This is a genomic window from Bradyrhizobium sp. MOS003 (assembly GCF_003020125.1).
GTDB lineage: Bacteria > Pseudomonadota > Alphaproteobacteria > Rhizobiales > Xanthobacteraceae > Bradyrhizobium.
The window spans coordinates 632,231-747,573 of record NZ_PYFW01000003.1 but is presented as its reverse complement, the minus strand read 5'-3'; the positions used below and the strand labels follow the sequence as shown (position 1 = coordinate 747,573).

91 protein-coding genes and 3 riboswitches (2 of these 94 running past the window's edge) are annotated in these 115,343 nt (G+C 65.2%); of the genes, 30 read left to right on the top strand and 61 right to left on the bottom strand.

Annotated features, from left to right (window positions below):
• The 4 genes from soxZ to C7G42_RS18220 form a co-directional block, all read right to left on the bottom strand.
• Positions 1–24, bottom strand: partial view of a thiosulfate oxidation carrier complex protein SoxZ gene (gene soxZ, locus C7G42_RS18235; protein ID WP_094974899.1) — the 5' portion only. Its footprint begins 303 nt before the window's first position; only the first 24 of its 327 coding nucleotides appear in the window; the start codon lies at positions 22–24; the stop codon falls past the left edge of the window.
• An 18-nt stretch (positions 25–42) separates the two neighbouring features.
• Entirely contained in the window at positions 43–495 is a 453-nt protein-coding gene (gene soxY / locus C7G42_RS18230) for a thiosulfate oxidation carrier protein SoxY (RefSeq protein WP_106950315.1), read from the bottom strand.
• Between the two features lie 19 nt (positions 496–514).
• Positions 515–970 (bottom strand): sulfur oxidation c-type cytochrome SoxX, encoded by a 456-nt coding sequence (gene soxX, locus C7G42_RS18225; RefSeq protein WP_502694213.1) that lies wholly within the window; start codon positions 968–970, stop codon positions 515–517.
• Between the two features lie 127 nt (positions 971–1,097).
• Positions 1,098–1,721, bottom strand: coding sequence for a SoxW family protein (locus C7G42_RS18220; protein WP_199580973.1), 624 nt, complete (start codon positions 1,719–1,721; stop codon positions 1,098–1,100).
• Positions 1,722–1,855: 134 nt separating this feature from the next.
• On the opposite strand from C7G42_RS18220, the gene C7G42_RS18215 reads away from it, so the two are divergent.
• The gene (locus C7G42_RS18215) at positions 1,856–2,479 is read left to right on the top strand and encodes a hypothetical protein (RefSeq protein WP_245427779.1); all 624 of its coding nucleotides are present in this window, start codon (positions 1,856–1,858) and stop codon (positions 2,477–2,479) included.
• 2 nt (positions 2,480–2,481) lie between these two features.
• Here C7G42_RS18215 and C7G42_RS18210 read toward each other — a convergent pair whose 3' ends face one another.
• Positions 2,482–3,213 carry a cytochrome c biogenesis CcdA family protein gene (locus tag C7G42_RS18210; protein WP_106950312.1) on the bottom strand — a complete coding sequence of 244 codons (732 nt, stop codon included), beginning with the start codon at positions 3,211–3,213 and terminating at the stop codon, positions 2,482–2,484.
• 105 nt (positions 3,214–3,318) lie between these two features.
• Here C7G42_RS18210 and C7G42_RS18205 point away from each other — a divergent pair, with 105 nt between their 5' ends.
• The 4 genes from C7G42_RS18205 to C7G42_RS18190 all read left to right on the top strand — a co-directional run bounded on the left by C7G42_RS18205 (position 3,319) and on the right by C7G42_RS18190 (position 5,805).
• On the top strand, positions 3,319–3,690 hold the full coding sequence (locus C7G42_RS18205) for a thioredoxin domain-containing protein (protein ID WP_106950311.1): 372 nt from the start codon (positions 3,319–3,321) through the stop codon (positions 3,688–3,690).
• Positions 3,691–3,727: 37 nt separating this feature from the next.
• Positions 3,728–4,078, top strand: a complete 351-nt coding sequence (locus tag C7G42_RS18200; protein WP_028137430.1) for an ArsR/SmtB family transcription factor — start codon at positions 3,728–3,730, stop codon at positions 4,076–4,078.
• A gap of 73 nt (positions 4,079–4,151) precedes the next feature.
• On the top strand, positions 4,152–5,231 hold the full coding sequence (locus tag C7G42_RS18195; RefSeq protein WP_106950310.1) for a YeeE/YedE family protein: 1,080 nt from the start codon (positions 4,152–4,154) through the stop codon (positions 5,229–5,231).
• Between the two features lie 298 nt (positions 5,232–5,529).
• The gene (locus C7G42_RS18190) at positions 5,530–5,805 is read left to right on the top strand and encodes a hypothetical protein (RefSeq protein WP_162848636.1); all 276 of its coding nucleotides are present in this window, start codon (positions 5,530–5,532) and stop codon (positions 5,803–5,805) included.
• A 280-nt stretch (positions 5,806–6,085) separates the two neighbouring features.
• On the opposite strand, the gene C7G42_RS18185 is transcribed toward C7G42_RS18190, so the two are convergent.
• The 14 genes from C7G42_RS18185 to C7G42_RS18120 all read right to left on the bottom strand — a co-directional run bounded on the left by C7G42_RS18185 (position 6,086) and on the right by C7G42_RS18120 (position 23,821).
• Complete coding sequence (locus C7G42_RS18185) at positions 6,086–8,398, bottom strand: TonB-dependent receptor (RefSeq protein ID WP_106950309.1); 2,313 nt, start codon at positions 8,396–8,398, stop codon at positions 6,086–6,088.
• Entirely contained in the window at positions 8,379–9,458 is a 1,080-nt protein-coding gene (locus tag C7G42_RS18180) for a HoxN/HupN/NixA family nickel/cobalt transporter (protein WP_106950308.1), read from the bottom strand. Before C7G42_RS18180 ends, C7G42_RS18185 begins: the two co-directional genes overlap by 20 nt.
• Positions 9,459–9,727: 269 nt before the next feature.
• Positions 9,728–12,004, bottom strand: coding sequence for a TonB-dependent receptor (locus C7G42_RS18175; RefSeq protein ID WP_245427778.1), 2,277 nt, complete (start codon positions 12,002–12,004; stop codon positions 9,728–9,730).
• 437 nt (positions 12,005–12,441) lie between these two features.
• The gene (locus C7G42_RS18170; RefSeq protein ID WP_106950471.1) at positions 12,442–13,437 is read right to left on the bottom strand and encodes a Bug family tripartite tricarboxylate transporter substrate binding protein; all 996 of its coding nucleotides are present in this window, start codon (positions 13,435–13,437) and stop codon (positions 12,442–12,444) included.
• Between the two features lie 271 nt (positions 13,438–13,708).
• Positions 13,709–14,470: an SDR family NAD(P)-dependent oxidoreductase gene (locus C7G42_RS18165; RefSeq protein ID WP_106950306.1), complete on the bottom strand. Its 762-nt coding sequence runs from the start codon at positions 14,468–14,470 to the stop codon at positions 13,709–13,711.
• A 21-nt stretch (positions 14,471–14,491) separates the two neighbouring features.
• A complete protein-coding gene (locus C7G42_RS18160) occupies positions 14,492–16,231 on the bottom strand; it encodes a nitrilase-related carbon-nitrogen hydrolase (RefSeq protein WP_106950305.1) in 1,740 nt (579 codons plus the stop codon).
• Between the two features lie 13 nt (positions 16,232–16,244).
• The gene (locus C7G42_RS18155; protein WP_106950304.1) at positions 16,245–17,234 is read right to left on the bottom strand and encodes an acetamidase/formamidase family protein; all 990 of its coding nucleotides are present in this window, start codon (positions 17,232–17,234) and stop codon (positions 16,245–16,247) included.
• A 28-nt stretch (positions 17,235–17,262) separates the two neighbouring features.
• Positions 17,263–17,982: an ABC transporter ATP-binding protein gene (locus C7G42_RS18150; RefSeq protein WP_106950303.1), complete on the bottom strand. Its 720-nt coding sequence runs from the start codon at positions 17,980–17,982 to the stop codon at positions 17,263–17,265.
• Position 17,983: 1 nt separating this feature from the next.
• Positions 17,984–18,700 carry an ABC transporter ATP-binding protein gene (locus C7G42_RS18145; RefSeq protein WP_106950302.1) on the bottom strand — a complete coding sequence of 239 codons (717 nt, stop codon included), beginning with the start codon at positions 18,698–18,700 and terminating at the stop codon, positions 17,984–17,986.
• Positions 18,700–19,764: a branched-chain amino acid ABC transporter permease gene (locus tag C7G42_RS18140; RefSeq protein ID WP_106950301.1), complete on the bottom strand. Its 1,065-nt coding sequence runs from the start codon at positions 19,762–19,764 to the stop codon at positions 18,700–18,702. The genes C7G42_RS18145 and C7G42_RS18140 overlap by 1 nt, the downstream gene beginning before the upstream one ends.
• 15 nt (positions 19,765–19,779) lie before the next feature.
• Entirely contained in the window at positions 19,780–20,652 is an 873-nt protein-coding gene (locus C7G42_RS18135; RefSeq protein WP_106950300.1) for an ABC transporter permease subunit, read from the bottom strand.
• A gap of 94 nt (positions 20,653–20,746) precedes the next feature.
• A complete protein-coding gene (locus C7G42_RS18130; protein ID WP_106950299.1) occupies positions 20,747–21,988 on the bottom strand; it encodes an urea ABC transporter substrate-binding protein in 1,242 nt (413 codons plus the stop codon).
• 10 nt (positions 21,989–21,998) lie between these two features.
• Positions 21,999–22,664: an ANTAR domain-containing response regulator gene (locus C7G42_RS18125; protein WP_106950298.1), complete on the bottom strand. Its 666-nt coding sequence runs from the start codon at positions 22,662–22,664 to the stop codon at positions 21,999–22,001.
• Positions 22,661–23,821 carry a transporter substrate-binding domain-containing protein gene (locus C7G42_RS18120; RefSeq protein ID WP_106950297.1) on the bottom strand — a complete coding sequence of 387 codons (1,161 nt, stop codon included), beginning with the start codon at positions 23,819–23,821 and terminating at the stop codon, positions 22,661–22,663. The genes C7G42_RS18125 and C7G42_RS18120 overlap by 4 nt, the downstream gene beginning before the upstream one ends.
• 650 nt (positions 23,822–24,471) lie before the next feature.
• Between C7G42_RS18120 and C7G42_RS18115 the strand changes: the two genes are divergently transcribed.
• The gene (locus C7G42_RS18115) at positions 24,472–25,608 is read left to right on the top strand and encodes a GNAT family N-acetyltransferase (RefSeq protein WP_106950296.1); all 1,137 of its coding nucleotides are present in this window, start codon (positions 24,472–24,474) and stop codon (positions 25,606–25,608) included.
• A 27-nt stretch (positions 25,609–25,635) separates the two neighbouring features.
• Here C7G42_RS18115 and C7G42_RS18110 read toward each other — a convergent pair whose 3' ends face one another.
• Positions 25,636–26,859 (bottom strand): FAD-dependent oxidoreductase, encoded by a 1,224-nt coding sequence (locus tag C7G42_RS18110; RefSeq protein WP_199580972.1) that lies wholly within the window; start codon positions 26,857–26,859, stop codon positions 25,636–25,638.
• A 466-nt stretch (positions 26,860–27,325) separates the two neighbouring features.
• On the opposite strand from C7G42_RS18110, the gene C7G42_RS18105 reads away from it, so the two are divergent.
• The 3 genes from C7G42_RS18105 (at position 27,326) to C7G42_RS18095 (ending at position 31,649) form a co-directional block, all read left to right on the top strand.
• Positions 27,326–28,672, top strand: coding sequence for a lipopolysaccharide biosynthesis protein (locus tag C7G42_RS18105; protein WP_106950295.1), 1,347 nt, complete (start codon positions 27,326–27,328; stop codon positions 28,670–28,672).
• A gap of 237 nt (positions 28,673–28,909) precedes the next feature.
• On the top strand, positions 28,910–30,085 hold the full coding sequence (locus tag C7G42_RS18100; protein ID WP_106950294.1) for a glycosyltransferase family 4 protein: 1,176 nt from the start codon (positions 28,910–28,912) through the stop codon (positions 30,083–30,085).
• Positions 30,086–30,113: 28 nt separating this feature from the next.
• Positions 30,114–31,649 (top strand): glucosamine inositolphosphorylceramide transferase family protein, encoded by a 1,536-nt coding sequence (locus C7G42_RS18095; protein ID WP_106950293.1) that lies wholly within the window; start codon positions 30,114–30,116, stop codon positions 31,647–31,649.
• 40 nt (positions 31,650–31,689) lie between these two features.
• Here C7G42_RS18095 and C7G42_RS18090 read toward each other — a convergent pair whose 3' ends face one another.
• Positions 31,690–32,613 (bottom strand): LysR family transcriptional regulator, encoded by a 924-nt coding sequence (locus C7G42_RS18090; RefSeq protein WP_106950292.1) that lies wholly within the window; start codon positions 32,611–32,613, stop codon positions 31,690–31,692.
• Positions 32,614–32,721: 108 nt separating this feature from the next.
• On the opposite strand from C7G42_RS18090, the gene C7G42_RS18085 reads away from it, so the two are divergent.
• The 11 genes from C7G42_RS18085 (at position 32,722) to C7G42_RS18035 (ending at position 43,585) form a co-directional block, all read left to right on the top strand.
• Positions 32,722–33,045 carry a Dabb family protein gene (locus tag C7G42_RS18085; RefSeq protein ID WP_106950291.1) on the top strand — a complete coding sequence of 108 codons (324 nt, stop codon included), beginning with the start codon at positions 32,722–32,724 and terminating at the stop codon, positions 33,043–33,045.
• Complete coding sequence (locus C7G42_RS18080) at positions 33,042–34,121, top strand: maleylacetate reductase (protein ID WP_106950290.1); 1,080 nt, start codon at positions 33,042–33,044, stop codon at positions 34,119–34,121. Before C7G42_RS18085 ends, C7G42_RS18080 begins: the two co-directional genes overlap by 4 nt.
• Before the next feature lie 4 nt (positions 34,122–34,125).
• A complete protein-coding gene (locus C7G42_RS18075) occupies positions 34,126–35,490 on the top strand; it encodes an amidohydrolase family protein (protein WP_106950289.1) in 1,365 nt (454 codons plus the stop codon).
• Positions 35,491–35,512: 22 nt separating this feature from the next.
• Entirely contained in the window at positions 35,513–36,415 is a 903-nt protein-coding gene (locus tag C7G42_RS18070) for an NAD(P)-dependent oxidoreductase (protein WP_106950288.1), read from the top strand.
• 16 nt (positions 36,416–36,431) lie between these two features.
• Positions 36,432–37,316: an intradiol ring-cleavage dioxygenase gene (locus C7G42_RS18065; protein ID WP_106950287.1), complete on the top strand. Its 885-nt coding sequence runs from the start codon at positions 36,432–36,434 to the stop codon at positions 37,314–37,316.
• Positions 37,317–37,374: 58 nt separating this feature from the next.
• Positions 37,375–38,769 carry an FAD-linked oxidase C-terminal domain-containing protein gene (locus tag C7G42_RS18060; protein ID WP_106950286.1) on the top strand — a complete coding sequence of 465 codons (1,395 nt, stop codon included), beginning with the start codon at positions 37,375–37,377 and terminating at the stop codon, positions 38,767–38,769.
• On the top strand, positions 38,766–40,289 hold the full coding sequence (locus C7G42_RS18055; protein WP_106950285.1) for a sugar ABC transporter ATP-binding protein: 1,524 nt from the start codon (positions 38,766–38,768) through the stop codon (positions 40,287–40,289). Before C7G42_RS18060 ends, C7G42_RS18055 begins: the two co-directional genes overlap by 4 nt.
• On the top strand, positions 40,282–41,232 hold the full coding sequence (locus C7G42_RS18050; RefSeq protein WP_106950284.1) for an ABC transporter permease: 951 nt from the start codon (positions 40,282–40,284) through the stop codon (positions 41,230–41,232). Before C7G42_RS18055 ends, C7G42_RS18050 begins: the two co-directional genes overlap by 8 nt.
• Complete coding sequence (locus C7G42_RS18045) at positions 41,229–42,206, top strand: ABC transporter permease (RefSeq protein WP_106950283.1); 978 nt, start codon at positions 41,229–41,231, stop codon at positions 42,204–42,206. Before C7G42_RS18050 ends, C7G42_RS18045 begins: the two co-directional genes overlap by 4 nt.
• Before the next feature lie 42 nt (positions 42,207–42,248).
• Positions 42,249–43,223: a sugar ABC transporter substrate-binding protein gene (locus tag C7G42_RS18040; protein WP_106950282.1), complete on the top strand. Its 975-nt coding sequence runs from the start codon at positions 42,249–42,251 to the stop codon at positions 43,221–43,223.
• A gap of 74 nt (positions 43,224–43,297) precedes the next feature.
• Positions 43,298–43,585 (top strand): YciI family protein, encoded by a 288-nt coding sequence (locus tag C7G42_RS18035; protein WP_106950281.1) that lies wholly within the window; start codon positions 43,298–43,300, stop codon positions 43,583–43,585.
• Between the two features lie 90 nt (positions 43,586–43,675).
• On the opposite strand, the gene C7G42_RS18030 is transcribed toward C7G42_RS18035, so the two are convergent.
• The 13 genes from C7G42_RS18030 to hydA all read right to left on the bottom strand — a co-directional run bounded on the left by C7G42_RS18030 (position 43,676) and on the right by hydA (position 59,255).
• Positions 43,676–44,668 (bottom strand): ABC transporter ATP-binding protein, encoded by a 993-nt coding sequence (locus C7G42_RS18030; RefSeq protein ID WP_106950280.1) that lies wholly within the window; start codon positions 44,666–44,668, stop codon positions 43,676–43,678.
• Positions 44,665–45,654, bottom strand: coding sequence for an ABC transporter ATP-binding protein (locus C7G42_RS18025; RefSeq protein WP_199580971.1), 990 nt, complete (start codon positions 45,652–45,654; stop codon positions 44,665–44,667). The genes C7G42_RS18030 and C7G42_RS18025 overlap by 4 nt, the downstream gene beginning before the upstream one ends.
• A gap of 19 nt (positions 45,655–45,673) precedes the next feature.
• Positions 45,674–46,597, bottom strand: a complete 924-nt coding sequence (locus C7G42_RS18020; RefSeq protein ID WP_106950278.1) for an ABC transporter permease — start codon at positions 46,595–46,597, stop codon at positions 45,674–45,676.
• Positions 46,594–47,535: an ABC transporter permease gene (locus tag C7G42_RS18015; protein WP_106950277.1), complete on the bottom strand. Its 942-nt coding sequence runs from the start codon at positions 47,533–47,535 to the stop codon at positions 46,594–46,596. The genes C7G42_RS18020 and C7G42_RS18015 overlap by 4 nt, the downstream gene beginning before the upstream one ends.
• Before the next feature lie 17 nt (positions 47,536–47,552).
• Complete coding sequence (locus tag C7G42_RS18010) at positions 47,553–49,154, bottom strand: ABC transporter substrate-binding protein (RefSeq protein WP_106950276.1); 1,602 nt, start codon at positions 49,152–49,154, stop codon at positions 47,553–47,555.
• A gap of 142 nt (positions 49,155–49,296) precedes the next feature.
• Complete coding sequence (gene nikE / locus C7G42_RS18005; protein ID WP_106950275.1) at positions 49,297–50,967, bottom strand: nickel ABC transporter ATP-binding protein NikE; 1,671 nt, start codon at positions 50,965–50,967, stop codon at positions 49,297–49,299.
• Positions 50,964–51,812 carry an ABC transporter permease gene (locus C7G42_RS18000; RefSeq protein WP_106950274.1) on the bottom strand — a complete coding sequence of 283 codons (849 nt, stop codon included), beginning with the start codon at positions 51,810–51,812 and terminating at the stop codon, positions 50,964–50,966. Before C7G42_RS18000 ends, nikE begins: the two co-directional genes overlap by 4 nt.
• Positions 51,809–52,840 carry an ABC transporter permease gene (locus tag C7G42_RS17995; RefSeq protein WP_199580970.1) on the bottom strand — a complete coding sequence of 344 codons (1,032 nt, stop codon included), beginning with the start codon at positions 52,838–52,840 and terminating at the stop codon, positions 51,809–51,811. The genes C7G42_RS18000 and C7G42_RS17995 overlap by 4 nt, the downstream gene beginning before the upstream one ends.
• A gap of 32 nt (positions 52,841–52,872) precedes the next feature.
• Positions 52,873–54,492, bottom strand: coding sequence for an ABC transporter substrate-binding protein (locus C7G42_RS17990; protein WP_106950272.1), 1,620 nt, complete (start codon positions 54,490–54,492; stop codon positions 52,873–52,875).
• 118 nt (positions 54,493–54,610) lie between these two features.
• Positions 54,611–56,047: an NAD(P)-binding domain-containing protein gene (locus tag C7G42_RS17985; protein ID WP_106950271.1), complete on the bottom strand. Its 1,437-nt coding sequence runs from the start codon at positions 56,045–56,047 to the stop codon at positions 54,611–54,613.
• On the bottom strand, positions 56,044–56,793 hold the full coding sequence (locus C7G42_RS17980; RefSeq protein WP_106950270.1) for an SDR family oxidoreductase: 750 nt from the start codon (positions 56,791–56,793) through the stop codon (positions 56,044–56,046). Before C7G42_RS17980 ends, C7G42_RS17985 begins: the two co-directional genes overlap by 4 nt.
• A 1-nt stretch (position 56,794) precedes the next feature.
• Positions 56,795–57,769 carry an NAD-dependent epimerase/dehydratase family protein gene (locus C7G42_RS17975; RefSeq protein ID WP_106950269.1) on the bottom strand — a complete coding sequence of 325 codons (975 nt, stop codon included), beginning with the start codon at positions 57,767–57,769 and terminating at the stop codon, positions 56,795–56,797.
• A 16-nt stretch (positions 57,770–57,785) separates the two neighbouring features.
• Complete coding sequence (gene hydA / locus C7G42_RS17970; RefSeq protein WP_106950469.1) at positions 57,786–59,255, bottom strand: dihydropyrimidinase; 1,470 nt, start codon at positions 59,253–59,255, stop codon at positions 57,786–57,788.
• A gap of 55 nt (positions 59,256–59,310) precedes the next feature.
• Between hydA and C7G42_RS17965 the strand changes: the two genes are divergently transcribed.
• Positions 59,311–59,973, top strand: coding sequence for an aspartate/glutamate racemase family protein (locus C7G42_RS17965; protein ID WP_199580969.1), 663 nt, complete (start codon positions 59,311–59,313; stop codon positions 59,971–59,973).
• Here the strand turns inward: C7G42_RS17965 and C7G42_RS17960 are convergent.
• The 7 genes from C7G42_RS17960 to C7G42_RS35330 form a co-directional block, all read right to left on the bottom strand.
• A complete protein-coding gene (locus C7G42_RS17960; protein ID WP_106950268.1) occupies positions 59,970–60,638 on the bottom strand; it encodes a flavin reductase family protein in 669 nt (222 codons plus the stop codon). The genes C7G42_RS17965 and C7G42_RS17960 overlap by 4 nt on opposite strands.
• Positions 60,635–61,567 (bottom strand): N-carbamoyl-D-amino-acid hydrolase, encoded by a 933-nt coding sequence (locus C7G42_RS17955; RefSeq protein WP_106950267.1) that lies wholly within the window; start codon positions 61,565–61,567, stop codon positions 60,635–60,637. The genes C7G42_RS17960 and C7G42_RS17955 overlap by 4 nt, the downstream gene beginning before the upstream one ends.
• A gap of 130 nt (positions 61,568–61,697) precedes the next feature.
• Positions 61,698–62,993: a class-III pyridoxal-phosphate-dependent aminotransferase gene (locus tag C7G42_RS17950; protein WP_106950266.1), complete on the bottom strand. Its 1,296-nt coding sequence runs from the start codon at positions 62,991–62,993 to the stop codon at positions 61,698–61,700.
• 10 nt (positions 62,994–63,003) lie between these two features.
• Positions 63,004–64,584 (bottom strand): hydantoinase B/oxoprolinase family protein, encoded by a 1,581-nt coding sequence (locus tag C7G42_RS17945; RefSeq protein WP_199580968.1) that lies wholly within the window; start codon positions 64,582–64,584, stop codon positions 63,004–63,006.
• A complete protein-coding gene (locus C7G42_RS17940) occupies positions 64,581–66,590 on the bottom strand; it encodes a hydantoinase/oxoprolinase family protein (protein WP_106950264.1) in 2,010 nt (669 codons plus the stop codon). Before C7G42_RS17940 ends, C7G42_RS17945 begins: the two co-directional genes overlap by 4 nt.
• Before the next feature lie 539 nt (positions 66,591–67,129).
• A complete protein-coding gene (locus tag C7G42_RS17935) occupies positions 67,130–68,551 on the bottom strand; it encodes a PepSY domain-containing protein (RefSeq protein WP_106950263.1) in 1,422 nt (473 codons plus the stop codon).
• A 12-nt stretch (positions 68,552–68,563) separates the two neighbouring features.
• On the bottom strand, positions 68,564–70,921 hold the full coding sequence (locus tag C7G42_RS35330) for a TonB-dependent receptor (protein WP_199580967.1): 2,358 nt from the start codon (positions 70,919–70,921) through the stop codon (positions 68,564–68,566).
• A gap of 116 nt (positions 70,922–71,037) precedes the next feature.
• Positions 71,038–71,240: riboswitch (cobalamin riboswitch) on the bottom strand.
• 72 nt (positions 71,241–71,312) lie between these two features.
• On the opposite strand from C7G42_RS35330, the gene C7G42_RS17920 reads away from it, so the two are divergent.
• A complete protein-coding gene (locus C7G42_RS17920) occupies positions 71,313–71,885 on the top strand; it encodes a histidine phosphatase family protein (protein WP_199580966.1) in 573 nt (190 codons plus the stop codon).
• On the opposite strand, the gene cobT is transcribed toward C7G42_RS17920, so the two are convergent.
• The 8 genes from cobT to cbiE all read right to left on the bottom strand — a co-directional run bounded on the left by cobT (position 71,878) and on the right by cbiE (position 79,067).
• A complete protein-coding gene (gene cobT / locus C7G42_RS17915; RefSeq protein ID WP_106950260.1) occupies positions 71,878–72,930 on the bottom strand; it encodes a nicotinate-nucleotide--dimethylbenzimidazole phosphoribosyltransferase in 1,053 nt (350 codons plus the stop codon). The genes C7G42_RS17920 and cobT overlap by 8 nt on opposite strands.
• Positions 72,931–72,940: 10 nt before the next feature.
• Entirely contained in the window at positions 72,941–73,690 is a 750-nt protein-coding gene (gene cobF / locus C7G42_RS17910; protein WP_106950259.1) for a precorrin-6A synthase (deacetylating), read from the bottom strand.
• Positions 73,691–73,736: 46 nt separating this feature from the next.
• On the bottom strand, positions 73,737–74,414 hold the full coding sequence (locus C7G42_RS17905) for an energy-coupling factor ABC transporter permease (RefSeq protein ID WP_106950258.1): 678 nt from the start codon (positions 74,412–74,414) through the stop codon (positions 73,737–73,739).
• Positions 74,415–74,451: 37 nt separating this feature from the next.
• Positions 74,452–74,670: riboswitch (cobalamin riboswitch) on the bottom strand.
• Between the two features lie 33 nt (positions 74,671–74,703).
• The gene (gene cobA / locus C7G42_RS17900; RefSeq protein WP_106950257.1) at positions 74,704–75,435 is read right to left on the bottom strand and encodes a uroporphyrinogen-III C-methyltransferase; all 732 of its coding nucleotides are present in this window, start codon (positions 75,433–75,435) and stop codon (positions 74,704–74,706) included.
• A complete protein-coding gene (locus tag C7G42_RS17895; RefSeq protein WP_106950256.1) occupies positions 75,432–76,742 on the bottom strand; it encodes a cobyrinic acid a,c-diamide synthase CobB in 1,311 nt (436 codons plus the stop codon). The genes cobA and C7G42_RS17895 overlap by 4 nt, the downstream gene beginning before the upstream one ends.
• Positions 76,742–77,524: a precorrin-4 C(11)-methyltransferase gene (gene cobM, locus C7G42_RS17890; protein ID WP_106950255.1), complete on the bottom strand. Its 783-nt coding sequence runs from the start codon at positions 77,522–77,524 to the stop codon at positions 76,742–76,744. The genes C7G42_RS17895 and cobM overlap by 1 nt, the downstream gene beginning before the upstream one ends.
• Positions 77,521–77,889, bottom strand: a complete 369-nt coding sequence (locus C7G42_RS17885) for a cobalamin biosynthesis protein (protein ID WP_106950467.1) — start codon at positions 77,887–77,889, stop codon at positions 77,521–77,523. Before C7G42_RS17885 ends, cobM begins: the two co-directional genes overlap by 4 nt.
• On the bottom strand, positions 77,886–79,067 hold the full coding sequence (cbiE, locus tag C7G42_RS17880) for a precorrin-6y C5,15-methyltransferase (decarboxylating) subunit CbiE (protein ID WP_106950254.1): 1,182 nt from the start codon (positions 79,065–79,067) through the stop codon (positions 77,886–77,888). Before cbiE ends, C7G42_RS17885 begins: the two co-directional genes overlap by 4 nt.
• Between cbiE and C7G42_RS17875 the strand changes: the two genes are divergently transcribed.
• Positions 79,066–79,812, top strand: a complete 747-nt coding sequence (locus tag C7G42_RS17875; RefSeq protein WP_106950253.1) for a cobalt-precorrin-6A reductase — start codon at positions 79,066–79,068, stop codon at positions 79,810–79,812. The two genes, cbiE and C7G42_RS17875, sit on opposite strands and share 2 nt — an antisense overlap.
• Here C7G42_RS17875 and cobJ read toward each other — a convergent pair.
• From cobJ to C7G42_RS17840, 7 genes are read right to left on the bottom strand one after another with little or no spacing between them, the layout of a single operon-like run.
• Positions 79,788–80,522 carry a precorrin-3B C(17)-methyltransferase gene (cobJ, locus tag C7G42_RS17870; protein WP_106950252.1) on the bottom strand — a complete coding sequence of 245 codons (735 nt, stop codon included), beginning with the start codon at positions 80,520–80,522 and terminating at the stop codon, positions 79,788–79,790. The genes C7G42_RS17875 and cobJ overlap by 25 nt on opposite strands.
• On the bottom strand, positions 80,519–81,250 hold the full coding sequence (locus C7G42_RS17865) for a precorrin-2 C(20)-methyltransferase (RefSeq protein ID WP_106950251.1): 732 nt from the start codon (positions 81,248–81,250) through the stop codon (positions 80,519–80,521). The genes cobJ and C7G42_RS17865 overlap by 4 nt, the downstream gene beginning before the upstream one ends.
• A 2-nt stretch (positions 81,251–81,252) precedes the next feature.
• Positions 81,253–81,882, bottom strand: coding sequence for a precorrin-8X methylmutase (locus C7G42_RS17860; RefSeq protein WP_106950250.1), 630 nt, complete (start codon positions 81,880–81,882; stop codon positions 81,253–81,255).
• Positions 81,882–83,045, bottom strand: a complete 1,164-nt coding sequence (cobG, locus tag C7G42_RS17855; protein WP_106950249.1) for a precorrin-3B synthase — start codon at positions 83,043–83,045, stop codon at positions 81,882–81,884. Before cobG ends, C7G42_RS17860 begins: the two co-directional genes overlap by 1 nt.
• Positions 83,042–86,290: a cobaltochelatase subunit CobN gene (gene cobN, locus C7G42_RS17850; RefSeq protein WP_106950248.1), complete on the bottom strand. Its 3,249-nt coding sequence runs from the start codon at positions 86,288–86,290 to the stop codon at positions 83,042–83,044. Before cobN ends, cobG begins: the two co-directional genes overlap by 4 nt.
• Positions 86,290–87,339 (bottom strand): cobalamin biosynthesis protein CobW, encoded by a 1,050-nt coding sequence (gene cobW / locus C7G42_RS17845; protein ID WP_106950247.1) that lies wholly within the window; start codon positions 87,337–87,339, stop codon positions 86,290–86,292. The genes cobN and cobW overlap by 1 nt, the downstream gene beginning before the upstream one ends.
• The gene (locus C7G42_RS17840) at positions 87,336–87,710 is read right to left on the bottom strand and encodes a DUF1636 family protein (protein WP_106950246.1); all 375 of its coding nucleotides are present in this window, start codon (positions 87,708–87,710) and stop codon (positions 87,336–87,338) included. Before C7G42_RS17840 ends, cobW begins: the two co-directional genes overlap by 4 nt.
• A 94-nt stretch (positions 87,711–87,804) precedes the next feature.
• Positions 87,805–88,023: riboswitch (cobalamin riboswitch) on the bottom strand.
• A 40-nt stretch (positions 88,024–88,063) separates the two neighbouring features.
• On the opposite strand from C7G42_RS17840, the gene cobO reads away from it, so the two are divergent.
• Positions 88,064–88,699: a cob(I)yrinic acid a,c-diamide adenosyltransferase gene (gene cobO / locus C7G42_RS17835; protein WP_106950245.1), complete on the top strand. Its 636-nt coding sequence runs from the start codon at positions 88,064–88,066 to the stop codon at positions 88,697–88,699.
• A gap of 7 nt (positions 88,700–88,706) precedes the next feature.
• Positions 88,707–90,155, top strand: a complete 1,449-nt coding sequence (locus C7G42_RS17830) for a cobyric acid synthase (RefSeq protein WP_106950244.1) — start codon at positions 88,707–88,709, stop codon at positions 90,153–90,155.
• On the opposite strand, the gene cobD is transcribed toward C7G42_RS17830, so the two are convergent.
• Positions 90,144–91,109 carry a threonine-phosphate decarboxylase CobD gene (gene cobD, locus C7G42_RS17825; RefSeq protein WP_199580965.1) on the bottom strand — a complete coding sequence of 322 codons (966 nt, stop codon included), beginning with the start codon at positions 91,107–91,109 and terminating at the stop codon, positions 90,144–90,146. The genes C7G42_RS17830 and cobD overlap by 12 nt on opposite strands.
• A gap of 11 nt (positions 91,110–91,120) precedes the next feature.
• A complete protein-coding gene (gene cbiB / locus C7G42_RS17820) occupies positions 91,121–92,062 on the bottom strand; it encodes an adenosylcobinamide-phosphate synthase CbiB (RefSeq protein ID WP_245427776.1) in 942 nt (313 codons plus the stop codon).
• A gap of 121 nt (positions 92,063–92,183) precedes the next feature.
• Between cbiB and cobU the strand changes: the two genes are divergently transcribed.
• From cobU to bluB, 3 genes are read left to right on the top strand one after another with little or no spacing between them, the layout of a single operon-like run.
• Positions 92,184–92,687, top strand: a complete 504-nt coding sequence (gene cobU, locus C7G42_RS17815; RefSeq protein ID WP_106950242.1) for a bifunctional adenosylcobinamide kinase/adenosylcobinamide-phosphate guanylyltransferase — start codon at positions 92,184–92,186, stop codon at positions 92,685–92,687.
• Positions 92,684–93,466: an adenosylcobinamide-GDP ribazoletransferase gene (cobS, locus tag C7G42_RS17810; RefSeq protein ID WP_106950241.1), complete on the top strand. Its 783-nt coding sequence runs from the start codon at positions 92,684–92,686 to the stop codon at positions 93,464–93,466. Before cobU ends, cobS begins: the two co-directional genes overlap by 4 nt.
• 4 nt (positions 93,467–93,470) lie before the next feature.
• Positions 93,471–94,103 (top strand): 5,6-dimethylbenzimidazole synthase, encoded by a 633-nt coding sequence (bluB, locus tag C7G42_RS17805; protein WP_106950240.1) that lies wholly within the window; start codon positions 93,471–93,473, stop codon positions 94,101–94,103.
• A 128-nt stretch (positions 94,104–94,231) separates the two neighbouring features.
• On the opposite strand, the gene C7G42_RS17800 is transcribed toward bluB, so the two are convergent.
• The 3 genes from C7G42_RS17800 to C7G42_RS17790 all read right to left on the bottom strand — a co-directional run bounded on the left by C7G42_RS17800 (position 94,232) and on the right by C7G42_RS17790 (position 113,091).
• Positions 94,232–95,917 (bottom strand): ShlB/FhaC/HecB family hemolysin secretion/activation protein, encoded by a 1,686-nt coding sequence (locus C7G42_RS17800; RefSeq protein ID WP_106950239.1) that lies wholly within the window; start codon positions 95,915–95,917, stop codon positions 94,232–94,234.
• An 11-nt stretch (positions 95,918–95,928) separates the two neighbouring features.
• Positions 95,929–112,275, bottom strand: coding sequence for a leukotoxin LktA family filamentous adhesin (locus C7G42_RS17795; RefSeq protein WP_106950238.1), 16,347 nt, complete (start codon positions 112,273–112,275; stop codon positions 95,929–95,931).
• A gap of 66 nt (positions 112,276–112,341) precedes the next feature.
• Entirely contained in the window at positions 112,342–113,091 is a 750-nt protein-coding gene (locus C7G42_RS17790) for a hypothetical protein (protein ID WP_106950237.1), read from the bottom strand.
• Positions 113,092–113,383: 292 nt separating this feature from the next.
• Here C7G42_RS17790 and C7G42_RS17785 point away from each other — a divergent pair, with 292 nt between their 5' ends.
• Positions 113,384–114,415: an ABC transporter substrate-binding protein gene (locus C7G42_RS17785; protein ID WP_106950236.1), complete on the top strand. Its 1,032-nt coding sequence runs from the start codon at positions 113,384–113,386 to the stop codon at positions 114,413–114,415.
• A protein-coding gene (locus C7G42_RS17780; protein WP_106950235.1) for a hybrid sensor histidine kinase/response regulator crosses the window boundary here: on the top strand, positions 114,412–115,343 show its beginning. Its footprint extends 1,762 nt past the window's final position; only the first 932 of its 2,694 coding nucleotides appear in the window; the start codon lies at positions 114,412–114,414; the stop codon falls past the right edge of the window. Before C7G42_RS17785 ends, C7G42_RS17780 begins: the two co-directional genes overlap by 4 nt.

Sequence of the window (115,343 nt, the reverse complement as noted above, 5' to 3'; positions counted from 1 at the left end):
CTTGAGGCGCGGTTTCTCTGCCATCGTCCGTCTCCTTTAGCTTTAGCCGCCGCAGCCGCCGATTGTGACCTTGACGGTCTTCTGCTCCGTGAACAGCGACCCGTCACTCATCTTCGCGACCGCAACCACGTTCTGCGTGGTGGCGAGCCGGATCCGGATCGATGCTTCCGCCTTGCCCGAGAGCGGCGTGAACATCAGCGTCGCGACACCCGCGTTCGGATTTCCGTCGGCGAGAATCATGACTTCCTTGACATAGGAGTCGGCGGTCATCGGGCTCTCGATATTGACCGACAGCGGCACGGTGTTGCCGTTCTCCGCGATCTCCGGCAGGTCGAGCGAGATCTTGCCCTTGACTGGTAGCTTGCCGCCGGTGAACGTCTCAATCCATTTCGCCGCGTCGCCCGTCACTTCGGCATCGGCCGCCATGGGCATCAGGGTCAGCATGACGAAGCCGCCCCCGAGCGCAAATGCCTGCCGTCGATTGATGGCTTTCATTCCTTGATCCTCCTCGCCGTCAGTTCAGCGTCTTGAGATAGGCGACCACGTCCTCGACCTGCGTGGCCGTCAGAATTGACTTGCCGACGAACTCCGGGCGCACCCGGCTCAAGCCGTCGTTCTTGAAGAACGCCGGCATGACAGTGTCGGTGAAGATGCGCTTGGGATCGGCAACGATGAGGCGAAGCTGCGCCTCGGTGTAGCGGCCGGCGACGCCGTCGAGCGACGGACCGAACTCGCCGTGAAATTCCTCGGACTTCAGGCTGGTGACCTGGTGGCAGGCCAGGCAGTTGCCGAGCGTGCGCGTCAGAAACACCTTCTTGCCGGCGGCGGCATTGCCCGGCGCGCCGGTCAGGGATTTCGGCAAGGAATCGTCGACGACATCGAGCCGGATCGGCTCCTTGACGCCCTCTTGCGCCAGGGCGCTTCCGGCCGCCAGACAAAGTGCAAACGCAGCCATAAGCGAGCGCCGCATGTTCCCTACCCTTATGCGGGGTGACGCCCGCTTCCAATCACGATGGACTCACGATCCATCAAATTCACTTATTAAGATATGTTCATGTGATCGGCGCCGTCAAGCGAAATTCGAAACACGCCTCCGGTCAGCCGTTCGCGGCCAGAAAATCCCGGAACGAGCCGCGCTCATAAGCGCGCTCCCGCACGAAGCGAAACATCGCCAAGAAGTGCGGCGGCTTGAGATAACCCGGGGCGCGGGCCACTTCGCGCACCATCGCGTCCTTTGCGTCGAGACCATCAGGCGATGGCGGAAAGAACTGAAAGGTCGGCGTGAACCGGATCCCGTATTTCTGGGCGAGCTCTTTCTCTGATAGTTCCTGGCGATCGAAGTCCGTCACCTTGCGCGAACCGATCAGATTGAGCTGCAACACCTCGAAATTGTCGCGTATATAGCTCGCGATGCCGGCATCGGCGAAGTTGACCAGATGCGTCTCGCGGCAATAGGGGCAGCCCCGCAGCTCCCACATGATAGCGAGGCGCTTGCCGCCGGCTGCCGCGCTCTCCAGGTCCTCGCGCAGATCGAGGAAACTCTGCAGAAACCAGGGCTCGTGATAGAGCCCATCTTCTCCGACCGTGGGCTCGGCCGCCGCAGCGCGACGGCCGGCCAAAGCCGCGCTTGCCGCGAATGCCAGGAGGCCGCGGCGTGTCAGCCCCGGAAGCGACGTAGGGATTTCGTGCGTCGGAAGATCTTGCGCGTTGCTCATTTTCATTATGATATTCGAATACTCGAATGTGACAAGGAGATCCGATCTTGCGCTGCACCATCGCGCTGCTAGCGTGGCTGGCCTCGACCACGCTCGCGCTCGGCGCGGAGGCCGAGAGGCCTGCGGATGTCGCATCGGCGATGGCGCCGATCATGGCCAATCTGCGCACGGCCGCGAGCTATGCGCGCACCGGGAACGTCGCGCTGGCACAGCTCGAGACCGACGAAGCGGTGGTCCGGTGGAAACAGCTTGCTCCCAACGCGTCCGTTGCCCTGCCCGCCGAGCGGGCGGAATGGCCGGGATTTTTCGACTGGGGTCAAGAACGACTGACCGCGGCGACGGTCGCGCTGGAGCGAGGCGACACTTTCGCCGCCGGCCGCGAGTTGCTCGCGCTTCGGCAGGCTGTTCACGCGCGCAGACGTCACGCGGGGCTCTATGATCTCGGCGATTGCATCTTCGAGATCGCGCCCGCCATGGAAGCGTTGCGTGTCGCGACCATCAGATACGGCGAACAGCCGGCGCCGGCGAACGCCGAGGAAACCGTTTCCGCCGCAGGCGCGTTCCGCGATCGGCTCGTGCGCTGTAACGAATGGGCAAATGGCGAGATCGCCGCCCAGGGCGAATTCCGCCGCGTGATCGATGGTGCGATCGCCAGCAGCAGCGAGATCGCTCATGCCGCGATGGCGGGCGACGGCCCCCTGGTGCATCGTTACCTGATCGAGCTGCAGTCCTTCGCCCAGTTGCTCGACTTTCGCTACGGCTAGCCTCAGCCGATACTGGTCAGTCCAGGAAAATGCTCGAGTAGCCATTCCGAGACCGCGGGCATCAATCCGGTCAGGAACATCAGGCCGGTCGCGACCAGGAAAACGCCCATCGTCTTCTCGATCAGACCGAGATGCCGTCGGACGCGACCGAGCGCGGCGATAAAGCGGCCGGTGAAAGCCGCCGCGATCAGGAAAGGAATGCCGGTCCCGACCGAATAGGCCAGCAGCAGCAGCGCCCCTCGCCCGGTCGTTTCCTCCGAGCCCGCCATCAGCAGAACGGCAGCGAGGATCGGACCCGCGCAGGGCGTCCAGCCGAACGCAAAAGCCAAGCCCATGACGAAGGCCCCTGCCACGCCGGCAGGCCGGTTGTCGACCTGCACGGTCGCGCTTCGATAGAGCAGCGGAATCCTGAGCAACCCCAGAAAATGCAGGCCCATCACGATGATCAGCCCGCCGGCGACGATGCCGAGCGTCGACAGATGTGCGGAGATGAAGCGTCCCGCGATCGATGCGGTCGAGCCGAGCGCGACGAACACCAGCGAAAAGCCCGCCACGAAGGCCAGAGCGGCGATCAGGATCCGCGGCCGCAGATCCGGCCGGTCGTCGGACAGATCCGTGACCGATACACCGGCCATATAGCACAGGAAGGGCGGCACCAGAGGCAGGATGCAGGGCGACAGAAACGACAACAGGCCCGCGACAAAGGCCGCACCAAGCGTGACATCCAAGGTCATTTCCGCCCCATCCCTAGCACATATACGAATTTAATGATATAACGCGTCAAGGACGGTTGGAAAGCAAGTCCGCCAATCAAGCCCGCAAAGGCCCGATTACGCAGCATGACCAGAATCGCCGTTTTGCTCGCTCTCGCCGTCGGGCTCGCGCTGCCCGCGACGACATCGCGCGCCGCGGAGCTCATCATGTTCGAGCGGCCCGGCTGCGCCTGGTGCGCACGCTTCAACGCCGAGATCGCGCCGATCTACGGCAAGACCGACGAAAGCCGGGCTGCACCGTTGCGCCGGGTCGACCTGAACAGCCCCCGTCCCGCCGACCTCGCCGGGATCGATCCGGGTCCCTTCACGCCGACCTTCGTCGTGGTACAAGAGGGCCGTGAGATCGGGCGCATTCGCGGCTATCCCGGGGATGCCTTCTTCTTCGGCCTGTTGGACCGAATCCTGTCAAATGCGGGATCGGAACCCAAGGGGTCGTGACCGCTCTTGCGGAGTTTGCTGAGAGGAACTTGACGCGATGCCGTTGCCGAAGCTTAAGGAGATCGAGGGCTCCGCCGAACTCGAGCAAATGATCGAGAAGGCGCGCGAGGCCAGCGACATGCTCAAGGCGCTGTCGCACGAGTCCCGATTGCTGCTGCTCTGCATCCTGGCCGAGGGCGAGAAATCCGTGACCGAGCTCGAGCAGTTCCTCGGCGAGCGACAATCGACCGTCTCGCAGCAGCTCGCGCGGCTGCGACTCGATCGGCTGGTGACGACCCGCCGCGACGGCAAGACGATCTACTACAGTCTCGCGAGCGAGGACGTCCGCAAGATTCTCACCGCCGTCTACGACGTGTTCTGCGAGCCGGTGCGCCGGCGCCGCCGGTAGTTCTCCGCGCTGGCTTTTCGCGCCCCACCGGCGCAGATTACCCGCGGACAGAACCAAAAAAGAAGCGGGAGGAATGCTCAGTCCTTCGACCATGGCGTTTGCATGCGGGCTTGCCGCCGGTGCCGTGCTCGGCGTTGCCGGCCGCGCGGGACGTTTCTGCACGCTGGCGATGCTCGAGGACGCCTTCTTCGGATCGGATTTTCGCCGGCTGAAATCCTTTGCGCTGGCCGCTTCAGTCGCCCTGCTCGCAACCCAGGCGCTCGCCGCGTTCGGCATCGTCGACCTGTCGCGGTCGATCTACCTGACGGCATCGATCGGCCTTGGCGGTGCGATCATTGGCGGGCTGATGTTCGGCGTCGGCATGGCCCTGGTCGGCACCTGCGGCTTCGGCACGCTGGTGCGCGTCGGCGGTGGCGATCTCCGTGCCATCGTTGTCTTTCTCGTGCTCGGCCTGTCGGCGCTCGCGACCATGCGTGGCATCACCGGCATGCTGCGCCTGAAGCTGATCGAGCCGCTGTCGTTGCGGCTGCCCGAGGGAAGCACCCAGACTTTGACCTCACTGCTCGGCGCAGGCAGCGCGATGCGCGTGATCCTCGTCGTGGCAATTTCCGCCGCGCTCGCCTTCTGGGCCCTGGCCGATGGCAGACTGATCCGGTCGCCGCGGCTGCTGGCCTCCGGCCTTGCCGTCGGCGCCGCGATCGCGTTCGGCTGGTTTGCGACCGGATGGCTTGCCGACGACGAGTTCGATCCCGCGCGGGTCTCTTCGCTCACCTTCGTGGCGCCGCTCGGCGACGCCATTCTCTACATCGCCACCTTCTCCGGCGCGCGGCTCAATTTCGGCATCGGCTCGGTTGCCGGCGTTGTCGCCGGCTCGTTTGCCGCCGCGATGCTCGCGCGCGGCTTCCGCTGGGAGGCCTGCGACGACGCGCGCGAATTGAAGCGCCACATGACCGGCGCGCTGCTGATGGGCATCGGCGGCATCATGTCGTTGGGCTGCACCATCGGTCAGGGCCTGAGCGCATTTTCGGCGCTCGCAGTTTCGGCACCCGTCACGATGGTGGCCATCGCCTGTGGCGCACGCCTCGGGCTCGAGTTCACGATGACCGGCGAGTGGCTGCCGGCGGTCCGCAGACTGTTCGGGGTTTCGACCTGACGACTTCGCCTTGATGGGCCGAGCCGATCTCTACTGCCCAAACACGAAATCTGAAAAACAACCCCATGCACAGTAGCCAGGTGGTTGGCGGCACTATGCTTTTTCGAACGGCAAAGCCGGCCCAACGGCCCCGCTTCGGAACAGATGTTTGACCCGTCAGGCAAAACACCGACGTTCGGCCGCAGAAAGGGTGAGCCAGGACGAGCCGGTCTGTCTCAATTCCCTTGATCTTGATCAACGATCCGCCCGCCAGTTATGGACCGATCAGACCCGTAACCGCAGAAGAATGGAGGTCGTCATGACGTCTAGTATGCTGGGAAAACTATTGGTTGCGGCTATCGTGGCCGGTGTCGGAATGTCCGTATCGTTCGGCTGGTCATCCAACGAGACACCATCGCTGTCATTCAGCCAAGCGGACGCGCGGGTCGGGCGTCCGCTGACGCCCGTATCCGTCGCCGGCGTGGCACGCCGGACCACCAGGCGCGCGGTCGTCGGGACCGCAGCCGTCGGCGCAGCGGCGGCGGGCACGGCCTGCGTACGCGTGCTGGTCAACGGGACCTACGTCTGCCGCTGACCGCCCTTTTGCAATTGGCATGAGGAAGCTGACCGCTGCGGATGAATAGCATTCGCGGCGGTCCGACCTCGCGCCGCTCAAGACGGCGCACCGTCGGCTCGTACGTCACGCCGTCAGGCAGAAAACCGACAAGTCAGTCGTATGACCTCTTCTCCAGCTTTCGGAAAGAGGGGGCGCAGGCTCGCGTCCGAGAAACGCGGCGCGTACAGGCGAATGCCCTGGCCCAGGGCGCAGAGGCGGCCCGGCGACGGACCGTCGTTGCACCGCGACCCGAGCGAATCTAAAACGTTCCGGCGATCGTGAGGCGGAACGTCAGGGGCTCGACGGGGTGCAGCACATAGTCCATCACGCCGTTCTGACAGACTGAAGCCGGCGCGGTGCCCGCTGTGCAGAGATTGTAGAGCGTGTCGGTCTTGAGCAGCGAGCCATAGGCGTAGCTGATCTGGTTGGCCTTCGTGTCGAGGAGGTTGAGCACGTCGAGCTGAAGGCGCCAGCCATTGTCGATGCGATAGCCGAGGCGGCCGTTGAAGATGCTGGTCGCGGAGGAGCGGAATGCGTTGTCCTCCGTCAGTGGACTCGACGCCAGATAGCGCCAGCGCAAGGTGCCGAACCAGCCGGTCTTTTCGCCGAGCGTGATGCCGGCCGAAGCCACCATCGCCGGCGCGTTCGGAATGTAGTTGCCGGGTGCGTTGCCGATCTGCGCCTCGGGGTAGCCGGCGAGCGAGGCATAGACCTCCGCCTGCCCGCTGTCATAGCCGCGAAAGCGCGCATGGGTCATCGCGAGATCGGCATCGATGTCGATCCAGGACCGCGGCCGGTAGTGATTGGTCCATTCGAAGCCGTAGCGGCGGCTGGCGCGGGTCGCAGAGGTGTCGCCGGCATCGCCGGAGAACAGGATTTCGGAATCCTGATCCAGCATGAAGAGGCTGAGCGAGCTGTCGAGGCCGGGAACGATCGTGCTGCGCACGCCGACCTCCGCACCCTTGGTGCGCACCAGGAGCGGCGACGGCGTGAGCCTCGTCGCGGGATCGCCGGGGTCTTCCGTCGTGGTCGCGCCACGGGCGTCGTTGGAGTGCATGCCATAGCCGGCGCCGACGAAGAACTCGGTCTGGTTGAACGGACCGAGCACCATCCTGAATTTCGGGCTGCTGAGCGCAGCGTCAGCACGGCCGGTATTGCTGGCATTGAACCGCGAGGTGACGTCGGCGGAATAATAGTCGCCACGCCAGCCCACCGTCGTCCTGAGCCAGTCCGTCCAGCGCACCGTGTTTTCCGCATAGACGCCGACGCTGCCCTCCCCAACCTTGTCACTGCGGATGTTGGCGAGGAAGCCGCGCTGGAAGGTGTTAGTCAGCGCGAGATCGATCGCATCATAGCGCGACTGCAAGCCCACGGTGGTCTGCATCGGCAAGCCCGCGAACGAGCCGTTCAGCGTGCGCGAAGCGTTGGCGCCTGCCATCAGACGGTCATCGTGCTGGTGGAACTGGTCGCCAAGCACGGGATCGTTGAGGAAGTAGGTGAAATTGTTGAAGAGGTCGAGCTGACTTTTCACGACATAGGCATTGGCTTTCCACGAGCCGAGATCGTCACTCTGCGCGATGCGGCCGGAGAGCGCGAAGCGGTTGGTGTTGCCGCCGTCGCTCGGGTCTTCCGAGCCGAAGCGATCGAGAAAGCCGGACGCGATCGCGCGCTGCGGCACCTGGTCGGTCGAATTCCATTTGCTGACGTAAGCCATGCCGGTGACGGAGACGCCGTCGGTCGAGGTGCCCTGGGTGTAGCGCACGAGGCCGTTGAGTTTCCGTACGTTGTCAGGATTGTCCCACGGGCCGTTGTAGGTCCCGACCTCGCCGGCCACGAGCAGCGCGCCGTCGCCGAGCTTCGCGGAGTCCATGCCGAGCAGGCGGCGGTATCCGAAGCTGCCCACGCTCACTTGCGCGAGCCCTCTGGTGCGGTCGATCAGTCCGACGTGGACGCTTCCGACCGAGGCGAAATCGCCTTCGTCGGCGAAGTACGGACCCTTGCGCACGTCCACCGCGGCGATGGTTTCGGGGATCAACCAGTTGAGATCGGCATAGCCCTGGCCGTGCGCGTGGGTGCGCATGTTGACCGGAACACCGTCGACAGTGATCGCAAGATCGGTCCCATGGTCGAGATTGTAGCCGCGCAGAAAATACTGATTGGCTTTGCCCTCGCCGGAATGCTGCGTCACGATGAGACCCGGCACCGCCTCGAGCGCTTCGCCCGGCCGCGTGAAGGGGCGTGCATTGATCTCCTCGCCCGAGACGGTGGTCTCGCTGGCCATGCCGGGCTGTCCCTTCGCACCCGATGCGACGCTGCGCGCATCCGACGCTTGCGTCCCTGCCGGATTCACAAGATTGCGGTGGCCGTTGGGAGACGGCTTGCCGACACGGCGCGATGCCACCGGCTTCTTGCGCGTCGTCGTCTCGCCGCCGCCGACCTCGATTGGCGGCAGTTCGCGCGAGGTGTTGCTGCCCTGCGCGAAAGCGCAGCCGTCATCCGCCAGCAGCACCAGGGCCGAGAGTGCCGTCAGGGCGCTGCCGCGACGACGGGGCTTACGCCGCTTCGGTCGCATCGGCGCATGCCAGCGCTTTCGTCGCGTCCCGGCGCCGGCCACCCTCGAAGAGGCGACGATAGAGCACGACCGAGACGAGCCAAGCGATCGCAAACAGCGCGATCACCGCGAAGCCGACATTGGCGAGCGATTCGTCGAGACCGTCGACCAGCGTCCACACGCCCCCGGACAGGCCGAGCCGGTCGGCCGCCAAGCCGAGCGCTTCGATGCCGCCGATGAACAGCGCGACCGCCACGGAGGCGCCGGTGATCGTGAGGTTGTACCAGAGCTTTCGCATGGGATCGACGAAGGCCCATCGATAGGCGCTGACCATCAGTGCGGAGTCGGCCGTGTCGACCAGCGCCATACCCGCCGCGAACAGCGCGGGGAAGACCAGCACGTCGGCGAGGGAGGCGCCGCGCGCGGCCTCGGTTGCGGAGATGCTTAGCAGGCCGATCTCGGTCGCCGTGTCGAAGCCGAGCCCGAACAGGAAACCCAGCGGATACATGTGCCAGGGCTTTGTGACCAGGCGGAACAGCGGCCCGAGCAGTCGCGCGAGGAAGCCGCGATGAGCGAGCAGCCGCTCGAGTCCCTCGGCGTCGTGGACGCCCTGCTCCCGTGCCGCGCGGAACGTCCGCCACAGGCCGGCGAAGATGACGAGATTGATGGCCGCGATCACGAGCAGGAAGACCGCCGACACCGAGGTGCCGATGAGGCCGCCGATTTCCTTGAGCAGGCTGTCGCCGCCGAAGCTCACCACGCCAAGCGCAAGCAAGATGGTCGCGATCACGACGACGGTGGAATGGCCGAGCGCAAAATAGAGGCCGACACTGTGCGGCGCGCCTTCCGCCTGCATCAATTTGCGCACGACGTTGTCGATGGCGGCGATGTGATCGGCATCGACAGCGTGCCGCAGGCCGAACACCCAGGCCAGCAGCGCGGTCGCCAGAACCGTCGGCCGGTCGCCGAACAACGCGAAGGCCCAGGCCCAGGCGGCGACGTTGGCCGCGATCAGCCCCCCGAACAGCGCCACCGTTCCGGGATCGACCGCCCGCAAAGTCCGCCTCACCGCTTGCTCCATTCACCTGATCGCGCAGTATGACGTTTATCAAGAACCCTCATACTAGCAAGAGCAAGAGCCGCGCCATTTCGGCCCCCGCAGCCGATGGCGCATGTAAAGGCAGGTCACCCCATTGATTTTAATCAGGGATTTTCGAAGCTCCCCCACCAGCGCGGGAGCGGCATGCGATGCTGCGATGGCAAGCGCGTATCCACTCTGTCGACCAAGTTGACCGTCTCTCGACGTCGACATCGATGGCCGCAGGCCGGCGCGCTTCCGCCGGAGGTGTTTTACATGTCCACGGTCATCGACAGCAGATATGTCCGTGGCGCTCCCAGGAAGAACGTTCCGAACGACGCCACACTGGACCAGTAACTCTCACCGGTCACATTCTGGATTTTGGCGCGGAAAACCGTCTTCCTGCCGCTGATCGCCGTGGTGTAACGGGCGCCGAGATCGAGCCGCGTCCACTCCGGAATCGGCTGCTTGTTCGCGGCATCGACGAACTGCCTGCCGGTGTAGATGACGGCAGCATTCAAGGTGAGATCTCTCATCCATGGCAGATCCCACTCCGCACCGATATTGGCCTGAATGTTCGGAACGCCGATCGGCGTATTGCCAACATTGGCTGCGACGGCGGTCTTCGTCAGGGTGCCGTCGAACAGTGAGATGCCTCCAAGGACACGAACATCCGGCATGAGCTCGCCGTAGACGTTGAACTCCAGCCCGCGGACTCGTTGTTCGCCTGTCGCCGCGAAACGCCCGGCGGACAGCTCGCCGCTCGCCTTCGATATCTCGAACGCGCTGAAGGTGGTTGCTATCCGGCCGAACTCCACCTTGACACCGGCCTCGTACTGTTTCGCGACGTAGGGCTGCAGCACTTCGCCGAAATTGGACGCGGTCTGGGGAGCCACGTCGCCGCGCGCCAGGCCTTCGACATAATTGGCGTACAAGGAGACGTTCTCCACGGGTCGGATGACGAGGCCGACCACCGGGGTGATCGCACTCTTGTCGTAGGACGAGCTCAGCGTCCCGACGTTGGAGAGATAGTTGTTCGCCTCGATGCCCTGACGCCGGACACCCAGGGTCAACAGGACGCGCTCGTCGAGCACGGACAAGGTGTCGGCAATCGAAAGCCCCGTAAGCTCGCTGTCCGAGAGCCGCGGACGGCCGCTGATCTCGTTGGCGAACTGGGTCGGCGCGACGGTCGGATTGTAGATGTTCGAGGTGACCGGACTGCCATTCGTCAGGCGCCGGTACAGTGCGTCCTGATAGATCGAGGCCTGGACGGCGAGAGCATGATGGACGAAGCCGGTGTCGAAGCGGGCGCGAAGGCCGCCATCATATGTGGTGCGATCGATGCTGAGTCCGAAGTACTGGGGCGTAGAGGTCGTATCGCCGCTCGTGTTGACGATCGTTGGAAGACCGAAGAACCGTTCGACATTGGTCTTCGCACCACCGACATCCGCGAACAGAGTGACCTGATCGCTGACGTCGTACTCGGTCCGCAGCAAGGCGGATTGGTCGTTGATGCGTGACCATTCCCAGGGCTGAGTCACGTTCAACCGGCCGTCCGGCGCCTTTGGTACCTGCAGGCCGGGAGTCATCAGAAAGGGACGTGAGGGAGCGTCGAACCGATCGGTCTGCGCGATCAGATAGAGCCAGGATCTGAACCGTTCGCCCCGATAGTCCAGCGCCAGCGATCCGACACCCGTCGTTTCGGATTGGCGGTCGATGGGTGTATCGCCGCCGCGGAGGCTCCCGCTGGCACGTACGCCCCATTCCTTGCCGTCGCCATAGCGTCTCGCAACGTCCCAGTGGCCGCCGAAGCGTGCGGTCGAGCCGTAGCTGGCTGTCAGGCGGGTCAGATCCTCTTCCGCGCGCTTGGGCACGACATTGATAACGCCACCAACGCCGCCATTGGGCGCCATGCCCGAGAGCGCGGCCGACGGACCTTTGAGCACTTCGATGCGCTCGACGTAATCCGTGAAGATCCGATATGTCGGCGCGATTCCGTAAAGGCCCTCGAAGGCGAATTCACCGTTGTTGCCTTCATTGATCGGGAAGCCGCGTATGTTGAAGGAATCGACGATACCGCCCGTCGGGTGGGAACTTCGCACGGACGGATCGAGGATCAGGGCATCCGCCCCCGTTGCCGCCTGCTGATCCCGAATGAACTTGTCGGTATAGCTCGTCACGCTGAACGGTGACTTCATGGTGTTGGTATTCCCGAGCAGTCCCAGCCGCGCGCCTTGAGCGACCTGGCCGCCCGCAAAAGCGGGGACGACACCCGGCTGCGATTGCACGGTGACGGTTTGAGCTTGCGGGGCGCGCCGTGAGGTCGATCGGACCCGGGCGTCGTTTCGCCTGGTTGGCGCACGGCGGGCTGATTGCCTCGCCGGCGCTTCGACAGTCACGGGAGGAAGAGAGCTGCCCCCTTGTGATGTCTGGGATCGCGCAGGCAGTTCGAACCCCGTGAGCAACGCCACTCCACCCAGCAGCGCCGCAGCAATCCGCGTCACCGTCCCAACCCCACCCGCACGAAGCATTCCCAGCAAGTCCTTCATCAATAGCGCCCAGCCCGCCGTGAAGCGGCTCCGCGCTTGGCCAGCAACGGCCATGAATCGAAGAGCAGCTCTTCGCTTCCGAACTCGGCCGCACGTATGGCCCGTCGATCTGCCCTGCAGGCGCGCGAGCGCATCCACTGCCTTCATCTTGGCAGCAACATTCGAATGCCAGCGATCTGCATCGCCTCTTTAGGAAGACGCCATCGTGACGGCAACGCAAATGCGTGCGCTGCGGCTTAGAATGCCTCGATCATCAGCGACCGACGGTAGAATGTCTGGAACGATTCAAAGACGCTTTGGAAGATTCAGATCTCGTGCGGTCAGAATGCTGCAGGAAGATCAACGCTGCTTCAATGTCGCCGCGAGATCGCCACTGCCGATCCGGCCCGTGAGAGTTGCGATAGGACGGACGCAGCTCAAATCGGCAAAAATTCCTCTCAGTCGCGCTTGAGCCCGATCGACTTGACGATGGGAGCCAGGCGGGTCAGCTCGTCCTCGACGAGGCGTTGAAATTTGTCGGGGCCTGAATCAACGTCCGGCTCCAGACCTTGCGAACGATAGCTTTCCTGCAACTGCGGATCGGCCATCGCCGTGCGGGTTGCCCTGGAGATCTGCTCCACGATCGTATCGGGGGTGGCCCGAGGGGCGAACAAGCCGAACCAGCCGGCATATCGGAGGCCCGGCATGCCGGATTCGAAGACCGTGGGAATTTCCGGCGCGCCGCTCAACCGCTGTTCGCTCGTGACGGCGATAAGCCGCAGCTTGCCCGCATGGTGCAACTGCAGAATCTGGCTCGACACCACCGCAATGACGGCGGAGATCTGGCCACTGACCAGATCATTGGTAGCGGAACTCATGCCCCGATAGGGCACGTGGACGAAGTCTGTTGCGAGGCCGGATTGCAGCCTGAACATCTCCCCAATGAGATGATTGCCGGTGCCAACGCCCGGAGTCCCATAGGAGAGTTTTCCCGGATTGGCGCTTGCAAAAGCGACCAGCTCCCGCAGGTCCTTCACCGGAAGAGAGGGATGAACCGCGAATGCAAGCGTGGTGGTGATCAGGCGGTAGATGGCGCGGAAATCACGAACCGTATCGTAGGCGGGCTGCGCCGAGGACAACGGAATCATCACCTGAGTGCTGCCATTGCCGAGCAGAAGCGAATAGCCGTCGGGGGCGCTCTGCGCCACCGCGGCGGAGCCGATCGCGCCACCGGCGCCGCCGATATTTTCGACGTAGATCGGGCCCAACAGCGACGCGATCCTGTCGGCCCAGGGACGGCCGATCTGATCACCAGCGGCGCCAGCCGTATAGGGAATGACCAGCCTGATGGGACGGGAAGGATAATCGCTGGCGGCAACACAGCCGGGCCACGCAGCCAGCGCCGTGATACGCGCCGCCTTATCGAGCAGTTCTCGGCGTGAAAGGAGGGACATCTTCTGCGTATTCAGGACTAAGCCAATCATCTTACACGAATGAAAGGCCTTGCAAATCCGCGCAGGGAGATCGCTGCCCTGCACGGTGCGGGTCGCAAGCTTGGTCAAAGACCAGTGCGTCGGCCGGAATCGTCGTCGACGGCGTCTTGCGCGCGGTCGACAGCTCGACCATGCAATAGCCGTCGGGACTTGAGGCTCTGTCCGGATTCGGAAGATCATTCTCGGTCAGCGGCGTTCAGCTTCCCGGCTGCAACGCAGCTGCAGTGACGCCTCAGAACTGCACACCGCGCGTCAGGGCACCGTCGACGACGAGGTTCGTTCCCGTGATGAAGCTCGCGGCACGACTTGCAAGAAACACGACCGCGTTGGCCATTTCCTGCGGGGTCCCCATCCTGCCCGTGGGATTGAGCGCCAGCGCGGTCTTGTAGAGCTCGGGATTGTTGTCCTTGATCATGTTCCAGACCCCGCCCTCGAAATAGGTATTGCCCGGCGAAACTGAGTTGGCGCGAATGCCCTTTCCGGCCAGCTGATTGGCGAGCCCTTGCGTGTAATGGATGATCGCCGCCTTGAAGGTGCCGTAGGGGCCGGCGGCGAAATCGACCTCGCGCCCGGAGACGCTCGATATCGTGACGATCGCGCCGGCTGTGCTCTTCTCCAGATAGGGCATGGCTGCGTTTACCAGCCGGACCGTGCCCATCATGTCGGTCGAAAACTCCTTCTCCCAGCTTTCGTCATCCTGGCCGATCGCGAGTGCGCTGACATTGGCGACGACGACGTCGATGCCGCCGAGCTTTGACGCCATATCACCAACCCAGCTCTTCAGAACGGCCGCGTCGGCGACGTCGACCGCACCGCCAAAGGCCGCAACGCCCTTGGCCTTGAGCGCAGCGACCGTGCTCTCGACCTCGGCCAGATTGCGGGAGCACACTCCGACATCTGCACCTTCGGTGGCGAACGTCTCGGCGATCGCCCGGCCGATTCCCTTGGTGCTGCCCGTGACGAGAACCTTGGCGCCCTTGAGTCCCAGATCCATGGTCGATTTCCTTTTCCTGGTTCAGTGATTGTTCGTGACCGCCTCGACCAATCCACGATAGCTGTGCGGCATGCGCATCGCCACCAGATCCTTTCGCCGCACGACGTTGGTCGGATAGACGCTGTCGAGATTGGTGGTGTCGACCTGCGCGGTAGCAAGGCCCGTGCCGCCGGCCGCGATCGCCTCCCGCCTCGGGAATGCGAACGTGTCGGGGCCGAACACGCCGCTCAGCCCGGGATACCCGCGCTCGGGATCGACGACATTAGCAAAGGCGAAGAACAGGTTGTTTTCGCCGGCACGAACGCGGAAATGATGCCAGTGATGCGGATCCGGGCCAGTCGGGATCGGCGCCGGCTGCCCAACCTCGGTGCCGGCATGCGACGAACTGAAGCGTCCCTTGACCGCGGCGGGGCACGTGATGAGATCGCAGCCGCGCAGCGCCAGCACCCGCCCCGCTTCCGGGAACGAGGCGTCGTGACCGATCAGCAGCCCGATCCGCCCGATCGGCGTGTCGACGACGGTCCAGCCGTCACCTGCGGTGGCCCAGCTGCGCTCATCGGCGGTGAGATGCGTCTTGCGATAGACCGAGACGTCCCCATCCGGCGCCACGAGGCAGGCGCTGTTGTAGAGCAGATTGCCGTCGCGCTCGGCGAGGCCGCACACGAGGTAAAGGCCAAGCTCGCTTGCAAGCTTGCCGAGGCTGTCGGTCGCCGGCCCCGGGATCGGTTGCGCAGATGTCGCGGGATCGGCAAGTCCCGTCAGCGCGAGCTCGGGGAAGACGACGAGCTCGGCGCCTTCGTCCTTGGCCTTGCGCGCGAGCGCTGCGATCTCCCCGAGGTTTTGGTTGGCGTCATTGCGAGGTGCAAATTGCGCGACACTGACCCGCGACGTCTTGCCGGTCGGCCACGGCTCATGGCCGTACAGACCAAAGAAATCGCGCGGATTCCAGCTGAAGGTGTCGGTCAGCAGTTCCGGATAGAGTTCCGGACGGCGCTGGGCGAACACGGTCTCGCCGAGCACGCGCCGCGCGCGCGCGGCGTCGAGGTCGATTTCCGACAGCAGCACGCCATCTCCCTTGTCGAGCACGGCCGTGACCTGCCCGTCCGGCGCGATGACGCAACTGCCGCCGCTGAACTGCACCGTGCGCTCAAGTCCCCATCGATTGCTTTCGATCACGTAACAGCCGTTCTCGAAGGCACGGCTGATCCAGTACGGCGCCGGCGTCCGCTCGGCGAGCCAGTTCGAGATGTGGCAGATGACGTCCGCGCCGCCCAGCGCCATCAGCCGCGCGGTTTCGACGAAATGGATGTCCATGCAGATCAGTAGCGCAATGCGTCCGATCGCCGTCTCGAACACCTGGTTGTGCAAATCGCCCGCCGCCGCCCATTTCGGCTCGGAGATATAGGGGTGTGTCTTGCGATGGCGGCCGACGATGCCGTCGGGCCCGATCAGGACGGCCGAATTGAAGTAGATGCCATCCTCATCGACCTCCGGCATGCCGACCACGATGTAGCAGCCGTGCTTGCGCGCCAGCGCGGCAAAGCGGTTCGTGGTCGGCCCCGGGATCGCCTCGACGAAGGGCGTGATCTCGGCGCGGTCGAACCAGCAATAGCCGGTCGTCCCCATTTCCGGCGTGACGATCAGCTTGGCACCGGCCGCCGCCGCCTGCTCGCAGAGTTCGAGCAGGCGCGCGATGTTGCGGTCCTTCTCGAACATGGTCGGTTCGAACTGGATGGCGGCGACCTTGTGCCTGGTGGACATGATGCGGCTGGCCTCAAACGAGATAGGACTTCTTGATGGAGGCGCCGAGCGTGTATTTGGGATCGACCATGTTGCCGACCCGCATGCGTCCGGCCTGGGTCAGCAGCATGTAGGCGTCGATCTCGTCAAAACCGTAATCGGCCGCCATCCAGCGACAGAGCTCGCGATAGGCGATGCGGGCAGCATCCTCCATCGGCCGCGCAGAGCCGATGGTCATGATGAAATCCTGGGTCTCGAGCCGCGGCCAGGCGATGGTCCAGTTCTTGATGAGGTCGATCTGCACCGTGGTCACGGTCGGATGCTCGATGGCGACGCCGCAGAGCTCGCCATCGCCCTGCGCGGCGTGGCAGTCGCCGAGATAGAGCAACGCGCCCTTGGTATTGACCGGCAGGTAGACGACGGCGCCGACGCCGACATCGGGAAGGTCCATGTTGCCCCCGTAATAGTCGGGAACCAGCGAAGAGATCGCCTCGATCTCCGGCGAGGTGCCGATGGTGCCGATGAACGGCTCATAAGGCAGCGTAATCTTATCGTTCCACTTCGTGCCCGTCTTGGCATCGATCACGAGCTTCTTCACGCGTTCCGGCAGCGCCGGATTGAGCAGAGCGGTCTGGCCCGTCGAGACCAGGCCGCCGAAATCCGGCATGACCACGGTGGTGCCGCACGGCTGCGGCCCGCGAGGCACGATGCTCTCGATGTAGACCGCGAGCGTATCGCCCTTTTCAGCGCCGTTGACGTGGATCGGCCCGTTCTGCGGATTGAGGAACGGGAAGTTGAGGATCTTCGACGGGCTGTCGGTCTCGTGCTTGATCGCTCCTTCGAACGCGTCATGCGTCTCGGCGGAGACGACCGCACCGGGATCGACGGTGAGCACCGGATTCACGTAAGGCCCGTACACATAGTGGTACTTGCCTTGCTCGCTTTCCGTGATCGTGTATTCCTTGCCGCGCTCGCCCTTGGCGACGCCCTTGCGTGCCATGATCGACTCGTTCTGCCAGGCCATTGCTGTTCTCCTTGGTTCGCGTCGTTTTCTAAACTGCCAGATGGCGTCGCATCTCCGCGACGTCGTCGAGCGCCGAGCGGTCGAGACTTGCGACGATGCGGCCCTTGTCCATGACGTAGCAGCGCTGCGCCATGGCGCGGATCATGTCGAGATTCTGCTCGACCAGAATGATGGTCACGCCGGTCTTGCGGTTGAGCTCGACCATGTTGCGTGCGATATCCTGGACGATGTTGGGCTGAATGCCCTCGGACGGCTCGTCCAGCAGAATGAGGCTCGGATCGGCAATCAGGACCCGCCCGATCGCGAGCTGCTGCTGCTGGCCGCCGGACATAGTGCCCGCGCGCTGGCTCCAGCGCTCTTCCAGGATCGGAAAAGCCTCGACGATCTTGCGCCGGCCCGCCTCGGGGATGCCACCGCCCTTGATCGCGGCACCGACCGCAACGTTCTCTCCGACGGTCAGCCGCGGGAAGACGTCGCGTCCCTGCGGCACATAGCCCATGCCGAGGCGCGCCCGCTTGTGCGCAGGCAGCGATTCCACAGCCTCGCCGCGATAGACGATCGAGCCGCTCATCGCTGGCACGAGCCCGATCAGGCTCTTCATCAGCGTGGATTTGCCGACGCCGTTGCGTCCGATGACGGCGACGATCTCGCCTTCCCGCACCTCGATCTCGAGGCCCTGGAGCACCGGCTTGCCGCCATAGCCGGCGCGCAGGGCCAGCGTCGAGAGGATCACTTCCTTGCGCGGCATATCAAGCATGGGCCTGCCCCAGATAGATCGCCGCCACGCGCTCGTCCGCCACGATCTCGTCGATCGAGCCCTGCGCAAAGACCTGGCCGAGATGCAACACGGTCACGCGCTGCGCGACCTGGCGGACGAAGGTCATGTCATGCTCGATCGCGAGCACCGTCATGCCTTCGGCATTGAGCCGCTGCACCATCTCTCCGGTCAGATGGGTTTCCTCCGGCGACATGCCGGCAGTCGGCTCGTCCAGCAGCAGGAGGCGCGGCTTCAGGCTGATCGCCATGCCGATCTCCAGCCATTGCTTCTGGCCGTGGCTGAGATTGCCCGCAGTCTGGGCCTGCTCGGACCCGAGCCCGAGGAAAGCGAGCAGCCGGTCGATCTCTGCTTCGAGCTCGGCGCCGCGATGACGGCTCTGAAGTGCGATCTCGAGGTTTTGGCGGACCGACAGACCTTTGAATACTCCAGGCACCTGGAACTTGACCGAAAGGCCGCGATGAATTCGCGCAAAGGATTTCAGGGAGGTGATGTTCTCCCCCGCGAAGAGAATTTCGCCGCTGCCTGGATGATGCTCACCCAAAATCAGGCGGAAGAGCGTGCTCTTGCCGGCTCCGTTCGGGCCGATCAGGCAATGGATTTCGCCGGGCTGAAGCGTGAGGTCGACGGAATTGGTGACGTGCAACCCGCCGAAATGCTTGTTCAGCTTGCGCAGTTCGAGCAGCGACATCAGCCGGCCCTCTGCGTCAGACGGGCGGCGAGCTTGCCGAGCCAATTCATCGCACCGAGCACGAGGCCGTTCGGGGCGATCAGCACCGTGAGCACCAGCAGAACGCCCATGAAGACCAGCGCATACTGGCTGCCGTAGATCGTCAGCGCCTGGAACGCAGCTAGCACCACCAGCGTTCCGACCACGGTCGAGGTCAGGTCGCTGCGGCCACCGACCGCGACCCAGATCAGCGGCAGCGCCGCCGCGGTCATGCCCATGCTCGACGGCGTGATGTATTGGCCCCATGCCGTATAAAGCACACCCGATATCCCCGCGAGCGCGGCGCCGATCACGAAGGTGATGAGCTGATACTTGCGGATGTCGTAGCCCAACATCTCCGCCCTTTCAGGATTCTCGCGGATGGCGACGATGACGTTGCCGAACGACGAGTTCATCAGGATGCGCAGGGCCAGATAGACGAAGACCAGCAAGCCAAGCACGAAATAGTAGAGCCCGACATCGGCGAACAGCACGATCGGCTCGCCCGGCCAGGGGATGGTCAGAGGCGGCATCGCGCTCATGCCGTTGAAGCCGTTGAGCCGCGCGCTGCCGATGTGCCATTCCGGCCCCGCGGTCTGCGCCATGAAGCGCTCAAGCATCAATGTCACGGCGAGCGTGACGATGCCGAGGAAGACGCCGGCGATCCGCCCGAAGAACATGAAATAGCCGAGCAGGACCGCGAACAGCGCCGCGATCACGATCGCAGCGACAAAAGCGATCAGCGTGAAGCCATAGGCCGAACCAAAATTGAGGGTGAGGACGCCGTAACCATACCCCGCGATCCCGAAGAACGCGGTCTGCCCGAAGGACAGCGAGCCGCCATAGCCCCAGATCAGGCAGAGGCTGAGTGCGATGAACACCCACACGAAGAAGTAGACGGTGTTGCCGACCGTGTAGCCGTCGCTGAACAGCGGATAGGCAATGCCGACCGCGAGCACGATCGCAAACAAGCCCCAGAAGACCGGACCGCGACCGACGGTCTGCGGGCCTTCGAGACGGCGAAAAAGGGAAACGAGAGCAGTCACGAGGCCATCACTCCGTCAGGTGCGTTCGCGCAGCACGAAGCCGGAGATGCCCTTTGGCAACACCCGGACGACAATGATGACGGCGACCAGGAGCCCGATCTGGCCGAACAATTGTCCCTGCCATGACGTCATGACCGACTTCACCACCGCAAGCACGGCGCCCGCCGGCGCCGTCCCGAGGAAGACGTCGGCCCCACCGATCACGACGGTGACGAAAGCCTCCATGATGAAGGTCGCCCCCATGGTCGGCACCAGCGTCATGGTCGGCGCGTAGAGGCCGCCGGCAAGGCCGGCGAGCCCTGCCCCGCAGGCAAAGGTGAGGCTGTAGACGAGCCGCGTATCGACGCCGAGCGCCGCCGCCATGTGTGGCACCTGGATGGTGGCGCGCGCCAGCACGCCGAAGCGGGTCCAGTTGAACAGCGCATAGAGGCCAACCAGCACGCCGAGCGCGGCGCAGAACAGCACGATGCGATAGATTGAATAGGAGTACGCGCCGACCTGGAAGCTGCCGAACGGCGTGCCGACCCCGGCCATGGTCGAGCCGACCATGATCAGCGTGCCCTGCGTCGCGATCAGGCTGAGGCCCCAGGTGGCGACGATGGTGTCGAGCGGACGGTCGTAGAGATGGCGGATGACCACAAGTTCCACGAGAACGCCGACCAGCGCCGACACGATGGTGCCGGCGAGTATTCCGAGCGGTAACGGCAGGCCGGCGTGTACGGTCGCAGCCGTCACATAGGCACCGCACATGATGAACTCGCCATGGGCGAGATTGATCACGCCCATCATGCCGAAGATCACCGCGAGCCCACAGGCCGAGAGCACCAGGAATGCGAAGGCGTCGCCGAATTGATAGAGCGCAGAGAAGACGAGGGTCGCGATGTCCATGAACCAACCAGGATAGAGCCATACGCGACGTTACCGTCGCAGCTGATCGTGATCGTCCCGGCCTGCCACGCAGGCCGGGACGATCAGCCGCCGGTCAGGGTTTCGGCGGGGGATTCGACGGCGTGTACTGCGCCATCGGATCTTTCTTGGTGAGATCGCAGCCGGCTTCACCCAGCCAGTACGGCTTGATGTCCTCCCAGGTCTTCGGGAACGAGATCGAATGATCGGCGCCGACCTTGGCCAGATAGATCGTGTGCGACATGTGCTGGCTCTTCGGGTCGATGCAGACCTTGCCCTCCGGCGCGTCCATGCAGACGTCGCCGAGCGCGATCACCTTGCGGATGTCCTCGCGCTTGGTCGACTTCGCACGCTCCACCATCTGCTTATAGAGATAGACGGCCAGATAGGAGTTCTCGGCCTCCTGGTTGACATAGGGCTCGCTCGGGAATTTCGCCTTGAACTTGGCGTAGAACTCCTTGCTTTTCGGCGAGTCGATCTCCTCGATGTAGTTGGTGGTGACGTACATGTCCTTCAGGCTCGGCGGCTTGAAGCGCTTGTGCTCGTAGCCCTGGCCGACGTTGACCGAGGAGGCCATGGGCAGGTTGACGTTGGCGGACGCCGCCTGCTCGTAATAGGAAGCCTGCGCGGTGCCGACCAGCAGGGTGACCACGAAGTCGGGCTTGGCCTTCTGGATGTTCTGGATGCTCTGGGAGAATTGCGACACGCCGAGCGGGATGAACTCTTCGCCGGCCATCTTGCCGCCGTTCTCCTTGACGATCTTGCGCACCCATTCCGCCGAGATCTGACCGAAATTATAGTCGGCTGCGAGCGTGTAGACGTTCTTGCCGTACTTCTCCATCATGTAGGGGATGAGCGTGGAGAATTGCTGCTCGGGCACTGCGCCCGTCACGATCATGTGGCCATCGCAGACACCGCCTTCGTACTGGTTATTGTAGAAAGCGAAGCCGTTGAACTGGTCGACGATCGGACGGTAGGCCTCGCGCGAGGCCGAGGAGAAGCCCGCAAACACGACGTCGACCTTGTCGCGCTGGAGGACGCGCCGCATGAACTCCTGGTAGCGCGTGTTGTCGGATTGCGTGTCGTAAGCGACGAGCTCGATCGGCCGCCCCATGATGCCGCCAGCCTTGTTGATCTCCTCGGTGGCGAGCTGGATGGCGTGGACCTTGCCGATCGTCGCGGCGGCAAAATCGCCGGACTGGTCTTCAAGCACGCCGAGCTTGATCGGATTTTCCGCCGCGAGTGCCAGAGATGATCCGAGGACAAGCGTCCCCGTGAGGGCTGCGGCACGCAGCCCCCGCAATACAGACTTGCTCATTTTGCTTCTCCTAGATGGCCTGTTTGTTGCCGCCTTGCAGCGTGATGCCGGTTGTGCGGCCGGACGTATCGGGCGGCTTCGCCCGCTTGCTCATGAACTCCTCGCAATAGAGTTCCATGTTCTGCCGCGCGCGCATGCTGTCGCGGCGGAGCTGGGAATAGGCTCCCTCCTCGTCGAGACCGTCTTGCTGCATCAGCAGGATGACCGCGCGGATCACCGCGCGCCGACCGCGGCGGCGTTCCTCGAGGCCTTGAACGCGCTCATACATCTCGGCGCGCAGCAGGAACTGGTTGATGCCCATGAACAGGGAGGTATAGACCGCGCCACCATGCACGGGCTTGCGCAGGAACGAGGTCGCGCCGAGGTTGACGAGCGCCTTGAGCCGGCTGGGCGCCTCGACGCCGACGAGGCCGATCACCGGCACCGGCGGCAAGCGCGATCCGGGATTGACCTCGATCGCGACCGCGCCTTCGAGATCGCCGTCGATGAACAGGATGTCCCGCTCGGCTTGAAGGCCCGCGACGTCAATCTGCGCACGGCCGTCGATGATCTCCGGATATTCGGTGGAGACGCCGAGCTTGGCCAACGTGGTTTCCAGCGCGCTCTCCCATCCGCCCCGCCGGGTAACGACGATGGCACGGCCGCCCTTGAAGTTCTGTAGCAGTCGAGAGCTCATGATTGCACCACCTTCAAAAGCGGAGAGCGCATTGCGCCGGCGAAGCGCGGCGACGACTGAACGAGATAGGGATCCGGCGCGATCGGCTCGCGCGATTCCAGCAGCACTTCGAACTGCCCGCTGACGGTCGACCGACCGATCCGGGGCGTCAGCCAGGCGTGGAAGGTCTGGCGGTCGATGCGGACCTCGCCTTGCGGAGCGCGCAGCCGCTGATCGGCCACGGCGGCGCGTACCGTGCGGGCGTCGTCGGTGCCGGCCTGCGAGAGGGCAGCGCCGAGCAGCTTGACGGCGATGTAGGACGCTTCGGCGTCGGCCGACGAGACCGGTCCATCCGGAAAGGACGTGGTGTAGGCACGAATGAAGGCGCCGTTCTCCGCCGAATTCAGCGAGGAGAAATAGACGCTGGATGACAGATGTCCATCGACGGCATCCGGGCCGATTTCCGGCAGTTCCGGCTCCGACAGCGTGCAGCTGGCGACCGGGATTTCAGCCGCCTGGTCGATGCCGCGCGCGCGGCAGGCGGCGCGGAACGCGCGAAAGAAGGCATAAGCGCTGGTGCCGATCAGATTGTTGAAGACGAAGTCCGGACGCTGATCAATGATCGCCGCAATCACCTGGTCGACCTCGGTGTCGCCGACCGAGAGATAGCGCTCGGCAAGCACGGTGCCGCCGCGCGCGGCGAGCGCCTCCCGGAAGATACGATTGTTTTCCCACGCCCAGATGTAATTGGAGCCGACGCAGAAGGCGCGCGAGCCGACGCGGGATGCCAGATAATCGACGAGCGGCAGCACGTGCTGGTTCGGCGCGGCGCCGGTATAGATCACGTTGTCGGAGCTCTCGAATCCCTCGTAATGAGACGGATACCACAGCAGTCCGTCGAACTTCTCGAAGCAGGGGATCACCTCCTTGCGGCTCGACGAGGTGTAGCAGCCGACCACATGCCGAACGCCGGAACCGAGCAGATCGAGGCTGAGCGAACGATAGCTCGCGAGGTCACCGGACGGGTTGACCACGACCGGCTCCAGCGTAATGTCGTCGTGCCCTGCATTGATCTCGCGAAAGGCGAGCAGCGCACCGTTCAACATCGAGCGCGCAACGACGCTGTAGGATCCCGTCGTCGACAGCATCACCCCGATCCGATAGTTCGTCCGCGCCATCACTCGTTCCAAAATAAAAAGGCGCCCACCGGCTGTTAAGCCGAGGGCGCCCTCGCCGCCAACCGAGCACGCCATCAGCGTGATGTTGGAAATGATTGAAGCTCGCTGCGTTGACGGGCCGAACTGCCCAACGCTTGTCTGATACGGTCGTTGAGAACAGTTACGAAGTCAAGCGCGTTATTGCAGCGGAAACTGCCGCGATTCTTATCGTGATGCAGCAAAACTATGCAGCCGAACTGCGCGCGCCGTCTCGATGAGGCGGAGACCACAGGGTACGTCGCGCGCCCGGTTTCCAGACCAGACGTGCGCCGTCGAAAGCTCCGAGCAATCCTGCCAAGGGCCCGCGCCACGTCGAGGCATCCGCTCTTGCCGCCGCAAACGACGGATGTCTCTGCCGGCTGTCGATTTCGTTGGAGCGAGTGAACTTCAGTACCCCGAGCCTCGTCTGGCATCAGGCCGCTTCTGCACGATCTCATCCCGAGACCATGTCCAAAAGGCTCCGGGATTTAAGAATTTGGTAACGATATGAACATGGTTGCGCGCGTTAATGCAAATGGCACGCCGCCGGTGTCTAGCCCGTAACGACCCTGCTATAAAGCGGAGCCACGGCTCGATCGACTTCGCGAATTACCCGGTTTCCCTGATTGCGCATGAAAAAGCTCAGCAATAATTTCGACATCGTCATCGAGCAGGCGTTCGACTTTCTGTCTCCGGAATATGCCGAGCTGTTCGACCGCTCGGCCGCCACGGCATTCCAGCATCCGGTCTGGTTGCACAGCCTCTACACCAGGCTCGCTTCGGATGCGGGTGCGACACCTCTGGTCGTCGTTGTCCGCCACCGCGCGACGGGCGCCCTTGCGATGGTGCTGCCCTTGCTCCGGATCCGGCGTGGTCCGATCCGGACCGTCGAATTCGCCGACCTCCGCGTCTCAGATTATCTGTCGCCGGTTTGCAGCCAGGACGTGTTTTCGCAACTGCTCGACGATGCGGACGCATGCGCGGAGATCCGGCGCCTCGTTCGACCTTTCGATCTGCTCCGCATGACCAAGCTGCCCGACGGGCGGCTTCCGATCGAGAACCTCCTGGCCGCATCCCGCCGCGTATCGATGGACACCAATGCCTACGCGACGGTTCTTGTCGCACCGTTCGAGCAATGGCGGACCAGTGCGATCGATCGCTCCTATCAGAAGGAGCTCGCAAAAAAATATCGTCAGTTGCAGAAGAAGGGCGCGCTGAGCTTCTCATGCTGCAACGACAGCGCCTCCGTGCACGAAGCGCTGGATGTGATGAGGAAGCTTCGCGGGCCGCGCTTTCAGGCGCAAGGCGACGGAGATCTGCTCCAGCGTCCCGAATATTTCGGCTTCTATTCCGACGTGGCCAATCGCGGGCTCGGCGCCTTCGTGCGCCTCTATGCCATGAAAATGGACGGCGAGGTGATCGCCGCCGTGCTCGGCCTCTGCCATCGGGGCAGCTTCCTCATCATCATGAGCGCCTTCGACATTGACGGGTACAAGAGCCAGTCCTTGGGCGCGCTGATGTTCGAGCAGGTGGCGCGGGATTGTATCGAGCGCGGGGATCAGATGCTCGATTTCACCATTGGTGACGAGCCGTACAAGAAGCTGTTCGGCGCACAGCCCTCGCCGATATGGGCGATCACGCAAGCCGGTAGCACCGCAGGTGCCATCGCCCTGTTCGCGCTGAAGCAGGCTCCCTGGCTGAAGCTGGCGGCCAAGCGGCTGTCGGATTTACGGCTGCTGCCCGCCCGCACCCCAACGCCCACGCGCTGAGAGACAGCGGGCGAAAGTCCGCGGAACTCAGGCGCGCAGGGCGCCGCGAACCCGTCCAATCCAGCCCGGATTCATTTGATCGACGCGGTGTGCCAGGCTGCGCCGCAGGAAGTGCAACCGGCGACGAACGTCCCAACCGATATCGTTGCGTGACGTCAGGGCCTGGCGGAAGCGCGCCATCTTCAGGGACTGCTGATCCGCCGCGATCTTGTCGCGATCGGAATAGAACTGAGAGATCTTCTCCAGGCCCATGCCGGGGGTCGCGAGCCATTTCGGCGCATATTCGGTGCACAGACGATCGACATCCACCAGCAGGCGCGCGACGCCCGTGCCGGCCGCGGGACAGTTGGTCTGAAACGCATCGCCGATGAGCACGAGGCCAGGTTGGAGGTGCCCCTCGACGACGGTAAGATCCATCACCCAGTTCTGGACCCGGTCGATGACGCGGAATTCGCCGAGATAGGTCCGCAATCCCGGCAACAGACGCAAGACTGTCGCTTCCGGCTCGCGACGCAGCTCGCGCATGATCGGATCGGTGGGGTCGCGGAACATGAAGAGATTGGCCCGCATGCCGGCGCGTGCCGGAAACAGGCTGAGATAGTCGATGCCGTCAGCCGTGCGCTCGCCATAGCAAGTCAGCGCTTCGAAATCGAACGGGCGACCATCCTGACGGGCAATCGTGAAACCGAACGACACCGAATGTCGCTCGGCCAGAATCCGCCGCCTGATACCGAGATTATAACCGAGAGCCGCCGCCATGCCCGTGGCGAGAACGATGAGGCGCGCAGTAACGCGCCGCCCCGAGGCCAGTTCGACATGCCGGGCGTCGTCGCTGCCACCGATCGCGGTGACCTCGTCGATGATCAAGCTGGAGGAGGCGGGTATCTGGCTGCGCGCCATGGCAACGAGATCGGCATAGGAAAATCCATAGGCCTTACCGACGCTGACATCGACCACCTTGCCTTCCCGGATGTTGAGCACCTGATCATATCGGCAAGCGACATCCTCGAGCGCGTTGAAGAATCCCAGCTTGCGCAACAACTCCAGTTGTTGGCCGCCAATCTTCTCGACCCGGAATTCGTCCGGATGAACGGCGCGCTTTTCGATCAGGGCGATGCGATGCCCTGCCCGCGCCAGCACGGCCGCCGCAAGCGACCCTGCAAGGCCGCCGCCGACGATTGCGATGTCCACAACGATCGTCGAAGTACCAGCTGTGTCGATCGGCTCGGGCACAGTTCCATCCGCCGTCATGATCCGGGCTCCCACGGTCAACCAAAGTCGCACGTGCAATTCTTCGGCCTGATGTCGCATCGCGGGACCAAACGCGATCATTTCTCGGTATCGAGGTTAATGAAGCGGAGAGCTGGCTGCCCAGACAATATCCGGCACGCCTCTTGCTCGGAATTCTCGGCAAAGTCCGGCTTCCGGCAGTCTGCGGTCGATCCCGGCAAGCCATTTCGCATTCAAGCGGCTGATCACGCCTTCCCCGGCCGTCGATCCGGCGCTATTCCGTCAATCGGTCTCAGTGGGGCCTTGCTCTGTTTGGGACAATGGGGACGATGATGTTCCACAGTGAGCCCACCGGCACAATTGCGGTATCGACGCCGCAGGCGAGATCCTGGATGCCACGCATTAACACTCGTGATTTTTCGGCATGCTAGGTTGTCACCGGTATCGGAACATGTCTCTTCAGGAGAGAGCAGCTCCTTAGACTTCAATGATCAAGTCCATCCTCCAGCTCATGCGGCGCGACGTTACGCGCGGTGTCGTCGGGACCATCCTGCTCAAGGTTGGAAGCGGCGCGCTGGCATTTGCCGTGTTCTCGCTGGCGGCACGAACGATGTCGCCTGACGGTTTCGGCATCTTTGCGACCTGGCTTTCGGTCGCCCAGATCGCCGCCGTCGTGGGACTGGTCGGTCAGGAATCGCTGCTGGTGCGATTCCTGAACGAGTATCAGGTCGGCGACAGGCCGGACCTCATCAAGGGCGTCCTCCAATCCAGCATCAAGATCACTTCCGCTGCTATGCTGGTCGTCATCTTCGGCATGGCCATCGTGGCCAGCCTGAGAGGCGACTGGTGGGTGCTCATCCTTGCGGTGGCGGCCTACACGGCCGTCAATGCAGGCGTCATGCTAGGCAGTCAGGTCGCCCGCTCGCTGGTGAGCATTCTCATGGGCGAGGGAAATCGCGAGTTCTTCTGGCGGGTCATCGTCGTCCTGTTTCTGCTTGCCATGCTGCTCGGTCATCGACAGCTCGATCCCGCCGAGTTGTTCGCGGTCATGACCATTGCCATGTCGGTCGGCCTGGCTGCGCAGATCATCTCGATCGCACGAGCGCTGCCTGATTTGCGCGGCACGCCGGCGCGCTCCGAAACGTCCCGCTGGCGCTCGAGCTCGCTTCACTTCTGGCTCGCGTCCATCCTCGAGGCCGCGAACCAGTATTTCGACGTCATCCTAGTGTACTGGATGCTGGATCCCGTGACCGCCGGCATTTACTTTGCCGCATCGCGCCTCGCCAACATCTTCGCCATGCTGTCTGCGGCGCTGTACACGTTCGGAGCCCGGCGGCTTCCGTCGCTGTATTTCAGCAAGAACCACCAGGAGTTCGGACGAACCTTGCGACTGATGGCGGAGGTGACCGCACTATGCGTGGCCGCCGGGCTCGCCACGATCTGGATCGGCGGCCCCTATCTCCTCAACCTGTTTGGACCTCATTTCACCACGCAGCACTCGGTCTTGATCGTGCTTGCAATCGGGACGGCGATCCAGGCCGCAGGCGGCCCGTCCGCTGCAATCCTGCAGCTGACCGGCCATGAACGAATCTATGTCCCCGTCGTTGCCGCCAACGTCGCGTTGCGGCTCGTGGGGTTTCTCATCCTCATTCCCTGGCTCGGCCTGCTTGGCGCGGCAATTTCGGCCACCGTGTCGCTGGCGCTTGCGACCATTGCCCTGAACGTCCTCTGCCGCCAGCGAACGGGAGTTGATCCGTCGATCCTCGTGCTGTTGCGCTTCTCCGCCTTTAAACGAGGCAATTATGCAGTGCGCGGCGCCGACTCCAGCGACTAGGCATCGATCACACCGTCCCGCGGCGGTTCGCGATCACGCGCTGGCCGCGCAGGGTCGGTTGGTTAGCGTGCTCGCTACGCCGCATCCGGGAACCGGTGAAAATGGCTGCGCGAACGATGTCGACGGCCAGGCCTGGCATTAACTCCGTTTGTTGCTAGTCGGTGTCCACGCGAAGCCCGCATGATAGGTACGGAGTTAAGAAGGTGAAGATTTCGTTTCTTTAGCAGGTCGGGATCGGTGCTCCACTATCAGCCGAACAAGGAATTGGGCGAGACGACCGCGACGGCACCCGCGCGGTCGAACGGCAACGAACGAAAGCTGCACGTGCTTCTCGCCCAGACCCAGGCCGAGAACGCCGGGGCGCAGGAGATCTCCAGGCTGCTCGGCGCCGGGATGATCGCGCGCGGCTATCGCGTCACCAATCTCTTCTTTTTCCGCAAGTCGGATTCCTTCGACGAGCCGCCCGATACGCTCTATTGCGCGCCGAGCCGCCCCGGCAGTCCGGTGGCCCTGCTGCGGATGCTGTGGACACTCGGCCGTCATATCAGCACCATCAAGCCGGACGCCGTCCTGACCTTTCAGCATTTCGGCAATGTCATCGGCGGCGGCGTGACGCGCCTCGTCAGCCGCGCGCCTGTCGTCGCCAACCAGGTTTCATCCGCATTGTCGATGAGCTGGCCGGTTCGCACAGCCGACATCGTAATGGGCAGCGTCGGCTTCTTTGACCGCATCACGCTCAATTCGCACGACATGGAGCGCGAATATTCGCGCTACCCCGCAGCCTACCGGTCGCGCATGGTGCATGTCCCGCACGGCTTCGATGACAAGGCCCTTACCCTGTCGAAGGAAGCTGCACGACAGAAATTCAACCTGCCGTCGGATCGCATATTGCTTGGCTGCGCAGCGCGGCTGCATCCGCACAAGCGTCTCGACCTGGCGATACGTCTGTTGCCGGATCAACCAGCCTGGCACCTCGCGCTCGCTGGCCAGGGTGCCGACGAGGCCCGGCTGAAGCTGCTGGCGAGTGAATTGAAGGTATCAGACAGGCTGCATCTGCTCGGAGAAATTCCCCCCAGCCGGATGGCGGACTTTCTCGCCGGCCTTGACGTGTTCGTATTCCCGACACAGGCCGAGACCTTCGGTCTGGCTGCGGTCGAGGCTGCGAACGCCGGTGTTCCCTCCGTCGTCACCGATCTTCCCGTCCTGCGCGAAGTGCTGTCCTACGAAGGAAGGCCGACGGCTCTTTTCGTCGATGCTTCCGATCATGCGAAGCTCTCTGCAGTCGTCTCCAGGCTGCTGACGGACCAGCATTTGCGCGACGAACTGCGACAAAACGCCAAAGGCCTGCGGCTGCGCTATTCGGTAGATGCCATGGTGGAGGAATACGTCCGGATACTCGGCGAGGTCATTTGACCTGATACCTGGAATAGATTGGCTCGACATGATCATCGAGTTTCGCTGTGAACGTGAGCATGCGCGGCGTTGGATGAGCCGCGACACGCTGTTGATCGACGGCCGGGAAGTTCCGGTTCAAATCGCGTGGACGGCGACTGCAGAGCCGCGCCCCGCAGGACTCGACGCCCTGTTCGATCTGGAACGCGTTGTCTTGCACAAGGGCAAACACAGCGGCGCCAACAGGCTGCACCTCGTTCCGGAATCGACGCCAGGTCGGACCGGGACCGCCGACGTGATCGTCGACTTCACCAATGGTGCGCGCGATCCCAACAGCTCCAGAAAGCTCTATCTCCGTCCACTGTTCAACGGAGTTGCCGGCGAAAACGCCGCCCTCGCCGCCATTCTGGCCGGCGACCTGCCGGTGATCGACATCGTCAACGAGGTCGACGGTTCGCTCGTCGATAGCGGCCATCCATCCGGAGAAATTGCCGCCGGCTTGAGCGGTGCGCTCGAAACCGTCATGGCGCGAACGCTCACGATGGTTGCGGCAATCCTGTCGGGACGGCCGCGAATTGTGCCGCAGCTGGCGCGTTCCTCCGCAAACGGCGCCGGCCCACGGCCCGCAGCCTATGTCACGCGCGGCCTTGCGGTGTCGATCGCCAAGGAAATCTATCGCCTCTGCTGCTACGCTCCGCATTGGCATGTCGGTTGGCGCTTCAACGACGGCGCAGGTGTTTGGCAGACCGGTGACCTGTCCGGGCCGCGCTGGAACGTTCTTGGAGATCCCGGCAACCACTTCTATGCCGATCCCTTTCCCGTTACGTGGCAGGGACGAACATTCGTCTTCTTCGAAGATCTCGATCACCGTGTCGGCAAAGGCATCATTTCCGCCGTCGAGTTCAATGACGCTGGGCCACTTGGGAAAGTGGTGCCCGTGCTGGAGGAGCCCTGGCATCTCTCCTATCCCTTTCTGATCGAAGACGGCGGCGAGTTGTGGATGATCCCGGAGAGCTCGACCCATGGGGACGTCGCCCTCTACAGATGCGTCCGGTTTCCGGACAAATGGGAGCGGCATGCGACGCTGCTGTCAGGCCTCGAACTCGCCGACGTCACGATCACGCGGCACGACGGCCTGCATTATCTGTTCGGCGCCTGGCGCGATGGAACCGGCGGCTATTCCGATGCGCTGGCGATCTATCATGCCGAGCACCTCCTCGGCCCCTGGGTACCCCATGCCAGCAACCCGGTCCTGATCGACCGCGCCAGCACGCGGCCGGCGGGGAATCTGGTCACCATGAACGGCAAATTGTGGCGCCCCGTGCAAAATTGCACCGACGGATACGGCGCGGCGCTCGGGCTGGCGGAAGTGGTCGATCTGTCGCCGACGACGTTCAAGCAGATCGTCCGCCACACGCTGAAGCCCGGACCGCTATGGCCCGGCAGAAAGCTGCATACCCTGAACCGCTGCGGCCGGCTCGAGGTGATCGACGGCTCGCGCGTGCAGCCCAAGATGCGCGCCCTCGCGAGCAGATTTCCATCGGCGGTTTCATCTGCGCAACCGAGGCCGCGTTCGGCGCTTTGATCGACGGCCTGCCCGCCTGGCTCGCCCGAGCTTCTCCCGCTCACTTCGCCGCGTCGATCCAGATCCCCGGCTCCGAGTGCTCGCGGATGTGGTTGACCAGGAAGTCGGAAAACACCCTGATCTTGGCGGGCAGGCCGGCGCGGTTCTGATAGGCGATGTTCATCGTGAGCAGCGGCAGCTCCCAGTCCATCAGGACCGGAACGAGACGGCCGGCCGCGATGTCGCTCTGCACGATGTAGAGCGGCTGGATGAGGATGCCGAGACCAGCCAGCGCCGCGCCTCGGATGACCTGACCGTCGTTGCTGTCGAGCGTCGGCGTGATGCGGACGGTCTGCGTCATGCTACTCCGGCTGAGCCGCAGCGAATAGGGATCGTTGGCGAGATTGTAGACCAGCATGTTGTGGCGGGCGAGATCGGCAGGCTGCTCCGGACGACCATGCTTCTCCAGATAGGACGGAGCGGCCGCGAGCACGCGATGCATCTGGCCGATGCGGCGGACGATGATGTTCGAATCCGGCTCCTGCTCGCGCGTGCGGATCGCGACGTCGATGCCGGCCTCGATGAAATCAGGGTAGCGGTTGGCCGTCGTGATCTGCATGTTGAGCTTCGGATAGCGCGCACGGAAGGCCGGCAGCATCGGCGCGAGATAAATCACCGCAAAGGACAGCGAGCTCGTGACGCGCAGCGTACCCTGCGGTGACAGCGCGCGATCGCTGACGATATCCTCGGCTTCGGCCAATTCGCTCAGCACGGGGCCGCAACGGTTCAGCAACTCCTGCCCGGCTTCCGTCAACCACAGCCGGCGGGTGTTGCGCTCGATCAGCCGGACGGCGAGGCGCTCCTCGAGCGCGCTGAGGGTGCGGCTCGCAGCCGCATTCGACATGCGCAAGGCTTCGGCTGCCTTGGACAGGCTGCCGAGTTCGGCCGTCTTGGCGAAGAGTTCCAGTTGCAGCAACCGATCCATTTCTCCACTTTCTGGAAAAGAGACTTGCGATTTTTGACCTTTATTTCCGCATCCCGCAAGTCAAAATGGCCGCAACACAAGCAAGATAGCAGGCGAGGAAATCAGGAAATGTCGGGCCCGATCAGGCACATCGTGATGTGGCGGCTGCGCGGGGAGACCCCTGAGGAGCGCTCTGCCGCCCGGGCCAAGGTCAAGACCCTGTTCGAGGGCCTGAGGGGCCGGATCGACGGCCTCACCCACATCGAGGTCGGCGTCGACGTCAGCGCGGTCGACTATGCCTGCGACGTGGTGCTGTTCTCTGAATTCACCGACCAGGCCGCGCTTTCGGCCTACGCAACCCATCCTGAACATTTACGCGTCCGCGAAGCGTTGGGCGACTTGCGGATCGGGCGCTTCCAGGTCGATTATCCCATCAAAGAGACCGGCGCATGATCGGTTCGTTCACCTTTGAAAACCTGCCCTGCCGCGTCGTGTTCGGCAGCGGAACGCTTGGCTCCGCCAGGGCCGAGGTGGAACGGCTGGGCGGCAAGCGCGCGCTGGTGCTGACGACGCCGCAGCAGGAAGCGCAGGGCAAGAGCCTCGGTTCCGCGCTCGGCCCGCTCTATGCCGGCATCTTTGCCGGCGCCACCATGCACACGCCGGTCGAGGTCACCGAGCTCGCGCTCGCGGTGATGAAGGCATGCGAGGCCGACTGCGTCGTCTCGCTCGGTGGCGGCTCGACCACGGGCCTCGGCAAGGCGCTCGCCTTGCGCACCGGAATCAACCAACTCTGCATTCCCACCACCTATGCCGGCTCGGAGATGACGCCGATCGTCGGCCAAACCGAGAATGGCCTGAAGACCACGGTGCGCGGTGCGGCGATCCTCCCGGAGACCGTGATCTACGATGTCGACCTCACCCTGACGCTGCCGGCGAGTCTCGCCGCAACATCGGGCATCAATGCCATCGCCCACGCAGTCGAAGCGCTTTATGCGCGCGACACCAATCCCGTCACATCGCTGATGGCGGAAGAAGGCATCCGCGCGCTGGCACGCGCCCTGCCCGCCATTGCCACCAGAAGCGACGACCGCGAGGCCCGCACCGAAGCGCTCTATGGCGCCTGGCTGTGCGGCGTCTGCCTCGGCACCGTCGGCATGGCCCTGCATCACAAGCTCTGCCACACGCTCGGCGGCACTTTTGACCTACCCCATGCCGAGACCCACACCATCGTGCTGCCGCACGCGCTGGCCTACAACGCGCCGGCCGTGCCAGACGCGATGGCGCGAATCTCCCGTGCGATCGGCGCGGCCGATGCATCGCAGGGACTTTTCGAACTTGCCAAGCGGCTGGGTGCGAAGACGGCGCTGCGCGATATCGGCATGCCCGAGAGCGGCATCGACAAGGCGGCTGATCTTGCCGTCACCAACGCCTACTGGAATCCGCGCCCGCTCGAGCGCGGCGCCATCCGCGACCTGATCGCGCGCGCCTGGGCCGGCGAGCCTCCGGCCGCCATCAAAGCGGCGGCTTGAAACGATGCGGCGCACACTGATCAAATCCGCCACCGTCATCACAATGGATGACGCGATCGGTGACCTCGGCACCGGCGATGTACTTATCGAGGGCAGCCGCATCCTCGACGTGCGTCCATCGATCGACGTCGCGGCCGACACGGAGATCGTCGACGGCAAGGGCCGTATCGTCATTCCGGGCCTGATCAACGCGCACATGCACACTTGGCAGACCGGCCTGCGCGGCTTTGCCGCGAACTGGACGCTGCTGGAATATTTCCGCCGCATGCATGCAGGGTTAGCGACCGTGTTCCGGCCCGACGACATCCATGTCGCCACGCTGGTCGGCGCACTGAACCAGATCAATTGCGGCACCACCACGCTGGTCGACTGGTGCCACAACAATCCGACGCCGAACCATACCGACGCCGCGGTGCGCGGCCTGATCGAGAGCGGCATCCGCGCCGCCTTCTTCCACGGCTCGCCGAAACCCGAGCCGAAGCCGGGCGAGCCCCATTTCTCGGAAGTGCCACACCCGCGCCGCGAGGTCGAACGACTGCTGGCGGGTGCCCTCGCCGACCGCGACGGCCTTGTTACGCTCGGCCTTGCAATCCTCGGCCCACATTACTCGACGCTCGGCGTCGCCATGCACGATTTCCGCATGGCGCGCGAACTGAACTTGATCGCATCGATGCATCAGGGCGGCGGCCCGGCCAAGACGCCCGGCGGATGGGAGAAGCTGATCGAGGCCGGGCTCGTCGGCACCGGCATCAACATCGTCCACGGTAATGATCTGCCCGACGATCTGCTCGACCGAATGGTCCATCTCGGCGTGTCCTTTTCCGTCACGCCGGAGAATGAGATGATCCAGGGCCACGGCTTTCCGATCACCGGGCGGCTGCTCAAGCGCGGCGTGCGGCCGACGATCGGCATTGATCTGGAGTCCGTGCTGGCCGGAGACCTCCTGACCGTCGCGCGCGTCGCGCTCTCGACGCAGCGGGCGCTCGACAATGCAGAGGCGCGCAAGACGAACGGCACCATTCCCGCGACCACCACGATCCCCGTTCGCGAAGCGCTGCGCTGGATCACGACGGAAGGCGCCCGCATGCTCGGCCGCGAGCACCAGATCGGATCGCTGACGCCGGGCAAGCTTGCCGACCTCGTCGTCATCAATGCCTCCGACCTCAACCTCGTCCCGGTGCACGACCCCGTCGCGACCGTCGTGATGCAGACGAGCCTTGCCAATATCGAGGCCGTGATGATCGACGGCGACTGGAAGAAGCGGAACGGGCGACTCCTGGTCGACGGACTGGAGGCGAAGAAGGAATTGCTGGCGCAATCAGGCCGGCGTCTGGTGCAGGACATCGAACGACAGGGACGCGCCGCCTGAAGGGCGCCAACGGACAACAAAAATGACAGACACCTCGAAAAACATCGCTTTTATCGGGATCGGCAAGATGGGCTTGCCGATGTCGGTGCTTGTCGCCAAGGCCGGTCACACCGTCACCGCGTTCGACCAAAGCGCGGCGCGGATCGACGAGGCTCGTGGGCAAGGCATTTTGATCGCGGCATCGCCGGCTGAGGCCGTGAGCGGCAAGACCGCTGTCATCACCTCGCTGCCGGACGACGTCGCGTTGCGCGGCGCGCTGCTCGGCCCTGCCGGCCTCATCGCGTCCATGGCGCCAGGAACCGTTCTGATCGAGACCAGCACCGTTAGCGTCGAAGCGTCCACTGAAGTTGCGGCCGCCACGCAGGCGCGCGGCATTGCCTATCTGCGCTCGCCGGTCTCCGGCAATGCCAGCATCGTTCATACCGGCGCCTTGACCTGCTTCGTCTCGGGGCCGAAAGACGCCTTCGAAAACGCAAAGCCGCTGTTTGCGGCCTTCACTCGCGCGCAGACCTATCTCGGTCCGGCCGAGGAAGCACGCTACGCAAAGCTCTCGGTCAATCTGATGATCGCGGTGTCGGCCGCGATGATGGCCGAGAGCCTGGCGCTGGCGCGCAAGGGCGGCATCGCCTGGCAGGACATTCTGAAAGTGCTGGACGACAGCGCGGTGGCCTCGCCCATGGTCAAGTACAAGACCGCGCCGCTACGCAACCGCGACTTCGAGTCCACTTTCTCCTGCAAGCAGATGGCCAAGGATCTCGACCTCATCCTCGGCGCCGGCCACGCCGTCGGCGTCCCGCTTCAGCTCGCCGCCCAGGTGCGCGAGACCTACGGCTCGCTGGTCGCACAAGGCGACGGCGACACAGACTTCATCGCGACGGTCAAGCACCTGGAACGGCTGTCCGGGCTCGGCGAGCCCAAACTCTGATCGGCGGAAGGCACAGATGCGTAATTTCAACGAGACCACGATCACCGACGCCGTGCTGGAGCGGATCAAGGACGCTGGCGATCCGCGCATCAAGCAGGTCAGCGAAGCCCTGGTGCGCCACCTCCATGCCTTCGTCCGCGAGATTCGTCCGACCCAAAAGGAGTGGGAGTTCGGCATCGACTTCCTGACCCGCACCGGGCACATGTGCGACGACAAGCGCCAGGAGTTCATCCTGCTGTCGGATACGCTCGGCGTCTCCATGCTGGTCGATGCGATCAACCATCCGGTGCCGGAGGGCGCGACTGAGACCACGGTGCTTGGCCCGTTCTTCGTCCAGGCAGCTCCTGAGAAGGACAGCGGCGCGGATATTTCCGGCCCGATGGAAGGCGACCCCATGCTGGTCACCGGCTCGGTCTCGACCGTCGACGGCAAGCCGCTCGTGGGTGCCATCGTGGATGTCTGGCACTCCGACGATGACGGCTACTATGACGTGCAGCAGCTCGACCAGATCGGCGATCTCGCGATGCGCGCGCGCTTCCACACCGATGCCAACGGCAAATTCCATTTCTGGTCGATCAAGCCGGCCGCCTACCCCGTCCCACACGACGGCCCGGTCGGCGAGATGCTGGAGGCGCAGGGCCGCCACCCCTGGCGTCCGGCGCATGTTCACTTCATGATCTCCGCGCCGGGCTTCGAACAACTGGTAACCCACGTGTTCGTCGCAGGTGACCAATATCTCGACTCGGACGTGGTGTTCGGCGTCAAGGACAGCCTTATCCGCGAATTCGCCAGGCATCCGGCCGGCCGTGCGCCGGATGGTCGCATGGTGGACACCGAATATTTCCATCTCAACTATGATTTCGGCCTCAAGCAGGTCGCGAGCAACGCAAGAGCCGCTTAAGCTGAAGCGGCGACGGACCAGCAAGAGTCCGGCGACAGGGAGCAGACGGGAGCTAAGGATGGGACCGCGGGTCAGCACGAGCATCTTGGCCGATCGCCTCACCGGCATGATCGGCCCGCGCGCGAGCGTTGCGCGTGGCGTGCTCGATCAGCACGGGCAGAGCGAATCGCACTATCGCAATCTGCCGCCCGACATCGTCGTCTTCCCTGAAACGACGCGGGAGGTCGCCGAGATCGTCAAGCTCTGCGCGAGCTCGGGTATGCCGATCGTTCCGTTCGGCGCGGGAACTTCGCTGGAAGGCAATGCGGCCGCGATTGCTGGCGGCGTCTGCTTCGACTTCGCGCGCATGAACAAGGTGCTGACGGTTCACGACAGCGACATGGACGTTGTCGTGCAGCCCGGCATCACCCGCAAGCAGCTCAATGCGGAGCTGCGCAATACCGGACTTTTCTTCCCGATTGACCCCGGTGCCGACGCCTCGATCGGGGGCATGACCTCGACGCGGGCCTCCGGCACCATGGCGGTGCGCTACGGCACCATGAAGGACAACGTCATGGCGCTGGAGGTGGTGCTGGCCGACGGCCGCATCATCCGCACTGCAAAGCGTGCGCGGAAGTCGGCCGCCGGTTATGACCTCACTCGCCTGTTCGTCGGCGCGGAAGGAACGCTCGGTGTGATCACCGAGATCACCCTCAAAGTGCACCCCGTGCCGCAAGCAATCTCCGCCGCCGTCTGCAGCTTCGACACGCTGCATGATGCAGTCAACACCGCGATCTCTGTGATCCAGTCGGCGATCCCCGTGGCGCGCATCGAGCTGCTCGACGACGTCATGATGCGTGGCATCAATGCCTACGCCAAGCTCGGCTATCGCGAAGCGCCCACCTTGTTCTTCGAGTTCCACGGCTCCGAGTCCTCCGTTGCCGAGCAGGCCGAAGCCGCGCAGGCGATCGCGGCCGACCACGGCGGCCACGGCTTTGCCTGCGCGAAGGCTGCGGAAGACCGCAGCCGGCTCTGGCATGCCCGCGACAACACCCTCTATGCCGGGCTGGGCCTGCGGCCGGGCGCGCGCGCCGTGATCACCGACGTCTGCGTGCCGATCTCGCGGCTGGCGGAATGCCTGACCGAGACTCGGCGCGATGCGGACGAGCATGGCTTCACAGCGCCGATCGTCGGTCATGTCGGCGACGGCAACTTTCACATGCTGATCCTGATCGATCCCGTAAAGCCCGAGGAGAGCGAAGCCGCCAAGGCGCTGCAGGCCCGCATGGTCGCCCGCGCCATCGCCATGGACGGCACCTGCACCGGCGAGCACGGCATCGGGCTCGGCAAGATCGACTATCTCGCCGATGAACTCGGCGAGGCCGTCGACGTGATGCGATCCATCAAGACCGCGCTCGATCCTGATGGACTGATGAACCCTGGAAAGATCTTTGCCAGCGGAGCCAAAGCATGAGCGACGCGCTCCCGGTCGAGGTCACCACGCCCACGCCGCTGCTGGAATTGCGCGGCATCAGCAAGGAATTTCCTGGCGTCAAGGCGCTGGATGACGTGTCCTTTGCCGTCTACCCCGGCGAAGTCCATATGCTGCTGGGTGAGAACGGTGCCGGCAAATCGAGCCTGATGAAGGTGCTGTGCGGCGCCTACCGCGCCGATGCCGGCGAATTCTATTACAAGGGCGACAAGGTCGCGATCTCGTCGACCGCGGATGCGCAGAAGCTCGGCATTGCCGTGATCTTCCAGGAATTCTCGCTGGTTCCCCATCTCGATATCGCCCAGAACATCTTCCTCGGCCGCGAGCCCGGTGGACGCATCCCCGGCACCATCGACCGCCGCAAGATCCTGACCGATGCGAAGCGTGTGCTCGACGCGATCGGCTTCGACATCGATCCCTCCACGACCGTCGACAAGCTCGGCGTCGCACAGCAGCAGATGGTCGAGATTGCCAAGGCGATCAGCCAGAACGCGCGCATCCTCGTGATGGACGAGCCGACCGCGGCGCTATCCGACCGCGAGACCGAACTGCTGTTCGCGCTGATCGCGCGGCTGAAGGCCGACGGCGTCTCCATCGTCTATATCTCGCACCGCATGGCCGAGGTATTCGCGCTCGGCGACCGCATCACCGTGCTGCGCGACGGCCGCCGCATCGACGGCGTCAAACCGGCCGATGTCACGCCGGACCAGCTGGTGCGCATGATGGTGGGCCGCAATGTCGACATGACCTATCCGCGCAGCTTTGCCGACAAGCCCGGCGAGCTTCTGCTGGAGGTCAAGGGCCTGAGCGCGGCGACCGGTATCTCCGACATCAATATCGAGGTGCGCCGGGGCGAGATCGTCGGGCTATGCGGCCTCGTCGGCTCCGGCCGCAGCGAAGTCGCGCGCGCCATCTTCGGCGCCGATCCGGTCACATCAGGCGAGATCATCTTCGACGGAAAGGCCATTTCCGGCGAGCCTGATCTTGCCGCCCGCCGCGGCATTGCTCTGATCCCGGAAAGCCGCAAGAGCGAGGGTCTCGCGCTGCTGCGCTCGGTCAGCGACAACCTCGTGGTATCGGCGCTGCGGAAGCTGTTCCCGAGCGGGCTTTTCGATTCGCGAAGCGCGCAACGGACCTCCGACGCCCTGATCCGGCAATTGCGCATTGCAACGCCCAGCGCGCGCCAGACCGTCGGCCTGCTTTCGGGCGGCAACCAGCAGAAGGTCGTGATCGGCAAATGGCTGGCGGCCGGCTCGAAGCTCTTCATCTTCGACGAGCCGACGCGCGGTATCGACATCGGCGCCAAATCCGAGATCTTTGCGCTGATCGACCGCCTGGTCGCGGAAGGCGCGGCAGCGCTGATGATTTCGTCCGAGCAAATCGAGATCTGCCATGTCTGCGACCGCGCCTATGTGATGCGCGAGGGTCGAATCGCCGGGCACCTGGCCCGTAACGAACTGACCGAGGAGAACATCGTGCGACTGGGGATACATCATGCGTGAAGCCGCGGTCGTCTCGAGGTCCAACCCGCTGCAGCGCATTCCCGGCGTTGCCATCGTGCTGGTGCTGCTGATCACGCTGTTCACCGCGATCGCGCCCGGTTTCCTGTCGGTCGCCAATCTCTCCAACGTGCTGGTGCAGTCGACTATCCTGACCATGCTCGCGCTGCCGATGACGTTGATCATCATGACCGAGGGTCTGGACCTCTCGATGGGCGCAGTGCTGACACTGACTTCGCTCTGCGTCGCCATCGTGTCGCTCGCGACCAAGTCGATGCTGCTGGGCCTCGGCGCTGGCCTGCTGGTGGGTGTGGCCTTCGGCCTTGCCAACGGCTGGCTGGTCGCCATCCTCGGCATTCCACCTTTCGTCGCGACGCTCGGCACGCTCGGCATGGCGCAAGGGCTGTCGCTGATCGTCAGCGATGGCCAGAGCGTGGTCGGCATCCCCCACAGCGTCCGCGATATCTATTCGTCGACGCTGCTCGGCGTGCCCGTGCCGATCGTGATGGCGCTCGTGACCTATGCGGCGTTCCACGGCCTGCTCTATCACACCCGCTTCGGCACCTACATCTTCGCGCTCGGCGGCAATCGCGAGGCCTTGCGCTATGCGGGCCTGTCGCCGAACAGGCTGCTGATCGGGGTCTATGCGCTCGGCGGCGCCATGGCCGGCATCGCCGGGCTGTTGATGACGGCGCGCATGAATTCCGGCCATCCCACCGCCGGCCTCGGCCTCGAATTCGACGCCATCGCGGCCGTCGCGGTGGGCGGCACCTCGTTCGAGCGCGGCAATGGCTGGCTGCTCGGCACCCTGCTCGGCGTGCTCTCCGTCGGTGTGTTGCGCAACGGGTTGAACCTGATCTCGCTGCCGTCCTCGGTGCAGGTCGCCAGCGTCGGCGTGCTCGTCATCGTCGCGCTGTTCCTCGATGGTCTCAGGAGTCGGGCGTGACCGACATCACCAAAGACGCCATGATGCCGCCCCGCTCGTTCCTGTCGCAGGACGCGATCCAGGTGTTCTATCGCCTGCTCGCGGCGCTCCTTATCTGCGCGGTACTTGCCGTGCTCAGCGATTCCTTCCTCAGTCTCGGCAACATCCTCAACGTACTCAGGCAGGCAAGCCTGACCTTCTTCATCGCCTCCGGCCTGACGCTGGTGGTGCTGACCGCCGGCCTCGATCTCTCCGTCGGCGCCAATGTCGCGCTGTCGGCCTGCATTGCCGGCACCGTGATCCACAAGACCGGCTCGCCGGCGCTCGGCATCCTCACCGGGCTTGCCTGCGGCGGCCTCGTCGGCCTGCTCAACGGCATCATGGTCACGGCGCTTCGCATCCCCTCCTTCATCGCCACTTACGGCATGCTCTGGGTGCTGAACGGCCTCACCTACTGGTACATGGCGGGCGAAACGCTTCACGGCTTCCCCGCCGGCTTCCGTCAGATCGGCAGCGGCTATCTGTTCGGCCTGCCGATCCCGGTCTATCTGCTGCTGGTGTTCCTCGGTATCGGGACATTCTTCGCGCAACGGACGGTCTGGGGTCAGGAGATTTATGCGATTGGGGCCAATCCGATCGCCGCCCGGCTCTCCGGCATCCCTGTCGCGCGCCGCCTGCTGCTGGTCTACGCGGTCTCCGGCACCATGGCGGGGCTCGCTTCGATCATTTTCCTGTCGCGGCTCAATTCGGCCGAGGCCGACATTGGCGAAAGCCTGACGCTACCCGCGATCGCGGCCGTGCTGATCGGCGGTACCTCGCTGTTCGGCGGCGTCGGCACTGTGTTCGGCACCTTCATCGGCGCGCTAATCCTGACGCTGGTACTGAACGGCATGAACCTGCTCTCGGTCAGCGCCAACTGGCAGCCGCTGGTCACCGGCATCATCGTCATTCTCGCGGTCTGGCTCGACATGAAGACCCGCCGCCGCGCGCAATGAGTTCCTGGACTACCAACAAGCAAAACGAGGGATGGAGGCAACATGAAACATAAACTGGGTTACCTGACGCTGCCGCTTCTGATGGCCGCGGCATTCACCACGCAAGCGCGGGCCGACGGCGAGACCATCGCCGTCTTCACCAAGAACCAGACCAACCCGTTTTTCCAGACGGTGCGGGTCGGTGCCGACAACATGGCGAAGACGCTGAACGCCAAGACACTTCAGTACATCCCGACCAAGCCGGATTCGATCCCCGAGCAGCTCAGCCAGATCGAGGACGTGGTGGTGAAGAAGCCGAGCGCGATCGTGTTCACGCCGGTCGACTACAAGGCGATGGTGCCGGGCGTCGAGAAGATCAACGAAGCCAAGATCCCCGTCGTCAACATCACCGACCGCTCGGCCGGCGGCAAATTCCTGTCTTTCGTCGGTGCCGACGATTACAGCCTGGGACTCGAGACTGCGCGCTTCCTCCTAAAGACGCTCGGCGGCAAGGGCAACATCGTCATCATCGAGGGCGTCAAGGGCTCGCTGACCAATGTCGACCGCGTCCGCGGCTTCAACGACGCGCTGAAGGAAGCTCCAGGCGCCAAGCTGCTGGCCTCGCAGCCCGGCAACTATCAGCGGCTGCAGGCGCTTCAGGTGATGGAAAACCTGATGCAGTCGAACTCCCAGATCGACGGCGTGCTCGCTGCCAACGACGCCATGGCGGTCGGCGCGATCGAGGCGCTCGACGGCGCCAATCGCAAGGCGCAGGTGATCGGCATCAACGGCACCAAGGAGGCGATCGACGCGATCAAGTCCGGCAAGCTGCTCGCCAGCGGCGACTACAACGGATTTGCGCAAGGCTGCCTCGGCACCATGATGGCGATCCGTGGCCTTCGCAATCAGCCGGTCATCGCGGAGATCGTGCTGAAGCCGACCGTCATCACCAAGGACAACTACCAACCGTTCGACGTGCCGCTGGAGCAGCGGACCTGCCCGACCTTCGAGGAAGCCGGCAAGCTCAGCGCCAAGTAGGTCCACCCCATCACGTCCGGGCGGTCGCCACGGCGGCCGTCCCAAGAACTGAAGCCGAAGAAACGGAGACCACCATGTTGTTCGCCATTCACGCCGTCGACCGCGCCGGCGCGCTGCCGACCCGGCTCGCCAATTACGATGCACACAAGACTTTCCTGAGCGACACTTCGCGCTTCGGCGTGAAGATCGTGATGTCGGGGCCGCTCGTCTCCGACGATGGTCAAACGATGATCGGCAGCCTGTTCCTGATCGAGGCGCCCGGCCGTGGCGACGTCGAGGCTTTCAATCGCGCCGACCCGTTTGCCGCGGCGGGAATCTGGGAAAAGGTCACGATCACGGGCTTCCTGCGCCGGCAGGGTTGAGGCCGGCCCCACCAAAAAATGCGAAAACAACCCCATGCACAGTAGAATGGCGTTGTTTTTGCTGGCGAATTTCCGACGAAATCTCGCACCTCAACTGCTCATCGCCGCAGCGCCGTCCTCGAGATGACAGGCCACCCACTGCTCGGGTCCGGCGGTGCGAAGCACCGGTTCTTCGACCCGGCAGCGATCGAACACGAGCGGGCAGCGGGTGTGGAAGCGGCAGCCCGTCGGCGGGTTGATCGGGCTCGGCACGTCGCCCTTGAGGATGATGGGATTGCGCTGGGCGCCGGGCTCCGGCAGCGGTACCGCCGAGAGCAGCGCCTTGGTGTAGGGATGCCTTGGCGCGGCAAAGATCTCGCGGCGCGGCGCCACCTCGACGATCTTGCCGAGATACATCACCGCGACACGGTGGGTCATGTGCTCGACGATCGCGAGGTCGTGGCTGATGAACAGCAGCGCGAGCCCAAATTCGCTCTGGAGATCCTGCAGCAAATTGACGATCTGCGCCTTGACCGAGACGTCGAGCGCCGAGACCGCCTCGTCGCACACGATCAGCTCGGGCTCGGCCGCGAGCGCGCGGGCAATGCCGATGCGCTGGCGCTGGCCACCGGAGAACTCGTGCGGCCTGCGGTTCAGCGCCTCGCGCGGCAGGCGCACGGTGTCCATCAGGGAGGTGACGCGCACCTCGAGGTCCTCCGCCGATTTGGCGAGGCCGAAATTCCGGATCGGCTCGGCCAGGATGTCGCGCACGCGCATGCGCGGATTGAGGCTGGAGAACGGATCCTGGAACACCACCTGCACACGCCGGCGCATCTGGCGCATCGTGCTCGGCGCGGCATCGTCGATGCGCTGGCCGTCGAGGATGACCTGGCCCGCGGTGATGTCGAACAGCCGCAGGATAGCGCGGCCGACCGTCGACTTGCCGCAGCCGGATTCGCCGACGAGCGACAATGTTTCGCCGCGCGCAATCTCGAACGACACGCCGTCCACCGCATAGACGAATTCGGTCTTTCGCCCGAAAAAGCCCTTGTTGACCGGAAAATGCTTCTTGAGGTCGTTGACCTGGAGCAACGGAGGGCTCATGCCGCGACGGCTCCCTTGGCTGCATAGTGACAGGCGGCGACGTGACGAGGGCCCTTCTCTTCGAGCCCCGGCGCATATTGGCGGCACAGATCGGTCGCAAGCGCACAGCGGCCGGCAAAGACGCAGCCGACGATCGGCTTTCTGAGATCGGGCACCTGGCCGGGAATTTCGGCGAGCCGTCTTGCGGTGCCTGTCAGCGACGAGCCGAGCCGCGGCACTGCACCGAGCAGTCCCTGCGTATAGGGATGCCGCGGCGCGCGAAACAGCTCGGCGACCGGCGCTTCCTCGACCTTGCGGCCCGCATACATCACCATGACGCGCTCGGCGATCTCGGCGACGACGCCGAGGTCGTGGGTGATCAGGATGATGGCGGCGCCGACCCGGCTCTTGAGGTCCAGCATCAGCTTCAGGATCTGCGCCTGGATCGTCACGTCGAGCGCGGTGGTCGGCTCGTCGGCAATGAGAAGTTTTGGATTGCAGGCGAGCGCAATGGCAATCATCACGCGCTGACGCATGCCGCCGGAGAGCTGGTGCGGATATTCGCGCACCCGGCGCCCCGGTTCGGGAATGCCGACCAATGTCAGCATTTCGACTGCGTGCGCCTCAGCCGCCGCCTTGTCCAGGCCCTGATGGATCATCAGCGTCTCGCGGATCTGACGGCCGACGGTGAGCACCGGATTGAGGCTCGTCATCGGCTCCTGAAAGATCATCGAGATGTCGTTGCCGCGGATCGCGCGCATCTCGCGGTCGGAGAGTTGCAGCAGGTCCTTTCCCGCAAAGCGGATGGAACCCGCGATCCTGCCCGGCGGCTCGGGGATCAGCCGCATCAGCGACATCGAGGTCACCGACTTGCCACAACCGGATTCGCCGACGATGGCGAGCGTCTCGCCCTCGTTGACGTGGAAGGATACACCGTCGACCGCTCGGTTGATGCCGCTGGGGGTGCGGAAATGGGTCTGGAGATTGTCGACTTCGAGCAATGCCATCGCGATCAGCCCCGCACCATCAGAGGCTCTTGGCCATGCGCGGATCGAGCGCATCGCGAAGGCCGTCGCCGAGCAGATTCACCGCGAGCACGGTGACGGACAGGAACGCCGCCGGGAAGAACACGATGTAGGGCTTGACCTGCCACAGCGCGCGGCCCTCGGCCATGATGTTGCCCCAGGAGGGAATGGTGGGCGGCGTACCCGCGCCGATGAAGGACAGGATCGCCTCGGTGATCATGGCGCTGGCGCAAATGTAGGTCGCCTGCACCAGCATCGGCGCCACCGTGTTGGGCAGGATGTGGCGGAGGATGATCATCGGCGTGCGCGTGCCGCAGGCCACTGCGGCATCCACATACGGCTGCTCGCGCAATGACAGCACGACACTGCGGACGAGACGCGAGACGCGCGGGATCTCGGCAACAGTGATGGCCAGGATGACATTGCCGACGCTGCCGCGCGTCAGCGCCATCAGCGCGATCGCCAGCAGGATCGGCGGGATCGACATCAAGCCGTCCATGAAGCGCATCAGGATGCCGTCGGCCCAGCGGATGAAGCCGGAGACCATGCCGATGGCAAGGCCTGCCGCGGATGCGAAGATCGCGACCGACAGGCCGACCGTGAGCGAGACGCGCGCACCGAACAGCACGCGCGAATAGATGTCGCGGCCGAGCACGTCGGAGCCGAACCAATAGTCCGCCGAGGGCGCGCGCGTGCGTTTGGCAGGCGCGAGCGCCGTCGGATCGACCGTTCCGAGATAGGGTGCGAAGATCGCGATCAGGACCAGCGTCAGCAGCAGCGCGCCGCCGATGGCGACCGTCGGATGACCGCGCAGGAAGCCGATGAAGCCGTGCCGGATCTTGACTGGCCGAAGGATCTCCGGCAGTTGCGGCGCGAGGACGAATCCGGCCGGAAGCGCCTGCGGATTGACGGTGGTGTCGGTCAATAGCGGATCCTCGGGTCAACGAGCGTATAGATGACGTCAATCATCAGATTGACGAGGACGTAGACGAAGCTGAACAGCAGCACGATACCCTGGATGACCGGATAGTCGCGGCGCAGGATCGCATCGATCGTGAGCCGGCCGAGGCCGGGAATCGCAAACACGCTTTCGGTGACGACCGCACCGCCGATAAGGAGCGCGATACCGATCCCGATCACGGTGACGATCGGCACCGCCGCGTTCTTCAGCGCGTGAACAAACAGGATGCCGCCCTGCCCGAGGCCCTTGGCCCGCGCGGTGCGGATATAATCCTGCTGCAGCACTTCGAGCATGGTGGCGCGGGTAATGCGCGCGATCAGCGCGATATAGACGCAGCCGAGCGCGACCGCCGGAAGAATCAGATTTTCCAGCCAGGGCCAGAAGCCCTGGGCCAGTGGCGTGTAGCCCTGCACCGGGAGCCATTCCAATTCGAGCGCGAAGATGTAGGCGAGCATGTAGCCGACCACGAAGACGGGCAGCGAGAAGCCGAACACGGCAAAGCCCATGATGACGCGGTCGATCAGGCTGCCGGCCTTCCAGGCCGCTACCACACCGAGCGGCACTGCGATCACGATCGTGAGCAGCAGCGTGACGATCATCAGCGACAGCGTCGGTCCGAGGCGCTGTCCGATCAACGCCGAGACCGGCAGGTTGGTGAAGATCGAGGTGCCGAGATCGCCATGCAGGATGCGCCAGACCCAGCTGCCGAACTGGATCAGGAACGGACGATCGAGACCGAGGCTCTGGCGGATGCGCTCCACATCCTCCGGGCTCGCCTGGTCGCCCGCGATCACCACGGCGGGATCACCCGGCGCGATGTAAAGCAGGCTGAACACGAACAGCGCGACGATCGCCATGACCGGCAATGTCGAGACGATGCGACGGAGGATGTAGGAGAGCATCTGGTTTCAGTGCACGATCATGCGGATTTCGAAACGCCCCAGAAGAACGGCAGCGGCCCCTTGGTGATGCCGGAGACGTTCTTGCGCCAGGCCGTGTAGGTCAGGAAGAAGCCGGTCGGCGCGTAGACGACATCCTCGAGCGCCGCCTTGTTGACCCGCCCGATCGCCGCCTTCTCCTCCTCGACATTCTTGGCCTCGAACCAGCCGGCGATCTCCTTCTCGGTGTTCGGGCTATTGGGCCAGCCGAACCAGGCCTTGTCGCCATTGGCGCGAATGGCGGTATAGGCGGCGGGCGTGATACAGTCGGCGCCGGCGTGCCAGCTATGGAACATGTTCCAGCCGCCCTGCCCGGGCGGCGTCTTTTGCGCCCGGCGGGAGCCTACCGTGCCCCAATCGGTTGCGACGAAGTCGACATTCATGCCGAGCCTCTTCAAGAGATCCGCGGTGACGTCGCCCTGCGCCTTCGTGATCGGCTGATCCTGCGCGACCAGGCACGTGACCGGCTGGCCTGAATAGCCGCTCTCGGCGAGCAGCTTCTTGGCGGCATCGAAATCGCGCTTGCCCTTCAGGATCTCGCCGCCCAGTTCGTTGTAGACAGGCGTGTCCGGCGTGAAGAAGCCGGGCAGCGGCTTCCACAGCGCGTTGTCGTCGCCGACGATCGCGCGCATGTAGTCTTCCTGGTTGAGCGCCATCAGCACCGCGCGCCGCGCCCGCACGTCGTTGAACGGCGCGAACAGATGGTTCATGCGGAACGAGCCGATATTGCCGAGCGGATCGCCAATGTCGACGCTGATGTTCTTGTTCTTCTTCAGCACGGGCACGAGATCGGCGATCGGGTTCTCCCACCAGTCGACCTCGCCGTTCTGCAATGCGGCCGCCGCGGTCGCCGGGTCCGGCATCACAATCCATTCCACGCGATCGATCAGCATCTGCTTGCCGCCGGCAAGCCAGGATGCCTTCTCCTGCCGCGGGACGTAATCGGCGAATTTCTCGAACACCGCCTTGGCGCCGGGCACCCATTCGCCCTTGGCGAACTTCATCGGACCCGAGCCGACATATTCGGTGATCTGCTTGAAGGGATCGGTCTTGGAGATGCGCTCGGGCATGATGAAGGAGCACGGCGCGTTGTTCTTGGCCAGCGCGTAGAGCATTTTCGGGAAGGGCTGCTTCAAGACCCATTTGAAGGTGCGGTCGTCGACGGCGGTCAATTCCTGCTGGATCGCAATGATCATCAGGCCCATCGGATCGCGCGCGGCCCAGCGCGACAGGCTCGCGACGACGTCCTTGGCCAGCACCGGCTCGCCGTCATGAAACTTTAGGCCGGGGCGGAGCTTGAACGTCCAGGTCTTGCCATCGTCCGTCGTCTCTTCAGACTCCACCATTTGACGCTGCGGCTGAAGCTGCGCGTCGATGCCGTAGAGCGTGTCCCAAACGAGGGCGGCCGCATTGCGCACGACATATTGCGTGCCCCAGATCGGATCGAAATTGGCGAGATTGGCTTGCGGCACGAAGCGCAGGGTGCGGGCCGATGCGCCTTGCGCGATGGCCGGGGCCGAGAGGCCCGTCAATGCCAGACCGCCCGCGCCAGCCAGTCCCTTCAATACGGTCCTGCGATCCATGAAATCCTCCCAGTCGTGCCGTGATGCCGGCCAATTATTGGCCAATGGCAGGTGAAACCGAAGCCCATTAGCGTGCAAATGGTATGCCAGTAACCGAACCTTCGCCAGCGGGATCTCATCGCTTTTATGGCAGGTTGAGACCTCAAAGGGCGGCCGCGAGCATCTTGCCCGTCTCGATATGCGGGATGGCCTCGACCAGCTTGCGCGTGTAATCGGTCTTCGGGTTGTCGAACAGCGCCCGGCTCTCGCCCTGCTCGACGATTCCGCCATTGCGCAGCACGATGGTGCGGTCGCAGAGCATGCGCACCACGTTGAGATCGTGGCTGACGAACAGCAGCGCGATGTCGTTCTCTCGCCTGAGGCGATCGAGCAGTTGCAGCACCACCGCCTGCACCGAGACATCGAGCGCGGCGGTCGGCTCGTCCAGCACCAGGAGCCGCGGGCGGCAGGCGATGGCGCGGGCGATGCCGACGCGCGCCTTCTGGCCGCCGGAGAGCTGGTGCGGGAAGCGCGGCAGCAATTCCAGCGGCAGCCCGACACGCTCGGCGCATTCCTCCACGCGCTTGCGCAGCGCTTCGCCCGCACGCATGCCATCGAGCCGCATCAGCGGGTGGGCGATACAATCGAACGCCGTAAAACGCGGATTGAGGCTCTCGTTCGGATCCTGGAACACCATCTGGATGTCTTTGCGCAATGGCGAGCGGTGGAAGTCGCGCGACGCGATATGGCCGACCGACTGCCCGTCGAACACGATGTCGCCTTCGCTGGGATCGATCAGCCGGCAGATCATCCGCGACGTCGTGCTCTTGCCGGACCCGGACTCACCGACGAGCCCGACGCTTTCGCCGCCGGCCATGGTCATCGAGAAGTCGGCCACCGCCGCCGAGCCCTCGTCGAAGCGCTTGGCGAGCTTGCGTACCTCGAGCAGCGGCGGCGTTCCGTACGCGGGCTCCAGCCTCGGTTTGCCGAGCATTGCCGCGTAGCCTTCCCGCTCCTCTTCGGTGACGAGGTCTTCGATCCGCGACGTCGACGTCGGCGATGCCGCGACCAGGCGCCTGGTGTAGGCGTGCTGGGGCGTGCTGAAGAGCGTCTTGGGACTCGCTTCCTCGACGATACGGCCGCGCTCCATCACGGCAATGCGGCGGCAATAGCGCGCCGCTAGCCCGAGATCGTGCGTGATCAGGATCGTGGCCATGCCGCGCGCGGCGGCGATGTCCGCCAGGAGATCCATCACCACTTTCTGGGTGGCGACATCGAGGCCGGTGGTTGGCTCGTCGGCAATCAGCAGCGCCGGATTGCAGGAGATCGCGATCGCGATCATGACGCGCTGGCACATGCCGCCGGAGAGCTCGTGCGGATAGGCATTCATCCGCGCCTCGGGCTCGCGGATCTGAACGGCGCGCAGCAGATCCAGCGCTTCGGCTCGCGCCGCCTCCTTCGAGATGCGCTTGTGGGTGAGGATCGCGTCCGCGATCTGCAAGCCGATGGCCCGGATCGGATTCAGCGCGGCCCGCGGGTTCTGGAAGATCATCGACATCGCGGCGCCCTGGAGCTGCCGGAGGTCGTCTCCCCCAAGTTTTGTCACGTCCTGTCCGCGGAACAGGATCCTGCCTCCGGTGACCCGCCCCGCCGCGTCGAGCAGTCGCGTCGTGGCAAAGCCGGTCACCGACTTGCCCGAGCCGCTCTCGCCGACGAGGCCGAGCATCTCGCCCTTTTCGACCGTGAGCGTCACGCCGCGCACAGCCTCGACCATGCCACGCCGCGTCGAGAACGCCACGTGGAGGTCGTCGATCCTGAGCAGCGCCTCGCTCATGTGCGCATGCGGGGGTCGAGAATGTCCCGCATCCCGTCTCCGAGGAGGTTGAAGCACAAGACCGCCATCATCAGCGCCAAACCCGGAAAGGCGACCAGCCACCACCGCCCCGTCGAGATGAAGCGCGCTCCTTCCGCGACCATGATGCCCCATTCCGGCGTCGGCGGCTTGACGCCCAGACCGATGAAGGACAGGCCCGCGGCGTTCAGGATGGCCCAGCCGAGGTTCAGCGAGATCTGCACGGCCATTGCCGGCAGGATGTTCGGCAGCAGGAAGCGCAGCACCACCGAGAAATGGCTCTCGCCGCAGGCGCGCGCCGCCTCCACCCAGCCGACATTGCGGCGGACATTGACTTCGGCCCGCGCGAAGCGGATGTAGAAGGGAAGATTGATGATCGCGGTCGCGATGACGATGTTCTCGATACGGTTGCCGAGCGCTGCGACCATGGCCATCGCCAGCACGAACAGCGGAAAGGCCATCATCACGTCGACGAAACGGCCGACGCCGCGATCGAGCCGGCCACCGGCATAGCCACAGAACGCGCCGACCACGGCACCGATCGCGAAGGAGATGCCGACGGCCGAGACCGCAATGGCAAGATCGAGACGCGCGGCGATGATGAGACGGCTGAACACGTCGCGCCCGAGCTGATCCGTGCCGGCAATGTGCGCCGCGCTCGGCGGTAGCAGGGCTTCCGAGACATTGGAAGCCACGGGATCGTAAGGCACGATCCACGGTCCGACGATCGCAACCAGCACGAACAGGAGCACGCCGGTTGCGGCAACGGCGGTGAGCGGATTGCCGCGCAGGATCCAGACCGAATGGCGGAGGGTTGCGCTGGTCATCCGATCGACACCCTGGGATCGGCGATGCCGTAGCAGATGTCGACAACGAGATTGACCAGCACGAAGAGGCTGGCCATCAGCAGCACGAAGCCCTGCACCGGCGCATAGTCGGAGGAGAGCAGCGCATCGAGCGCGTAGGACGCAACGCCCGGCCAGGAGAACACCTTCTCCACCAGCACATTGGCGCCCAGCATGGTCGAGAATACGATGCCGGCGATGGTGATGACGGGCAGGATGGCGTTCCGCAGCGCGTAGGTGACGACCACCTTGCGCCAGGACAACCCGACCGAGCGCGCGGTTCGCACGAAGTCGCTGCCGAGCGACACCAGCATCGAGGCCCGCGTGATCCGCGCCAGCGGTGCGATCACGAACAGGGCCATGCTAACCGCTGGCAAGATCAGCTGCTTGAAGGCCGCCCACCAGCCCTCGAAGTCACCGGCGAGCAGGAAATCGATCGACAGGAAACCCGTGCGCGATGGCGGCAGCGAGGTGAAGACGTCGATCCGGCCCGTCGGATCAGGCGCAAGCCCGAGCAGATAGTAGAAGACGTAGATCAATAGCAGGCCCGACACGAAGGTCGGCACGCAGACGCCGAGCGCGCAGAACAGCCGCACGCCGTGATCGACGAGCGATCCCGGCCGGAGCGCCGCGACCACGCCGAGCGGCACCGCCGCGATTAGCGCCATTAAGAGCGCCGTGAAGGTGAGCTCCAGCGAGGCCGGCAGCCGCTCGCGCAGATCCTTCAACACTGGCTGCCCGGTCATCATGGAGCGGCCGAGATTGCCCTGACCGATGTCGGAGAGATAGAACACGAGCTGCTCCGGCACCGATTGGTCGAGCCCCATCTGCTTGCGGATCTGCTCGATCTCCTCCTTGCCGGCATTGGGCCCGGAGGCGAAGAACACCGCGGGGTCGCCCGGCAGGACGCGCATCAGCAGGAAGGTGAAGACCAGCACGCCGAACAGCGCCGGCAGCGACGACAACAGCCGTCTGCCCGCCCGCATCATCGTTGCGCCAAGACCGGTCATCACCTTCCGGAGCCTCCCTTCGGCTAACGCTATCACTTGCGGCTGACGTCGCGATAGTCGACCTGGCGGTGGAACTCGTAGGTGTAGCCTTCGACCGAAGGAGCCATCACCGCGTCCTGGTTCGGCTGCCACAGCATGATCTGCGGCATCAAATCGGCATGCATCGCGTTGAGCTTGCGGCCGTCCTCCTCGTACTTGGCCTTATCCGGCTCGAAGCGGGCTTCCTGCGCGATCGCGGCAAGGTCCGGGTTGTTGATCGAGCTGTAATTCCAGCGCTGATTGCCGGTGTAGAAGTTGCGGTAGAAATAGTCCGTGGACGGCAGCCAGGCGACGATGCCCTCGGTGAAGAAGGGCAGCTTCTTCTCGTTGATCTGGGTCGACATCTGCGCATCCGGCAGCTTCTGGATGTCGACCTTGATGCCGATCTTGCCGAGCGACTCCTTTACCAAGGCGGCCATCGGTTCGGCGGTCGAGGCCTGGCCGACGTTGAAGCTGAAGGTGGTCGAGAAGCCTTCGGGGAGCCCGGCGGCCTTGAGATATTCCCTGGCCTTGTCGAGATCGAGCTTCACCGGCTGCTGGAATGGATAGATCCCGTTCAGCGGCTTGCCATCCGGCCAGCTCGCGCCGAACAGCGGCGCGCCGCGACCGAACAGAGCCGCCTTGAACATGTCGTCATAGGGCAGCGCAAAGGCGATCGCGCGGCGGACATTGGGGTTGTCGAACGGCGGGATCTGGTTGTTCATCGAGACGAACGTGATCGAATTGTATTGCGGCGTCGAGATCACCTTGAGTTTGCCCTTGGCCTCCAGCGACTGCACGTCGCTGGCCTGGAGATCGACCACGAGATCGGCATCGCCGCGCTCGACCAGATTGGCGCGGGTCGCCGGCTCAGGCACCGACTGAATGATCACGCGCTTGAAGAAGGCCGGCTTGTCGGGCGAGCCGCGGTTCCAGGCCTCGTTGCGCTTGATGATGGCCTGCTCGCCCGGCTTGAAGGTCTCGATTACATAGGCGCCGCTGCCTGCGGTGTTCTCCTTCAACCAGGCGGTGGCCCAGGGATCATCCGCGGTCGCGTGCTGCTTCGCCAGCTTCGAATTGATGATCATGGGGTAGACGGTGGCGAGATTCGGCAGCGCGAGCTTGTCGGGCTTGGGCAACGTCACCTCGATCGTGAGAGGATCGATCACCTTGAACTGATCCGCGGAGGTCAGCGAGCCCGTGAGCAACTGCGCCTTGCCGAGGATCGGTGCGGTGACGCAGCGATCGAGCGACCATTTCACGTCCTCAGCCGTGACAGGCGAGCCGTCCTGGAATTTGGCGTCCTTGCGCAGGTGGAAGGTGAGCTTCAACCCGTCGGGACTGACATCGTAGGATTCGGCGAGTTCGCCGGTGATCTTGTCGAGATCGAACACCCATTTGCCATTGAGCTGCTTGCGGCCGAACGCTACCAGCCGGTCATAGGTGCTCATGCTCAGCGCGAAGGATTCGCGCGTCGAGCCGGGGATGTTGGGATCGAGCGTGTTGACGGATGCGCCGGTGACATAGCGCAATGTCTCGGCCCGGGTTTGCGCCTGCGCAGGCGCGTTCACGATGAGCAGAAGCGCGACGGTGGCGAGCATGGAGGATGCCGGCCTGAAAGACACAAAACGCATCGGTTTTTCCCTGAATTTCGACAAGAATGCCAGCAAGGCAGGCCAAGAAAGAAGCAAGTTGCGCGCCAGTCTCATGGGACGCGCTTGCCGATGCTTGGTCGCGGCGGCGCATGGATGATCATCGCTGCTCCTCCATTGTTCGCGCCGGCCGCGTAACTACGGCCTGCGGCACGTCATAGGCGCTGAGCGAGGCCCAGTGCCGTTCAACATCGGCGCGGAACAGGCCGCGCGTCAGGCCGTGGACCAGCTTTGGCACGGCGGTCGTCATCGCATTAATGGACGATCCCGAGGCGCCGAAGCTCATCGTCGACGCAATGGCGAACAAGTGGATGTCGGAGATCCAGGGCGTGGCGCCGGGCACGCGCTCGGTGAAGGCGTAGTCGTCGGCGAGATAGGGGAAGCGGCCGAGCCGCGCGTTGCGCTCGTTGTCCGGCGGCTGATAGCGATCGGCCCAGGTCGCGATATTGCCCGCGATATTGGAGAGCTCACCGCGCGCGGCAAAGTTCATGTCGATACCGATGCCACAGATGACGAAGTCCGCCGCGATGGTGCCGCGCGGTGTCTGCAATTCAACACCACTAGCGGTCTGACGCGCGGCTTCGAGCGGCGCGCCGTGATGCAAGGTGAAATTGGCGTGGCGCGCGCAGCGGTCATAAGTTGCTTGCGGAAAGCCCTCCCGCATTTCGAGAATGGAGCGCATGAAGCGCCAGCGCCAGGCATCGTCGAGATCGCTGAGATGGCGCAGGAAGCCGCGGAAGGTCAGCCAGCGATAGGGCTGGATGACCTGGATATGCGCTCGGCGGCACAACAGGTGCACTTCGGCGGCTCCCGCTTCCAGCGCGGTGGCGGCATTGTCGAAGGCGGAGGCGCCGGCGCCGATCACGGCGACGCGCTTGCCGCGGAGGCTTTCAAAATCGATCGCGTCGGCCACAGTTGCGACCGAGCCTGCCCGCAGATCCCGCAATTGCTCCGGGATCATCCAGCCGCCCATGCCCTCCTGCCCCGTCGCCAGCACGATCTTGCGCGCATAGAGCACCTCGATCGCGTCGGCCCGCTTCACGCGCGCGGCGAGCAGGCCGTCGGCCGCCGGCGCAATCTCCAGAAGCTCGCAGCCGTTGCGCACCGGCAAGCCGATCGTCCGCCGCAGCCAGAGCAGATACTCCGCCCAATGCTCTCGCAGGATCAGGCCAAGCTGCTGCCAGCTCGCTTCGCCAAAGCGGGCTTCATGCCAGGACTGATACGTCAGGCTCGGGATATCGAGGTCGGGTCCCGTATAGTCCTTCGGGCTGCGCAACGTGGGCATGCGGGCATAGGTCCGCCACGGACCCTCCATCCCCTCCTCGGCCTTATCGAGAAGCACGATGTTGCCGACGCGCGAGCGCATCAGGCCGAAGCCGATGGCCACGCCGGACTGGCCGGCGCCGACGATGAGCACGTCCAGCGCAGGTCTGCCGTCCGGACCCATTTTCGGTTCGAGCCAGGCGGCGCCGGGCTGCGCGATTTTGGCGAGATCGGCGCGAATGTCCGCTTCGAGCTGTGTCAGCGCATCACTCATGCCGCAAGCCAGCCTCCGTCGACCACCATCACCGTCCCGGTCGTGAACGAGGACGCATCGCTCGCCAGATGCAATGCGGTCTGCGCGATCTCATCGGCCACGCCGAACCGCTTCATGGCATGGCGGTTGCGGGAGGCTTCTCGTACCTCGTCCGAATTCTTGTGCCGGGCGAAGCTGCGGCGAAGCATCGGCGTATCGATCGCGCCCGGCGCGATGGCGTTGACGCGAATGCCGTCGGTGGCGAAATCTACCGCCATCGTCCGCGTCAGGCTGACGATGGCGCCCTTGGCGGCGATGTAGGCGCTGTTGCCCTTGCCACCGGCTATCGCAAGCTGCGACGCCAGCGTGATGATCGATCCGCGCTTCTGCTGCTGCATCTGCGGCAAGGCCGCCCGCGCCCACAGCCAGGTGCCACCGACATTGGTGCGGAACACGGCATCCCAATCGTCCACGCTCGTCGTCAGCACCGTGCCGCCGACGGAGAATCCGGCCGCGGTCATCAGGATGTCGAGCCGGCCGAGCCGGGACACGACATCGCCGACAACGGTTTCGGCGAAGCTGGCTTCGCCGACATCGCCGACATGCGTGGTGGCCTCGCCGACCAGGCGCAACGTCTCTTCGAGCCCCGCGGCGTCGCGATCGACCAGAGCAAGGCGTGCCCCCTCCTCCGCGAACAGCTTGGCACTGGCCCGGCCGATGCCCGAGCCCGCTCCGGTGATGATGGCTGTGCGCCCCTGCAGCCGCATGTCAGATCCCATCCCTGTGCTGCATCCACCAGGCGCTCATCGCAGCGGCTGACTCCGCGCAGCCGAACCGTGCACGCCAGCCGAACTCATCAACCATCCGTTTGACCGACATCGGCGCCCGATCCCCACCGTGAAGCTTGATGAAGGTCTTCTCTCCGGGAGCCGCGAGCCTACACTCCAAGCCGGGATGCAGGGCCGCAAACGCCTCGCCCCATTGCAGCGCGGACCAGGCGCCGCCGCTGGAGATGTTGTAGAGCCGGTGGCGCGGCCGCTCGGCTTCGATCAGCACGGCGACGGCCTCGGCGGCGTCGGGAGCATAGGTCCAGTCCTTGATGCCTGGCGCAGGAAGAAGGGCTGGCGCGCCGCGTCCGAACGCCGCGAGGATCTGGAACTGGAGACTCGGCGTGTCCCGCACCGACGTGGCCCGTTCCCACGGACCGAACACCGCGCTCAGTCGCACGCTGAGAAAATCGCCGCCGAACAGTTCGGCGTGGCGAGCTACAGAGCGCTCCGAAGTGAATTTGCTGATGGCGTAAAACGAGACGGGATAGCAGGGCGTTTCCTCGTCTAGCACCGGAACCCGCTGGCCCGCCGCGCCATAGGCCGACGCCGACGATAGATTGACGACGCGGCGGACGCCATGGCGGATCGCAGCTTGCAGGACCGGGATCTGGGCCATGACGTTGATCTCGAGAACGCGCGCCGGCGAAGCGCGTTCGAGGTCGTCACCGGCGGTGACCGCGGCGCCCAGCACGATCGCATCGCAGCCCCTTGCGATAAGAGCGTCGATGGCCTCTGCGTCCGTGATGTCCCCCTGCAGGGTTTTGAGCCGTGCTCCGTAATCGGCAAGAGATCGCTGCGCGGACGGCGGCAGCGGCGCACGATCATACAGCGTCACCTCGTGCCCGCGCGCGAGCAGTGCCTCCGCAACATTGAGGCCGACAAAGCCGGTGCCGCCGAAGATGACGATCTTCATCGCGCGCGATCCACGATCACAGCAGCTTCGCTCCAAAATTCCGTTCCGGATCCATGTCGGCCACGAGCCGGCCGGTCGGCTTCGCCGCCTCGCCGCCGCTGCGCGCCAGGAATTTTCCGCTGCCGGCGCTCGCGAGGCACTTGTCACCGTCGATGATCACCCGGCCACGCGACAGCACCGACACCGGCCAGCCCTTCAGTTTGCGGCCCGCGAACGGCGTGTAGCCGGTGAGATCGTGCATCATCTCGTCGGCGATGGTGACCTCGCGGTTGGGGTCCCAGATCGCGATATCGGCGTCGGCGCCGACCGCGATCGAGCCCTTGCGCGGGTGCAGATTGTAGATCTTGGCCGGCGCTGTGGAGGTCAGCTCGACGAACTTTTCCAGGCCAAGCCGCCCCTTCGATACCATCGCGTCGAACAGCAGCGGCAGCCGCAGCTCCAGTCCGGGCAGGCCATTCGCAACCTGCTTGAAGTTGGGGTTGGGGCCGGCGCGCAGCTTGCCGGTCTCGTCGTAGCGGTAGGGCGCGTGGTCCGACGAGATGGTCTGGAGATCGCCGAGCGACAGCGCCTGCCACAGCGCCTCCTGGTCCGCGTGCGTGCGCGGCGGCGGGCTGCACATCCATTTGGCGCCCTCGGAGCCGGGCTTGTCGAGATCGTTGGCGGTGAGGAACAGATATTGCGGACAGGTCTCGGCGAAAACCTTGAGCCCCTGCCCGCGGGAGTCGCGGATCACCTTGGCGCCTTCGGCGGTCGAGACGTGGAAGATCATGATCGGTTGGTCGATCAGTGCCGCCATGCCGATCAGCCGGGTGAAGGCTTCGGCTTCCGAGACGCGGGCGTGGCTGACGGCATGATATTTCGGCATGGTGTAGCCACGCGCGAGCAGCCGCTTGACCATCCAGGCGATGATGCCGTGATTTTCGGCATGGGCGCACAGCATCGCGCCGGACTGGCGCGCGGCGAGGAGGATGTCGAGCAGCGGCTCGTCGTCGACCTTGAGCCGGTCATAGGTCATGAATATCTTGATCGAGGCATGGCCCTGCTTCACCAGCGCCGGAATGTGCTCCTCGACCGTCTCCTTGGTCGCGTCCGCAATGATCATGTGAAAGGCATAGTCGATCACCGCGCCCTTCTTCGCCAGCGCGTGATAATCCTCCACCACCTGCGGCAGCTTCATGCCGACATGCTGTGCGGCGAACGGGATCACCGTGGTTGTGCCGCCGAAAGCGGCAGAAACCGTGGCGCTCTCGAAGGTGTCGGCGTTCATGATGCCGGCTGCCGACAGTTGCTCGATATGGGCGTGGCTGTCGACGCCGCCGGGCAGCACCAGCTTGCCGCGCGCATCAATCTCGCGTTTGGCCGCCGGAAGGCCCTTCCCGATGGCTGCGATGGTTTCGCCGGAGATGGCGACATCGGCCTCGAACACGTCGGTGGTGGTGGCGACGCGTCCGCTGCGAATGATCAGGTCGTAAACAGGTTCAGTCATGAGGCACTCCGTGATAGGCTCGGGCAAATGATCTCCATTTCGCAGGAAGACCAGCATGTCTCGGCCGCGCATTCTCATCATCAATCCGAACTCCAACCCTGCGGTCACGCAAGGGCTGGAGGACGCCTTGAAGCCGCTCGGCTTCGAGGGTGGCCCCGAACTGGTCTGCCAGTCGCTGGCCGAAGGGCCGTTCGGCATTGAAAGCCAGGCCGACGTTGACGGCGTCGCGATGCCGCTGCGAAAGCTGGTCGAGGGCGACAACAATTCGGCGGCTTTCGTCATCGCCTGCTACAGCGATCCCGGGCTTCAGGTCTGCCGCGAAGGCACCGACCGTCCCGTCTTTGGCATCGCCGAGTGCGGCGTGCTGACGGCACTCGCCCGCGCCGAAACCTTCGGCGTCATCGCCATCGCGCAGCGCTCGATCCCGCGCCACATGCGCTATCTCCGGCAGATGGGGCTGACCGGTCGCCTCTCCGGCGAACGCCCGCTCAACATGAGCGTCGCGGAAACCGCGTCCGGCGAAGGCACGCTGGCGAAAATGATCGAGGTTGGCCGCGCGCTGCGCGACGATGACGGCGCCCGCGCCATCGTGATGGGCTGCGCCGGCATGGCGCGCCATCGCCGTCCGCTGGAGGACGCGCTCGGCATTCCCGTGATCGACCCGACACAGGCGGCCGTCACCATGGCGCTGGGTACGGTGCAGTTCTCTGCTCACTAGGCGTCCTTCAGCTCTTTGGCATCCTGCCGCGCGCGCCATTGCGCATGGCTCTCACGCGTCAGCGAGAAGACATCCCGCTGGGTCGTGTAGAGATTGCCGAACATGCGGCCGATCGGGCGGTAGGCGTCAAGATCGACATACATGTTGGCCTGGTCGACAAGACCTTCGCGGGCATGAACCCTGAGCACCTCGCCAACCAGGAGCTCGCGATCCGGCGAGAAGTTCAGCACGATTTGGCGCCGGCATTCCAGCGCAAAGGGCGCCGCGGCGAGGCGCGGCACTTTCACATCGACGGAGGGAAGCGTCGCGAGCCCGGTCGCGGCAACTTCGCTGTCGCCGGAGGGAAAATCGACCGCACAGTCGTTCATCGCGACCGACAGCGCCTCGTCCACCATGTGCACGACGAACTCGCCGTCGCGATGGATGTTGCGGGTGGTGTCCTTCGGCGAGTGATCCGGCTTGTGCTGAAGACCGAGCACGATCAGTGCGGGGCTTTCGGAGAACACGTTGAAGAAACTGAACGGGGCTGCATTGACCGCCCCGTTCTCGTCCAGCGTCGTCACCAGCGCGATCGGCCGCGGCACAATCACGCCGCAGAGTAGCTTGTAGCGATCGCGCGGATCGAGCTCGCGCAAGGAAAGCCCATTGTCCGACATCGGCGTCATTTCTCCGGCGGCGGCACCGCGCCGGTTTGGCTGGTGATCAGGCCGTAATGCTCGATCCGGCGATGCTGCGCGAAATTGAAGATCGTGGTCTTGCCGAAAATGGTGGCGTCGAGATCGCACGCGTGAACCAGAAGCTCATCACCTTCGGTCTTCGCCTCGGCGACGATTTCGCCGTTGGGATCGACGATCAGGCTGCCGCCGAACAGCGGGTGGCCATCCTCGTTGCCGGCCTTGGCCACCGCGACGACCCAGGTCGAATTCTGATAGGCACCGGCCTGCACGGAGAGGCGGTTGTGGAACAGGCGCATCTCGACGCCCTCCTCGCTCTTCTCCGCATTCACGGACGGCGTATTGTAACCGATCAACACCATCTCGACGCCCTGCAGGCCCATCACGCGATAGGTCTCCGGCCAGCGCCGGTCGTTGCAGATCGCCATGCCGATGATGCCGCCCAGCTCTCGCCAGACATTGAAGCCGAGGTCGCCGGGCTCGAAATAGCGCTTCTCCAGATGCTGGTGCGAGCGCTTGGTGTCGTACTCGACATGGCCAGGCAGATGGACCTTGCGATATTTGCCGACGATCTTGCCGGACTTGTCGGTCAGGATCGCCGTGTTGAAGTGATGACCGTCCGGTGTCAGCTCCGCATAGCCGAAGTTCATGGCCATCTGGTGCTGCGCCGCGCGCTCGAACAGCGGCTTGGTCGTCGCGTTCGGCATCTCGCGCTCGAACCAGATGTCCGCCTCGGCGCGATCCTCCGAATACCAGCGCGGGAAAAACGTCGTCAGCGCCAGTTCCGGATAGACGATCAGGTCGGCGCCTTTCGCTTTTGCCTCGTCCATCAACGCAATCATGCGCTTGACCACGGCCTCGCGGCTGTCGGCTTTCTGGATCGGGCCCATCTGGGCGGCGGCAACATTGACGATACGCATCAGCGATTTCCCGGTGATCTCTTGGACGAAGCGAAAGATTCAACGAATTGCCGGCGCGTGCAGCATAACGCAGCATCGCGGGAAGTTTCCAGCCGAATGGGCCCGGCAGTTTGCATGACGTGACCGGCGCTCATCGGTGCTCCCAGTCGGCAACAACGAGGCCATGATCGAGCGCATCCAGCAGCTGGTCGGCCTCTCGCTCGGAGATGACGAGCGGCGGTGCCAGGAACAGCGAGGTCTGCTCGCCGCTGGTTCCGATCACCGCACCGGCCTCCAGCGCGCGCTCCGCCACGCGCGAGGCGATCGGCACTTCTGGGGTGTCAGCATGCCAGGAGCGCCAGTCCGGTCCGTGCAGTTCCACCGTCCAGTGCAACCCCTGCCCCGCCACACGTTGCACGCTCGGATGTTTTTGTGCGATCGCGAGCAGGCGGCGACTGAACAGCTGTTCAAGGCTCTTCACATGTTCGAGAATCTTCTCTTCGTTGATGACTCTCAGGTAGGCGCTCACCGCGGCCATGCTGATCGGATGGCCGCGCAAGGTGCCGTAGTTCTGCCAGCTCGTGCCTTTCAATCGCTCAACGATCTCTTTCGACACCACGACCGCGGCCACCGCGGCCGCACCGCCGCCGAGCGACTTCCCGAGCGTCACGATATCGGGCCGAGTTTCGGCGCCCTGAAACGCGAACCAACGCCCGGCGCGGCCGGCGCCGGTGACGACCTCGTCGGCGATCCAGTATGAGCCCGCCTGTCGCGCAGAGCGGGCCACTTCGTCTTGATAGGCGCCGTCGTAATAGATGCCGCCCTGGGTGTAGTCGATGATCGTCGCAGCTGTATCCGACAGCAGACGCGCGGCGTCGGCCAGATATTCGCTCGGCGGCCTGTTGTTGGCCGGCCCGCCGTAGATCGCGCCATCCGGCGCCGGCAGGATGCGCACCGGGGCCATCGGCGCCGGCAGCCTGGAGCCGCCTGAATGCACCGCAAGGCCACCGTGCCATTGCGGCTGCACCGTCATGCTGCGCGACAGGCCCGTGATGCCGTGATAGGCACGTTCGCGCGTCGCCAGCGCCGAGCGCTGCGTCAAGGCCTGGCAGAGCGACAGCGCCATGTCGTTGGCCTCGCTGCCGCTGATGCAGAAGCGCACCGCGCCGACCCATTCCTCTTCGCCGCCGAACGCCGTCGCCATCAGATCGTCGGCAGCCTGCTCGCGGCCGACCCAGGTCCAGCCCTCGTTGACGACGGGTGTATCGGCTGCGCGGCGGATCGCCTCCACCATCGCAGGGTGCCGATGGCCGAGCCCGCCGCCGGTGTTGCTGCCGTCGATCAGCTTGCGGCCGTCCGCAAGATGAAAATAGACGCCTTCGCCGCCGACCACGGCCATGGGCGCGCTGTCGCCCGCGTTCAGCCCGGTTCGCAACAATTTACTCATTGCACCCCCCTCACTCCTCGGCTTCAGCGCCGTAGCCGCCGCCGCCGCAGGTCTCGACCGTGACGAGATCGCCTTGCTGCAGCACGAGGTTGGATTTGCCGTCGATCGCGACGCTTGCACCTTGCCTGATTAGCGAGATGCGACAGGCCTTGCCGGGTTCGCCGCCCTGCATGCCGAACGGCGGAATCACCATGCGCTCGATGCAGGTGGTCAGATGCATTGATGGAGCCAGAATGCGGTAAGCGCGCACAACGCCATCGCCGCCGCGGAAGGCGCCGGCGCCGCCGGATTGCCGGCGAATGGCCTGCTGCTCGAGCCGGATCGCGTAGTTCGCCTCGATCACCTCGACCGGCGTGTTCGAGGTGTTGGACAGATGCACCCGGGTCGCCGAGATGCCCGCCCGGTCGTGCCGCGCGCCTTCGCCGCCGCCGTGGACCTCGTAGAGCATTTTCCAGGAACCGTCCTGTCGCGGCTGCGCAAAGAACAGGACGCCTGCGGTGGTCGCGCCACCCGCGGACAAGCGTTCGGGGATGGTGTCCTGCATGGCGCGGAAGATCGCATCGACGATGCGCATTGACGTCTCGTGGTTGCCGGCCGCGACGGAAGCTGACCAACCGGGTTCCAGGATCGAGCCCGGGCGGGTGATGATGGTCAGGGGACGCAGCGCGCCGGCATTCTGCTGCATGTCTCGCCCGCTCATGATGCGCGCGGCATAGGCGACGGCCGAGCGCGCCATGAACGGCGTCGTGTTGCAGAAATTCGAGACGCGGTCACAGCTCCCCGACAGATCGAAAGTCGCCTCGTCGCCACGAATGGTGATCTTGACGTGGATGCGCGCGGGCGCGTCGTTCACGCTACCGTCGTCGAGATGGTCCTCGCCTTCGTAGATTCCGTCCGGCAAGGCGCGCAACGCCTCGCGCATCTCGATTTCGGAGAGATCATGCAGGCGAGACTGCGTCGCGATGAACACCGCCTTGCCATGCTCGCGGCAGAGATCGACGATGCGCCGCTCGCCGGTCTTGGTCGCCGCGATCTGCGCGAGCAGATCGCCCTCGCAGGATTCGGCGTCCCGGACATTCGCCTTGAGCAATTGCACGATCGACGCGTTGACGCCGGCTGCGGTCGCGATCAGCACCGGCGGAATGCGCATCGCCTCCTGGAACGTGTCGATGGCTTTCGCAAAATAGCTGCCGGGCCAAGTGCCGCCGATATCGGGCCAGTGCGCGAGGCTGACCGCGAACGCCACGATCTCGCCGTCGACGAAGACAGGGCGTACGACCTTGACGTCGTTGAGATGATTGCCGCCGAGCGCACCGACATTGTAGATCAGCACGTCGCCGTCGTTCAGGCTGTCGCGCGGCACCACCTTCAGCAGTTCGGGGACCGTGTAAGCCATCGCGCCCAGATGGATCGGAATGTCGCGGCCCTGCCCGACCAGGTCGCCACGACCATCCGTGATCGCCGACGACAAATCGCCGGCCTCGCGCAACAGCGGCGAGCGCGCCGAGCGCGTCATCACCAGGCTCATCTCCTCGGCCGCAGCCGAGAGCCCGTGCCGGATGACTTCGACGACGAACGGATCGAGCTTCATGAAGCCCTCCGCGTCAGGAACAAATTGCCTGAAGCATCCGGCCTTGCCTGCCAGCCCGGCGGCACCACCACCGTGGACCAGGCGTCTTCGATGATGGCCGGGCCGCGGACAGTGTCGGTCAGCGAGGCGCGGTCGACGATCGCAGTCTCGATCTCATGCAGGCCGTCGAACGAGCAGGTGCGCGTCCCTGATGATACCGCCCTCGCCACAGTCGCCGGCCGGCTCACCACCGTCGTCGACGGCCGGCGCGCCTGGACCCGCACGGACTCGATGACGCACGGCTCGCTCGTCGCATAGCCGAAGAGTTCGTGATGCCGCGCCAGGAAATCCTGCTTGAGCCTCGCGATCTCGAGCGGCAGCGCGAGCGGGACCGGAATGGCGTCGTTTTGCGCCGCGTAGCGCATCAAGGCCACCAGTTCGACCTGGATCTCCGCCTTCGCAACGCCGTTGGCGATCAGCGGCGCCGAGGCATCGTCGATCAGCGTGCCGATCCGCTCCGACACGCGCGCATGGTCGATGCCGTCGAGACCAGCGCGCAAGGTCTGCTGCTGCAGGAAGCTGAAATCGGCGGTGAGACAGCCCAACGCCGAGAACGCGCTCGATGCGCTGGGCACGACGACCTCTGCAATCCCGTAGAGATCGGCCAGCCCTGCGGCATGCATGGGGCCGCCGCCGCCGAAGGCGAGCAGCGCGCAGTCGCGCCCGTCGATGCCGCGCTCGACCGTGACGCGGCGCAGCGCGCGGGCCATCGTCGCGTTGGCGACCTTGATGATGCCGAGCGCCGTTTCGGTCAGGCTCAGTCCCAACGCCTGCGCAATCGGCGCGATGACGCGCCTGGCCGCCTGGACGTCGATCCCGATGCGGTCGCCAAGCTTCGTTTCGGGGTTGAGATAGCCGAGCACGGCATTGGCATCGGTGATGGTCGGCTCGGTGCCGCCGCGGCCGTAGCAGGCTGGACCCGGCTCGGAGCCGGCACTCTCCGGGCCGACGGTCAGGCCACCCGGGCCGTTGCGCACGATCGATCCGCCGCCTGCCCCGATGGAATGAACCGCGAGCATCGGCTGGCGCAGCGGCTTGTCGCCGAGCATACGGCCGTCGGTCATCTCGGCCTGGCCGTCGACGATCAGGCACACGTCCGTCGTGGTGCCGCCCATGTCGAAAGTCAGCATGCGCGGCGTGCCAAGCTGGCGCGCGATGCTGACCGAGGCCGAGACGCCGGCGGCCGGACCCGACATCGCCATCACGAGCGGGCGACGCTTCACCGCAGAGATCGGGATCATGGCGCCGGCGGAGTGGAACACCTGCAGGCCGGGGCCGATCGGCAGCCGCTGCTCGAGATCGCTGAGATACTCCACCGCAATGGGCATTGCGGCGGCGTTGAACACGGTCGCCGATGTCCGTTCGTATTCGCGCGCCTCGGGATTGACCTCGTGCGACAGCGAGACATGGGCGACGACGTCCTTGAGTCGCTCGCCCAGCATCTTCTCGTGCACGGGATTGGCATAGGCGTGAAGCAGAGCCACCGCGACGCTCTGAACGCCGGTCTCCTTCAGCCAGGCCACCAGGCGCTCGATCTCCGCTTGCTCCAGCGGCTTCAGGACCTGTCCCTCGTGATCGAGGCGCTCGGCAAGCCCGAAGCAGCGCTCAGGCGGCACGAGCGGCGGCGATTTCGGCGGAATGTCGAGACGGTAGAGATCGCGGCGGCGATAACGCGCGATCTCGAGCACATCGGCAAATCCTTCGGTCGCGACCAGCGCCACCTTCGGCAGCCGGCCCTCGACGATGGCGTTGGTCACGCGCGTGGTGCCGTGGACGAAGCGCCTGACTTCGCTTTTGCGTAGGCCAACCGCTTCGATCGCCTCCAGCATCGCCTGAACCGGCGCGTCGGGGCGCGACGGCACTTTTGCGATCCGCGCCTCCGATGAATTGCGCCGGATCGCGATGATATCTGTGAAGGTGCCGCCGATATCGGTGCCGACCTCCCAGTGATGTTCAGACGAGCTCATGTGCGGGGGCAGCGACGGATGAAGCCCGCACCGGACGCCGGGCTGTTACAATCCATCGCGACATCCATTGCCGAACCGAGAGCGCTCATCATGCATCCCTTGTCATGCCATTGTCCGCGAGTGTGCGACAGAGCGGTCCGGTCGGGATAGGGCCAGCTTTGTCGCAAACCATCGGGCCGGTGCCGCGAGCCCCAAATGCGACTGCACGTTTTGGTGCAGCTCTGCCTGCGCAGAGAGCATGCAGACGTGGACCGCTGGACGACGGCAGAGTGCATCGCACCACGGATTTTTCGGGGCAAACCGTCACACCCGTTGCACTGCAATCCCGGCGACTAAAACCGTTTGTCTAATTTGCAGGCGATCGAACGGCATTGCGCTGGGTTCGAATGCCCATGAGCTATGCACGAAGGGCGGCTCAGCCTTTCTTTATTGTACGGTCAGTAAGCGAGGATATCGCGCGGATCGCGCGCCCGGTAATACCGGTCTGGCTAAGAGAAGAACCGGGGTAACCGCCGGCCGTTCGACACGGCGGCCATCGGTCAGGACCGCAGACGCCGCCAGCCAATCGCGATCCCGGTGACGGAGAAGACCAGCCCCAACGCACACAGCCCGACGATCAGGACATCGCGCAGGCGCGGATGCGCCACAAGGAACGGAAAATCGAGCGTGTGGAGCGCGCTATAGACCCAGCGGTAGGTCCGCCGCGAGGCATCCAGCCTTTGCACCACACTGCCATCGGCACCGTCGATATCGAACCAGATGTCGCCGCAGCGCGAGCGGTACACGGGCGCATCAGGAAGAGCCGATTGCGCGGCGTAATCGTCGTTACCAGCAAGAACGGACGGCATGCCACAACCGGAAGCGAGGCGCGTCACCAGAGTCTGGATCTCCCGCAGATCCAGAAATCCCGTTGATCCCTCGCGGGGCTCGTCCCCTGCCTTGATCAAGACCTGACGGTCAAGGCTCACCCGATCGCTCCGGTAGACAGTGCCGTTCAAGGCAAACCATTCGATCTCCCGAGCCGAGGGCGATATCGGCTGTTGATCAGGCAAAGAGGCAGCCGCCCAATCAGGCCATGCGTTCATCACGCCCGACTCGGCCGCGGTCAATTGCCCGCGCGAAAACAGCCGGCCATGGTCCATCGAGAGCCAGCCGCTGAGACTCCATGTCAGCACGAACATCGTTGCCGCAAGGCCAATGACGTGATGCAACGCGTGCCAACCGCGATAGGGCGAGGAGATCCGGCGCCCTCGCAGCTTTACCCGCGCTATCCCGAGCACGGCACCAAGCATCGCCGCGATCAAGGCCAGCAATGACAGCGTCCAGACGACGCGATCCCACAGCGACCAGTTGCTTCTCAGGACCGTCGGATAAATCCAATGCAGGACGCTGCCGGCCCAATTCCAGGCCCGTTCGCGCCACCCTGTATCCAGGACGATCTCGCCGGTGGACGACGAGACATAGACTTCCGTCCCCGCAGCATCGCCGACAGCGACACGAAACAGAGGCCGGTGGCGATCGAAGCCGTTGGGCACGCTCCACTGATCATAGTCCGAATGCGCAACGACCGCGGCCCCCGCGCCATCGAGCCCGCGATTACGCGCGTGCTCCCGCGCGATGGCAAGCGCGGTCTCAGCAATTGCGACCGACGCATCCCTTCCGTCGGAGGCGCGGACCGCGCGCACGCGCGACGGTCCCGACACGACGTAGACCGCGGCATCGCCCCGCTGGATCAGCCGGACGCGCACGACGCCGGCGACCCCGCTCGCAGCGACCGCCTCCGCAACCGGGATCGTCGCCGCTCCGCGATCCACGGGAGCAAGACCGGCAAACCGTTCCGCTTCCGTCAGCGACGGAAACGGAACGAAGTGCATGACGATCCCCGTTGCGAACCACATCGCGAACAGCAGGCAGAACGCGATCCCGAGCCAGCGATGCAGCAGGACGATCGCGCTCATCATGTGGTCAGCGCCCTACCATTTGAACGCGGCCGAGAGCTCATAGGTGCGCGGCGCGCCGAGGAGGATCTGGTCGGGATAGAACGGGTCGCCCCAGATCGCGTAGCGTTTATCAGTGATGTTGCGGACACGGAAGGTCAGGCGCGCCCGGTCGACCGCGTTGAACACCGTCCTGGGGATGTCGACGAAGGCGTAGACGTCAGCGAGGGTGTACGCCTTCATCGTCACGACATTGGCATCGGTGTTGTAGCGGTCGCCGACATGCCGGCCGGTGATGCCCAGCTCCACCGGCCAGGGCGTGAAGAATCGCCAGGACGCACCGGCATTTGCTACGATGCGCGGCACGTTGGGCGGCGTGTTGCCCGAGAACGAGCCACCGACGAAATTGTAATCCGCATAACGCGCATCGACATAGGCGATGTTGCCCCACAGACGCAGCGGGTCGATCGGACGGACCGAAGCGGCAAGCTCGACGCCCTTCGATTCCTGTCGCCCCGCGATATTGAGCGCCATGCCGCCGGCCGCGGCATAGACGTTCTTGCGCACGATGTCGTAGGCCGAGAACGACCACTCCGCCCTGTTGTCCCAGAACAGGTGCTTGACGCCGGTCTCGTAGGTGCGCGCGGTCGTCAGGTCGAGCGGCTGGGTCGGCCCGAGCAGGAAGATGTTGTTGGCGGAGATGTCGGCGCCGGTCGCATACTGGCTGAAGAAGGTCAGGCCGGGCATAGCCTCCCAAGTGTAACCGACGCGGCCCGTTACCGGCGCCCAGTCTTTCGTGAATGGAAAACCCGCTTTCACAAGCCCGGCGGAGTCGGTCGAATTGCGGTCGAGCCCGATATGCTCGGCGCGCAGGCCCCCGACCAGCGCGAAGGTCCGCGTCAGCTTCAGCCGGTCCTCGAACGACAGCGCCTCGTTGTCGATGCGGGCGGTCTGCTGCTGCGTGGTCAGCACGCCGTAAAATCCACGATTGGGATCGAGCAGCGAGACGGAGTCGCCGGGAAAGGTTGCAGCACCCGGCCTGACGAAATCGAGGTAGCTCGACGACAGCGTCGTAACCAGCCGATTGTCGAAGCCTGCGATATCTGCGTCCCAGATCAAATCGGTGATGTTGCCGACGAGGCGCTGGCTGTGCGCGACGTAGAAGCGCTCGCGATCGACCAGATTCGTGGTGGAATTGAAGGCCTCGATCTCGTTGTTGAACCAGGTGCGCTCCGCGCCGTAGCCATAGGCCTGGCTCTTCAGGGTCAGGTCAGGCGCGAGCTTCAGCTCGAAGCCGCCGCGCAGCCACACCTCCTGCGCGACGTTGCGGTTGTCGAGGACGTTGTAATTGGTGTTGAAGGTCCGGTCGTCGATGGTGACAGCGCCAAGATTGGTCTTGTTGTAGTTCGAGACGTAATTGCCGGAGACAATCCCCGTCGTCGCATGCGAGCCGCTGAAGGCGACCGGCACCAGCGGCGCGCCCCAATAGGCTTTCGAGCGATCTTCGCGATACTCGATCGCGCCCCAGACCTTGAGGCTGTCGGAGATGCGGTAGTTGAGCTGGCCCGACACGTCGAGCGTCCTGGTGTTGGTGTCATCGGCAAAGCCGTTGAGCGAGGAGCGGCTGACGTCGAAGCGATAGTCCAGCCCCTGGACATTGGTGCTGCCGCCCGAGCCGTAATGCGCGCGGAACGAGTTCAGCGAGTCCCAGGAGAAATCCGCCTCGTTGCGGATCGGTCCGGTATGCGGCTGCTTGGTGACAAAATTGATCGCGCCGCCAGCGGCGCCCTCGCCGGATATCAGCGAGGCCGGCCCCTTCAGAAACTCCACCGCTTCGAGATTGGCGGTGTCGGTAATCCGCGAGGTCATGTTTTGCGGACCAATCTTGATGCCGTTGTAGAGCGTGTTGATCTGGCTGTTGGTGAAGCCGCGCATGGAGAACGCCGCGGGTTCGGCCGGATTGTCGCCGGACGTGACGCCGACCGCCCCCTGCGCCACGTCGGACACGGTGCGATAACCTTGCTCGCGCATGGTCGCGGCGGAGATCACCTCGACGGTCGCGGGCGTCTCGCGCACCGTCAGGCCGAGCCGCGAGGCGCTTTCGGCCACGGCGTTGCTGTTGAGCGGCGTCGGGGGGGCCTCGGTCGGCACGACGGGCTTCGGCATCGCTGCTGCGGTTGCCGGCCTGCGCGCCGCCGCGCGGCGCGGGCTCTGCGCCTCCCGGCCGGCAGGCTTGGCCTGTTTGCGGGATTGGGCCGGCGACACTTCGACCGGCGGCAGGGGCTCACGGGCCTGCTGCGCCAGCGCGACGGGCAGATCGAAAGCGGCCAGAGATGTGAGCGCGGCAGACGCGAGCAGGAAGCGACGCGGTCGTACGGTACGGATGGAAGACACGGTTTGGGACCTCGGTATGACGTCAGTGGCACGTCACAGCGAACGAGGTCTCACCGTCTGGCTTGTCAGCCGCCCGATGAAGCCGAATGTCTGTACTCCCCGACCGACATCTTCGCGTGTGACCACGGCTGACGGCAGGTCTCCTGGCTCGCGGGTCGTCACCACTTCGTCGCCTTCCCGGGACCGAGCACCCCAGTGGCTTCTGACGAAGGATTCACCGCTTACAGTTGCGGGGGCAGCCACGGCATTGGGGACAATGTCCCCGCACCGTATTCCCTTTTCATCCCCTCTCGGGGAAACCGTCGCGAGCATCTAGGATTACCATCACAACAGAGTCAATGTGCCAGTTGCGGCGTTCTTGCCACAGCGACCAACTTCCTTGGAGATGAGCATGGAAGGCGAGACCTTCCTTTGGCTGATAAGGCACGCGCCCGTCCAGGGCGTCACAGGCACCATCCACGCCGCCGACGCGCCGGCAGATCTCGGCGATCGCGCCCAATTGGATGACGTGCGACGACGTCTGCCGCCGGATGCCGCGAGCTTTGCCAGCCCCGCACGGCGCACGGTCGAGACGGCGCGCGCGCTGGGGCTCGAACCGGAGTTGATCAGCGAATTCAGCGAGCAGGATTTCGGCGGCTGGACCGGCCATCGACACGACGAACTCACTGCCACCGGCGACGATGCCTATGCGCAGTTCTGGAGTGATCCGGCGAACACACGGCCGCCGGGCGGCGAGAGCTTTGCGGATCAGGTCGCGCGCGTCCGGCTCGGTCTGTCGCGGATCGGAGCCGGATCGGCCACGCTCGTCGTGCATTCCGGCACCATCCGCGCCGCGCTATGCATCGCGCTGGATCTGACTCCGCAAGCCGCCCTGCGCTTCGTGATCGATCCGCTGTCGCTGACCCGGATCGATCGCCTTGCGAGCGGCTGGCGCGTCGTCTCCGCCAATCAGCGGATCAGCTAGGCCTGTCAGGCACATTGGCCTGCGCAAAGGTCGCCATCTCGTTGTGGAGCGCACAGGCGAGCCGAACCAGCGGCAGCGCAATGGCCGCGCCCGATCCCTCTCCGAGCCGGAGATCGAGGCTGATCAACGGCTGCACGTTCAGCGCGCGCAACACCATCCGGTGTCCCTGCTCCGCCGATTGATGCGACGGCAGCAGAAACGGCTGGCACGATGGGTTGAGTCGCGCCGCCGCGAGCGCTGCCACCGACACGATGAAGCCGTCGATCAAGACCGGGATGCGGCGCTGCGCGGCCGCGATGATCGCACCCGAGATCGCCGCGATCTCGAGGCCGCCGACTGCGCACAGAATTCCTTCAGGCGAAGCGCCCGCAACGCCGTGGCGGGCTATCGCCGCATCGATCACCCGCGCCTTGTGCGCGCGGCCGGCCGCATCGACCCCGGTACCGCTGCCCGCGATCTCCTCGGCGCTGACGCCAAGCAGGCTTGCGGCGATCGCCGCCGAGCTTGTGGTGTTGCCGATTCCCATCTCGCCGAAGATCAGGAGATCAGGCTGATGGGCTGCCGCACGTGCGACCGCGCGCTGGCCGGCCTCGAACGCGAACGCCAGCTCGGCGGGTGCGAGGGCTGCCTCGACGCTGAAATCACGCGTACCGTGGCGCGGCTTGTCGGTGACGATTCCTGCCATCTCGTCCTGCGCCAGCGTGCCGGCGTCGACCACTTCCAGGCTCGAGCCAAGCTCGCGCGCCAGCACCGAGATCGCGGCTCCGCCGGAGGCAAAATTCGCCATCATCGCGATGGTCACTCCTTGCGGATACGCCGATACGCCCTGCGCCACGATGCCATGGTCGCCGGCGAAGATGATGATCGGCACATGCGCCGCACGCGGCTGCTCGGTCGCCTGCAAACCGGCGAGCTCGATCGCAAGCTGCTCCAGCCGGCCGAGTGCGCCGGTCGGCTTTGTCAGTTGCGCCTGCCGCGCAATCGCCGCCTCGCGATGTGCGGCGGAGATTTCGGGGCAGTTCCAGGTAACCCATTCGGGGAGCATGCTGCCTGGCTCAACGCGCGCGCTTGAGAATGTAACTGTCCATGATCCAGCCATGCCGCTGGCGCTCCTCGTGACGCGCCGCGACGATGCGCGGGCCAATGTCGGCGAGCGCGCCGGACATCACGATCTGGTCGGGCATGCCGAGATATGCACCCCACCAGATCTGCAAGCCTTCCGGATCAAGCACTTGAAACGCCGTGCCGCCGTCGAGCATCACCACCACGGTATCGACACCTTGCGGCCAGCCGCCTTCGCGCAAGCGCCGCCCCGTCGTGACCAGGAAGGGCTCGCCGATGTCGTTGAGCGGCAGCGCATGCGCCGCGCACAGCGCCTGGATCGAGGTGATGCCGGGCACGACCTCGATGTCAGGCAAGGGATTGAGCCGCCGCGCGATGCGCAGCGAGGAATCATAGAGCGAGGGATCGCCCCAGATCAGCAGCGCGACTTTGCCGTCGCCTTCAAGATGGGTTGCGATCGTCTGCGACCAGGTCGCTGCAACGGCATCGTGCCAATCGTCCACGCCCCTGCGGTAATCGGCTTCAGCAGCGTCGCGCACGGGAAGATCGAGTTCAGCGATGGCTGTCTTGTCGCTGGTGAGCACGTCCGCGCAGATCGTCCGCCTGAGATCGGCGAGATCCGACTTCGCCGTTCCCTTGCGCGGGATCAGGACGAGATCGGCGGCGTTGATCGCTTGAACAGCGGCGCGCGTGAGCTGGTCGGGATCCCCGCAACCGATGCCTATCAGGGAGAGCGTGAGCATCGCGAACGCGACGGGCGGCCTTGCTGACCGCCCGTTCGCTTGTCTCTCAGGCCGCGTTGTGCAGGCGCGGGGTGACGAGGCCGGGCGCGGTGACGCCGCGCAACGACTTCGCCAGCGCGAGTACGGCGAGATCGGCGAGCGGCTCGATCACGATGACCAGCGCGTAAGAAGCCGCAAACGTCGCAATGCTCGCGAGGTTGCTCATCGCAAAGCCCGAACCGTAAAGCGCCCAGAACGCCACCCAGGCGATCACGCCGGCCTGGTAGGTCGTCGAAAGCGCCAGCGCCTGTCGATATTTCAAATCGACATAGGCGGTGTTGCGCGAAATGATCCGCGTGGCGATCGCCTGGATCGCGAACAGCGGCACCAGCAGCGTCGTGACGTTCATGCCATATTGCGGGATGTCAGCGGGTTCGAAGAATACGCCCTGGAGCAGGAGACCGAAAGCAAGGCCGAAGGCGGCGGGCGCAGCACCAAACAGCAGGAACAGCGTCGAGCCGAGGATGAAGTGCACTTCGGAGACACCGACCGGGAAGTGCGGCAGGATCTCGAAGAAGACGAAGACGAGGACCGTGGTGGCGAGCGTCCGTGCCGCGAACGACGTAATCCCCTGCTCACGCACGGTCTCGACCGCGAGCTTCAGCGCAACGCCGCCTGCGGCGATGCCGGTTGCGTAACTCAACACGAGCTTGGCGCCCGTCACTAGACCGGGTTCGATATGCATGGCTCAATTCCTTCCTGCCGTCACACCCGACGGCCTTGGCCTCAAAACGTGCACGGCCGGTCTCCTGGCTCGCGGTTCTCTGGGATTTCCGGCCTTCCCGGACCTTGCGGCCCAGTGGCTGATCGGAGTCCCTCACCGCTTACAGTCGCGGGGGCGGCTGGGGTTTTGGGCGCCGCAATTGGGTCCGCCCACCCCCATTCCCGATTATGCTCCGGCGCTTTGCGCCGCGTCGAGCACCATGCCCCTCCTGTGTGCCCCTTTCGTCGAGCCTGCGCAAGTGCCGGGCCGATCATGACGGATAATCCCCCGCCAGCGCGCCGAACAGGATGACGGCGGCGGTCGAGGCGACGCCGCCGCGCGCAAGCTGCTCGGCAAGTTCGGCAATGGTGGTGCGCACCAACCGCTCGTCGGGACGGCCGAGGGATTCGGCGACCAGCGCCGGGGTATCCGCGGCGAGGCCGTGCGCGACCAGTTTTGCGACAAGCGCCGGAAAGGTGCGTCGGCCCATATAGACCACGGTCGTCGCCTCAGGATCGGCCAGCGCCACCCAATTCAGATTCGGAGGCAACTCTCCGGTGACATCGGCCCCGGTCACGAACTGCACCCGGCGTGCGGTGTGGCGCCGCGTCAGGGGAATGCCGGCCTGCGCCGCCGCGGCGCAGGCCGAGGTGACGCCGGGAACGATCTCATAGCCGATGCCCGCTTCGTGCAGGGTCTCCAGCTCCTCTTCGAGCCGGCCGAAAATGCCGGCATCGCCCGACTTGAGCCGCACGACGCGCACCCCTGTTGCGGCATAGTCGACCAGCAGACGGTTGACGTGATGTTGCCTGGTCGAGGGACGTCCTGCCCGTTTCCCCACCGCGACGAGATTGGCGCCGGGCCGGGCGAGATCGAGGATCGCGCCGGAGGCAAGATCGTCATAGAGCACGACGTCGGCCTCGCGCAGCCGCGCGGCGCCCTTGAGCGTGAGCAGCTCGGGGTCGCCGGGCCCGGCGGAGATGAAGGAGACGAAGCCGCTCACCGGTCCTCCGCGATCAGATGGAAGAACGTACCGGTGGCGTGGCCGCGCCGCGAGCCGGTCTCGGCGATGACCGCGCCGGTGGCATCATGCACCACGGCCAGCGGCATGTCAGGCTGCGCGATGATCGTTGAATAGTGGAATTCATGGCCGCGCAGGCGTGCGCCGGGGCGGTGTCCCGGCATCGGCGCGGCGAGTTCGGCCAGACGATAACCGAGATGCATGCGGCGCTTGGCAAAGCTAGTCTCCAGGCCGAGCAAGCCCGCCATCTCGTGGCGGACACCATCCGCATCGGTCAAAGCGGTGCCCAGCGCCATATAGCCCCCGCATTCGCCGTGCACCGGCCGGGTCTCGGCGAAGGCGCGCAGGCCGCTGCGAAAACGCGCATGGGCCGCGATTTTGCCGGCATGAAGCTCGGGATAGCCGCCGGGCAGCCAACACACATCGGCGCTCGCGTCAGGCGCTTCATCGGCGAGCGGCGAGAATGTCGAGATCTCCGCGCCCGCCGCGCGCCAGGCTTCCAGCATATGCGGATAGACGAAGGAGAACGCGGCATCGCGGGCGAGCGCGATGCGCTGCCCCGGCGGCGTCACGTTTAGGCCGTTCACGGCAGGTTGTGGCGACCAGCTGGCTGCAGATCGCAGCACCGCATCGAGATCGACATGCTCGGCGACGAAGCGCGCGGCCTCGTCGATCAGCTTGCCGATCTCGGCCTGCTCCTCGGCCTGCACCAGGCCGAGATGCCGCTTCGGCAGGCTGATCTCGGCATGGCGCGGCAGCGCGCCGAACACGGCAATGCCGGCCTCGTTGAGCGCATGCCGCACGAGATTTTCATGGCGCGGGCTGGCGACGCGATTGAGCACGACGCCAGCAAGCTTCAACCCGGGGCGATAATCGCGAAGGCCTGCGGCAATCGCCGCTGCGGTCTGCGCCTGCCCGGAAGGGTCGATCACCAGCACCACGGGCCAGCCCAGCATCTCCGCGATATCGGCGGTGGCACCGGTGCCGGAAACGCCGCGGGCGGCGACACCGTCGAACAGGCCCATCGAGCCCTCTGCCAGCACGACATCGGCGTCCACGCCGCGGCTGACGAGATGGGCGATTGTCCCGCGGTCCATCGCCCAGCTATCGACGTTGACGGAGGCGCGGCCTGTAGCGGCGGCGTGGAAGGCTGGATCGATATAGTCTGGCCCGCTCTTGAAGCACTGCACGTTCAGGCCGCGATGACGCCAGGCGCGCGCGAGCGCCAGCGTCAGCGTGGTCTTGCCGACGCCGGAGGCCGGTGCGGAGATGACGAGGCCTGCCGCCATCACGAGGCCTCCGGGAAGCGCGGCTCGGCGCCGACCGGCCGATAGCGGCGGTCGTAATCGGCGGCATAAAGGCGGCTCTCGTCGAAATCCGCGGCCTCCAGCGTCTTGCCGACCAGGATCAGCGCGGTGCGCTCCATCTCCGTGCCAACGGCAGCATCGAGTGTTGCAAGCGTGGCGCGGACGATGCGCTGGTCCGGCCAGCTCGCGCGCCAGACGATCGCGACCGGGCAATCCGCGCCGTAATGCGGCGTGAGCTCGGCGACGACCTCGGCGAGCAGATGGATCGACAGATGGAGCGCGAGCACCGCGCCGGTCGCGGCAAATGCGGCGAGCCTCTCACCCTCAGGCATCGCGCTGGCGCGGCCCGGTGTGCGCGTCAGCACCACTGACTGGGCAAGGCCCGGAAGCGTCAGCTCGACCTCGAGCGCTGCCGCCGCAGCCGAGAAAGAGGGAACGCCGGGCGTGACGGTGTAGGGAATGCCGAGCGCGCGCAGGCGGCGAAGCTGCTCGCCCATCGCCGACCAGATCGAGAGATCGCCGGAATGCAGTCGCGCCACATCCTTGCCTTCCGCATGCGCGGCGGCGATCTCGGAGATGATCGCGTCGAGTGACAAGGCTGCGGTATTGACGATGCGCGCGCCGGGCGGGCAATGCGCCAGCACGCCCTCCGGCACCAGCGAGCCGGCATAGAGGCAGACCGGGCTGGCGGCAATCAGGTCGCGCCCGCGCAGCGTCAGCAGATCGGGCGCGCCCGGCCCTGCGCCGATAAAGTGCACCGTCATGCGCCGTCTCCTTCCGCGATCGCGGCGGTCGCCGTGCGATCCTGCGAGACGACACGCGTCGCAATCAGCCGTGCGCGAGGACCGGCGACCGCGAGCGCCGCAGCCTCGGCGATCGATCCGGTGCCGAACTTCCCGGTGACCAATTTCGACTGCGTCAACGTATCGACGCTCGCAAGGACGTCGGCCGGAACAGCCTTGACTGGCACGCCGCACTCGCGTGCGAGCTGCAGCAAGGGCTCCGCATCGGCCTTGTCGCTGATCGTCGCGATCGCCGTGAGGCCTTCAGGTCCACCTGCTGCGCGTAAAGCTTCGCGCAACGAAGCCAGCGTGACGTCCTTCCTGAAGCCGAGTCCGGCGACCTTCATCGGACCGTGCTCCACTGCACCACTGGCCGTACTGCCTCCCATGACCGGTAGCGGCCGAGCGGCGCGGCATGCGCGATCTCGACCCGCATCAGCTCGCCGCCATGGCGCTGGTGAAGCTCGCCAAGCAGCGCTTCCGTCTCCAGCGTCACGGAATGCGCGACCAGCCGCGTGCCGGGCGCTAGCCGCGACCAGATCGCATCGAACATCGCGCTGTCGAGACCGCCGCCGATGAAGACCGCATGCGGTGCTTCGCGTGCAGCAACAGCTTTGGGCGCCCTCCCGGTGACGACGGCGATCCGGTGCGAAAGTCCAAACGCTTCTGCATTGCTGCGGATGTTCGCGACGCGATCCTCGCGCGCCTCGATCGCGGTCGCCGTCCCGCCGCACAGCGCCCACTCGACCGAGATCGAGCCCGAACCGGCGCCGATATCCCACAGCCGTTCGCCCGGACGCGGCGCCAGCGCCGAGAGCGCGAGCGCGCGCACCGGGCGCTTGGTGATCTGGCCGTCGTGAATGAACAGATCGTCGGGCAAACCCGAGCTACGGGGAATGCCCTGCGTCCCGACCAGCAATAGCGCGACCGCAACAAGATCTCCGGGAATATCCCCCGCAAAGAGATCGACGCGATGCTGGTCAATGCATTCCCGGGGCCCGCCCAGCGCTTCGAGCGTCCACAACAGCGAGGCGCCCCATCCGCGCTTCGCCAGCCATTTCGCGAGGTCTCCGACCGCAGCTGCGTCGCGCACCAGGCAGATGATGCGTGCATCTGCCGCCAAATGCGGCATCAGACGTTCGAACGGCGCCGCATGAAGCCCGATGCAGGTCACGGTCTCCAGGCGCCAGCCGAGGCGCGCTGCAGCAAGGGAGAAAGTCGACGGGGCCGGATGAGCGACCCATTCGTCGCCACTGAGCTTCTCGGCGAGAACCGCTCCTGCGCCATACCAGAACGGGTCCCCGGAGGCGAGCACCACCGTCGGCCGGCCGCGGCAATTGAGAACGACATCGGCGTTGAACGGTACCGGCCAACGGCGGCCCCGACTGCCGACATCGGCGAGCGCAAGATGACGTTCGCCGCCGCACACGATTTCTGCCGAAGCAAGCGCCTTCCGGCTTGCCTCGGACAGCCCGGCGAGGCCATCTTCCCCGATACCGATGATGGTCAGCCAGGGATCAGACATGACGCGCGCGCTCATACTGGGCGGAACGGCCGATGCGAGCCTGCTCGCGGCGGAGATCGCGCGCGCCGGGCTTGGCGCCGTCTATTCCTACGGCGGCCGCACCCGCGCGCCTGCCGATCAGCCGCTGCCGACCCGCATCGGCGGCTTCGGCGGCGTGAGCGGGCTTGCCGACTACATCCGCAGCGAAAGCATCACGCATGTGATCGATGCGACGCATCCTTTCGCCGCGGAGATGAGCCGCAATGCGGTCGCGGCGTCCACGCAGACGAGCACACCGCTGATCGCGCTGGAGCGCGCGCCCTGGACCAAAGCGCCCGGCGACAATTGGAACGAGGTGGCCGATGTCAGCGCCGCAGCCACCGCGCTGCCCGAAGCGCCCGCAAAAGTGTTTCTCGCCATCGGCCGCCAGCATATCGCACCGTTCGCGGCGAAGCCGCAACACAGCTACACGCTGCGTTTCGTCGATCCGCCGGACGCACTCCTGCCCTTCGTCGCCGACGTAATCGTATCGCGCGGCCCGTTCTTGCTGGACGGCGAGTTGGAGATGATGCGGGAACGCGGCATCGTCTGGATCGTCGCGCGCAACTCCGGCGGCGACGGCGCGCGCGCCAAGATCGACGCGGCCCGCATGCTCGGCCTGCCCGTAATCATGATCTCGCGACCGGAGCTGCCCGAACGTCGACGGGTTGAGAGCGTCGCCGAGGTGATGCAGTGGCTCGGTCATGAGACCCGCCTCGGCGCATAGACCCAGCGGCCGACACGGCGCGTCTGCGAATTGCCGACGATCACCAGCGTGCGCATGTCGGCCATCTCCGGTGTCGTGTCGTTCAGCGTCACGGTCACGATCTTCTCGTCGGGAGTGCTGATCGCGCGCGCAAAGATCACGAGGCGCTCGCCACAGTTTGCCTCTTTCAATACTGCGAGCACGCGGGCAAAGCCCTCCGGCCGGCTTGCCGAGCGCGGATTATACATCGCAATGGAGAAATCGGCTTCCGCCGCCAGCCGCAGGCGCTTTTCAATCAGCGCCCACGGCTTCAGATTGTCGGAGAGGTTGATCGCGCAGAAATCATGGCCGAGCGGCGCGCCTGCGCGCGCGGCCGCCGCCAGCATCGCCGTGATGCCCGGCAGCACGCGGATCGAAAGATTCCGCCATTGCGGCGCCTGTTCGAGTGCCTCAAACACGGCCGAGGCCATCGCAAAGACGCCGGGATCGCCGGAGGACACGACGACGACCTGCCCGCCTTCCGCCGCAAGCCGCAAAGCCTCGCTCGCGCGCTGCAGCTCCTCGCGGTTATCCGAGGGATGCAGCTTCAGCCCGGCACGCGGCGGCACCCGCGCGACATAGGGCGCGTAACCCAGAATATCGGTCGCGGCGGCCAGCGCCGCCGTGACCTCGGGCGTCACCAACGCATCGTTGCCCGGGCCGAGGCCCGCGATGGTCAATGTGCCCGTCATTCGGCGGCATCCAGGTGCCGGCCCTTGCCGTGGACCAGCACGATCGCGAAATAAGGACAGTCGGCGCCGTCGACCTCGGCGAGCCGCACCACGCGCTCGCCCGGCATGGTGCCACGCTCGACCAGCCAGGCATCGTCGAGCCGGCCCGCGGATGCGAGCGCGCGCCGCACCTTTGCGAGATTGCGGCCGGTCTTCATGACGACGAGCGCATCGGAATCGCGCATGTGCCGCTCGAGCTCGTCCTCGGTCAGCGTCCCCATCAGCACGGTCGTGACGTCATCACCGAGCGCGATCGGCTGTCCGACCCCATTCCAGCAGCCGACCATGCCCGGAATGCCTGCGATCACCTCGATCTCGACGCGACCTTGCAGCCGCGTGTGCAAATGCATGAACGAACCGTAGAAGTAGGGATCGCCCTCGCAGAGCACGACAACGTCGACCGCGCGCGAAAGCCGCGCCAGGCGCTCGGCCCATTCGTCGTGGAAGCCGGCAAGCAGCTGGACATATTCCGGGCTGTCGAACGCGATCTCTGTCGTCACAGGATATTCCATCGGATATTCGGTGACATCAGGCGCCAGCATGCCTTCGACGATGCGCCGGGCCTGGCCCGGCCTTCCTTTCTTGCGGAAATAGGCAACGTGCTTCGCGCCGCGCACGGTGCGATCGGCGCGCACGCTCATCAGATCGGGATCGCCGGGGCCGAGACCGCAGCAGATGATGCGTCCCATCGCTATTCGCTCCGGCTCGCCAGCGCATTCACGGCGGCAACCGTGATCGCGGAACCGCCGAGGCGGCCCTCCACGGTCAGCGCAGGTACCGGCGGATCCGCCATCAGCGCGGCCTTGGATTCGGCGGCACCGACGAAGCCCACGGGACAGCCGATGATCGCCGCGGGCCGCGGGCAATCGCGGTCCTCCAGCATGTTGAGCAGATGAAACAGCGCGGTCGGCGCATTGCCGATCGCAACGATCGCACCATCGAGATGCGGCCGCCACAGCTCCAGCGCCGCGGCTGAGCGGGTGTTGCGCATGGATTGCGCCAGCGCAGGCACGGTCTCGTCCCCAAGCGTGCAGATGACGGCATTCGCCGCGGGAAGCCTTGCGCGCGTAATTCCCTCCGAGACCATGCGCGCGTCGCAAAGGATCGGCGCGCCCCGTTGCAGAGCAGCGCGCGCGGCCGTCCCCATGCCGGGCGTGAAACGGATATGCGCCTCCAGGCCGACCATGCCGGCAGCATGGATCATCCGCACCACGACCTGTTCCTCATCCGGCGTGAAGCGGCCAAGATCGGCCTCGGCCCGGATGGTGGCGAAGGATTGCCGATAGATCGCCGCACCATCGGTCTCGTAAGTATGCGGCATCAATGCCCTCCCACCAGGATCGAGGGATCGCTGATGATGTCGGCGCCGTTCAGGCCGCGCAGTACCGGCTCGTCCCGGATCGAGCCGTCACGGACGAGATCGAATCCGGCGCGAGTCGCAACCAGTGTCACCGCGGCCGTGCCGGAATGGGCACAGCCCTTGCCGCAGCCGGAGACGTGGAGCCGCGTATCGGCGCCCATGCGCGGGGCGAGCGCCGCTGCGAGCGCACGCGTATCGGCATGGGCTTCGCGGCAGCGCGGCGCGCCGCTGCAGGCGATGACGCGCAGCGCGGGGTCAAAGGGCTCGGTGATCAGGCCCGGCGCGCTCGGCATCTCGCGCTTGCCTTCGCTGAGCACCATCCGCCACGGCGTCATGCGCAGCGCATGCCCGCAACCGGCGAACTGCTGCAGCGTCGTATGCAGCATCTGCCCGAACGCGACACCGACCATCGCGCCTTGCGGATAGTGCCCGGGCCGCGAGGCGGCCATCACCGGCGCGGGCTCGGTCTCGCCAAGCAGCGATTGAGGCAATGCCGCGCCGGAGGCGATATGGGCCGCCATGCGCCCTCGCCCGCCCGCCGCGCCGCCGGAGACCAGGAACCAGCTTGCAAGCGCGAGCGCCGTGCTCACCGCCTCTCCGCGTGCGACGGAGCGCCCGAGCTTTGCGCCGTCGGCCCGCACCAGCAGATCGCCCGTGCGATCGCGCTCGATCCGTATGTCGGCGGAATTGCCGGCGAGCACGCGCGAGGTCCCGTCGTCGATGGCGAAGCCGAATTTCGTTGGAAGCGCAAGCGAACTATCCTCGAGCGCTTCTTCGAGCTCGGCGGCGAGCGATTGAGTTGCGTCGCCAGTACGCCAGAACGGCGTGACCAGGATGTTGCGTCGGGCTTCCGTGGCCGGATCGGGATCGAGCAGCGCCAATCGTGCAAGGCCGTCGATCAGCGGCCGATGGCCTTCCTCGCTGACACCCCTGATCTGCAGATTGGCGCGGCTCGTCACGTCGATTAGACCATTGCCGTGCTGCCCGGCGAGCTCGGCAAGTCCTGTGATTTGTGGTGCTTCGAGCCTCCCACCGAACGGACGCACGCGCACCACGAGCCCGTCGCCCGAGAGCATCGGGCGCAGCGCGCCGGGACACCAGCCCTTGACCGCGGCCGCACTCATGAGGCCTCCCGCAACGCTGCAGCAATCGAATTGCGGCGCGTTTGCCAGAGCGCAGCAACGTGCAGGCGCGCAAAGCAGGTCTCCATCGCCGCGAGTGCGGACGGATTTTCACGCGCCATGAAGGCGCGGACGTCGTCATTGCCGAGCGTCGCATCGTAGTAGAGATCGAACAGATGCGGAGGCACGGCGTCCGCGAGATGAGCGAAAGCGGCCATGTGCTCCAGCGTCGCCGTGATCTCGGCTGCGCCCCGAAAACCGTGACGCATCATCCCGGCGATCCAGCCCGGATTCGCCGCGCGTGCACGGACGACGCGCGAGATTTCCTCCGTCAGAGTGCGGGCATGGGGCTGTTCGGGACGCGTCGCGTCGAGGTGATAGAGTGATGGTCCGGCCGCGCCGAGATGCGCAGCCGCCGCCGCAACGCCGGCTTCATGTGCGGCATAGTCGGCCGCGAGCAGCAGGTCGGTTTCGGGCAAGTCCTGGACATGGACGAAGGCATCCGCCGAGACGAGGCGCTGCTCGATGCCGGCGCGATTCGGCTGCATTTCGCCGCTGGCCGAAAACGCCCATGACGAGGCCGACAACCAGGCTTCGCCCGCGGCCTCGCGCGTCTCCGGCGAGAAAGCATCGGATATTGCCGAGAGGCCAACGCCGTACTGTCCCGGACGCGGCGCGAACACGCGGGAGGCGCGATGACGATACGGATTCTCGTCGCCCTCCTCCTCGCGCGCCGAAAGCGCCTCGGAGGCGACCTCAAACAATTGCGCAAGGCCTGAGAAGACGTCGCGGAACAGGCCGGACACCCGCAACGTGACGTCGATGCGGGGACGGCCAAGCTCGGCCGGCGCGATGATGTCGTAGCCGGTCACACGGCCGGAGCCGTGATCCCAGCGCGGCGCGAGGCCGGCCAGATGCAGCGCCATCGCAAATTCCTCGCCGGCCGTCCGCATCGTCGCCGAGCCCCAGAGATCGACCACGAGCCCCTTGGGCCAATCGCCATGATCCTGCAAGTGACGGCGCAGCAACTCTTCCGCAAGCTTGATGCCCTGCGCATGCGCCGACGGCGTCGGCACCGCGCGCGGGTCGACGGCAAAGAGATTGCGTCCCGTCGGCAGCACGTCCCGACGGCCGCGATAGGGCGAGCCCGAAGGCCCGGGCGCGACCCGCTGGCCGGCAAGCGCAGCCCGCAGGGCATCCCGCTCCGCGTTGCCGCAGGCCCCGCGGCCGAACACGTGCAGGCCGTCGCCGTACTGGCTTTCCTTGAGATCGCAGACGAAGCGATCGATCCGCGGAATCGCTTCGGCCGGTGCGGCCGACGCATCGAGACCGAGATCGTCTTCGAGGCCCACCGCACGCGCCTCGTCGCGGATCGCGCCAATCAGCCTCTGGCGGCGCGCGGGATCGAGACCATCCGCGGTCGAATATTCATCGAGCAGGCGTTCGAGCCGCCGCAGACTTTCGGGCACGGCGGATTGCGCGAGCGTGGGCGGCAGATGGCCGATGGTAACGGCGCCGATACGGCGCTTGGCCTGCGCGGCCTCGCCGGGATCGTTGACGATGAAGGGATAGATGACCGGCAGGTCGCCGATCAGGGCTTCCGGCCAGCATTGCGAGGAGAGCGCCACGGACTTGCCGGGCAGCCATTCCAACGTGCCGTGCGCGCCCATGTGCACGACGGCATCACAGCCCTGCTCTCGGAGCCAGAGATAGAACGCGACATAGCCGTGGCGCGGCGTGCGGGTGAGATCGTGATAATCGCCATCACGCGCGGCCGCATCGCCGCGCTCGGGCTGGACCGCGATGATCGACCGGCCGCACGCGGCAGCCGCGAACTGGAAGTCACCATTGCGGCAACTCGGATCACTCTCCGGCGTACCCCAGGCTTGCGCGAGATCGTCCTGCAATGCTCGCGGAAGGCGCGAGAGCGCGGCGCGATAGTCTGCGACGTTCCAGGTCAAGCTCTGCTTCAGCAGCGTCTCGCCAAGTGCGTGGACCGGCGCGACATCATAGCCGGCTGCCGCCAGGTCGGACACCAGCGCTTCGACCGAAGCCAGCGCATCGAGCCCGACGGCGTGCGCGATCTGGTGCGGTCTGCCCGGATAGTTCGAGAGCACGATCGCCAGCCTCTTGTCGGCGGCCGGCGTCTCGGCGAGCCGCCGCCAGGCCGCGACGCGGGCGGCGATGGCCTTCACGCGCTCTTCATCCGGCCTGTGCGCAAGATGCGAAATTTGCAGATCGGGATCGCGCTGCGCGGCCGATTTGAAACTCACCACGCCCGCGAACAGCCGGCCGTCGACTTCCGGCAGCACGACATGCATCGCGAGATCGCCGGGCGACAGGCCGCGCAACGACTCCGCCCAGTCTTCGCGCCGGGCCGACGAGAGCGCGACCTGGAAGACGGGACATGACGCGGCGTCGAACGGCGTCGTACCATCGTCACCCAGGGCCGAGAACGCCGTCGCATTGACGATTGCGGCCGGAGGATTTTGCGCGAGATGCGCCCGCAGCCAGTCGGCGACACCCGGAGCCTTCAACGAGGGGACGAACACGCCGCAGGCATCAAAGCCGCGCTCGCGCAGCGCTGCGATCAGCGCATCGATCGGGCCGGTATCCGCGGCCGTGAGGTAGGAGCGATAGAACGTCACCAGCGCGCGCGGCTTGCCGTCACCGACCGCCGGCGCAGCAACGACGCCGCGCGCCGGATCATAAAAGCCCATCTCGGGCATGGTCATCTCGCCGATCACGGGCCCTGCATAGAGGCCCGAGGCCAGCGCAAGCTGCGCAATCGCCGCTTGCGCAGCGACCGGGCCGCCGGTGTCGCAGAGCACCTTCAGCCGGCGCAGCGTCGAGACCGGCAGCGTCGAATGCGCATCGAGCCGCGTGTCGTCGCGGCCGTCGGCCGGCAGCACAGCCAGCACGATATTGCGATCCCTGGCGAGCTGCTGAAGAGCCGCGAGGCCGTACGCCCAATAGGACTCGCCGCCGATCAGGCGAACCAGAATGCCGCGCGTCTGCGACAGCGTGCGCTCGATATAGGTGTCGACCGACAGTGGATGACGCAATTCCACGAGATTGGCGAGCCGCAGCGTCGGCAGGCTGTCGCGGCCGCGCCGCCAACCGGCCGCAAACGCCGCAAGATCGGAATCCGAATACGAGAGCACCACGAGATCGGCCGGGTCCTGGCCGATGTCCCTTGGCGTCGCGGTCTCCTCGAGACCGCGGCTCTCGCGGAAAACGACATGCATCAGATGCCAGATCCTGAAAGACCGAGTCCTGCCCTGATCGCGGCCTCGTCGATATCGCCGTGCTCGCCGATCACGACGAGCTTCGACTGCCTGGTGCCCGCCCCCCAGGGCTTGTCGTACTGGTGGCGCACGCGCTCGCCGACCGCTTGCAACAGCAACCGCATCGGCTTGCCCGCGACCGCGATATAGCCCTTGGCGCGCAGCACGTTCTGCTCGCGCGACAGACGTTGCACCGACGCGACCAGTGCGTCGATGTCGGTCACCTCAGGAAGATCGATCACCACAGAGTTGAAATCATCGTGCTCGTGCTCCTCCTCGCCATCATGATGCGAGGGACGCGCGGCGAGATCGTTCTCGGCGGCAGCGCCGAGGCCGAGGATGAGGCGCGCATCGATCGCACCATCGGTGATGGCCAACATCGGCACACGGCGCGGCATCTCGGCGGTGATCGCCGCCTTGGCCGCTTCGATGCCGGCCGCCCCCGCAAGATCGGCTTTGGTCAGCAGCACGATGTCGGCACAGGCGATCTGGTCCTCGAACACTTCCGACAATGGCGTCTCGTGATCGAGATTTTCGTCGGCCGCGCGCTGCGCTTCGACCGCAATCGGATCCGGCGCAAAGCGACCCGCTGCCACGGCCTCGGCATCGGCGAGCGCGATCACGCCGTCGACCGTGATGCGCGAGCGGATCTCCGGCCAGTCGAACGCCTTCAGCAACGGCTTGGGCAGCGCCAGGCCCGAGGTCTCGATCAGGATGTGGTCGGGCCGCACCGGCCGCGCCAGCAGTTTCTCCATGGTCGGAATGAAATCGTCGGCGACGGTGCAGCAGATGCAGCCATTGGCGAGTTCAATGATGTTTTCTTCCGGGCAATTGGCATCGGCACAGGATTTCAGGATCTCGCCATCGACACCCTCGCTGCCGAACTCGTTGACGAGCACCGCGAGCTTCTTGCCGTTGGCGTTGCTGAGCAGATGTTGGATCAGCGTCGTCTTGCCGGAGCCGAGGAAACCGGTGACCACAGTCACCGGGACTTTTGCGAGCGAGCTCATTCGGCGGCCTCCGGCACGACGGCAACAGGGGGAATGCGGGCAAGCGACTGCTTGCGGAATATTTCCGGTCGGCTGCGCCACGGCACGAGCCCGTCGGGAGCGGCGGCATAGGCGGCAGCGCCCGCGACCACGTCCTTCGCATTGGCGTCTGAGATGCGGCCATAGACGTAAGACCACCGGCCCGGCGCGCTCAGTGCAACCGAGCAGCCCTGATTGCAGGCCGACAGGCACTCGACGGGAACCACGTGGACGCCCTCGGGCACCCCGGCCTCGAGGATCGCGCCATGCAGGCGCTTGCCGGGCGTGGTCTCGCCCTCGCCCAGCGTCTCGCCGGCGCGGCAGGTGATGCAAACGTAAAGTGTGACTGTCATCGCTCTTCCAGATTATACGGCGGAGGCGATGAGGCGCACGGACCATTCTTCCGAAGGCCTGCTTCCCCGTCGCGGAACACCCCGTCCGCCGGTCCAAAAATCGTCCGCGCTGGCAGGTCTCCCGGCTTGCGGAGCAGGGTTTCCCCTTCGATCCCCGCCTTCCCGATCCCAGAGGGGATCAGTGGCTTCGGGCATCTCTCCGGTCACGGTCGCGGGGGCGGCTGCATTTTGGAGCCAAATCTTGCCGATTCGGCCCCTATCGCATTCCCTCTTCGCCTGTCATAGGACAGGAACCAACACCGGGTCACCATTTGCCGGTGGCCGCCACTTGTCAAGCCGAAGGACCGGGACCGATGACGCCTGAACCGGATACGAAAACGGCCGAGGAAACCGACGCCCGCCACGCCACGAAAATGGCGAAGAAGAAGGCCGCGCGCGACAAGATCATGGCCACCAAGAGCGGCGAAAAGGGCCTCATCATCGTTCACACCGGCTCCGGAAAGGGCAAGTCCTCCTCGGCCTTCGGCATGATCGTTCGCTGCGTCGCCCATGGCCTCCCCTGCGCGGTCGTGCAGTTCATCAAGGGCGCCTGGGATACCGGCGAGCGGCGCCTGCTCACCGGTCATTTCGGCGATCTCTGCCAGTTCCACGCCATGGGCGAGGGATTTACCTGGGAGACGCAGGACCGCGCCCGCGATATCGCCGCGGCACGCGCCGGCTGGGAGAAGGCCAAGGAGCTGATTCTCGATAACAGCTTGCGCATGGTCGTGCTCGACGAGATCAACATCGCGCTGCGCTACGACTATCTCGACATTGCGGACGTCGTCGAGTTCCTGACCACCTCGAAGCCCGAGATGACACATGTCGTCCTCACCGGGCGCAACGCCAAGGACGAACTGATCGAGATCGCCGATCTCGTCACCGAGATGACGCTGGTCAAACACCCCTTCCGCTCCGGGATCAAGGCGCAGGCCGGCGTCGAGTTCTGATCACACGATGGCGCGCGCATTGATGATCCAGGGAGCCGGCTCGGACGTGGGCAAATCGCTCATCGTCGCCGGCCTCGCGCGGGCCTTCACGCGCCGCGGCCTGCGCGTGCTGCCCTTCAAGCCGCAGAACATGTCGAACAACGCAGCCGTCACCGTCGACGGCGGCGAGATAGGCCGGGCCCAGGCGTTGCAGGCGCTAGCCGCCGGCGTCGAGCCGCACACCGACATGAATCCGGTGCTGCTGAAGCCCGAGACCGATGTCGGCGCGCAAGTGATCGTACACGGCAAGCGCATCGCGACCGCGCGCGCACGCGACTACGCGGCGATGAAGCCCTCGCTGATGGGCGCGGTGCTGGAAAGCTTTGAGCGGCTGAAGACGCGCGCCGATCTCGTGCTGGTCGAAGGCGCCGGCAGCCCGGCCGAGGTGAACCTGCGCAAGTCCGACATCGCCAATATGGGCTTTGCGCGCAAGGCGGACGTTCCAGTCGTACTGGTCGGCGACATCGACCGCGGCGGCGTCATCGCCCAGCTCGTCGGCATCAAGACGGTGATCGACCCCGACGATGCCGCGATGATCCGGGGCTTCGTCATCAACAAGTTCCGCGGCGATCCCACGCTGTTCGACGACGGCTACCAGCTGATCGAGCAACAGACCGCATGGCGCGGCCTCGGCGTGCTGCCGTGGTTCGCGCGCGCGGGCGAACTGCCGGCTGAAGACGCGCTCGGCCTGAGCGACGCACGCAAGCCGGGCCAATGTAAGATCGCATGCCTGGCGCTGTCGCGGATCGCCAATTTCGACGATCTCGACCCGCTCAAGCTCGAAGCCGGCGTCGATCTCGTGATGGTGCGCCAGGGCCAAGCGATCCCGGGCGACGTACGCCTGGTGATCATCCCCGGCTCCAAATCCACCCGTGGCGATCTTGCCTTCCTGCGCGCGCAGGGCTGGGACATCGACCTGCTCGCACATCACCGCAGGGGCGGCCATGTGCTCGGCCTCTGCGGCGGCTATCAGATGCTCGGCCGGAGCGTCGACGACCCCGAAGGCATCGAAGGGCCCGCCGGCGACACGGCGGGGCTCGGACTGCTGGATGTCGAGACGGTGATGAGCCCGCAAAAAACGTTGACGCGTGTCGCGGCCGTTCATGCCGCCACGGATCAGCCTATCGAGGCATACGAGATCCACATCGGCCGCACCGACGGGCCGGATCGTGCGCGCCCGTTCGCGAAATTGAACGGCGAGCCGGAAGGCGCGATCTCGCGCGATGGCCGCGTGCAAGGCAGTTATCTGCACGGCCTGTTCACATCGGATGATTTCCGCAAGGCGTATCTGGCCAGGCTCGACATTCCCGCAGGCGACGAGCCCTATCAAGCTCGGGTCGAGAGCGCGCTCGACGCGCTGGCTGATCACATCGAAAAGCATTTCGATGTCGAAGGACTGCTCGCGCTAGCGCGCTAGGACCTCGGCCACGCGTGTCCATTCGGCTTCGATGCCCGGAAGACCGAGGCGCAGCCATCTCGGCCTTTGCGCGAACACGCGCGACCAGATCTGGCCACGCGCGAGCTTTTCCTGCGCGGCAAGTGCGTCGGGCGTCTCGTACAGACGAAACAGTGACGCACCGCCGACAAGCCGCCAGCCTTTCGCTCGCGTCATCTCGTCGAGCCGAACACAATCGCGCACAAGACGCACTGACGCCGCTTCGGCCCACGCATCGTCACGTAGGGCGCGGCTGCCAATCGCGACCGCAGCCCCTGAGACCGGCCATGGGCCCGACATCGCGGCGAGCCTGGCGACGTCCGCGGCGTCGCCGATCGCGAAACCAAGGCGCAAGCCGGCGAGTCCATAAAACTTTCCGAAGGATCGCAGGATCAGCAGTCCCCGCCGATCCGCGTCCGGCGCAAGCGATAGTTGCGGAACGGAGTCGGCAAAGCTTTCGTCGATGACGAGCCGGCCGACGCGCGGCAGCAGCGCGAGCAGATCCTTGGGCGCAAACCGCCGGCCATCGGGATTGTTGGGATTGACGATGATCGCAAGATCCGCGCCCGCCAGCGCATCGAATTCATCGACTTCCTCGACCTCCCGGCCCGCGGCCGACAGCACGCCAGCATATTCATTGTAGGTCGGAGCGAGAATGCGGGCACGCCCCGATGGCGCTAGCTGCGGCAGCATTTGAATGACGGCCTGCACGCCGCTCGTTGCAACGATCGGCGCGCTCGTGCGATAGGCATGCCGCGCAGCTTGATGCAGGGCGTCGATCTCGGCGCGCGACGGCAGCGCCTGCCAATGATGCGCGCCGATCTCGCCTACGGGATAAGACAGCCGGTTGATCCCCGTCGAGAGGTCGATCCACTCCTCGGCGCGTCCGCCAAAACGCTGCTGGGCCAAATCGAGATTTCCACCGTGCTCGCGCATGCCCCGTTCTTTCACGCGAAAGCCAGGATCGCAAGGAGGCCTGCGAGCAGCAGCATGGCGCGGCGGTAGACCGTCAGTGCCTCGGCCATGTCGGCGGCGCGCGGATCGCGCGCGCCTTCGTTCAGCCAGGGCTCGTTCGTGATGCTGCCGTGATAGATACGGGGGCCGCTGAGCCGCACGCCAAGCCCGCCCGCCATCGCTGCTTCCGGCCAGCCGGCATTCGGCGAGCGGTGACGGCGTGCGTCGCGCGTCATGCACGATAGCGCGTCGGATCGCCGCGGTGCCAGCAGCACGAACAGAAATCCGGTCAGCCGCGCCGGAATGAAGTTCGCGACATCGTCGATGCGCGCCGCCGCCCAGCCGAACGCTTCGTGCCGCTCGCTGCGATGGCCGATCATGGAGTCGAGCGTGTTGATCGCCTTGTAGCCGAGGATGCCCGGCAGGCCGAACAGCGCGCCCCAGACCACCGGCGCCACGATGCCGTCGGAGGCATTCTCCGCAAGGCTTTCGATCGCCGCGCGCGCGATGCCAGCCTCATCGAGCGCCGCGGGATCGCGACCGACGATGCGCGAGACCGCGTCGCGCGCGGCGGCGATATTGCCAGCGAGCAACGGATCTGCGACGGCGGCCACATGATCATGCAGCGAGCGCAGCGCGACCACCGGCCAGGCCAGGACGCCGAGCAGCGCGATCTGGATCCAACCCTGGGGAAGCAGGACCTGAAGCACCCAGCCGACCGCAACGGAGAATGCGATCACTACGAGTGCGCCGGCGATGCCCGCGCCACGGCGAAACGCCGGCGGATCCGACGCGCGATTCCACGCGGAATCAATGGCGCCGATCATCCGCCCAAGCCAGGTCACAGGATGGCCGATCCGCGCGAACAGCCACGACGGCCAGCCCAGGAGGGCATCCACCGCCATCGCCAACACCATCGCGCCCGCAAAACCCACACCTGCCTCCTGTCTCGCCCCTGTTGCGCAAAGCAAGGCCCGAGCGCAAGCCCCCGGGCGCCTGATTTCGGCTTTGTCTTTGATCGCGTTTGGTGATTAGTCAGGCCCTCGGGAGACCTTCATGGCCATCATCTTGATCACAGGCGGAGCGCGATCGGGCAAGAGCAAGCGTGCGGAAATGCGCACGCGCACCTTTCCCGGGGAGCCCGTCTACGTCGCGACGGCCGAGGCGCTCGATGCGGAAATGGAGGCGCGCATCGCCGAGCATCGCGCGCGGCGCGGAGCCGACTGGATCGAACGCGAGGTGCCGCTTGATCTTGTCCCCGCGCTGGTCGCCACAGATGGCGGCGGTGCAAGACTGGTGGACTGCCTGACGCTGTGGCTCTCCAACCTGCTGCATGCGGAGCGCAACTGGGAGCACGAGGTGAACGCGCTCGCCGCCGCCCTGCCCCATTTGAAAAGCCCCGTCGTCCTCGTCACCAACGAGGTCGGCCTCGGCATCGTGCCCGACAACGCGCTGGCGCGGCGCTATCGCGACGCCGCCGGAATCATGAACCAGGTCATCGGGGCGGCTTCCAATGAGGTCGAGTTCGTCGTTGCTGGCCTGCCGATGAAGCTGAAATGATGACGCGGGTCGAGCTTCTCAAAGACGCCGTCGCCGATCTCAGGATGGCGGCGTCGTTCGTCACGATTCTCCCGGTTGCCTCGTCGAAGCCGGCGGCTGACGGCGCCATCGCGCGTGCGACATGGGCTCTGCCGGTGGCCGGCCTGCTGGTCGGTCTTGCCGGCGCTTTCGTTTATGAGGTCGCCACCCGCTTCGGACTGACGTCGAACCTTGCCGCCCTGCTCGCTCTCGCCACGACCGCCCTCGTCACGGGCGCGCTGCACGAAGACGGTCTCGCAGATACCGCCGACGGGCTCGGTGGCGGCCGCACGCGCGAGCGCAAGCTCGAGATCATGCGCGACAGCCGGATCGGGACCTACGGCGTCTGCGCGCTGATCCTGTCGTTCGGCCTGCGCTGGAGCGCACTCGCCGCGATCGCCGATCCCTTGCCGGTGGCATTTGCGCTTTGCGCCGCGCACACCGCCGCTCGCGCAGGCGTGCCGGCCTTCATGGCATTGGTACCGCCGGCGCGGCCTGACGGGCTGTCGGCGAGCGCGGGATCGCCGCCGGGCCGCAGCGTCGCCATCGCCTTGGCTCTTGGAACGCTCGCGCTGGCTCTCGCGTTGGGGCCGGGCAAGGCGCTGGTCGGCCTGATCCTGCTGTCGCTCGCCGGACTGTTGCTGGCACGGCTTGCCGTGCGCCAGATCGGCGGCCAGACCGGCGACATCCTCGGTGCCTTCGAGCAGATCGGCGAGATCCTCATTCTGCTGGTAGCCGCGTCCTTCCGGATGGGGGGCTGATCTCATGGTCCAGTTCGACGACACCTTCCGTCAGCACTTGCGCGAGCTGTTCGTGTGGCGCCGCGACGTCCGCCGCTTTCGAACCGACCCACTGCCGGCCGGCGCCATCGATCGCCTGATCGAGACCGCCTGCCTCTCGCCGTCAGTCGGCCTCAGCCAGCCCTGGCGCTTCGTCGTCGTCGACGATACCGGACGCCGCCGCGCCGTGACTGACGATTTCAGGGCTTGCAATGCCGATGCGCTGAACGCGTATGCCGGCGAGCGCGCCGCGCGCTACGCCACGCTGAAACTGTCCGGCCTCGAACAGGCGCCCGGGCATCTCGCCGTGTTCGCCGACAAGGCCAGCGACATCGGCCACGGCCTCGGCCGCGCCACCATGCCGGAGACGACGGAATACTCCGTGGTCGCCGCGATCACCGCGATGTGGCTCGCCGCGCGCGCCGAGGGCATTGGGCTCGGCTGGGTGTCGATCCTGAATCCGGATCGCATCCACGCCATTCTCGACGTGCCTGACACTTGGAAGTTCATCGCCTATCTCTGCATCGGCTATCCGCAAGTCGAATGCGACCAGCCCGAGCTGGAGCAGGCGAAATGGGAGCATCGGCGGGGGGCGGACGCGTTCACGCTGAAGCGTTGAGACACCGCTCCATCCTCCGCCATTACGAGCTCAGCGAAGCAATCCGGAATCCCGCGGCGGAGGGAGTCTGGATTGCTTCGTCGCTTCGCTCCTCGCAATGACGGCGGAGAGAGAGGCGCAACTTTCCGCTACGATTTGCTTCTGCCCGCAACCACCGCCGGCGCCGCGCTTTCCGGCTTCTGGAACATCAGCAGCGGCCGGAAGATGACGCGGCCATAGGCCTCGTAATGGTTCTGGGTCGAGACCGCCATCTTCAGCGGCGTTGCGTAGTTTGCCTCGAAGGTCATGAACTGCGCATAAGTCCAGGAGAAGCCGACGCCGACCGAGGCCATTTCGGTGACGCCGGGGAAGGTCGAATACACCGCACCCCAATCGGTGAAGATGTAGGTGTCGAAACCCCTCAGCCATTGCGACCAGTTGTAGTGCAGCTCGGCGTTGACATAATAACCGCTGTCACCGGAGGCCGCATTGGAGGGATAACCGCGCACGGTGGTAGGGCCGCCGATCGAGAAGATCTGATCGCCGGGCAGCAGTTTCTCCTGCGTGTACTGCCAGCTCGCCAGCACATTGGCGCTGAAATTCTGGGGCCCAGCGGCGCTGGTCGCGATCAGCGAGCCGGTATAGGTGTTGAACGCGCGGTTGTTGCCGAGCACATAATCATGCCACGCGATGTAGTTGACTGCCGGTGACACCGTGATCGAATAGGCGTTGCCGGACTTGGTGACGGAGACGCCGGCCGTGGTCTTGTCGTAATGATCGTCGGTGACGGCGACGGTGGCAAAGCGGCTGACGGTCTTGCCCTCGGTCAAGGCCGCGTTGAGCAGCACCAGCCAGTCCTGTGTCACCCAGACCGGCTGGCTGAAATTGACCGCAGCCTGGCTCGATCGGCCGGTGACGTCGAGCGCGACGAACGGTCCCTGGATGATCTTGATCTTGCCTTCGGTATAGCTGACGCCGGCGCGGCCGCCCCAGGGATTGACCGGAATGCTGTAGGCGACATTGCCGTTGAGATTGCCGTCGGAGCGGACGCCGTAGAAGGTCAGGCGATCGTCGACGCCGAACAGGCCGTGGCGCTTGTAGAAGGCCCCGCCCTCCCAGCGCCCGGTGTTCTCGGCGCCCTGGTTGTCGGTGAAGAGCTGCAAGGTGTCGACCGGCGGCTCGATCACCGCGAATTGGAGATCGGTGAGGCCGAAGCTCGTGCCGGGCTGCAGCAGCGCCTTGATCTGCACATCGTTGGTCCGGTTGAACCAGATCACGTCGCGATTGAGCTTGGGGACGTCGAGGACCTCGCCTTCGGGTTCCTTCACGCGATCGAGGATGTAATCGGTGCGGGTCTGCTTGTTGCCCTCGACGGTGGTCTTCTGCAGCCGTCCTTCGGTCAGCTTGACGCGGACGACGCCGCCCTTGGCGTCCTGCTCGGGCAGCGTCGCGATGCCCGTGACGATGCCGCGCGCGGCATAGATCGCGTTGATGTCGGCGACGAGCTGCAACAGCGAGGCGATGTCGACGTTCTTGCCGACATATCTCTTCGCGATCTCATCCAGCTCCGCCGGCGTGATGAACTTGGACTCGTCGAAGGTGACCTTGCGGAGGCGGAATTTCGGCCCGCCCGGCTTCAGGAGCTGGGACTTTTCCCGCTCGCCGCCAATCACCGCCGGCCCGGTGAGCTTGGGCGGGGCGCTCTGTTGCTCGAGCTGCCGCCGCTGCCTGTCGACGTCGTTCTGGATCACGCCGGGGTTGATCGACTGGGCATGCGCGGAGGCGATGCAGCAAGCTGCAAGCCCGATCCCCAACGATGCCCCCAGAATCCGCATCCCGAATCCAACTACCATGCCTGTGCGAGACGGCCAATCGCCGGCTTCGCCGATTCGGCCGCCGCATCCTTCCAGCCCGGACGTCCCGCACGCTGTCCCTTCTGGCGCAGCTTGCGCATGTCGCTGATCCCTTCGATGTTGACCGCGGGACCGGAGCCCACCGCCTCGACCGGCCGCGGTGTCAGCAGCGCGTCGAGGCGCGCCTGGCCGGAGAGACCGAGCAGGTAGAACGTGCCCCCATCCTTCTTCGCGAGCCAGCTTTCGATGCTCTCGCTGCCCTCGCCGTCGACCGCGATGTTGCGCATCATGCTCGCGCCGGTGAAGACATTGCAGCAGGTGTGGGTCGAACCGTAATTGGTGACGGTCGCCGAGACGTCGCCGGTATAGAACACCACGTAGGCGTTGCTGACATTGGCGTTGCCGGTCTGGCTCATCGTGAACACGCCGCCCGGCTGGTAAAGCTGGAGCGTCGGCCAGTTGGACGGCGCCGGCGTGCGGTTGTTGAGCAGCACCTGCTGGGTGGCTGTGGTGAGCATGAGCTGGCCCGGCACGTAGCCGTTCAGGATCGAGACGGCGTGTGCGTCGGTCCAGAAGTTCGCGTCCACCACCCTGAACTGGTTGACGATGATGCTGTCAGGATCGATCCAGACATTGGCATATTTGGCGACACCGCCGTTATAGCCGGTGATGTTCAGGATCAGCGGGATCGACGGGTTCGAACGGACCTGCTCGCCCTTGACGTTGATCGTGTCGGCCGCGAGATCGAGCTCGCTCACGACGCTGACCCAGTTGATCGTCAGGTCGCCCGTCGAGGTCATTTTCACGACGTTCCCGCTGATCCGGTCGAGCGAGATCGGTCCGGCCACATCGAAATGCGTGTCGCCATGAGCGGAGATCGATCCGCCGCGGAGCGCGCCGATGTCGGACGTGACGTTGAGGTCGCCGACATCGCCCGGGATACCCGTCGTGGTGAGCTGGCTGAAGACGATATCGTACACGGCACGCAGGGTCTGCGTGCCGCCGCTGATGGCGGTGCCGACGGTGATCCCTCCGGTCGTGGCGGTGACATCGAGCGTGCCGCCCGCGTTGAGATTATCCCAATGCACGACGGTGCCGCTGAGGACGGCGTTGCCAGTCGAGGCCGTGAGATGATGGCCGGTGTTGGTGCCCGCGGCGATCAGCCTCGCCGAGCCATGGGCCGAGACCGAACCCAGCGTCGGCACGCCGCCCGACATCACCGTCTGCGCCAGGATGAAGCCGGTGTCGGCGGTGACGTTGATGTTGCCGACATCGCCGCTGCTGCCGGTGGCGGTCAGTGACTTGAACGTCACGTTCTGGGTCGCGTGGATCGTCTGCGAGCCGCTGCTGTCGGCGGTGCCGATGACGATGCTGCCATTGTTCGCCACGGCGCGGAAAGATCCGCTCGCGCCGGTCGCCGTGCCCGCCAGCACCTGGTCGAGCGTCAAGGCGCCGGTGCCGATGATGTCCACGCTGCCCTTCACCGCGGACAGCAAGCTCACCTCGGTGTCGGTGAGAACCCCGACATAGATGTCGCCGGCGCCCGCGCTCGCCGACAGACGCGCGGCACTGAGGGTGAACCGGCTTGTCGCGTTGCCGATGCCGTTCGACGCGCTCAGCGACAGCTCTGCGCCCGCGCCGGAAGCGATGAACTTGGTTTGGCCGTCGCCATTGTCGATAATCGCACCAAGCGAGGCGACGCCGCCTGCGGTGACGATGATCGACGGCGTAGTCGAGGCGGCCGCATAGGACAGCGACGAATTCAGCTGGCCGATCGTCGCATCCGCCGTGGTGGTCACCGACATCAACCCGGCCGCATTGATGGCCGAATAGGCGCCCATCGACAGGGTGGAAGCCACCAGCGTCACGCCGCCCGAACTGCTGGTCGCAACCACCGGCGCCGCGCTGGTTCCGGCCGCGAAGGTCATGCCGCGGTTGGCGAGCAGCTGCATGAGACCGCCACTGGCGATGCCGGTGTTGATGGTGAGTGCGCCGCGCGCCACGTTCAGCGTCAACGCGCCGCCCGCCGTCAGCGCCCCATAGGGGCCGCTCGTGCCGACCGCGAGATCGCCGGTCACCGCGAGAATGCTGAGATCGCCGACCGCCGAGCCTGTGACCGCGCCGGAGATGTTCACCTGCAGCGGCTGGAACGTCGAGCCGTTGAAGCCGATGCTGCCGCCGGCGCGCAGGTCGAGGTTCGAGCCCAGAATGTGGATTGCCGACCGGTCCGTAAAGCCCGCCTCGGCGTAGATGCTGCCGGCCGCGGCCAGTTGGATATCGTTGCCGGCGGCGATGTTGCCGAGGATGAGATCGCCGGTGGTCTGCCTGATGTAGATGCCCTGCCCCGACGAGACCTGATCGAGCTGATCGTTGGCCGAGTCGGCGAAGGCGATCTGGAGCGCGTTCGGGTTGGTCGCGGGATTGCTTCCGGCCGTTCCCGACGGGGCACCGATATTGCCGTGCTCGGCGATCAGGGTCAGGTTGGCGATGTCGCCGGAGATCACGGGCACGCCGGCCACGCCCGGGGTGATGCTGTTCACCGCGTGGAGCTTGACGTCGCCGCGGCCAGTCACCTCGATGCCGTTGGCCTGCGCCGCTGTGATCGGCCCGTAGCTCGCGGTGACGCCGCCGAGCGTGAGGCTGCTCTTGCTGCCGAGATAGACATTGGACAGCGCTTTGGCCGAAATCGCGATCGGGTTGTCGACGACGACGAGGTTCTGCTGCGACAGGCTGACTGTATAGGTCGTGACGTGGGTGGTCGGGTCCGTGGTCGCGCTGACCGTGAGTTGGCCGGGGCCGGCCGATGCGAGCAATGCCTTCTGCTCATTCGACAGCGTCGAGGAATCGGCGCTCGTGAACGAGAACACCTGGGGCGCGGCCGAATTGCCCACCGAGCCGCGCGGCGCGTAGAGCATGATCTGGTTAGCGCTGATATTGGCCATGACGTTGTCGTCGATCGGCGGCGGCGTCGCGCCGATGGCGGACGAGGAGACCGTGTAGGCGAGTTGGTCGTGCGTCCAGTTCGAGCCCGCGGTGATGATGCTGTAGACCCGCTCGGTCGACGCGAGCGTGTAGCTGTAGGTCGCGCTGTAGCTGTTCAGCGCCGCCTGCAGCGCGGCGTTGGTCGGCAGGCGCTGATCGGTCGCCGCCACGCCTTGGAACAGGCTGGTGAACAGGCCCGACGAGAGCGTGCTGCCGAACACGGACCCCAGCGCATCCGCAGGAGCGCTTCCGAGCAACGTCGTCAGCCCGCTCTGGAGCTCAGCCGTCGTGATCTTGCCGAGCAGGAACTGATCCTTCAGGAACCTGGTCGTGGCCTCGACCTTCATCTGTGTCGTCGAGACGTTTGCCGGGTCGATGCCGAGCTTGGCAGCCACCTGCGCCCGCAGGACCGTCAGGCCCACCGAGGTCGGATTGTAGGTGCCGTTGGCAAAGGCGATGTTCTTGAGCTGGAAATAGTCGTTGTAGGCCGCCGTCACCATGGACTGGTAGCTGTTGACGGCGGCTGTGGCCGGGTTGCCGTTGAGCAGGTTCAGGTTGTCCCAGACCTGCTGGAGATGCGCGCTTTCCGCAGCGGAGATACCGACGGTCGTACGGCCGTTCAGGATGCTGGCCTGGTTGCCGTCGGAACCGGCCGCCGCCAGGAAGACCGGACCGCCGGCCGACTGGATCGTGCCGATCCGCAAATCGCCCTTGGACTGGACGATGTAGGTGCCGGTGGCCGAGGCGCTGTCGAGAACGCCGCCGTCGACGGTGCCGTCGGACTGCGACGTACCCGTCGCCTGGATCACCAGCGGCTTGATGTTGGTCAGCGTGGTCGCACCATTGACGACGCTGCTCGTCGCACCGATCGCACCGGCGCTGGAGTTGATCTCGATGTTCTTGCCGATCACGACGGGGGTGGCGGCGTCATAAGCACCCGACGAGTTGATGTCACCGGTGGCCGAGATGGAGACGCTGCCCTGCGGCGCACGGCCGGAGACACCCGACGTGACGGCGACCTGGTTGATCGAGAGCGAGCCGACGGCCGCGACCGCGATGTCGCGATCAATCGAGGTGGCGGTCAGATTGCCGCCATAGACCTGCACCTGGATCGGAACGCCGTTCGCGCCGAGCGAACCGATGCCGCCATCGCCCTGCAGCGTCACGTTCTTGCCCGAGATCATCGGGTTGTTGGCGGTCGCGCCTGATGTGATGGCCGAATTGGCGCCGGTGGCCCTGACCGTCGTATCACCCGAGACGTTGTTGATCGGGCCGTTGATGACGATGCCGGAGTTCGAGGTCACCGCAACGGTGCTGACGCCGCCGCCGCTGAACTGGATGTTGATCGGGTTCGACGCCTTGACCGTGTTGGTCAGCGTCAGGGTCAGGTGGTCGTAGATCTGCTGGTACCAATTGTATTGCGCGTCCGCGCCGCAACACTTCTCGGGATGGGTGTTACCGCCGGCACCGTGATACGAACCGGTCGCGGTGACGACCTCTTGGAAGTTCGCGGTCTGCAATTGGCCGGTGTTGCCGCCCCCGCCCGTGGCCTGCATCACGTTCTCGACCAGGCTGACGGTACGGGTCCAGTTGTCTCCGGACGCGTTCGGCGTGTAGTGCCAGCCATAGTCGAACTGCGTGCTGGTAGTCGGACGATCGAGCGTCGCCGTGTCAACCCATTGGTAGTACATGTTGGGCTTCACGGCATACTGGATGCCCGCCGTGCCGCTGAGGCCGGTCAGCATCGCGGGGTTGTACGCGCTCGCATTGACGCTGGCCGTCCGATACGTCGACACCTGCTGGCCACCCGATGCGGACGGATTGTAGACGTACCACGTCGTCTGCTGCTGGAGCTGATCGACGATCTGGATCACGCTGGGCGCGCTGACGCCGGTATTGATGGTGTTGGTGACGAGCTGGAGTCCGGTCGAGTTGTTGACATTGATCGTGCCGGCGCCACCCTTGACCGCGATGGTGCCCTGAGCCGTGCCGTCGGTCGAGGTCGAGATGATTTTGCCGTTCAGATACACATAGCCGCCCGAGCCCTGCACCACGCCGTTCACCATGATCTGGTCGGTGAGCGCGTTGTACTTAACCCCGATCTTGATATCGCTGGAGAACTGCGTCGTCGCAGCCGCCGTGATGTCGTAATAGCTGCCGTTCCGCGCATTGGCCTGGGCCCGGGCGAAGTCCGCGCCGTTGTTGCTGGTCTTGAGGCTGTTGATGGCGGACAGCACCCCGCCGCCGATGTCGACCGAATAGTTGCTGCTCGTGCCGCTCTGGATGAGGCCGTTGACGTTGATGACCCCCGCCGAGATGATGATCGCCTGGCCGAGGATGAAGGGCGCGTTGGCGGGGTTCTGGTACCCCGAGGGCGTGGTCGAGCTCCAGTTCGAAGACGCGTTCGAGCTCGCGGTCCTCGGCGTGATCACGTCGTTCTGGATATTGACGACCTGGAAATAGGCCGAACATCCCGAGCAATTGAACGGCGTCTTGTACGGACCGCTGTCCGTGTAAACGCCCTGGCCGTCATAAGTCGTCTTCTCCCAAGGCGCAGTCGAGATCGTCTGGACTGTTGGCCCTTCCATTTGCGCGAGCGTGGTGGTGCTGCCTACGCTGCCGGCATTGGGGTTACCGTTACCCGGCGCTCCCGATCCCATCGGCAGGAAGATCGCCGAATAGAGCGACAGGCCGTCGTAATACGTCATCAGCATGCGCGCTGTGAAGATCGTGCTGTTGGCGGCCGTTTGTTGAACGCCGCTATGGCCGTCGACGCAGCAATAATAGAAATACGGATGATTGCCGCCGTCGCCGATATGCGGGCTGTACTCGTAGGCGCCATAGGCTCCGAGATAGGTCGCCGCCGCCATAACCGCCGTTAGCGTATCGTTGTCGGCCGGCTTGTACTCGACGCCGGCCCATTGCGAGGTGACGTCGTGGTTGGAGTTGTAGAAGCTGCCGACGCCGCCGAGGAAGATGAACGAGCCGTTGGGCGCCACCATCTGGATGGTCGCGGCATTGAGCGATTGCGACGCGACGACGCTGCCGAGCTGGCTGGTGATCTTGAGCAGGCCGTTCTCGTTGGTGACGATGCCGTCGAAATAGATGTCGGGCTTGCGGGTCAGTTGGTTGCCGTTGTCGTCGACGCCCAGCCCGGTGCTGGGATCGACGCGGTTGTAGGTCGCCGAGATGTCGATGATCGGCGTCGCGCTCGGCGTGGCGGTGAAGGTCACGTTGGAATGCGAATCCGGGTCGACATGGTCGATCTGGCGGTAGGTGATGTTGCCGCCGGTCACGTTGGTGACGGTGAGGTTGGCAAAGTCCATGAAGTCGAGGCCGCGGTTCTCGACCTTGATCTTCGGCGAACTCAGTGCGGTGACGGAAGGCGCTGTGTGACCGGCGAGACTGTTCCCGGTCAGCTTCTGCGCCAGGATCGAGACATTGCCGGCGGACACCAGCATGTCGCCGAATGCGAAAGCGTTGCCGCCGGCGTCGGAGGTATATGGCGCCTGCTGGATCAACGTGTTGATCTGGCGCTGGATGTCGCCCGTCGGATCGGCGCCCGACGGTGCCATCGTGGCGGGATGTGCGTTCGTCGACGTCGCGAGCTGGGTCCGGATCTGCGTATCAGTCAGGCCGGTCAGGGTGACGAGCTGGTCGACGATGTTCTGGTAGGGATTGAAGCCGCCGACGATCGTGTACTGCACCGTTTGATGGTTCCAGCTTTTCACCGGGCTGAAATGATCGACGTCGGCGACGTATTCGAGCGTGGATGACAGCGACGAATACGGGCTCGTCGTGCTCAGGGTCGGCGCGCTTGCACCGAGCTCGATCAAGATGGTCAGGTCGTTGTTGATGCCCGCCACCACCAGGCCATTGAGCGCGACGTTGCCGGTTCCGCTGGTGTGGCTGTGATTGTCGCTGTTCTTGGCGCTGAAGATGTCCAGATACGGATTGTAATTGCTGCCGTTGCCGGAGGCGGTGACCTGCCCCTGCGTCGCGCCCAGATAGATGTCGCGGACGCCGAGCACGCGTGAGCCGTCGGAGAGCGTCAGGCTGCTGTCGCCGCCGGCATTGGCCGTGCCGCGGTAGAGAGCCGAGATCGGAATGGCGGTGTTGTTGTAGACGACGGTCGTCGCAGTGGCCTGAATGCTGCTGAAAGTGATGGTGTCGCCCGACATGCCGGCGAAGATATTGATGTCGCGCCAGGCCTGGATCGTCGTGCCGCTGTCGACGGTGACCTCCTGGTCCGCGTGGACCCAGCTATTGGTGCTGGCGCCGACGCCGGCGATCGCGCCATAGAGGCTGGCATTGGCATAGTTGGAAGCCGACATTTTCGCCGCCGTGCCGACAAAGATCTTGCCGACGCTGAACAGCTCGCGGGCATGGATGTTGACCGCCAGCGTAGCGTTCGCCGTCATGTTGGACTCGGCGCCGCCGCCGGCGAAGAAGGCGGCGGTGGCCAGGCTCGCCGTGTCCACCGTGTTCAGCGTGTTGTAGGCCTCGATGTCGATCACGCCCGTCGCCGTGCGCGGATCGCCGTTGAGGCTCAGGATCGTCCCGGCGCCGATATTGGTGGTGACGTACTGGGTGACGTAGGAGTCGCTCAGCGCAGCCGCGCCCGCAAACGTACCGCCGGAGCCCGAACGTGCGCCGCCGCCGGCCTGGTTCACGATGTCGTTGGAGATGACGACGATATTGCCGCCATCCGTATTGACGATCAGATGCGTTCCGATCTCGGCCGTGGTGGTCGAGGTGACGTCGTTCCGCGCCTTGCCGCCCGAGACGCCGGCCGTGGACGCCTGGTAGGCATCGCCGTTGGCCGCATAATTCGTGGTGTGCGTGGCCTTGACGCTGAGACCGCCGAAATAGAGCGTGTCATCGGTCGAGCCGCCATCGAACCGTGCATTGGTGACCGCGGTCGAACTGGTGGTGGCGACCGCCGCTGCGCCGGCATAGGTGCCGCCCGCCCCGACCGTCGCGTTGGAAACGTTGGTGTCCCTGCCGGTGGCGGTGATCTGGAGGATGCCGGTGTAGTCGGTGTGGTTCAGCGTATCCATATCGGCAGGCGCGCCCAGATAGGCATAGGTGTGCGCGTTCGACGACGTCTGCGCCACGGTCGCGCCGAGTGCCAGGAACCCGCTGGAGAGACCGGTCGCTTCGGCATATTGGGCGCTGTCGTTCTCGGCAGCGATGGCCACGTCGGCGTTGGGAAGCCGGATCCCGGTTCCGCCATACGCGTTGACGGTCGCGTTCTCGGACGCCTGGGCCAGGCTGCCCTGCGCGCCGATCAGCGAACCGCCACCGCCGGCGAGCGCCTTGGCCCAGGTCGTCGTGCCATAGATTGTCGTCGTGGTTCCATCGGAATTGGTCTGCGTACCGACGACCGGGACGAGCGCCATCGCGGTCAGGCCGAGCGCGCCGCCCGAGAAAATGGCGTTGTCGCCGACATCGGCAGTCACGGTGGCTCCGACGGTCGACTTCGCGATCGCGACACCGACCGCACCGCCACCCACCGAGACGCCAATCGCCTCGCTCGACAGATTGGGCGTGATCGACGCCGTCACCAGCGTGCCGGCACCGGTCGCGGACGTGGTGATCGAGGCGCCGGCCCCGATCTCGGCGAGTACGCCCGAGTTTTCGTGGGCCTCTGCATCCGCGCCGACGCCGGCGACGATACCGCCGCCGAGCGCGGTTGCGGTCGTGCTCATTGTGCCCGCACCCGCGGCTCCAACCGCCAATGTCGAGGTGTTGACGGCGGCGCCGTTTAGGACTCGCGCTGCGACCGAACTCGTTCGGCTTGCCGTTGCGACCGAGGCGCCGACCGCCACGGCACCGGCGCTGGCGCCGCCGGTGAACACGACCTGGCTCGACGAATCCAGCGCCATGACGGCGGCGGCGCCCGTGCCGGTGATCTGGCCGCCGAGCATGGCGACCACGGAATTGTTGACATTGCCGACCGCCACGGAGGCCTGGGCGCCGAAGTAGAGTGCCGCGCCGCCGGCGATCGCCTCGGTGTCGATGGTCTTGCCGGCATAAGGTCCGGTGCTGGCGTCCTTGACGACCGCCGCGACGTTGACCGCGGTCGCCGAGACCGTCAGAGGCGTATCCGCAGCCTCCAGCACGCCGGAGCCGTTGCGTCCGTAGTCACTCAGATTGGCGAACACCGTGCTGTTGACGCTGGTGTAGCCGATGCCGGCCCCGATGCCCACGTTCTTGGCAAAGCCGGCGCCGAGCAAATACATCTTGGCCGCGTTGGCGCTGGTGGCGGTGACGTTGACCTGCGTGCCGATGACGTTGCCGCCCGCGATCTGCGCGACGACCGCGTCGTTGCCGCCGCTCAGGACACTGCCGACGTCGTAGGTCGAGGTGGCATTGGCATTGCCCGGATTGCCGGCCGTCCCGCTCCCGACCGCGTCGCTGCCATGCGTGGTGCTGGTTCTCGCGTTTACCGCCGCGATCGTGCCGTCGTTACCCTGATTGAGCTGGCCGGTCTGCTGGCCCTGGGTGTCCGCATCGGCGGTGTTGGCGCCGATCATGATGACGCCGACGGTCGCACCGATGCCGACGCTGCCGCCGATGCCGGCGGTGACCGCGTAGGACAGCACTTCCTTGGTGCTGAGCGCGGCGACATTGATCGCACCGGACGAATTCAAGTTGCTGTTGCGGCTCTCTGCGATGGTCTGGCTCTTGAACGAGATGACGTTGGCGGCGGCGCCGACACCGACGCCCGCCCCGCTGGCGGCGACCGCGAGCGCACCTGCGATCTCCTTGATCGCCACGTCCTCGGTGGCATTGATGGTGACCGCGCCGGCCGCACCGCCCGTCACCGATTGCAGCGTGGTGTCGTAGACGCCGGCGATGGTGGTGTTGCTGGCGATCTCGATGTTCGCCATTCCCGCGATCGCCGCCGTGCCGGTCGAGAGCGCGCCGCCGACCGCATAAGCCTCGAACCGGTTCTTGGTGGTGGCCTCGACGTCGAGCGCACCGCTCAGATTGAGCCCGGTCGTGTGCGCGGCGCCATTGCCCTGATAATGGAATTCGTCGCCGACATAGGCCTCGGTCCGGTTCGAGGAGACCTGGACCAGGAATGCCGCGCCGATCGCGGCCTGGCTACCGTAGGCACCGGAGCCGTTCGCGGAGAAGATGCCGGTGTTGTTGGTGGCGTTCACCGTCAATGACGCGGCCGTCAGCGCGCCGCCGTCGACATAGGCCTCCGTCGTGGCCTGGAAGACGTTCAACCCGACCGAGCCGGTGTTGAACCCGATCGCGATCGAGGACGCATCCTGCTCGGCATTGGCCTTCACGGTGACGGCGCCGACCGTCGGGCTCGACGACTGGACGCCGCCGACCGTGGCATTGGTGATGTAGGCGCGGGTGTCGCGCGACATCGTGGTGCTGATGATGGTGGCGCCGCCGCCGCCGTTGCCGGTGGGCGGGATGATGCCCGCGCCGAGCGTGCCCGAATAGGAGAAGCTCGATGCCGCGACCTCGATCTGCGGCGCCAGCGTCGACGAGGTCAGGCGGGTGTCGATGGCCGCGCTGTCGATATAGGCCCAGGTCGCCCCGCTCATCACATTGGTGATCGGGTTGATCATGATGGCGATGCCGCTGCTGGCGGAGAGCGAGGCGACATTGGCCACGACCGCCTGGTGCGAGCTCGCCACGACGGCAAGTCCGCGCACGATGTCCTGATTCTCGGAAAGGTCGGGCGTGCTGTCGCTCGGCGCATGGGCTGCGCCGAGATCGAAGGCATGGACGAGCGTTCCGTTGTTGACCGACAGCGTATCGGTGGTGCTGGTCCCCCGCGCGTCGACCAGCGTGTTGGCCCCGCTGATATAGGCGGCCGTGGTTCCGGTGATCTTGTTGGTCACCAGCGAACCGGCACCGCCGGCCGCCCCCTTGCTGATGGACACGGCGCCGGCGAACACCGCTGCCTTGTCGTTGTTGCCGACAATCACGCCGACGTTGTTGGCAGCGATCACGTCGGCGCCGTTGACACCGTTGGTGCCGGCAGCGGTGATGCTGGCGGTGACATTCGTCCCCAGCAGATTCGTGGCGACCGAACCGGCCAGTCCGATCTGCGAGGACATCGCGATACCGACAGCGACGGTCGAAATGCCAGCGTTCGAGTTCGCATTGACGGCGACGTTGCCCGAGGCCCTCAGCTTCGAGCCGGTAACGCCGGAGCTGACATTGTTGGCGATACTGCTGTAGACGAGCGCCAGGCCTGCGGCGCTGCCTTGCGTCGAGGCGCCCGCGACCGCGGCGGTTCCGGTGATGCTGGAATTGTCGGTCGCGAGGACGGAAATGTTCCTGCCCGTGACGGACGATTGCGTCGCGCTGGACAAATTGTTGCCGATGGACGCCGAGACGGTGTTGGCTATCGAGCTGATCGTCATACCACCGACGCCGGCGAACTGGCTGGTCGCGAGACCAAATCCGATCGTGACCGACTGGATCTTCGTCGAATCGACCGCGCTCACCCGGACGTCGCCAACCGTCGTCATTAGCACGTTGGCGATATAGGCCGAATGCGTCGTCGCGATGGTGTCGTACACCAGCGACGCCCCGACATTGTTCTTGCCGGCCTGGATCGTGCCGGCAACAGAGATGATGCTCGCGCCCGGACCGTTACCGGCGCCGTCGTTGAGCGCCGCCGCGCTGAAATCGATGCAATTCTGCGTGCCCATCCCGCCGGCGGCCGTGCACGTGTCCGCTGCGAGACGATTGTTGTTCGACTTCTTGACGAGATTTCCGAGCGCCGTATCGAGGTCCGACACGGCGCCGCTGTCGGCCAGCACCGTCACGCGCCCGACATTGATGTTCACGGTCGCGCCGCTGTTGATATAGGCCGTCGTGGTGGGCGTGATTTCGCTGACGACGATCGCACCGGCAAGTCCGTTGGCGTTGGCCCCTCCCCCGCCCGAGGCTGCACCGGCCGCAATCACGCTGGCACTGTCGGCAAGCACCAGCAGCGTGTCGTAATTCGAGATCGAGCTGCTGCGGATATGCGCGTCGGTGGCCTTGCCGCCCGTGGGATCGCCGATCGAGGCATAGGTCAGGCCGATACCGACGCCGGCCTTGCCGCCGGACATATAAAGTGAGCCACCGCCGATCGCGATGTTCGTGGTCTGGTAGGCATCGACCTCTATCGCGCGATTGACCCCCGTCGCCTGGCCCGTGATGGTTGAGCTCTCGACATAGGCGTTCGCGCTGTCCGTCATGATGCCGACCGACCCCGACAGAGCGGCCGCATTGGCTGATGTTCCGCCGGCCACGCCGATGGCGACGACGGTTTCCGACCCGCCGTTGAGCGCCTGCACCGTCACATTGCTCTGGTTCTGCATTGTGGTGCCGTAGATGTAGGCTGATGTGGCGTTGTTGGAGATCGCCGCCGCGATGGCGGCGCCGATGGCAGCGCCTTGAGACGACCCCCCCGACATGTTGGCCGCGGCGGAGCCGGAGCCGTTGCTGAGGATCGTGTCGTTGAGCGCCTGCACGATCGTGTTCGTCGTCACCGCGCTGGTCGGAGTGAACTTGTTGACCGACGCATTCTTGATGTAGGCGCTGGTCCCGAGCGAGACGTCGCTCACCGACGAGCTGCCCGCCAGGTCCATCGTAAAGCCATCCGTGCCCGATCCCGAGGCCGCGGTGATCTTGCTCACAGCCAGCGCAATCCCGGCCGGTCCGCCCGCTGCGGCCGCGCCGGCGGCGCTTGCCTTGTCGGCGAAGTTGGACAATGACGGCGAGGAAATCGCCGCCGCGACGGCCGCTGACGTGATCCGCCCCGAGGTGGTGGCGCTGATCGTGAGGTTGTCGACGTTGACCAAGCCGCTTCCGCCACTGTTGCCGGCAAACGGATCATTGCTGCTGAACGGGCCCGGCCGGATGTCGGAATGGTTGTCGCCGATATAGGCGGACGTATCCATGTTCGCGCCGAGATAGGCCACGGACAACCCGACCGCCGAGCCACCGCCGACATTGACCGCACCCGCGATCGTCACGACCGACAAATCCTGCTGCGCCAGGATGTTGATGGTCGGAGCATAGGCGGTGGCCTGGCTTGAGATCGACGCATGCGTCGTGTTGTTCAGGAAGCCGAGTGAGGTGATGCCGTTCAGCGCCAGCGCACCGCCGGCCTTTCCGGATGACGGCGCCACCGCGACGAACTGGTCCGAGGTGATCGCGTTGACGGCAATGTCGTCCCCCGCCCGCAGCGTCGCGCTGTCCGAAACGCCGGCGATGGTTTTGGTATTGAACTGGACGAAATTGAGCGAGCCGCCCACCGAAGAGCCGCCGGAGGTGTTGCCGGGCAGGAAGCCGAGGGTACCGACATTGCCGGCGGCATCGATCGACGCCGTCGTCGTCGTTGCCGCGATCTGGATGCTGGCGTCGTAAGTGTGGACGTCGCCGCTGTTCACGGTCGCGGTGCTGCCGCAAGCCGTCGTGCATGTTGCGGTCAAGCTGGCGCTGCCCGCCACCCACGCCGTCGTGTTGTTGTTCACGACGAAATGGTTCATCGAGCCGGCGACGGCGATGGTATCGCCGGCGTCCGCCGTCGCGTTGGCATAGCTCGTCAGGATATTGCCGCCGACGCCGAGATTGCCGTTGAGGTGGCCGAGGACCTCGGTCAGACCGTCCCACTTCAACCAGGTGTTGGTGATTGGCATCCAGGTGCTGGCGTCAACGGCGATGTTGGCCGCGTTGACGGTGGTGCCGCTACCGATATAGGCGTTCGAATTGTGGTTGAAATTGCCCCAGGCGACCGCGGCGCTGATCGCGACCCCCTCGCCGCTCGAGGCGTCCGAGGTGATCGCGGAAGCCGTCGCATTGCTGCGCACGCCCCGATCGACGAGGGTGCTGACGACCGCGACATTGCCGCTCACATAAAGGCTGGGGGCGCCGCCGTTCGGATTCTGCCCGATCGATGCGGTCGCGTTTTCGGTGCTGTTGGCCAGCGACAGCGCACCGGCGGCCTTGAAATTGAAGTCCACCGGCATCAGCGAGATCATCTGCTGAGCCATCATCCCCGATATGCTGGGGCTGGAGACCATGAACCCCTGGATCGCGCCAATGATCGCCGGCGTACCGACGATGGTCGAGGCCATGGTCGAGTTGCTGGTCGTGTTCGAGGTCGCCTCGACCAGGACGGAGCCGTTCATCCGCGACGACGTGCTGGTGCCCAGCGAGGAGCCGAGCTTCGCCGTTGCGGACGTGGTGACGTCGCTGATGGCGAGCGCACCGCCCACGCCACCGCTCGCATTCGGTGTGCTCAGCGCGACCGATGTCGCACTGGTCGCAAACGAATTGTTGTTGATCGCACGCACCGTCAGCGTGTTGCCGGATGCGGTCACATTGCCGACGGAAAGGTGCGCGCCGGTCGCCACATTGGCCGTGGTCGAGACCGAGCCGGTGGAATAGGCAACCGTCTCGACGAATTGCGCGCTGGAGGTGGCCGCGACCGCTGCGACGTTCAGCGTACCGTCGTTGATGGCGTGGATGCCGAGGTTGCCGCCCGCGCTGATCGTGGCGCCGGAGGCAACATTGGTGGTGACGTTGCCGTCGATCTTGCCGACGACAGCCGAAGCGCCGATCGGCGAGGCGCCGAGCAAGGTGCTCGCAATTGCCGGATCTTGCGCCGTCTCGGAGCCATGCGAGGCGATCATGATGTTGCCGGCGCCGTTGATGTTGGCGTTGCCGTTGATGTTGATCGTCGCCGTGGCGCTCGCAGCCACATAGCCGCCGTTGATGCCGAGAAGCGAGGCCGCGAGCGTGGTGCCCACCAGCGTGAAGAGGCCGGGGACCGAGCTCGTGAAGCTGGACGTCGCGGTCGACGTCGCGCCGATCGAAATGTCGCCGCCGGTGATCTGGCCGTCGACCGTGATCCCTGTGGTCGCGGTGGCCTGGCCCGACAGCCTGGTGTCGCTCGCCGTCGCCGTCAGCGTGACGTTGCCGTTGGTGTAGTGGGAGCCACCGAAATCGACCACCTGGGCCAGAATCCTGGCGCCGCTCGACATGGTGATATTCGGCGCGTCGATGGTGACGTTGTTGGCATTGCCTGTCGAATGACCATTCGCATCGAGCCGTCGGGCATCGATCAGCGCATGCGCAGCCAGCGTGACCGAATTGTCGGCCTGGACCAGATAGGTGGCACCGGCGCTCAGCGCCGCGATGGCGTTGGCGACCGAGCTGTTCGACAGCGTCACGCCGGTGTCGCCCTGGCTCGCGTCACCGATGACCACATCGGTCGGGTCGATCAGCAGCGTGCCAGCCCGGCCGGCCGGTGCGCTGAGGTTGATGGTAACCCCGCTGCCGACGTCGATGACGCCGTTTCCGCTCAGTTCGACCAGGCCCGCATTGCCCACCTTCGAGCTGGCATTGAACTTCGCACCACTCCTGACCGTTACGTCGTTGACGGCCTTGACGAGAACGCCGCCGGCATCTCCCGTCCTGCTCGCCGTGCTCAGCCTGGCGTTCTTGCCGATGTCGATGTTGTTGCCGGCCACGACGGTAATGTTGCTCGGCGTCGTGGTCTTGCTGCGCGCGGTCAAGCGGCCGTTGACGCGGGCGTTGTTGACGGCGCCGATATGGATCGAACCGTTGCTGACGGTGATCGCGCTGGCGCTGCGCAGGCCCTTGGAATTGACGGACGCCGCGAACTTCGCGGCGTGGTCGAGATTGGCGATGTCGCGCTGGGTGGCGCCGCCGACGAAGACGTTCTGCCCCGTCAACCGCACGCCGTCCTGGGCGTTGATGCGGCCGTAGATACGGATGTTACCGTCCGGCGAAACCGGGAACGAGCCGGCCATCAAATTGCCGACGGCCGTGCCGTTGATCGCGCCTCCCGGGCCGATCAGGCTATCGGTGAACTCACGCGTCGGCGTCGAGACGTTGAGGCTGCCGACATTGACCACGCCGCTGCGGCCGACCACGAACCCCTTGGGATCGGCGAAATAGACGTTACCGCCGATCGAGCCGTTCATGTAGGAGTTCAGCGTACCGTTGACGTAGACCGGCGCGTCGCGAACGATGTTGACGAGGTTTTGCGTCCCCGTCGGCAGTTGCAGATTGACGGTGTTGCCCTGCCCGACGCTGAACTGCGAGAACGAGTTGAAGGCGTTGTTGCCCGAGACCGTCGACGTCGTGACGTTGGTGACGCTGCCGGAGGTCTGGAGGCTCGTTCCAGTGCGTCCATCGGGAACGATGACGTTCGCCGTCTGCGCCTGAACGCGGACGCTGAATACCGGCAGGAACACCATCTGCATCGCGCAGAGCAGCGACATCGAACGAAACCCCGCCAACCGGCGCAGCGTCGTCAGTTCGTCATTGTCTCGCGCCGCAGATGGTCCGGGCATGTCAGATCCTCTTCATCGGCATTGGCGCCGATCCACAACCAGGTGGGAGAATGTGCGATCCAGGCATCAGAACTGGCCGGGCGGCAGCTTGAAGATGTCGGGGCTCTTGGCGTCTGCCACGTAGAACAGCAGCAGGCTGGTCGGCGTCAGGACGCGCTGGTTGTTCTCCTTGTTCTCGAACGTGCCCTGGAGCAGCAGGATCACCGAGCGATCCTTGGCGTCGCTGCCGCGGAACATCACGATGCCGCCAGCGACGGGCATATTGACGGCGATGGAGTCGGGCTTGAAGCCCTCACCCATGAAATGGGCGCGCAGGATGTTGGCGTTGGAGAACAGCTTCTCCGGCGTCATTGCGGCGTCAGTCCCCTTCGACCAGACCGCGCCGACCTGGATCAGCGACTTCGACTTGTAGCCGAACACGTAGGAGAGCTCGGCGGTGCCGCCGTTCGGCAGCAGGTCGGGGGCCGCATACAGCAGGCTGTGCGTCAGCTCGGACGCATTGTCCTGTGACTTGATGGCGTCGGGCTTGGCGTTGAAATCCTTCGTCATCGCCGCGCGCACGTCCGTCTCGTTCATCCCGAACTTGGCGGAGCGGAAGCCGTCGATCGCCTTGGCCTTGTCGTCGGCGGCCGGTGTCTCGGCCGACGGTGCCCCGGCGGCGACGGGCGTGCCCGCCGCAGCGGGAGCGCCGGCCGCAGCGGCTCTGGGAGCCGGCGCAGCCTTCTGCTTCGGTACGGCGCCCTGGGCCGCGAGCGGTCCGGCTGCAATGCAGGTGAGCAGGCCGACGACGGCCGGAACGAGATAGATTTTGCGCATCGAGAACCTTCGAAACAACTTTAAACAACGCTTGAAAAATCGGCAGCTGCGAAATCGGCCCCCCGAACCGTCACCGCAACGGAGACGGAAAATGTTGCAACGCCACAAGGCGTTACAACGCGCCACCGAGGAGACAAGGTTCGAAACAGCGACTCTTTGGCTGCGTAGGAATACGGTATCGGGCTGCCAAACGCTGCGAATGAACATTCACAAGCGCTTTTTTTCATCAATTGTGGACACCGGCCGTTCGCGCTAAGCAACGAACCGGGGCAAGCGATATGCAAAGAATTCCATGACCGAACGGCCTTCCGCTCTCGCGGTGGATCGCCGCGGCTTCATTCGACTTGCGGGCGCAACCGCCGCAGGATGGGTCGCGCTCGGCGCAACGTCGGATCGCATGCGGATCGTCGCATCGTTGACCGCATTGCCGCTCGACGACGAGCTGACCCGAAGGAGCATGATCGACAGCGCGACCTCCCGGCTCGGCGGCCTCATCGTCGGCTTGAGGCAGCGCGGCTGGGTCGAAGGCGTCAACTTCCGCCTCGAGCTCCGTTCGAGCTTCGGCGCACCGGGCCGGATGAAGACGGCAATTCAGGAATTGCTGGAGCTCAAGCCGGACGTGATTCTGACAGGGTCGACGGTCGAAACCGCGGCCGTTCTTGCCGCCACCAAGACCATTCCAATCGTGTTCGCGACCGCCAATGATCCTGTCGGCAATGGCTTCGTCGAAAGCCTTGCCCATCCCGGCGGCAACGTGACGGGTTTCACCAGCAGCACCGCCGAGATGGGCGGCAAATGGCTTCAGCTCGTCCGTGAGGCCGTGCCGGATATTGCCCGCGTGGGTGCCCTGTACAACCCGTCGACCACGCCTCGGGCGGGACGCTTCTTCCTGGACTCGATCGAGCAGGAAGCGGCCGAGTGCGGCGTGTCCGTCGTCCCCGTCCCGGTCGACGCGCCCGGGGACATTGACGAAACCGTCAGGCGCTTCGCCGAACAGCCGAAGGGGGCGATGATTGCGCTGGTCGACAGCTTCCTCGTCGTCAACCGGCAGGCGGTTGTTGCGGCGGCCGCCAAGTATCGCGTGCCCACGATCTATCCGTTCCACTACTTCATGGATGCCGGCGGATTGATGAGCTATGGGCCGACGCTGGAAGTGCGCTCCGCCGACTACGTCGATCTGATCCTGCGCGGTACCAAAGCCGGCGATCTTCCGGTGCAATCGCCGCGGAAATACGAGCTCATGATCAACCGCACGGTCGCCCGAACGCTGGGATTGAGCATTCCCTTCACGCTGCTCGCGCGCGCCGACGAGATCCGCGAGTGAACGAAACCGTCGACCAGGGACATTTGCGGACGCCTCCCGGCCGGCTGTTCCGTAAATATCTCTACTCGATCGTCGCCCTCGCCTTTGCCGCGCTCGCCATCAGCACCGGCTTCGACGTCTGGTTCTCCTATCGCGAGCAGAAGCAGCTTCTGGCGGCAACCCAGCGCGAACAGGCCGCCTCCGCGGCGATCCAGATCGGCCAATTCATCGGCCAGATCGAGAGCCAGATCAGATGGCTCGCGCGCCTGCCGCCGGAACTGTCGACCAACGAAGACCAGCGCCTGAACGCCATCCGTCTCATGCGCCTGTCGCCGGCGATCGCGGAAATCGCCGAACTCGATTCGCAAGGGATCGAGCGGGTGCGCGTGTCGCGTCGTGTGGCGGACAGGATCGGCAGCAAGGCCGACCTCTCGGCGTCGCCGGCCTTCCGCGGCGCCAACGATAGCCGGGCCTATTACGGGCCGGTCTACTTCTTCGGCGACACCGAGCCATACATGACGTTGTCCACACGCGGCACCGGCAGCAATCCCGATGTGATCGTCGCCGAGGTGAATCTGCGTTTCATCTGGGACCTCGTCACCGGCATCAGGGTCGGCAACACCGGCAAGGCCTACGTGGTCGACCGCATGGGCGTCTTGATCGCGCATCCCGATTTGTGGCGGGCCCTTCAGCGCAGCGATCTCTCGGGACATGCCGACGTCCGCGCCGCGCTCGATGGTGTGGGGCCGGCCTCCGGCGGGCTGGTCAAGGAGGATCTGACCGGCGAGCGCGTGCTGTCGACCTATGCAACGGTCCCCTCGCTCGGCTGGCTGGTGTTCGTCGAACTGCCGCTCAGCGAAGCCTATGCGCCGATCTATGCGTCGATCGGCCGTTCGACCTTTCTCCTCGTCGTCCTGCTCGCCGGTGCGGTGCTGGTCTCTCTCTTTCT

What these genes read in the sequence shown, in the direction of transcription:
- soxY (WP_106950315.1), bottom strand. Translation starts at nt 495, where the DNA reads ATGAAAGCCATCAATCGACGGCAGGCATTTGCGCTCGGGGGCGGCTTC.
- soxX (WP_502694213.1), bottom strand. Translation starts at nt 970, where the DNA reads ATGCGGCGCTCGCTTATGGCTGCGTTTGCACTTTGTCTGGCGGCCGGA.
- C7G42_RS18220 (WP_199580973.1), bottom strand. Translation starts at nt 1,721, where the DNA reads ATGAAAATGAGCAACGCGCAAGATCTTCCGACGCACGAAATCCCTACG.
- C7G42_RS18215 (WP_245427779.1), top strand. Translation starts at nt 1,856, where the DNA reads ATGGCGCCGATCATGGCCAATCTGCGCACGGCCGCGAGCTATGCGCGC.
- C7G42_RS18210 (WP_106950312.1), bottom strand. Translation starts at nt 3,213, where the DNA reads ATGACCTTGGATGTCACGCTTGGTGCGGCCTTTGTCGCGGGCCTGTTG.
- C7G42_RS18205 (WP_106950311.1), top strand. Translation starts at nt 3,319, where the DNA reads ATGACCAGAATCGCCGTTTTGCTCGCTCTCGCCGTCGGGCTCGCGCTG.
- C7G42_RS18200 (WP_028137430.1), top strand. Translation starts at nt 3,728, where the DNA reads ATGCCGTTGCCGAAGCTTAAGGAGATCGAGGGCTCCGCCGAACTCGAG.
- C7G42_RS18195 (WP_106950310.1), top strand. Translation starts at nt 4,152, where the DNA reads ATGCTCAGTCCTTCGACCATGGCGTTTGCATGCGGGCTTGCCGCCGGT.
- C7G42_RS18190 (WP_162848636.1), top strand. Translation starts at nt 5,530, where the DNA reads ATGACGTCTAGTATGCTGGGAAAACTATTGGTTGCGGCTATCGTGGCC.
- C7G42_RS18185 (WP_106950309.1), bottom strand. Translation starts at nt 8,398, where the DNA reads ATGCGACCGAAGCGGCGTAAGCCCCGTCGTCGCGGCAGCGCCCTGACG.
- C7G42_RS18180 (WP_106950308.1), bottom strand. Translation starts at nt 9,458, where the DNA reads ATGGAGCAAGCGGTGAGGCGGACTTTGCGGGCGGTCGATCCCGGAACG.
- C7G42_RS18175 (WP_245427778.1), bottom strand. Translation starts at nt 12,004, where the DNA reads ATGAAGGACTTGCTGGGAATGCTTCGTGCGGGTGGGGTTGGGACGGTG.
- C7G42_RS18170 (WP_106950471.1), bottom strand. Translation starts at nt 13,437, where the DNA reads ATGTCCCTCCTTTCACGCCGAGAACTGCTCGATAAGGCGGCGCGTATC.
- C7G42_RS18165 (WP_106950306.1), bottom strand. Translation starts at nt 14,470, where the DNA reads ATGGATCTGGGACTCAAGGGCGCCAAGGTTCTCGTCACGGGCAGCACC.
- C7G42_RS18160 (WP_106950305.1), bottom strand. Translation starts at nt 16,231, where the DNA reads ATGTCCACCAGGCACAAGGTCGCCGCCATCCAGTTCGAACCGACCATG.
- C7G42_RS18155 (WP_106950304.1), bottom strand. Translation starts at nt 17,234, where the DNA reads ATGGCCTGGCAGAACGAGTCGATCATGGCACGCAAGGGCGTCGCCAAG.
- C7G42_RS18150 (WP_106950303.1), bottom strand. Translation starts at nt 17,982, where the DNA reads ATGCCGCGCAAGGAAGTGATCCTCTCGACGCTGGCCCTGCGCGCCGGC.
- C7G42_RS18145 (WP_106950302.1), bottom strand. Translation starts at nt 18,700, where the DNA reads ATGTCGCTGCTCGAACTGCGCAAGCTGAACAAGCATTTCGGCGGGTTG.
- C7G42_RS18135 (WP_106950300.1), bottom strand. Translation starts at nt 20,652, where the DNA reads ATGGACATCGCGACCCTCGTCTTCTCTGCGCTCTATCAATTCGGCGAC.
- C7G42_RS18130 (WP_106950299.1), bottom strand. Translation starts at nt 21,988, where the DNA reads ATGAGCAAGTCTGTATTGCGGGGGCTGCGTGCCGCAGCCCTCACGGGG.
- C7G42_RS18125 (WP_106950298.1), bottom strand. Translation starts at nt 22,664, where the DNA reads ATGAGCTCTCGACTGCTACAGAACTTCAAGGGCGGCCGTGCCATCGTC.
- C7G42_RS18120 (WP_106950297.1), bottom strand. Translation starts at nt 23,821, where the DNA reads ATGGCGCGGACGAACTATCGGATCGGGGTGATGCTGTCGACGACGGGA.
- C7G42_RS18115 (WP_106950296.1), top strand. Translation starts at nt 24,472, where the DNA reads ATGAAAAAGCTCAGCAATAATTTCGACATCGTCATCGAGCAGGCGTTC.
- C7G42_RS18110 (WP_199580972.1), bottom strand. Translation starts at nt 26,859, where the DNA reads ATGACGGCGGATGGAACTGTGCCCGAGCCGATCGACACAGCTGGTACT.
- C7G42_RS18105 (WP_106950295.1), top strand. Translation starts at nt 27,326, where the DNA reads ATGATCAAGTCCATCCTCCAGCTCATGCGGCGCGACGTTACGCGCGGT.
- C7G42_RS18095 (WP_106950293.1), top strand. Translation starts at nt 30,114, where the DNA reads ATGATCATCGAGTTTCGCTGTGAACGTGAGCATGCGCGGCGTTGGATG.
- C7G42_RS18090 (WP_106950292.1), bottom strand. Translation starts at nt 32,613, where the DNA reads ATGGATCGGTTGCTGCAACTGGAACTCTTCGCCAAGACGGCCGAACTC.
- C7G42_RS18085 (WP_106950291.1), top strand. Translation starts at nt 32,722, where the DNA reads ATGTCGGGCCCGATCAGGCACATCGTGATGTGGCGGCTGCGCGGGGAG.
- C7G42_RS18080 (WP_106950290.1), top strand. Translation starts at nt 33,042, where the DNA reads ATGATCGGTTCGTTCACCTTTGAAAACCTGCCCTGCCGCGTCGTGTTC.
- C7G42_RS18075 (WP_106950289.1), top strand. Translation starts at nt 34,126, where the DNA reads ATGCGGCGCACACTGATCAAATCCGCCACCGTCATCACAATGGATGAC.
- C7G42_RS18070 (WP_106950288.1), top strand. Translation starts at nt 35,513, where the DNA reads ATGACAGACACCTCGAAAAACATCGCTTTTATCGGGATCGGCAAGATG.
- C7G42_RS18065 (WP_106950287.1), top strand. Translation starts at nt 36,432, where the DNA reads ATGCGTAATTTCAACGAGACCACGATCACCGACGCCGTGCTGGAGCGG.
- C7G42_RS18060 (WP_106950286.1), top strand. Translation starts at nt 37,375, where the DNA reads ATGGGACCGCGGGTCAGCACGAGCATCTTGGCCGATCGCCTCACCGGC.
- C7G42_RS18055 (WP_106950285.1), top strand. Translation starts at nt 38,766, where the DNA reads ATGAGCGACGCGCTCCCGGTCGAGGTCACCACGCCCACGCCGCTGCTG.
- C7G42_RS18050 (WP_106950284.1), top strand. Translation starts at nt 40,282, where the DNA reads ATGCGTGAAGCCGCGGTCGTCTCGAGGTCCAACCCGCTGCAGCGCATT.
- C7G42_RS18040 (WP_106950282.1), top strand. Translation starts at nt 42,249, where the DNA reads ATGAAACATAAACTGGGTTACCTGACGCTGCCGCTTCTGATGGCCGCG.
- C7G42_RS18035 (WP_106950281.1), top strand. Translation starts at nt 43,298, where the DNA reads ATGTTGTTCGCCATTCACGCCGTCGACCGCGCCGGCGCGCTGCCGACC.
- C7G42_RS18030 (WP_106950280.1), bottom strand. Translation starts at nt 44,668, where the DNA reads ATGAGCCCTCCGTTGCTCCAGGTCAACGACCTCAAGAAGCATTTTCCG.
- C7G42_RS18025 (WP_199580971.1), bottom strand. Translation starts at nt 45,654, where the DNA reads ATGGCATTGCTCGAAGTCGACAATCTCCAGACCCATTTCCGCACCCCC.
- C7G42_RS18015 (WP_106950277.1), bottom strand. Translation starts at nt 47,535, where the DNA reads ATGCTCTCCTACATCCTCCGTCGCATCGTCTCGACATTGCCGGTCATG.
- C7G42_RS18010 (WP_106950276.1), bottom strand. Translation starts at nt 49,154, where the DNA reads ATGGATCGCAGGACCGTATTGAAGGGACTGGCTGGCGCGGGCGGTCTG.
- nikE (WP_106950275.1), bottom strand. Translation starts at nt 50,967, where the DNA reads ATGAGCGAGGCGCTGCTCAGGATCGACGACCTCCACGTGGCGTTCTCG.
- C7G42_RS18000 (WP_106950274.1), bottom strand. Translation starts at nt 51,812, where the DNA reads ATGACCAGCGCAACCCTCCGCCATTCGGTCTGGATCCTGCGCGGCAAT.
- C7G42_RS17995 (WP_199580970.1), bottom strand. Translation starts at nt 52,840, where the DNA reads ATGACCGGTCTTGGCGCAACGATGATGCGGGCGGGCAGACGGCTGTTG.
- C7G42_RS17990 (WP_106950272.1), bottom strand. Translation starts at nt 54,492, where the DNA reads ATGCGTTTTGTGTCTTTCAGGCCGGCATCCTCCATGCTCGCCACCGTC.
- C7G42_RS17985 (WP_106950271.1), bottom strand. Translation starts at nt 56,047, where the DNA reads ATGAGTGATGCGCTGACACAGCTCGAAGCGGACATTCGCGCCGATCTC.
- C7G42_RS17980 (WP_106950270.1), bottom strand. Translation starts at nt 56,793, where the DNA reads ATGCGGCTGCAGGGGCGCACAGCCATCATCACCGGAGCGGGCTCGGGC.
- C7G42_RS17975 (WP_106950269.1), bottom strand. Translation starts at nt 57,769, where the DNA reads ATGAAGATCGTCATCTTCGGCGGCACCGGCTTTGTCGGCCTCAATGTT.
- hydA (WP_106950469.1), bottom strand. Translation starts at nt 59,255, where the DNA reads ATGACTGAACCTGTTTACGACCTGATCATTCGCAGCGGACGCGTCGCC.
- C7G42_RS17965 (WP_199580969.1), top strand. Translation starts at nt 59,311, where the DNA reads ATGTCTCGGCCGCGCATTCTCATCATCAATCCGAACTCCAACCCTGCG.
- C7G42_RS17960 (WP_106950268.1), bottom strand. Translation starts at nt 60,638, where the DNA reads ATGACGCCGATGTCGGACAATGGGCTTTCCTTGCGCGAGCTCGATCCG.
- C7G42_RS17955 (WP_106950267.1), bottom strand. Translation starts at nt 61,567, where the DNA reads ATGCGTATCGTCAATGTTGCCGCCGCCCAGATGGGCCCGATCCAGAAA.
- C7G42_RS17950 (WP_106950266.1), bottom strand. Translation starts at nt 62,993, where the DNA reads ATGAGTAAATTGTTGCGAACCGGGCTGAACGCGGGCGACAGCGCGCCC.
- C7G42_RS17945 (WP_199580968.1), bottom strand. Translation starts at nt 64,584, where the DNA reads ATGAAGCTCGATCCGTTCGTCGTCGAAGTCATCCGGCACGGGCTCTCG.
- C7G42_RS17940 (WP_106950264.1), bottom strand. Translation starts at nt 66,590, where the DNA reads ATGAGCTCGTCTGAACATCACTGGGAGGTCGGCACCGATATCGGCGGC.
- C7G42_RS17935 (WP_106950263.1), bottom strand. Translation starts at nt 68,551, where the DNA reads ATGATGAGCGCGATCGTCCTGCTGCATCGCTGGCTCGGGATCGCGTTC.
- C7G42_RS17920 (WP_199580966.1), top strand. Translation starts at nt 71,313, where the DNA reads ATGGAAGGCGAGACCTTCCTTTGGCTGATAAGGCACGCGCCCGTCCAG.
- cobT (WP_106950260.1), bottom strand. Translation starts at nt 72,930, where the DNA reads ATGCTCCCCGAATGGGTTACCTGGAACTGCCCCGAAATCTCCGCCGCA.
- cobF (WP_106950259.1), bottom strand. Translation starts at nt 73,690, where the DNA reads ATGCTCACGCTCTCCCTGATAGGCATCGGTTGCGGGGATCCCGACCAG.
- C7G42_RS17905 (WP_106950258.1), bottom strand. Translation starts at nt 74,414, where the DNA reads ATGCATATCGAACCCGGTCTAGTGACGGGCGCCAAGCTCGTGTTGAGT.
- C7G42_RS17895 (WP_106950256.1), bottom strand. Translation starts at nt 76,742, where the DNA reads ATGGCGGCAGGCCTCGTCATCTCCGCACCGGCCTCCGGCGTCGGCAAG.
- cobM (WP_106950255.1), bottom strand. Translation starts at nt 77,524, where the DNA reads ATGACGGTGCACTTTATCGGCGCAGGGCCGGGCGCGCCCGATCTGCTG.
- C7G42_RS17885 (WP_106950467.1), bottom strand. Translation starts at nt 77,889, where the DNA reads ATGAAGGTCGCCGGACTCGGCTTCAGGAAGGACGTCACGCTGGCTTCG.
- C7G42_RS17875 (WP_106950253.1), top strand. Translation starts at nt 79,066, where the DNA reads ATGACGCGCGCGCTCATACTGGGCGGAACGGCCGATGCGAGCCTGCTC.
- cbiE (WP_106950254.1), bottom strand. Translation starts at nt 79,067, where the DNA reads ATGTCTGATCCCTGGCTGACCATCATCGGTATCGGGGAAGATGGCCTC.
- cobJ (WP_106950252.1), bottom strand. Translation starts at nt 80,522, where the DNA reads ATGACGGGCACATTGACCATCGCGGGCCTCGGCCCGGGCAACGATGCG.
- C7G42_RS17865 (WP_106950251.1), bottom strand. Translation starts at nt 81,250, where the DNA reads ATGGGACGCATCATCTGCTGCGGTCTCGGCCCCGGCGATCCCGATCTG.
- C7G42_RS17860 (WP_106950250.1), bottom strand. Translation starts at nt 81,882, where the DNA reads ATGCCGCATACTTACGAGACCGATGGTGCGGCGATCTATCGGCAATCC.
- cobG (WP_106950249.1), bottom strand. Translation starts at nt 83,045, where the DNA reads ATGAGTGCGGCCGCGGTCAAGGGCTGGTGTCCCGGCGCGCTGCGCCCG.
- cobN (WP_106950248.1), bottom strand. Translation starts at nt 86,290, where the DNA reads ATGCATGTCGTTTTCCGCGAGAGCCGCGGTCTCGAGGAGACCGCGACG.
- cobW (WP_106950247.1), bottom strand. Translation starts at nt 87,339, where the DNA reads ATGAGCTCGCTCGCAAAAGTCCCGGTGACTGTGGTCACCGGTTTCCTC.
- C7G42_RS17840 (WP_106950246.1), bottom strand. Translation starts at nt 87,710, where the DNA reads ATGACAGTCACACTTTACGTTTGCATCACCTGCCGCGCCGGCGAGACG.
- cobO (WP_106950245.1), top strand. Translation starts at nt 88,064, where the DNA reads ATGACGCCTGAACCGGATACGAAAACGGCCGAGGAAACCGACGCCCGC.
- C7G42_RS17830 (WP_106950244.1), top strand. Translation starts at nt 88,707, where the DNA reads ATGGCGCGCGCATTGATGATCCAGGGAGCCGGCTCGGACGTGGGCAAA.
- cobD (WP_199580965.1), bottom strand. Translation starts at nt 91,109, where the DNA reads ATGCGCGAGCACGGTGGAAATCTCGATTTGGCCCAGCAGCGTTTTGGC.
- cobU (WP_106950242.1), top strand. Translation starts at nt 92,184, where the DNA reads ATGGCCATCATCTTGATCACAGGCGGAGCGCGATCGGGCAAGAGCAAG.
- cobS (WP_106950241.1), top strand. Translation starts at nt 92,684, where the DNA reads ATGATGACGCGGGTCGAGCTTCTCAAAGACGCCGTCGCCGATCTCAGG.
- bluB (WP_106950240.1), top strand. Translation starts at nt 93,471, where the DNA reads ATGGTCCAGTTCGACGACACCTTCCGTCAGCACTTGCGCGAGCTGTTC.
- C7G42_RS17800 (WP_106950239.1), bottom strand. Translation starts at nt 95,917, where the DNA reads ATGCGGATTCTGGGGGCATCGTTGGGGATCGGGCTTGCAGCTTGCTGC.
- C7G42_RS17795 (WP_106950238.1), bottom strand. Translation starts at nt 112,275, where the DNA reads ATGCCCGGACCATCTGCGGCGCGAGACAATGACGAACTGACGACGCTG.
- C7G42_RS17790 (WP_106950237.1), bottom strand. Translation starts at nt 113,091, where the DNA reads ATGCGCAAAATCTATCTCGTTCCGGCCGTCGTCGGCCTGCTCACCTGC.
- C7G42_RS17785 (WP_106950236.1), top strand. Translation starts at nt 113,384, where the DNA reads ATGACCGAACGGCCTTCCGCTCTCGCGGTGGATCGCCGCGGCTTCATT.